This window comes from Pseudomonas sp. BP6 (genome assembly GCF_017875935.1).
In the GTDB taxonomy this organism is placed as follows: Bacteria; Pseudomonadota; Gammaproteobacteria; order Pseudomonadales; family Pseudomonadaceae; genus Aquipseudomonas; species Aquipseudomonas putida_Y.
Map to the genome: position 1 here is coordinate 5,283,475 of NZ_JAGINI010000001.1, position 113,842 is coordinate 5,397,316.

Annotated in this window: 110 protein-coding genes and 1 pseudogene (2 of these 111 running past the window's edge); 55 read left to right on the forward strand and 56 right to left on the reverse strand. The window is 60.0% G+C overall.

Going from position 1 to position 113,842, the window contains the following annotated elements; genetic code table 11:
* On the reverse strand, window positions 1–1,071 hold the 5' portion of the coding sequence (coxB, locus tag J3A98_RS23950; protein ID WP_209968952.1) for a cytochrome c oxidase subunit II. Its footprint begins 57 nt before the window's first position; the window shows 1,071 of its 1,128 coding nt (coding positions 1–1,071); the start codon lies at window positions 1,069–1,071; the stop codon falls past the left edge of the window.
* Window positions 1,072–1,440: 369 nt separating this feature from the next.
* Between coxB and J3A98_RS23955 the strand changes: the two genes are divergently transcribed.
* Window positions 1,441–2,082 (forward strand): hypothetical protein, encoded by a 642-nt coding sequence (locus J3A98_RS23955; protein ID WP_176682999.1) that lies wholly within the window; start codon window positions 1,441–1,443, stop codon window positions 2,080–2,082.
* A gap of 281 nt (window positions 2,083–2,363) precedes the next feature.
* Here the strand turns inward: J3A98_RS23955 and J3A98_RS23960 are convergent, their stop codons facing one another.
* The 6 genes from J3A98_RS23960 to prlC form a co-directional block, all read right to left on the reverse strand.
* Window positions 2,364–3,896, reverse strand: a complete 1,533-nt coding sequence (locus J3A98_RS23960; RefSeq protein ID WP_209968956.1) for a SulP family inorganic anion transporter — start codon at window positions 3,894–3,896, stop codon at window positions 2,364–2,366.
* A gap of 191 nt (window positions 3,897–4,087) precedes the next feature.
* Window positions 4,088–4,807 carry a carbonic anhydrase gene (locus tag J3A98_RS23965; protein WP_003253046.1) on the reverse strand — a complete coding sequence of 240 codons (720 nt, stop codon included), beginning with the start codon at window positions 4,805–4,807 and terminating at the stop codon, window positions 4,088–4,090.
* Window positions 4,808–5,109: 302 nt separating this feature from the next.
* Window positions 5,110–6,168, reverse strand: coding sequence for a PA0069 family radical SAM protein (locus J3A98_RS23970; protein ID WP_176682997.1), 1,059 nt, complete (start codon window positions 6,166–6,168; stop codon window positions 5,110–5,112).
* Window positions 6,169–6,238: 70 nt separating this feature from the next.
* On the reverse strand, window positions 6,239–8,233 hold the full coding sequence (locus J3A98_RS23975) for a M3 family metallopeptidase (protein WP_209968958.1): 1,995 nt from the start codon (window positions 8,231–8,233) through the stop codon (window positions 6,239–6,241).
* A gap of 123 nt (window positions 8,234–8,356) precedes the next feature.
* Complete coding sequence (locus tag J3A98_RS23980; RefSeq protein WP_010951500.1) at window positions 8,357–8,638, reverse strand: YheV family putative zinc ribbon protein; 282 nt, start codon at window positions 8,636–8,638, stop codon at window positions 8,357–8,359.
* A complete protein-coding gene (prlC, locus tag J3A98_RS23985; protein ID WP_339442805.1) occupies window positions 8,635–10,686 on the reverse strand; it encodes an oligopeptidase A in 2,052 nt (683 codons plus the stop codon). The genes J3A98_RS23980 and prlC overlap by 4 nt, the downstream gene beginning before the upstream one ends.
* Before the next feature lie 102 nt (window positions 10,687–10,788).
* Between prlC and J3A98_RS23990 the strand changes: the two genes are divergently transcribed.
* Both J3A98_RS23990 and J3A98_RS23995 read left to right on the forward strand, forming a co-directional pair.
* Complete coding sequence (locus J3A98_RS23990; RefSeq protein ID WP_209968962.1) at window positions 10,789–11,337, forward strand: gamma carbonic anhydrase family protein; 549 nt, start codon at window positions 10,789–10,791, stop codon at window positions 11,335–11,337.
* Window positions 11,338–11,454: 117 nt separating this feature from the next.
* Window positions 11,455–12,105 (forward strand): HAD family hydrolase, encoded by a 651-nt coding sequence (locus tag J3A98_RS23995; RefSeq protein WP_209968966.1) that lies wholly within the window; start codon window positions 11,455–11,457, stop codon window positions 12,103–12,105.
* Between the two features lie 109 nt (window positions 12,106–12,214).
* Here J3A98_RS23995 and J3A98_RS24000 read toward each other — a convergent pair whose 3' ends face one another.
* Complete coding sequence (locus J3A98_RS24000; RefSeq protein WP_209968970.1) at window positions 12,215–13,288, reverse strand: aminopeptidase; 1,074 nt, start codon at window positions 13,286–13,288, stop codon at window positions 12,215–12,217.
* 85 nt (window positions 13,289–13,373) lie between these two features.
* On the opposite strand from J3A98_RS24000, the gene J3A98_RS24005 reads away from it, so the two are divergent.
* Both J3A98_RS24005 and J3A98_RS24010 read left to right on the forward strand, forming a co-directional pair.
* Window positions 13,374–13,787, forward strand: a complete 414-nt coding sequence (locus J3A98_RS24005; protein WP_209968974.1) for a hypothetical protein — start codon at window positions 13,374–13,376, stop codon at window positions 13,785–13,787.
* A 55-nt stretch (window positions 13,788–13,842) separates the two neighbouring features.
* Window positions 13,843–14,256 carry a hypothetical protein gene (locus J3A98_RS24010; protein WP_176682990.1) on the forward strand — a complete coding sequence of 138 codons (414 nt, stop codon included), beginning with the start codon at window positions 13,843–13,845 and terminating at the stop codon, window positions 14,254–14,256.
* 35 nt (window positions 14,257–14,291) lie between these two features.
* Here J3A98_RS24010 and J3A98_RS24015 read toward each other — a convergent pair whose 3' ends face one another.
* Window positions 14,292–14,525: a DUF1161 domain-containing protein gene (locus J3A98_RS24015; protein WP_209968977.1), complete on the reverse strand. Its 234-nt coding sequence runs from the start codon at window positions 14,523–14,525 to the stop codon at window positions 14,292–14,294.
* Between the two features lie 75 nt (window positions 14,526–14,600).
* Window positions 14,601–15,026 carry an OsmC family protein gene (locus J3A98_RS24020; RefSeq protein WP_003253070.1) on the reverse strand — a complete coding sequence of 142 codons (426 nt, stop codon included), beginning with the start codon at window positions 15,024–15,026 and terminating at the stop codon, window positions 14,601–14,603.
* Between the two features lie 152 nt (window positions 15,027–15,178).
* Between J3A98_RS24020 and J3A98_RS24025 the strand changes: the two genes are divergently transcribed.
* Entirely contained in the window at window positions 15,179–16,183 is a 1,005-nt protein-coding gene (locus J3A98_RS24025; RefSeq protein WP_209968980.1) for an LLM class flavin-dependent oxidoreductase, read from the forward strand.
* Window positions 16,184–16,284: 101 nt separating this feature from the next.
* Here the strand turns inward: J3A98_RS24025 and J3A98_RS24030 are convergent, their stop codons facing one another.
* Both J3A98_RS24030 and J3A98_RS24035 read right to left on the reverse strand, forming a co-directional pair.
* On the reverse strand, window positions 16,285–16,506 hold the full coding sequence (locus J3A98_RS24030) for a DUF1161 domain-containing protein (protein ID WP_020191565.1): 222 nt from the start codon (window positions 16,504–16,506) through the stop codon (window positions 16,285–16,287).
* Window positions 16,507–16,607: 101 nt separating this feature from the next.
* Window positions 16,608–16,823 carry a dodecin gene (locus tag J3A98_RS24035; protein WP_012269893.1) on the reverse strand — a complete coding sequence of 72 codons (216 nt, stop codon included), beginning with the start codon at window positions 16,821–16,823 and terminating at the stop codon, window positions 16,608–16,610.
* Between the two features lie 150 nt (window positions 16,824–16,973).
* Between J3A98_RS24035 and J3A98_RS24040 the strand changes: the two genes are divergently transcribed.
* Complete coding sequence (locus J3A98_RS24040; protein WP_016712811.1) at window positions 16,974–17,297, forward strand: DUF883 family protein; 324 nt, start codon at window positions 16,974–16,976, stop codon at window positions 17,295–17,297.
* On the opposite strand, the gene J3A98_RS24045 is transcribed toward J3A98_RS24040, so the two are convergent.
* Window positions 17,294–18,190: a LysR family transcriptional regulator gene (locus J3A98_RS24045; RefSeq protein ID WP_209968983.1), complete on the reverse strand. Its 897-nt coding sequence runs from the start codon at window positions 18,188–18,190 to the stop codon at window positions 17,294–17,296. The two genes, J3A98_RS24040 and J3A98_RS24045, sit on opposite strands and share 4 nt — an antisense overlap.
* Before the next feature lie 110 nt (window positions 18,191–18,300).
* On the opposite strand from J3A98_RS24045, the gene trpB reads away from it, so the two are divergent.
* Together trpB and trpA are read left to right on the forward strand one after the other, a co-directional pair.
* Entirely contained in the window at window positions 18,301–19,518 is a 1,218-nt protein-coding gene (trpB, locus tag J3A98_RS24050) for a tryptophan synthase subunit beta (RefSeq protein ID WP_010951489.1), read from the forward strand.
* The gene (trpA, locus tag J3A98_RS24055; protein ID WP_011953131.1) at window positions 19,515–20,324 is read left to right on the forward strand and encodes a tryptophan synthase subunit alpha; all 810 of its coding nucleotides are present in this window, start codon (window positions 19,515–19,517) and stop codon (window positions 20,322–20,324) included. Before trpB ends, trpA begins: the two co-directional genes overlap by 4 nt.
* A 120-nt stretch (window positions 20,325–20,444) precedes the next feature.
* Here trpA and J3A98_RS24060 read toward each other — a convergent pair whose 3' ends face one another.
* On the reverse strand, window positions 20,445–20,777 hold the full coding sequence (locus tag J3A98_RS24060) for a DOPA 4,5-dioxygenase family protein (RefSeq protein ID WP_003253084.1): 333 nt from the start codon (window positions 20,775–20,777) through the stop codon (window positions 20,445–20,447).
* 52 nt (window positions 20,778–20,829) lie between these two features.
* Here J3A98_RS24060 and J3A98_RS24065 point away from each other — a divergent pair, with 52 nt between their 5' ends.
* Entirely contained in the window at window positions 20,830–21,384 is a 555-nt protein-coding gene (locus J3A98_RS24065; RefSeq protein WP_209968986.1) for an NAD(P)H-binding protein, read from the forward strand.
* A gap of 21 nt (window positions 21,385–21,405) precedes the next feature.
* Here the strand turns inward: J3A98_RS24065 and J3A98_RS24070 are convergent, their stop codons facing one another.
* The gene (locus tag J3A98_RS24070) at window positions 21,406–22,305 is read right to left on the reverse strand and encodes a LysR family transcriptional regulator (RefSeq protein ID WP_209968989.1); all 900 of its coding nucleotides are present in this window, start codon (window positions 22,303–22,305) and stop codon (window positions 21,406–21,408) included.
* Between the two features lie 108 nt (window positions 22,306–22,413).
* On the opposite strand from J3A98_RS24070, the gene betC reads away from it, so the two are divergent.
* The 3 genes from betC (at window position 22,414) to J3A98_RS24085 (ending at window position 26,579) form a co-directional block, all read left to right on the forward strand.
* Window positions 22,414–23,931 carry a choline-sulfatase gene (gene betC, locus J3A98_RS24075; protein ID WP_209968993.1) on the forward strand — a complete coding sequence of 506 codons (1,518 nt, stop codon included), beginning with the start codon at window positions 22,414–22,416 and terminating at the stop codon, window positions 23,929–23,931.
* Between the two features lie 14 nt (window positions 23,932–23,945).
* Window positions 23,946–24,869 (forward strand): choline ABC transporter substrate-binding protein, encoded by a 924-nt coding sequence (choX, locus tag J3A98_RS24080; protein WP_209968995.1) that lies wholly within the window; start codon window positions 23,946–23,948, stop codon window positions 24,867–24,869.
* Between the two features lie 144 nt (window positions 24,870–25,013).
* Complete coding sequence (locus tag J3A98_RS24085; RefSeq protein ID WP_209968999.1) at window positions 25,014–26,579, forward strand: SulP family inorganic anion transporter; 1,566 nt, start codon at window positions 25,014–25,016, stop codon at window positions 26,577–26,579.
* Between the two features lie 129 nt (window positions 26,580–26,708).
* Here the strand turns inward: J3A98_RS24085 and aroE are convergent, their stop codons facing one another.
* Both aroE and hemF read right to left on the reverse strand, forming a co-directional pair.
* A complete protein-coding gene (gene aroE, locus J3A98_RS24090) occupies window positions 26,709–27,533 on the reverse strand; it encodes a shikimate dehydrogenase (protein ID WP_003253098.1) in 825 nt (274 codons plus the stop codon).
* 25 nt (window positions 27,534–27,558) lie between these two features.
* Window positions 27,559–28,470 (reverse strand): oxygen-dependent coproporphyrinogen oxidase, encoded by a 912-nt coding sequence (gene hemF, locus J3A98_RS24095; RefSeq protein ID WP_176682979.1) that lies wholly within the window; start codon window positions 28,468–28,470, stop codon window positions 27,559–27,561.
* Between the two features lie 134 nt (window positions 28,471–28,604).
* On the opposite strand from hemF, the gene J3A98_RS24100 reads away from it, so the two are divergent.
* Window positions 28,605–29,582, forward strand: a complete 978-nt coding sequence (locus J3A98_RS24100; RefSeq protein ID WP_209969001.1) for an NADPH:quinone reductase — start codon at window positions 28,605–28,607, stop codon at window positions 29,580–29,582.
* A 126-nt stretch (window positions 29,583–29,708) separates the two neighbouring features.
* Here the strand turns inward: J3A98_RS24100 and J3A98_RS24105 are convergent, their stop codons facing one another.
* The 4 genes from J3A98_RS24105 to dprA all read right to left on the reverse strand — a co-directional run bounded on the left by J3A98_RS24105 (window position 29,709) and on the right by dprA (window position 32,981).
* The gene (locus J3A98_RS24105; protein ID WP_020192348.1) at window positions 29,709–30,026 is read right to left on the reverse strand and encodes a hypothetical protein; all 318 of its coding nucleotides are present in this window, start codon (window positions 30,024–30,026) and stop codon (window positions 29,709–29,711) included.
* Window positions 30,027–30,454: 428 nt separating this feature from the next.
* Entirely contained in the window at window positions 30,455–30,949 is a 495-nt protein-coding gene (locus tag J3A98_RS24110; RefSeq protein WP_064492537.1) for a hypothetical protein, read from the reverse strand.
* A gap of 334 nt (window positions 30,950–31,283) precedes the next feature.
* The gene (locus J3A98_RS24115) at window positions 31,284–31,841 is read right to left on the reverse strand and encodes an L-threonylcarbamoyladenylate synthase (protein WP_014859478.1); all 558 of its coding nucleotides are present in this window, start codon (window positions 31,839–31,841) and stop codon (window positions 31,284–31,286) included.
* Window positions 31,842–31,883: 42 nt separating this feature from the next.
* A complete protein-coding gene (gene dprA / locus J3A98_RS24120; RefSeq protein ID WP_019436826.1) occupies window positions 31,884–32,981 on the reverse strand; it encodes a DNA-processing protein DprA in 1,098 nt (365 codons plus the stop codon).
* A 206-nt stretch (window positions 32,982–33,187) separates the two neighbouring features.
* On the opposite strand from dprA, the gene def reads away from it, so the two are divergent.
* From def to J3A98_RS24145, 5 genes are read left to right on the forward strand one after another with little or no spacing between them, the layout of a single operon-like run.
* Complete coding sequence (gene def / locus J3A98_RS24125) at window positions 33,188–33,694, forward strand: peptide deformylase (protein WP_003253111.1); 507 nt, start codon at window positions 33,188–33,190, stop codon at window positions 33,692–33,694.
* Between the two features lie 60 nt (window positions 33,695–33,754).
* Window positions 33,755–34,687 carry a methionyl-tRNA formyltransferase gene (gene fmt / locus J3A98_RS24130; protein ID WP_209969005.1) on the forward strand — a complete coding sequence of 311 codons (933 nt, stop codon included), beginning with the start codon at window positions 33,755–33,757 and terminating at the stop codon, window positions 34,685–34,687.
* The gene (gene rsmB, locus J3A98_RS24135) at window positions 34,684–35,994 is read left to right on the forward strand and encodes a 16S rRNA (cytosine(967)-C(5))-methyltransferase RsmB (protein ID WP_209969009.1); all 1,311 of its coding nucleotides are present in this window, start codon (window positions 34,684–34,686) and stop codon (window positions 35,992–35,994) included. Before fmt ends, rsmB begins: the two co-directional genes overlap by 4 nt.
* Before the next feature lie 23 nt (window positions 35,995–36,017).
* The gene (trkA, locus tag J3A98_RS24140) at window positions 36,018–37,391 is read left to right on the forward strand and encodes a Trk system potassium transporter TrkA (protein ID WP_010951472.1); all 1,374 of its coding nucleotides are present in this window, start codon (window positions 36,018–36,020) and stop codon (window positions 37,389–37,391) included.
* 11 nt (window positions 37,392–37,402) lie between these two features.
* Complete coding sequence (locus tag J3A98_RS24145; protein WP_014589214.1) at window positions 37,403–37,717, forward strand: tetratricopeptide repeat protein; 315 nt, start codon at window positions 37,403–37,405, stop codon at window positions 37,715–37,717.
* 98 nt (window positions 37,718–37,815) lie between these two features.
* On the opposite strand, the gene J3A98_RS24150 is transcribed toward J3A98_RS24145, so the two are convergent.
* Window positions 37,816–38,703: a lysophospholipid acyltransferase gene (locus tag J3A98_RS24150; protein ID WP_003253121.1), complete on the reverse strand. Its 888-nt coding sequence runs from the start codon at window positions 38,701–38,703 to the stop codon at window positions 37,816–37,818.
* Window positions 38,704–38,744: 41 nt separating this feature from the next.
* Window positions 38,745–39,296, reverse strand: coding sequence for a DNA-3-methyladenine glycosylase I (locus tag J3A98_RS24155; RefSeq protein ID WP_209969012.1), 552 nt, complete (start codon window positions 39,294–39,296; stop codon window positions 38,745–38,747).
* A gap of 83 nt (window positions 39,297–39,379) precedes the next feature.
* Here J3A98_RS24155 and glyQ point away from each other — a divergent pair, with 83 nt between their 5' ends.
* The 4 genes from glyQ to J3A98_RS24175 are packed head-to-tail and all read left to right on the forward strand — an operon-like array spanning window position 39,380 to window position 43,741.
* Window positions 39,380–40,327, forward strand: coding sequence for a glycine--tRNA ligase subunit alpha (gene glyQ, locus J3A98_RS24160; protein ID WP_003253126.1), 948 nt, complete (start codon window positions 39,380–39,382; stop codon window positions 40,325–40,327).
* Complete coding sequence (glyS, locus tag J3A98_RS24165) at window positions 40,324–42,378, forward strand: glycine--tRNA ligase subunit beta (protein ID WP_176682974.1); 2,055 nt, start codon at window positions 40,324–40,326, stop codon at window positions 42,376–42,378. Before glyQ ends, glyS begins: the two co-directional genes overlap by 4 nt.
* A 3-nt stretch (window positions 42,379–42,381) precedes the next feature.
* A complete protein-coding gene (gmhB, locus tag J3A98_RS24170) occupies window positions 42,382–42,909 on the forward strand; it encodes a D-glycero-beta-D-manno-heptose 1,7-bisphosphate 7-phosphatase (protein ID WP_176682973.1) in 528 nt (175 codons plus the stop codon).
* A gap of 46 nt (window positions 42,910–42,955) precedes the next feature.
* On the forward strand, window positions 42,956–43,741 hold the full coding sequence (locus J3A98_RS24175; protein ID WP_209969016.1) for a lysophospholipid acyltransferase family protein: 786 nt from the start codon (window positions 42,956–42,958) through the stop codon (window positions 43,739–43,741).
* Window positions 43,742–43,918: 177 nt separating this feature from the next.
* Here the strand turns inward: J3A98_RS24175 and J3A98_RS24180 are convergent, their stop codons facing one another.
* Together J3A98_RS24180 and J3A98_RS24185 are read right to left on the reverse strand one after the other, a co-directional pair.
* Entirely contained in the window at window positions 43,919–45,538 is a 1,620-nt protein-coding gene (locus J3A98_RS24180; RefSeq protein WP_176682971.1) for an MFS transporter, read from the reverse strand.
* A 97-nt stretch (window positions 45,539–45,635) separates the two neighbouring features.
* Window positions 45,636–47,282 (reverse strand): GMC family oxidoreductase N-terminal domain-containing protein, encoded by a 1,647-nt coding sequence (locus tag J3A98_RS24185; RefSeq protein WP_209969019.1) that lies wholly within the window; start codon window positions 47,280–47,282, stop codon window positions 45,636–45,638.
* A 231-nt stretch (window positions 47,283–47,513) separates the two neighbouring features.
* Between J3A98_RS24185 and J3A98_RS24190 the strand changes: the two genes are divergently transcribed.
* Window positions 47,514–48,401 carry a LysR family transcriptional regulator gene (locus tag J3A98_RS24190; RefSeq protein WP_021784548.1) on the forward strand — a complete coding sequence of 296 codons (888 nt, stop codon included), beginning with the start codon at window positions 47,514–47,516 and terminating at the stop codon, window positions 48,399–48,401.
* On the opposite strand, the gene J3A98_RS24195 is transcribed toward J3A98_RS24190, so the two are convergent.
* Genes J3A98_RS24195 through J3A98_RS24205 form a run of 3 tightly spaced genes read right to left on the reverse strand, consistent with a single transcriptional unit; the run spans window position 48,390 to window position 51,398 of the window.
* Window positions 48,390–49,208 carry a sulfite exporter TauE/SafE family protein gene (locus tag J3A98_RS24195; RefSeq protein WP_176682969.1) on the reverse strand — a complete coding sequence of 273 codons (819 nt, stop codon included), beginning with the start codon at window positions 49,206–49,208 and terminating at the stop codon, window positions 48,390–48,392. The two genes, J3A98_RS24190 and J3A98_RS24195, sit on opposite strands and share 12 nt — an antisense overlap.
* Complete coding sequence (locus J3A98_RS24200; protein ID WP_176682968.1) at window positions 49,205–50,473, reverse strand: FAD/NAD(P)-binding oxidoreductase; 1,269 nt, start codon at window positions 50,471–50,473, stop codon at window positions 49,205–49,207. Before J3A98_RS24200 ends, J3A98_RS24195 begins: the two co-directional genes overlap by 4 nt.
* A 40-nt stretch (window positions 50,474–50,513) precedes the next feature.
* Window positions 50,514–51,398 (reverse strand): MBL fold metallo-hydrolase, encoded by an 885-nt coding sequence (locus J3A98_RS24205; protein WP_176682967.1) that lies wholly within the window; start codon window positions 51,396–51,398, stop codon window positions 50,514–50,516.
* A 222-nt stretch (window positions 51,399–51,620) separates the two neighbouring features.
* Here J3A98_RS24205 and J3A98_RS24210 point away from each other — a divergent pair, with 222 nt between their 5' ends.
* Complete coding sequence (locus J3A98_RS24210) at window positions 51,621–52,913, forward strand: sigma 54-interacting transcriptional regulator (protein ID WP_209969022.1); 1,293 nt, start codon at window positions 51,621–51,623, stop codon at window positions 52,911–52,913.
* 129 nt (window positions 52,914–53,042) lie between these two features.
* Complete coding sequence (locus J3A98_RS24215; protein WP_209969025.1) at window positions 53,043–53,450, forward strand: RcnB family protein; 408 nt, start codon at window positions 53,043–53,045, stop codon at window positions 53,448–53,450.
* Between the two features lie 64 nt (window positions 53,451–53,514).
* Here J3A98_RS24215 and gyrB read toward each other — a convergent pair whose 3' ends face one another.
* Genes gyrB through dnaA form a run of 4 tightly spaced genes read right to left on the reverse strand, consistent with a single transcriptional unit; the run spans window position 53,515 to window position 59,720 of the window.
* Complete coding sequence (gyrB, locus tag J3A98_RS24220; RefSeq protein WP_103469538.1) at window positions 53,515–55,935, reverse strand: DNA topoisomerase (ATP-hydrolyzing) subunit B; 2,421 nt, start codon at window positions 55,933–55,935, stop codon at window positions 53,515–53,517.
* Window positions 55,936–55,939: 4 nt separating this feature from the next.
* Complete coding sequence (gene recF, locus J3A98_RS24225; RefSeq protein ID WP_011953076.1) at window positions 55,940–57,043, reverse strand: DNA replication/repair protein RecF; 1,104 nt, start codon at window positions 57,041–57,043, stop codon at window positions 55,940–55,942.
* 15 nt (window positions 57,044–57,058) lie between these two features.
* Window positions 57,059–58,162, reverse strand: coding sequence for a DNA polymerase III subunit beta (gene dnaN, locus J3A98_RS24230; protein WP_021785316.1), 1,104 nt, complete (start codon window positions 58,160–58,162; stop codon window positions 57,059–57,061).
* Window positions 58,163–58,202: 40 nt separating this feature from the next.
* A complete protein-coding gene (gene dnaA / locus J3A98_RS24235; RefSeq protein ID WP_176682963.1) occupies window positions 58,203–59,720 on the reverse strand; it encodes a chromosomal replication initiator protein DnaA in 1,518 nt (505 codons plus the stop codon).
* 593 nt (window positions 59,721–60,313) lie between these two features.
* On the opposite strand from dnaA, the gene rpmH reads away from it, so the two are divergent.
* The 21 genes from rpmH (at window position 60,314) to glmS (ending at window position 80,670) form a co-directional block, all read left to right on the forward strand.
* On the forward strand, window positions 60,314–60,448 hold the full coding sequence (gene rpmH, locus J3A98_RS24240; RefSeq protein ID WP_003253163.1) for a 50S ribosomal protein L34: 135 nt from the start codon (window positions 60,314–60,316) through the stop codon (window positions 60,446–60,448).
* A gap of 13 nt (window positions 60,449–60,461) precedes the next feature.
* Entirely contained in the window at window positions 60,462–60,866 is a 405-nt protein-coding gene (gene rnpA / locus J3A98_RS24245) for a ribonuclease P protein component (RefSeq protein WP_003253166.1), read from the forward strand.
* Entirely contained in the window at window positions 60,859–61,104 is a 246-nt protein-coding gene (yidD, locus tag J3A98_RS24250; RefSeq protein ID WP_003253169.1) for a membrane protein insertion efficiency factor YidD, read from the forward strand. The genes rnpA and yidD overlap by 8 nt, the downstream gene beginning before the upstream one ends.
* A gap of 2 nt (window positions 61,105–61,106) precedes the next feature.
* Window positions 61,107–62,789, forward strand: coding sequence for a membrane protein insertase YidC (gene yidC / locus J3A98_RS24255; RefSeq protein ID WP_176682962.1), 1,683 nt, complete (start codon window positions 61,107–61,109; stop codon window positions 62,787–62,789).
* Window positions 62,790–62,876: 87 nt separating this feature from the next.
* Window positions 62,877–64,247: a tRNA uridine-5-carboxymethylaminomethyl(34) synthesis GTPase MnmE gene (gene mnmE, locus J3A98_RS24260; protein ID WP_209969028.1), complete on the forward strand. Its 1,371-nt coding sequence runs from the start codon at window positions 62,877–62,879 to the stop codon at window positions 64,245–64,247.
* Between the two features lie 633 nt (window positions 64,248–64,880).
* On the forward strand, window positions 64,881–66,773 hold the full coding sequence (mnmG, locus tag J3A98_RS24265) for a tRNA uridine-5-carboxymethylaminomethyl(34) synthesis enzyme MnmG (RefSeq protein ID WP_209969030.1): 1,893 nt from the start codon (window positions 64,881–64,883) through the stop codon (window positions 66,771–66,773).
* The gene (gene rsmG / locus J3A98_RS24270; RefSeq protein WP_176682958.1) at window positions 66,770–67,420 is read left to right on the forward strand and encodes a 16S rRNA (guanine(527)-N(7))-methyltransferase RsmG; all 651 of its coding nucleotides are present in this window, start codon (window positions 66,770–66,772) and stop codon (window positions 67,418–67,420) included. Before mnmG ends, rsmG begins: the two co-directional genes overlap by 4 nt.
* A gap of 18 nt (window positions 67,421–67,438) precedes the next feature.
* The gene (locus tag J3A98_RS24275; RefSeq protein ID WP_003253182.1) at window positions 67,439–68,230 is read left to right on the forward strand and encodes a ParA family protein; all 792 of its coding nucleotides are present in this window, start codon (window positions 67,439–67,441) and stop codon (window positions 68,228–68,230) included.
* Window positions 68,231–68,239: 9 nt separating this feature from the next.
* Window positions 68,240–69,112 (forward strand): ParB/RepB/Spo0J family partition protein, encoded by an 873-nt coding sequence (locus J3A98_RS24280; protein ID WP_003253185.1) that lies wholly within the window; start codon window positions 68,240–68,242, stop codon window positions 69,110–69,112.
* Between the two features lie 149 nt (window positions 69,113–69,261).
* Window positions 69,262–69,669, forward strand: a complete 408-nt coding sequence (locus J3A98_RS24285) for a F0F1 ATP synthase subunit I (RefSeq protein WP_010955890.1) — start codon at window positions 69,262–69,264, stop codon at window positions 69,667–69,669.
* A gap of 16 nt (window positions 69,670–69,685) precedes the next feature.
* Window positions 69,686–70,555, forward strand: coding sequence for a F0F1 ATP synthase subunit A (atpB, locus tag J3A98_RS24290; RefSeq protein WP_010955889.1), 870 nt, complete (start codon window positions 69,686–69,688; stop codon window positions 70,553–70,555).
* Window positions 70,556–70,699: 144 nt separating this feature from the next.
* Complete coding sequence (gene atpE / locus J3A98_RS24295; RefSeq protein WP_003097235.1) at window positions 70,700–70,957, forward strand: F0F1 ATP synthase subunit C; 258 nt, start codon at window positions 70,700–70,702, stop codon at window positions 70,955–70,957.
* A gap of 56 nt (window positions 70,958–71,013) precedes the next feature.
* The gene (locus J3A98_RS24300; RefSeq protein ID WP_010955888.1) at window positions 71,014–71,484 is read left to right on the forward strand and encodes a F0F1 ATP synthase subunit B; all 471 of its coding nucleotides are present in this window, start codon (window positions 71,014–71,016) and stop codon (window positions 71,482–71,484) included.
* A 12-nt stretch (window positions 71,485–71,496) separates the two neighbouring features.
* The gene (locus tag J3A98_RS24305) at window positions 71,497–72,033 is read left to right on the forward strand and encodes a F0F1 ATP synthase subunit delta (RefSeq protein ID WP_003253191.1); all 537 of its coding nucleotides are present in this window, start codon (window positions 71,497–71,499) and stop codon (window positions 72,031–72,033) included.
* A gap of 21 nt (window positions 72,034–72,054) precedes the next feature.
* Window positions 72,055–73,599: a F0F1 ATP synthase subunit alpha gene (atpA, locus tag J3A98_RS24310; RefSeq protein ID WP_176682956.1), complete on the forward strand. Its 1,545-nt coding sequence runs from the start codon at window positions 72,055–72,057 to the stop codon at window positions 73,597–73,599.
* 48 nt (window positions 73,600–73,647) lie between these two features.
* Window positions 73,648–74,508: a F0F1 ATP synthase subunit gamma gene (gene atpG, locus J3A98_RS24315; RefSeq protein WP_003253195.1), complete on the forward strand. Its 861-nt coding sequence runs from the start codon at window positions 73,648–73,650 to the stop codon at window positions 74,506–74,508.
* Window positions 74,509–74,535: 27 nt separating this feature from the next.
* Window positions 74,536–75,912, forward strand: a complete 1,377-nt coding sequence (gene atpD, locus J3A98_RS24320; RefSeq protein WP_003253197.1) for a F0F1 ATP synthase subunit beta — start codon at window positions 74,536–74,538, stop codon at window positions 75,910–75,912.
* 43 nt (window positions 75,913–75,955) lie between these two features.
* Complete coding sequence (locus tag J3A98_RS24325; RefSeq protein WP_003260039.1) at window positions 75,956–76,375, forward strand: F0F1 ATP synthase subunit epsilon; 420 nt, start codon at window positions 75,956–75,958, stop codon at window positions 76,373–76,375.
* A 121-nt stretch (window positions 76,376–76,496) separates the two neighbouring features.
* Complete coding sequence (gene glmU, locus J3A98_RS24330; protein ID WP_209969033.1) at window positions 76,497–77,864, forward strand: bifunctional UDP-N-acetylglucosamine diphosphorylase/glucosamine-1-phosphate N-acetyltransferase GlmU; 1,368 nt, start codon at window positions 76,497–76,499, stop codon at window positions 77,862–77,864.
* A gap of 190 nt (window positions 77,865–78,054) precedes the next feature.
* Window positions 78,055–78,831, forward strand: a complete 777-nt coding sequence (locus J3A98_RS24335; protein ID WP_003253204.1) for a DeoR family transcriptional regulator — start codon at window positions 78,055–78,057, stop codon at window positions 78,829–78,831.
* 3 nt (window positions 78,832–78,834) lie between these two features.
* Complete coding sequence (gene glmS, locus J3A98_RS24340; RefSeq protein WP_209969036.1) at window positions 78,835–80,670, forward strand: glutamine--fructose-6-phosphate transaminase (isomerizing); 1,836 nt, start codon at window positions 78,835–78,837, stop codon at window positions 80,668–80,670.
* 107 nt (window positions 80,671–80,777) lie between these two features.
* Here glmS and J3A98_RS24345 read toward each other — a convergent pair whose 3' ends face one another.
* The 13 genes and pseudogenes from J3A98_RS24345 to J3A98_RS24405 form a co-directional block, all read right to left on the reverse strand.
* Entirely contained in the window at window positions 80,778–81,401 is a 624-nt protein-coding gene (locus J3A98_RS24345) for a methyltransferase domain-containing protein (RefSeq protein ID WP_209969039.1), read from the reverse strand.
* Between the two features lie 61 nt (window positions 81,402–81,462).
* Window positions 81,463–82,358 (reverse strand): annotated as a pseudogene (locus J3A98_RS24350) (IS66 family transposase); the annotation flags it as partial.
* Window positions 82,359–82,405: 47 nt separating this feature from the next.
* Complete coding sequence (locus tag J3A98_RS24355; RefSeq protein WP_176682953.1) at window positions 82,406–82,846, reverse strand: hypothetical protein; 441 nt, start codon at window positions 82,844–82,846, stop codon at window positions 82,406–82,408.
* Between the two features lie 77 nt (window positions 82,847–82,923).
* Window positions 82,924–84,564 (reverse strand): NAD(P)/FAD-dependent oxidoreductase, encoded by a 1,641-nt coding sequence (locus tag J3A98_RS24360; protein WP_209969043.1) that lies wholly within the window; start codon window positions 84,562–84,564, stop codon window positions 82,924–82,926.
* 21 nt (window positions 84,565–84,585) lie between these two features.
* Entirely contained in the window at window positions 84,586–84,957 is a 372-nt protein-coding gene (gene fdxA, locus J3A98_RS24365) for a ferredoxin FdxA (RefSeq protein WP_209969047.1), read from the reverse strand.
* 40 nt (window positions 84,958–84,997) lie between these two features.
* Window positions 84,998–86,503 (reverse strand): NAD(P)/FAD-dependent oxidoreductase, encoded by a 1,506-nt coding sequence (locus J3A98_RS24370; RefSeq protein WP_209969052.1) that lies wholly within the window; start codon window positions 86,501–86,503, stop codon window positions 84,998–85,000.
* A 43-nt stretch (window positions 86,504–86,546) separates the two neighbouring features.
* A complete protein-coding gene (locus tag J3A98_RS24375; RefSeq protein ID WP_176682949.1) occupies window positions 86,547–87,302 on the reverse strand; it encodes a 3-oxoacyl-ACP reductase family protein in 756 nt (251 codons plus the stop codon).
* Window positions 87,303–87,333: 31 nt separating this feature from the next.
* Window positions 87,334–88,185, reverse strand: coding sequence for an alpha/beta fold hydrolase (locus J3A98_RS24380; protein ID WP_245354970.1), 852 nt, complete (start codon window positions 88,183–88,185; stop codon window positions 87,334–87,336).
* Window positions 88,170–89,693, reverse strand: a complete 1,524-nt coding sequence (locus J3A98_RS24385; protein ID WP_209969055.1) for an NAD(P)/FAD-dependent oxidoreductase — start codon at window positions 89,691–89,693, stop codon at window positions 88,170–88,172. The genes J3A98_RS24380 and J3A98_RS24385 overlap by 16 nt, the downstream gene beginning before the upstream one ends.
* Window positions 89,690–90,589, reverse strand: coding sequence for a diiron oxygenase (locus J3A98_RS24390; protein WP_176682946.1), 900 nt, complete (start codon window positions 90,587–90,589; stop codon window positions 89,690–89,692). Before J3A98_RS24390 ends, J3A98_RS24385 begins: the two co-directional genes overlap by 4 nt.
* A gap of 32 nt (window positions 90,590–90,621) precedes the next feature.
* Window positions 90,622–90,888 carry an acyl carrier protein gene (locus J3A98_RS24395; RefSeq protein WP_176682945.1) on the reverse strand — a complete coding sequence of 89 codons (267 nt, stop codon included), beginning with the start codon at window positions 90,886–90,888 and terminating at the stop codon, window positions 90,622–90,624.
* Window positions 90,885–91,691, reverse strand: a complete 807-nt coding sequence (locus J3A98_RS24400; RefSeq protein WP_209969059.1) for a MaoC/PaaZ C-terminal domain-containing protein — start codon at window positions 91,689–91,691, stop codon at window positions 90,885–90,887. The genes J3A98_RS24395 and J3A98_RS24400 overlap by 4 nt, the downstream gene beginning before the upstream one ends.
* A gap of 2 nt (window positions 91,692–91,693) precedes the next feature.
* A complete protein-coding gene (locus J3A98_RS24405; protein ID WP_176682943.1) occupies window positions 91,694–92,962 on the reverse strand; it encodes a beta-ketoacyl-[acyl-carrier-protein] synthase family protein in 1,269 nt (422 codons plus the stop codon).
* Between the two features lie 364 nt (window positions 92,963–93,326).
* Between J3A98_RS24405 and J3A98_RS24410 the strand changes: the two genes are divergently transcribed.
* The gene (locus J3A98_RS24410; protein WP_176682942.1) at window positions 93,327–93,995 is read left to right on the forward strand and encodes an acyl-homoserine-lactone synthase; all 669 of its coding nucleotides are present in this window, start codon (window positions 93,327–93,329) and stop codon (window positions 93,993–93,995) included.
* Here J3A98_RS24410 and J3A98_RS24415 read toward each other — a convergent pair whose 3' ends face one another.
* The 3 genes from J3A98_RS24415 to lpdA all read right to left on the reverse strand — a co-directional run bounded on the left by J3A98_RS24415 (window position 93,996) and on the right by lpdA (window position 97,256).
* Window positions 93,996–94,718, reverse strand: coding sequence for a LuxR family transcriptional regulator (locus tag J3A98_RS24415; protein WP_209969062.1), 723 nt, complete (start codon window positions 94,716–94,718; stop codon window positions 93,996–93,998).
* A gap of 260 nt (window positions 94,719–94,978) precedes the next feature.
* Window positions 94,979–95,587, reverse strand: coding sequence for a LysE family translocator (locus J3A98_RS24420; RefSeq protein ID WP_209969064.1), 609 nt, complete (start codon window positions 95,585–95,587; stop codon window positions 94,979–94,981).
* Window positions 95,588–95,855: 268 nt separating this feature from the next.
* Window positions 95,856–97,256, reverse strand: coding sequence for a dihydrolipoyl dehydrogenase (lpdA, locus tag J3A98_RS24425; protein WP_176682939.1), 1,401 nt, complete (start codon window positions 97,254–97,256; stop codon window positions 95,856–95,858).
* Between the two features lie 207 nt (window positions 97,257–97,463).
* Here lpdA and cfaB point away from each other — a divergent pair, with 207 nt between their 5' ends.
* Window positions 97,464–98,648 carry a C17 cyclopropane fatty acid synthase CfaB gene (gene cfaB / locus J3A98_RS24430; protein WP_021785301.1) on the forward strand — a complete coding sequence of 395 codons (1,185 nt, stop codon included), beginning with the start codon at window positions 97,464–97,466 and terminating at the stop codon, window positions 98,646–98,648.
* Window positions 98,649–98,731: 83 nt separating this feature from the next.
* On the opposite strand, the gene cls is transcribed toward cfaB, so the two are convergent.
* Complete coding sequence (gene cls / locus J3A98_RS24435; RefSeq protein WP_209969067.1) at window positions 98,732–100,171, reverse strand: cardiolipin synthase; 1,440 nt, start codon at window positions 100,169–100,171, stop codon at window positions 98,732–98,734.
* Window positions 100,172–100,303: 132 nt separating this feature from the next.
* Between cls and J3A98_RS24440 the strand changes: the two genes are divergently transcribed.
* On the forward strand, window positions 100,304–100,831 hold the full coding sequence (locus J3A98_RS24440) for a DUF3617 domain-containing protein (protein WP_176682936.1): 528 nt from the start codon (window positions 100,304–100,306) through the stop codon (window positions 100,829–100,831).
* Window positions 100,832–101,043: 212 nt separating this feature from the next.
* Here J3A98_RS24440 and J3A98_RS24445 read toward each other — a convergent pair whose 3' ends face one another.
* Window positions 101,044–101,424 carry a glutamine synthetase gene (locus J3A98_RS24445; protein ID WP_176682935.1) on the reverse strand — a complete coding sequence of 127 codons (381 nt, stop codon included), beginning with the start codon at window positions 101,422–101,424 and terminating at the stop codon, window positions 101,044–101,046.
* 114 nt (window positions 101,425–101,538) lie between these two features.
* Here J3A98_RS24445 and zigA point away from each other — a divergent pair, with 114 nt between their 5' ends.
* From zigA to J3A98_RS24460, 3 genes are read left to right on the forward strand one after another with little or no spacing between them, the layout of a single operon-like run.
* Window positions 101,539–102,747: a zinc metallochaperone GTPase ZigA gene (gene zigA, locus J3A98_RS24450; RefSeq protein WP_209969070.1), complete on the forward strand. Its 1,209-nt coding sequence runs from the start codon at window positions 101,539–101,541 to the stop codon at window positions 102,745–102,747.
* Entirely contained in the window at window positions 102,744–103,370 is a 627-nt protein-coding gene (locus J3A98_RS24455; RefSeq protein ID WP_209969072.1) for a DUF1826 domain-containing protein, read from the forward strand. Before zigA ends, J3A98_RS24455 begins: the two co-directional genes overlap by 4 nt.
* A gap of 40 nt (window positions 103,371–103,410) precedes the next feature.
* Entirely contained in the window at window positions 103,411–104,382 is a 972-nt protein-coding gene (locus tag J3A98_RS24460; protein WP_209969075.1) for a CobW family GTP-binding protein, read from the forward strand.
* Here J3A98_RS24460 and J3A98_RS24465 read toward each other — a convergent pair whose 3' ends face one another.
* Window positions 104,383–104,775, reverse strand: coding sequence for a DUF3301 domain-containing protein (locus J3A98_RS24465; protein ID WP_003253259.1), 393 nt, complete (start codon window positions 104,773–104,775; stop codon window positions 104,383–104,385). It lies immediately after the preceding gene.
* Window positions 104,776–104,895: 120 nt separating this feature from the next.
* Between J3A98_RS24465 and pdxY the strand changes: the two genes are divergently transcribed.
* On the forward strand, window positions 104,896–105,768 hold the full coding sequence (pdxY, locus tag J3A98_RS24470) for a pyridoxal kinase PdxY (protein ID WP_004575195.1): 873 nt from the start codon (window positions 104,896–104,898) through the stop codon (window positions 105,766–105,768).
* Here the strand turns inward: pdxY and J3A98_RS24475 are convergent.
* Window positions 105,765–106,250 carry an acyl-CoA thioesterase gene (locus tag J3A98_RS24475; RefSeq protein WP_003253263.1) on the reverse strand — a complete coding sequence of 162 codons (486 nt, stop codon included), beginning with the start codon at window positions 106,248–106,250 and terminating at the stop codon, window positions 105,765–105,767. The genes pdxY and J3A98_RS24475 overlap by 4 nt on opposite strands.
* A 339-nt stretch (window positions 106,251–106,589) precedes the next feature.
* Here J3A98_RS24475 and J3A98_RS24480 point away from each other — a divergent pair, with 339 nt between their 5' ends.
* Entirely contained in the window at window positions 106,590–108,350 is a 1,761-nt protein-coding gene (locus tag J3A98_RS24480) for a cation:proton antiporter (RefSeq protein WP_209969078.1), read from the forward strand.
* Window positions 108,351–108,511: 161 nt separating this feature from the next.
* Here the strand turns inward: J3A98_RS24480 and J3A98_RS24485 are convergent, their stop codons facing one another.
* From J3A98_RS24485 to zwf, 4 genes are all read right to left on the reverse strand, one after another.
* Window positions 108,512–108,919 carry an SMI1/KNR4 family protein gene (locus J3A98_RS24485; RefSeq protein ID WP_176682928.1) on the reverse strand — a complete coding sequence of 136 codons (408 nt, stop codon included), beginning with the start codon at window positions 108,917–108,919 and terminating at the stop codon, window positions 108,512–108,514.
* Between the two features lie 114 nt (window positions 108,920–109,033).
* Window positions 109,034–109,888: a TIM44-like domain-containing protein gene (locus J3A98_RS24490; protein ID WP_176682927.1), complete on the reverse strand. Its 855-nt coding sequence runs from the start codon at window positions 109,886–109,888 to the stop codon at window positions 109,034–109,036.
* A 131-nt stretch (window positions 109,889–110,019) separates the two neighbouring features.
* Window positions 110,020–112,206, reverse strand: a complete 2,187-nt coding sequence (gene uvrD / locus J3A98_RS24495; RefSeq protein ID WP_209969081.1) for a DNA helicase II — start codon at window positions 112,204–112,206, stop codon at window positions 110,020–110,022.
* A 214-nt stretch (window positions 112,207–112,420) separates the two neighbouring features.
* Window positions 112,421–113,842, reverse strand: partial view of a glucose-6-phosphate dehydrogenase gene (zwf, locus tag J3A98_RS24500; RefSeq protein WP_209969084.1) — the 3' portion only. 21 nt of this gene lie beyond the right edge of the window; only the last 1,422 of its 1,443 coding nucleotides appear in the window; its start codon lies beyond the right edge, outside the window; it ends in the stop codon at window positions 112,421–112,423.

Here is a 113,842-nt window from a genome sequence, read left to right on the forward strand (position 1 = left end):
TTTGTTGTTGCCCCAGGCATTGCGCTCGTAGGTGACCACAGCAGCGATGTCGACTTCCGACAGCTGCTTGCCGAAAGCGGCCATGGCCGTGCCGGGCTTGCCATGGAAGACAATGCTCAGGTGGTCTTCCTTCGGCCCGTTGGCAATCTTCGAGCCCTTTAGCGCCGGGAACATTGGTGGCAGGCCCTGGCCTTCGGCCTGGTGACAGGCCACGCAGGCGGTGTGGTAGACCTTGTCGCCACGCTCCACCAGCTCTTCCAGGGTCCATTCCTTGCTGGTCAGCTCCTTGAGCTTGGCGGCTTCAGCCTTGCGCTCGCCCAGCCAGGTGTCGTAGTCGGCCTTGGACTTGACCTCGACCACCACCGGCATGAAGCCGTGGTCCTTGCCGCACAGTTCGGTGCACTGGCCGCGGTAGATGCCTGGCTTTTCGATACGGGTCCAGGCTTCGTTGACAAAGCCTGGGATGGCGTCGCGTTTGACCGCGAAGGCCGGCACCCACCAGGAGTGGATGACATCGGCGGCGGTCACCAGGAAACGCACCTTGGCCCCCACCGGCAGCACCAGCGGCTGGTCGACTTCCAGCAGGTAATGCTCATCCTTGGGCGCCTTGTTGTGAATCTGGTCGGTGGGAGTGGCCAGGTTGCTGAAGAACTCCACGTCCTGGCCCAGGTATTTGTAGTGCCATTTCCACTGGTAGCCGGTGACCTGGACGTCGATGTCCGACTCGCTGGCGTCATAGATGTCGATCAAGGTCTTGGTAGCCGGAATGGCCATCACCACCAGAATCAGGAAGGGCACCACCGTCCAGAGAATTTCCACCCACGTGTGCTCATGGAAATGCGCGGCCTGCTGGCCAGTGGAGCGGCGGTGGATGACCATGGACCAGAACATCGCGCCAAACACCACGATGCCGATGATCACGCAGATCCAGAAGATGGTCATGTGCAGGTCGAAGACGGCGTTGGAGACCTCCGTCGCCCCTGGGTGCATGTTCACGGTCCAGGCGGCGTTCGCCTGGCCATAAACCGACCACAACAGGAGGCCCATCCAGACATGTGGATGTCGCATCATTGCGGGTTCCCCTTCTAATTCTTGTTGTCCCGGAGGCGTGGCCTGCGGCAAGAGGGAACGGCGGTCAAGACTGCATGGCTTCGACGACCGAGCCCCTGCTAAAAGCAGTCGGGCCTCATCAACGAATCACGTTCAACGGGAGTATAGACAGCGACCAATGGCACGCAATGAAGCCTGTGAAATGAACTTCATGAAATGGCTGAATGGCCTGAAAACCGCGTGCTTGATAGGGCATGGCGTAATAATGGCATAGCTATATACCTGATAACGCACACGTTTGCGTGACTTATAACAAATACGTCTTAGGTATTCTGTATACCGAGCTAATTTAGTGTCTTCCGTTTGAAACGTAATGTCCCTGGAGTTGTCATGAACATCGCTGCTGTACGCGAGCAGGTAAGCCAAGCCCATCAACATGAAGGCCAGACCGGCCAATTGAAACAGCGTCTCGAGCTGCAACTGCCCCACCTGCACCCCTCGATCCGACTGCCTGAGCAGGACGCCCAGGGTACTTTGGCGCGCTTCGTCAGCGCCTACATCGACCAGGTTCCGGAATTGCTGGAGGCCGCCCACGAGGTCGCCCGCGAAGCCGGGATCGAATCGCAGATCAAACCTGTACTGAAAATTGCCGAAGCCTACTTCCTGCAGCCGCCCAGCTTGATGCAAGGGCATGTAGGCCTGGACTGCCTTCTGGATGAAGCCTACCTGGCGCACCGCCTGGTGGAAGAGGTGAATGACTTGTACATTCGCCACTTCCAGCAGCCGTTGATCCCGGTCGATACCACTGTCGCCAACCTGATTGCCCACCAGTTGATTGGCGAAAGCTTTGCCAACCAACTGGATGAAGTGGTGCACCACTCGGTCGACGAAATGCTCAATGACGAGAGCTTTGCGGTTGAATCGGTGGAGGCCTATCGAGAGAAGCTGAGCAGCCCGGCAACTGGCGCAGCGTGGAAGCGCTGGCCGTGCCTGTCGCGCCAACTAGGTGTCGAGCTGGGTCAGCCGGCCTGATATACCTGTCACGGCGTAGGTGCATCGGTGGTTCGGCGCAGGCCGTCGTAGGAGCGGGTTTACCCGCGAAAGGGCCGGCCCTGCTGGCCAATCTCCACCCACCGATCACCGTTGCCGCCACTACCGTATTCGCGGGTAAACCCGCCCCTACACACGCATCGGTGGTTCGCCACAGGCCGTCGTAGGAGCGGATTCACCCGCGAAAGGGCCGGCCCTGCTGGCCAATCTCCACCCGCCGATCACCGTTGCCGCCGCTACCGTATTCGCGGGTAAACCCGCTCCTACGCCCCAACCCCCGCCGTAGTCCGCAACCGCCCCTCGATCCGCCGCTTAAGGCGCCGCTGCTCGATCAACAAGCGCGAACCATTGGCAGAATTGCTGCGGCTCCAGTCCTCCAGCAATTCAAGGCACGAGTGGTCGATATAACTCAGGTTCCCCAGTGGCACATGCAGCGTGGTGCCCGCCGGTACGGTATCCAGCACCTGGGTCAGCGCCGGCACCTTCAGGAAGGTCGCCGCGCCACTGAGGCGCAGTTCCATATGCCCATCCTTGGCCAGGCTCACCAGGTTTATCTTCAACCGCGCCGCCTTGAACGCCAGCTTCAGCAAGGTCAGGGCAAAGCCCAGCAGTACACCGGTCAGCAGGTCGGTAAAGATGATCGCCAGCGCAGTCGCCGCATAGGTGAACATCGGCATGCGCCCATAACGGCCCAGCCCGCGAAACGCCTTGAAGTCGACCAGTTTGACCCCGGTAAACACCAGCACCCCCGCCAGGCTCGCCACCGGGATTTGCTGCAGCACGCTGCTCAGCGCTACCACGAAGGCCAGCAACCACAAGCCATGGAAGATTGCCGAGGCCCGGGTTTGCGCCCCCGCCTGGACGTTGGCCGAGCTGCGCACGATCACCCCGGTCATCGGCAAAGCACCCAGCACCCCGCAAAGCATGTTGCCAATGCCTTGGGCTGAAAGCTCGCGGTCAAAATCCGAGCGCTGACCACTGTGCATGCGATCGACCGCTGCAGCCGACAGCAGGGTTTCGGCACTGGCGATGAAAGCGAGGGCAAAGGCAGCGACCAGCAGAGCAGGGTCAGCCAGTTGCATCAGGTCACCCGGGCGAATCCAGTCAATGGCCTCGGTCAGGTCTGCCGGCACTTGCACGCGGTTCACCGGCAGGACCAGCCACATGCTGATGGCGGTCATGCTTGCGACGCCGAGCAGGGCACCCGGCACGAAGCGCAGCCGCTGCGGCCGAAGGCGCTCCCAGCCCCACATGATGGCGATGGTCCCCAAGCCTAGCGCACCGGCCATCCAGCCTGAGCCAACGCTTTCCTGTGGCAGGGCTGCCGCCACGGTTGCCGGGAACGCCAGCAGGTTCTGCAGACCTGACGGTTGCGGCGCGGTGTCGAACATCACATGCACCTGAGACAGCACGATCAACACGCCAATCCCCGCCAGCATGCCGTACACCACCGCCGGCGCAGTGACGCGGAACCAGCAGCCCAGACGCAGACGCCCGGCCAGTAACTGCAGCAGGCCGGCCAACAGCAGGATCGGCCCAAGCATGGCCATACCATGTTGGCGCACCAGCTCGAACACCAATACCGCCAGACCAGCGGCCGGACCGCTCACCTGCAGCGGCGAGCCGGCAAGGAAACCCACGACAATGCCGCCGATAATTCCGGTAATCAGGCCTTTCGCCGGAGGCATGCCCGAGGCGATCGCAATGCCCATGCACAACGGCAGGGCCACCAGGAAGACCACCACCGACGCCAGCAACTCACGCGGCAGGGCCGCTTTCAACTGTGTAATGTTCACCGTGTTTCTCCTTTCTCTAAACACACGGCCATTCCCCTGGCCGTGGGCACATTTGCCCCTGAAGAGCGCGCAAGCGCAGGCCGCCAGCGGGCTTGCCGGCAGGGCAGTCAGGGAATTCAAGGCAGCCGAAGGCCGCGCCACACCCCACAGGGTGCAGCCGGCTATCAAGGTTCTAGCGGCGGACGGGTCGCTTAGTAGCGGCCTCTCGGAGTGGCGCAGGGCACGGGTTCACCCGCGGCCAAGGGCAGGAAGCTGTCGCTGGCAGCGTCATAGGCTTCGATCTTGCTGGTCTCGATGTCGTACACCCAACCATGAATGAACAGCTCACCGGCCGCCAGGCGCGAAGCCACCGAAGGATGGGTGCGCAAGTGATGCAACTGGGCGATGACGTTTTCTTTGGTCAGCACTTGCATCGTCTCGTGTTCGCTGCCGCAGGAGCAGTTGTTCTCGACCACGGTGCGGGCCACTTCAGCGTGGCGCAACCAGGCGCCAACGGTAGGCATCTTGGTCAGCGACTGCGGGTTGAGTACCGCACGCATGGCGCCACAGTCGGAGTGGCCACAGATGATGATGTGGTGCACTTTAAGCGCCATCACGGCGTACTCGATGGCGCTGGAAACCCCCCCGTTCATCTGGCCATAAGGCGGTACCACGTTACCCACGTTACGGGTTACGAACAGGTCGCCTGGCGAGCTCTGGGTGATCAGCTCGGGAACGATGCGCGAATCGGCACAGGTGATGAACATGGCGCGTGGTGTTTGCGCGGTGGCGAGCTTCTTGAACAGCTCTTGCTGATCCGGGAAAACATCATGGTGAAAGCGCAGGAAGCCGTCGACGATGTGCTTAAGGGCAGCATCGGCGCTTTCCGCGGGGACCTGCGGTACGACCTTGGATGGGTCCTTGACGGGCATGATTCATCCTCTTGACGGTGTGTAGGTAAATCCATTTTACCGGTGAAAGATTCAGGCTATGCAGGGTTTTAGATGACACGCACGGGCCATAGATCACAGCCGGTGTGGACTTATTACCTACGCTAGCGGGGAAAACTTAACTGAAACTTAATTAGAAGGCTCTAGAACGGGCGTTCCAGAGAAAAAGGCGGGAGTTGGATAATAGCAAAAAAACATCAGCTGCCAATATGTATTAGCACAATTATTGGTTGTTATTAGTTGCGTTGTGAGCAATGCACAGCCCCTGTGGGGGCGGGTTCATGTCAGAACAGCGCCATCTGCCCACCCGGCGGGCAAAACGCCGAACAATCCAGCGCCTGCGCCTCGCGCCCTTCGAAGTCCAGCCGCTTCATTGCCTTGGCAAAGCGCTGCGCCAGCAACTCGGCAAACACCCCTTCACCACGCATGCGCACGCCAAACCGGCTGTCGTACAGCTCGCCGCCGCGGCTCTGGCGGATCAGGCTCAGAACATGCGCCGCCCGCTGCGGGTAATGGTCCTGCAACCATTGCTCGAACAACGGCGCCACCTCGCGCGGCAAGCGCAGCATCATGTAGGCCGCACTCTGTGCGCCAGCCTCCCTGGCCGCCTCCAGCAGGCGCTCCAGCTCACTGTCGTTGATCATCGGAATCATCGGCGAACACAAAACGCCCACCGGTACGCCCGCTTCACGCAATACCCGGATGGCCCTCAACCTTGCACCGGGTGAAGCCGCTCGGGGTTCGAGCACCCGTTTGAGACCATCGTCCAGCGTGGTCAGGCTGATCATCACCCGTGCCAGGCGCTGGCGGGCCATCTCGGCCAGCAGGTCGAGGTCGCGCAGCACCAGTGAACCCTTGGTGACAATGGTCACCGGGTGACGGAAACGCAGTAACACTTCAAGCAAGCGCCGGGTCAATAACTGTTCCCGCTCGATCGGCTGGTAGGGGTCGGTGTTGGAGCCGAGATTGATCGGCGCGCACACGTAGCCCGGTTTGCTCAATTGCTGTGCCAGCACCTCGGCGGCGTTGGTCTTGGCAATCAGTTTGGTCTCGAAATCCAGGCCGGGAGAAAGGTCCCAGTAGGCGTGTGAGGGGCGGGCATAGCAGTAGATGCAGCCATGCTCACAGCCACGGTAAGGGTTGATGGAGCGATCGAAGGGCAGGTCGGGCGAGGTGTTGCGGCTGATCACCGACTTGGCCGTCTCGGTCCGCACCTCGGTGCCCTGGGTTTGCGGCACTTCCTGGTACCAGCCGTCATCTTCTGCCACCGAATGACCAGGGGCAAAGCGGTTGTGTGGGTTGTGTGCCGTGCCACGGCCCTTTTGCGGTGCTGGAGGAATCATGGCTCACCCGAATACTGTATTCATATACAGTACAACGCATCCCAGGATCTTTCCAGCACCTCTGGTCTGGCTAATTCAGGCCATGCCAATTGAGGTACGCTGCCTGGCTCGATTGCCGCCCTAGAAATGCCTCGATGCCTTCACGTAACGGGCGGGATGCCCCTGGGACGAACAGTGCTTCCTGCAGTGCCCGGCCCGTGGCTCCGTTCAACAGGCCCTCGGCTTCGAAGCGGGTGAACACATCGAAGGCATGCACATCCGACCACAGGTAGGCGTAGTAACCAGCATCGTAGCCGTTTACAAGGTGGTCGAAGGCATGCGCCGGATGTTCGAAATCAGCGAGCGGCCAGTAACCACAACGCTCGCGGGCATCACCCAGTCGCTGTTCCAAGGACCTGCCATCGTTTGGTGTGCCATGCAGGTCCATGTCGAACAACGCCAGGCACAGATCACTCGCGATCTCCTCCACGCCCTGCTGTCGTAACTGCTGCAGGCAGCCATCGGCTTGCTTGCGGGATAGTTGGCGGCCGTCCTGTGTGCGCGCCGAGATCGCCACCAGATAGTCTGCATCCCAGACCCAACGCTCGAACAGCTTGCCGAACAACTCCACACCATCGGTGCCCAACTCGGTCACGTTGGACATGACGTGGTTCGTCGTACGCACCAGCAGGTGGTGCAGGGCATGGCCGAATTCATGGAAAAGCTTGCGCAGTGACAAATGGTCGAGCAACGGCTGAAAACCTGACAGCGCTTGCGGTACATCACTGAACACCACCACCGAGGCTGCCTGGTAGATACCCTCTGCATCGACCCGGCGATTCCTTACGTAAGTGGTGAACACCGCGTCTGGCTGCTTGCCTGCGTGTTGCACGGCATCCAGATACAGAAAGCCAATGAAAGCGCTGTCCTGCCACACCTCGAATGGCTGCACGCTGTCATCCCAAGCAGGCAGCGCTTTGGGCTGCAGCACTGCACCAAACAACTTCCGCGCCAATTGCTGTAACGCACTGACAACGGTATTCAGCGGGAAGTAATCGCGCAGCGCTTCGGCAGGACACTCACTGCGCGAAGCACGCCGCAGGTACTCGAAATCCCAGGGTTGAGGTTTGCCCAGGCCCTGCTCGGTAGCCCCGCGCTCCACCTGCGAACGCCACCGCAACATGGCGGGTCGCACATGATCGGCCAGATCGTGAAGAAAGCCGCATACCTGGGCTACCGAGCCCGCACTCTTCACCTGCAGACTCTGCTCCAGATGGCCGGAATAACCGAGCAGGAGAGCCTTCGCCTCAAGCAACTGCGCCAGTTGCTGCAGATACGTGCCGTTGTCCTGTTGCGGATCATGGCTGATGCCGCGGGCGTGGAAAGCCCGGTACACACGCTCACGGAGCTGGCGGTTGGCAGCATGTTTGAGCACCTCTCGAGTAGTCAGCGTGTCACAGGCAATCAGCCACCCCTGCTTACCTGCTTGTTGCGCTCCTGCAGCCAATTCGTCGCGTACGCGCTGCGGGAGGCCGCTCAGCTCGGCTTCATCGGTGACAGTGAGCCCAGGCCGGTTGATGTTGCCGCGGAACGCCTCGCGTACAGTGCCAATCTGCTCCTGAAGGTTTGCCAGACGCGCTTTGCCTGTGGAGTCGAGTAACGCACCGCCAGCGGCGAACTTGTCCAGGTGCCAACGCAAGGTGGCGCGCTTTCCGGTATCCAGTTGTTTGCCGATGTCACTGCCGGCCAAGCGTTCATAAAGCTCATGCAAGCCAGTGTTGGCGAATTTCTGCTCGAAGCGTGCCGTCACTCTGCCGTAGAAATCGATGATGGCGTTGGCCCAGGCCGTATCCCGGCCGACCAGTGGTGAGGCGGCATACAACACTGCCAGCAGTCGGCTATCCAGCCCATCCACCGCCAGCACCATGTCATCCCAGGTGGGCATGGTTCGTTGATCAAGGATGATGCGTTCGACACCGTTCTCGTGTGCCTGCAGCACGTGAGCGAATGCCGCCTGCATGTTTTCGAGGGTGATGGAGGAGTAATCGACGGGGATATGGCTATCTTGCAGAAGAGGGTTGGCCATGACGCACACCTTGCTGGTAGAAATGAGCAAGAGAGCTTGCATGGCCAGCGTGTGCCAGGTGGCCTGACTATCTAACACCTGTCCATGCCTGCCCGGGCATTGCGCCCGGGTGGCATGACCGTATTACTCAGCCGGCTTTTTCAGCTTCGGATTTGGGAAGAACTGCACGGTCTGCACCTTGGCCGGCGCGGCTTTCGGCGCCAGGTGGTTGACCCGGGTGCCCAGTTCCTTCGGCACCGACAAGCCCTGCTCGTTGAGGGTGTCGGTAAAGCCGCAAGCCACACACTCGCGGTGCGGTACGCCGTCTTCGTTCCACATCATCAGCTTGTCGGGCTCGCTGCACGCCGGGCACACGGCACCGGCAATGAAGCGCTTCTTGGTCTTGTTCACAGCTACCTCACTCATGCTGCAGCGTCCTCGGTGAGACCACTGTGGCGCAGCAATGCATCGATGGAAGGCTCACGGCCACGGAAGTCGACGAACAGCTCCATCGGCTCGCGCGAACCCCCACGGGCCAGGATCGCCTCGCGGAAGGCGCGGCCGGTCTCGGCGTTCAGCACGCCTTCTTCCTCGAAGCGCGAGAAGGCGTCAGCCGACAGCACTTCGGCCCACTTGTAGCTGTAGTAGCCCGCCGCGTAACCACCCGCGAAAATGTGCGCAAAGCTGTTGGGGAAGCGGTTGTAAGCCGGCGGGCGCATGACCGACACCTCGTCACGCACACCTTCGAGCACCTGCAATACGCTGCGGCCGTCGCCATGGCTGGCGTGCAGCTCGAAATCGAACAGCGAGAACTCCAGCTGGCGCACCATCATCATGCCCGACTGGAAGTTTTTCGCGGCCAGCATTTTGTCCAGCAGGTCCTGGGGCAGGGCGGCGCCGGTTTCGTAGTGACCCGAAATCAGTGCCAGGCCTTCCGGCTCCCAGCACCAGTTTTCCATGAACTGGCTTGGCAGCTCGACCGCATCCCAGGCCACGCCGTTGATGCCGGACACGCCGGCATGCTCGATGCGGGTCAGCATGTGGTGCAGGCCGTGACCGAATTCGTGGAACAGGGTGGTGACTTCATCGTGGGTCAGCAACGCGGGCTTGCCGGGCGCGGCCGGGGTGAAGTTGCACACCAGATTGGCCACCGGGCTCTGCAGCTGGCCGCCGGCGGTGCGGCGACGGTCACGGGCCCCGTCCATCCAGGCGCCGCCACGCTTGTTGGCGCGGGCGTACAGGTCGAAGAAGAAACGGCCAACGTGCTGACCGTTTTCCTTGATCTCGAACAGACGTACGTCCGGGTGCCAGCTGTCGAAGCCATTGAGCTCGGCGATTTCGATGCCGTACAGGCGTTGCACGATGCTGAACAGGCCGTCCAGCACCTTGTCGATCGGGAAGTAGGCGCGCAGGGCTTCCTGCGACACGCTGTAGCGCTGCTCGCGCAGCTTCTCGCCAAAGTAGCCGGCGTCCCAGCTGGCCAGCTCGGGGCAGCCTTGTTCGGCAGCGTAGGCCTTGAGCTGTTGCAGGTCCTGGGCGGCGAACGGCTTGGAACGCTTGGCAAGGTCACGCAGGAAACTCAGCACCTGGTCGCTGGACTCGGCCATCTTGGTGGCCAGGCTCAGCTCGGCGTAGTTCTTGTAGCCCAGCAGTTCGGCCAGTTCCTGGCGCAGGTCGAGGATTTCGCGCATCACCGGGCCGTTGTCGAACTGCCCGGCATTCGGGCCCTGGTCGGAGGCGCGGGTGCAGTAGGCGGCGTAGAGCTCTTCGCGCAGGGCGCGGTCGCTGGCGTAGGTCATCACCGCGTAGTAGCTGGGGAACTCGAGGGTGATCAGCCAGCCTTCCAGGCCCTTGGCCTGGGCTGCAGCGGCCATCTGCGCCTTGGCCGAATCGGTCAGGCCGGCCAGCGCAGCTTCGTCGGTAACATGCTTGGTCCATGCCTGGGTGGCGTCAAGCAGCTGATTGGAGAAACGGCTGCCCAGCTCGCTGAGCTTGCTCTGCACTTCGGCGTAGCGCTGCTGCTTGTCCGCCGGCAGGTCGATACCCGACAGGCGGAAGTCACGCAAGGCGTGCTCGAGGATAGTCTTTTGCGCCACGTCGAAGCCGGCAGCCTCCGGGCTGTCGATCAGCGCCTGGTAAGCTTCGAACAGCGCGCGGTTCTGGCCCAGTTCGGTAGAGTAGGCACTCAACGCCGGCAGGCACGACTCGTAGGCCTCGCGCAACTCGGCACTGTTGCACACCGCGTTAAGGTGGCTGACCGGGCTCCAGGCGGCGCCCAGGCGGTCGTTCAGTTCGTCCATGGCCAGCACCAGGCCGGCCCATGTAGGGTTCTTGCCCTGCTTTTCAAGGATCTCGGCAATGGCTTTACGGTTGTCGGCCAAGATCGCTTCGATCGCCGGCAACACGTGTTCGGCACGAATTTGCGAGAAGGGCGGCAGATCGTGGGATTGCAGAAGCGGGTTGTTCGCAGTCACGGTTTGGATACCTTGGCAGAAGAAACACTGCCCCATCTTAATTACAATCGACGCCGACCGCAGCAGGCAGCCTGCCTATCGGCACAGATGAGAGACGCTATCATGGCCATTCGCAGCTTCCAGCAACACACTCCGAAAGTTGGGCCCAGGGCCTTCGTCGACCGTTCGGCGGTGGTGCTGGGCGACGTGGAGATCGGTGCAGACAGTTCGATATGGCCGCTGACCGTGGTGCGCGGCGACATGCACCGCATCCGCATTGGCGCGCGCACCAGCGTGCAGGACGGCAGCGTGCTGCACATTACCCACGCAGGGCCTTTCAACCCGGATGGTTTCCCGCTGATCATCGGTGACGAAGTGACCATCGGGCACAAGGTGATGCTGCATGGCTGCACCTTGGGCAACCGCATCCTGGTGGGCATGGGCAGCACCATCATGGACGGTGCCATCGTCGAGGACGAAGTGATCATCGGCGCTGGCAGCCTGGTGCCGCCAGGCAAACGCCTGGTCAGTGGCTACCTGTACATGGGCAGCCCGGTGAGACAGGCCCGGCTGCTGAACGACAAGGAGCGCGCATTTTTCTCCTACAGCGCCGGCAACTACGTGAAGCTCAAGGACCAGCACCTGGCCGAAGGCTACGATCAACCTGAATGACCGCATTCGCGGGCACGCCCGCTCCCACAGGTTGAGTGGCGCCTTCAAGGCCTGCGCTTTACCTGTGCGGGCATGCCCGCGAAGAAGGCCACGCAGCACTCAAGTGGAACCCTGTACATGCACCAGCAAAACATCCTCTTCGACCTCGACGGCACCCTGACCGACCCACGCCTGGGCATCACCCGCTCGATCCAGTATGCCCTGGCCAAGCTGGGTATCGACGAACCGGACCTGGCCCGCCTCGAACATTTCATCGGCCCACCCCTGCTACAGGCCTTCATGCAGTTCTACCGCTTCGACGAAGCCAAGGCCTGGGATGCGGTGAACTTCTACCGGGAGCGCTTCCGCGTGACCGGGCTTTACGAAAACCTGGTGTTCGCCGGCGTGCCCGAATTGCTCGAAGCCCTGAACAGGCAGGGCCGCACGTTGTACATTGCCACCTCCAAACCGTGGGAGTTCGCCCGCGAAATAGCCCGGCACTTTGCCTTCGATCATCACTTCAAGGTGATCTACGGCAGTGAACTGGACGGCACGCGCACCAACAAGGTCGAGCTGATTCGCCATTTACTGGATGAAGAAGGGCTGGACCCTGCACAGACGCTGATGATCGGTGACCGCAAGCATGACCTGATCGGCGCGCGCAGCAACGGGCTGCAGGCAGTGGCGGTGGGATACGGGTTTGGTAGCCGGGAAGAGCTGATGGCGGAAGAACCCGCTTTCCACTTCGCCACGGTAGCCGATTTGCATCAGGCTTTTAGCAAGGCTTGAGGGCCAGCAGAGCTGCTTTGCAGCCGGCCCTCCCACATCGATCGGCGTAAGCAGGGCCTTTGTGGGAGCGGCCTTGTGTCGCGATGGGCCGCAAAGCGGCCCCAAAATCTCAAAGGCTAACCATCAGACGCTGCAGTGCCGCTTTCCTTTCTTCAATCGGCAACCGCCCCAAATGCTCGACCCGCGCGTAAAACCGAACCCAATCCCCACCCACCTCACGAAATAGCGCCGCAAACGCCGGCACCCACTGGTCATATAGCCCGAACGGCAACAACTTGGCATTGTTCATCGGCCCATACATCCAGGCGTCATAGCGTTTGTCACCGCCCCACTGGCCATCACGCACCTGCCGGTATTCACGCCTCAAACGCTCAAACTCGGCCTGCTTGGCCCGGCGCTTGTGCGCATCATCCAACGGCCCCGCATAAATTGCCTGCAATCGCTCACGGCTGGCCAACACCAGGCGGATAAACTGGTCGCGCTGCTTTCCCTGATCCCCGCCAACCGCCGCCAGCCCACGCGCCGCGCGCCATTGCCGCGTCCCCTCCTGCTCGACGAACGAGGCAAACGATTCATTGAACTCGGTATCGTCCTGCACATAGAAGCGCTGGTGGGCCAGTTCATGAAAGATCAACGTAGCCAGGCGCTCATCGCCCCAGCCCACCATCGACGACAAAATCGGGTCATCGAACCAACCCAGGGTCGAATAGGCTTCCACACCGCCTACGTACACATCCAGGCCATCCTGGCGCATCAACGCCGCCGCGCCTCGCGCCGCGCCTTGCCGGTAGTAGCCGCGGTACGCCACGCACCCGGCAATCGGAAAGCAGTGCGTTACCGGTTGCAACGACAACTCGGGCGCGGCGAACACATTCCACACCACGTAAGGGCGGCCAAGGTCGGCGTATACCCGGTAGCTGCGGTTGTCCGGCAGTTTCAATTGCTGGCTGGCAAACACCCGCGCCTGTTCGGCCTGTTGCAGGTGCGCGCGCAAGGGTGCAGGGGTAGCAGGGTCGGCCAATACCTGCTCTACAGGCTGCCGCGCCCGCAGCAACTGCCACTGGCCCTGCGCCAATTGCCCATAGTAGGCGACATTGCTGCAACCGTTCAGCAGAAGCGCCGCAAGCAGCGGAACCAAACGGGTGAAGTTGCGGTCGAGTGCCCCAAGGCCTGAGCGCTGCATAAGAAAAAGTCGAAGCATCCGGGACTGTCTGACTCGCTCAAGGCCATTTCGCTCCAAGACTATCTCGCCAAGGGGGAGTTTCGCCATGCGTGCATTGTTGGTCGCCGGCTCACTGGTGTTGATCGCTGCCTGTTCAACATTGCCAGCCCCAGACCCGAACCAGGCCTGGATCGACCTCACGCGCTACGACAACACCTCGCTGGACGCCGTGCAGGTAGATAAACGTGACTGGGCTGACAGCCGCTATTTCGAGGTTCAACCCGGCAGCCATGAACTGACCGTGCGCTATCAGTTTCCGGTTAACCCCAGCAATATCGGCCCCGTCGATAAGCCGCTGTGGCGCGATTGCCAGATCAAGCTGACCTTCAAGGACTTCAGCGCCGGGCAGCGTTATCAGTTGCAGGCCGGCAGCATTGGCTTCCGCCCTTGGATCAAACTCTACGACCACCAGCAAAAACTGCTGGGTCAAGGGCTGCCGGCGGGTTGCCAACGCACCTGAACCGCACAAACGGCGCTATGCTTGTTACTTGTAAATCGCAAGTGGGAGTTTCGCCATGCGCCAGCCCATGATGCTGATCGCCCTCAGTACACTGGGGGCTTGCGCCAGCCCCTTGCCGCCCGTCGACCCGAAACAGGCGTGGGTCGACCTGTACACCATGACCCCCGGCCGGGTGATCATGGCCGACCGCCTCGATGGCAAGCGCCTGGAGGATGGCCGTTACTTCCAGGTGACGCCGGGCAAGCACGAACTGGTGGTGCGCTTCGATTATGAAATCTACTCGGGCGGCATCATGTCACAACCCAGGGACCGAACCTGCTACCTGACCGTGCGCTTTGACAACTTCAAGGCCGGCGAGCGCTATCGCCTGGAGGCGCGAGCGCCAGTGATGGAGCCGCAGGTACTGCTGTATGACGCCAACCGCAAGGTGGTGGTGAACGAGCCTAGCGAAGTGTTCTGCATACCGTGAATTCGGGGCTGCTTTGCAGCCCCGAGCCCTGATGCTTATCGATCGTTCTTCTGATAGATGATCTTCTTCGTCCCACCATCGCAGGTCCCGACGACCATGTTCTGGTCCTCGACCTCGCTGTTGGGCACGATCTCCAGCGTGTAGGACGTAACCCCTTGGGCCTGGATCTTGGCCTCGATCTCGGCTTTCAGCTCCTCGCATGGCTTGACGGCCGCCAGCGCAGACGTGGCGAAAAGGGTAGCCAACACAGCGGTAGCTACGCGAATCATGGAACGGCTCCTGAAAAGGGCAGTGGCGCTGCCGACGCTCTTTAGACTACAGCAAACCACTACCGTTGCACCGTTTCACCCCACCAACGCTGCATCCAGGCTGATCTTCGCATTCAAAACCTTGGACACCGGGCAGCCTTCCTTCGCCTTGTTGGCAATCTCCAGGAATTGAGCCTCGCTGGCCCCGGGTACCTTGGCCCTGAGCACCAGGTGCACGGCAGTAATGGCAAAACCGTCCGCTTGCTTGTCGAGCGTCACCTCTGCAGCCGTGTCGATCCGCTCTGCGGTAAGCCCCGCCTCGCCGAGCATCATTGATAGCGCCATCGAGAAACAACCGGCATGCGCCGCGCCGATCAGCTCCTCCGGGTTGGTACCGGGTGTGCCCTCGAAACGTGTATTGAAGCCATAAGGGTTCTGCTTGAGTGCGCCGCTTTCGGTAGAAAGCAGACCTTTTCCATCCTTCAGGCCACCTTGCCAGATCGCCGATGCTGTCTTTTTCATGATGCCTCCTGGTCACTGGGTTGCTTACCTACGGTTCAGAGGCCTGCCGACTGCCGCAAGTTCAGAGCAATATGCTTGCAGGCATTGAATCCAACGAATGCGCCCATACAGAATCAAAAAGGCCTCTGGCCAATCACTTTTGCGGAGGCTCCATGACGCAGCTGCGTGACCTGAAGATTTCCACCCTGGACCTGGTGCCCGTACGCGCCGACGCTGGCCCCGCGCAATCGCTGCGCAACTCGCTGGACCTGGCGCAGCATGTCGAGCGCTTTGGCTATAACCGTTTTTGGGTGGCCGAACACCACAACATGGACGGCATCGCCAGTTCGGCGACTTCGGTGCTGATCGGCTACCTGGCCGGTGGGACCTCACGTATTCGCGTGGGCTCTGGCGGGGTAATGCTGCCCAACCATGCGCCGCTGGTAATTGCCGAGCAGTTCGGCACCTTGGCCAGCCTGTATCCGGGGCGGATCGACCTTGGCCTGGGCCGTGCGCCGGGTTCGGACCAAATGACCGCCTATGCCCTGCGACGCGAGCGCGCTGGCAGCCCGGATGACTTCCCGGACGATGTCGAGGAGCTTTCGCGCTACCTCGGGCCACGCACCGATGATCAAAAAGTGATCGCCGTACCCGGGCACGACACCGACGTGCCAATGTGGTTGCTGGGATCCAGCCTGTTCAGTGCCCAGCTGGCTGGCATGCGCGGCATGCCGTACGCCTTCGCCTCGCATTTCGCACCACGCTACATGCACGAGGCGATTCGCGTGTACCGCAACCACTTCAAGCCCTCGACGACGCTGGATAAGCCGTATGTGATGCTGGGCATTCCCATGGTGGTGGCGCAGACCGACGAAAAGGCCGAATACCTGGCCACCTCGGTCTATCAGCGCATCCTGGCGCTGATTCGCGGACAGAGCCTGATGCAGAAGCCACCCGTGGAAAGCATGGATGGGCTGTGGTTGCCCCATGAGCGAGAGACGGTGGGCAGCTTCCTGGGGTTGGCCATGATCGGCAGCCCGCAGAAGGTAAAGGCCAAGGTAGAAGTGCTGCTGGAACAGACGGGTGCGGATGAGCTGATCTTTACCTGTGACCTGTATGAGCATGCGGACCGCATTCGGTCATATGAGCTGATGGCGCAGGCCCTCAAGACCGAGTGATCCTCGTCGCGGGCTCGCCCGTTTCCACCGTTTGACTGGAGCCTTCAAGGCCTGCGCTGTTGGACTGTGGGAGCGGGCAAGCCCGCGAATGAGCGGGCCCATCAGCCGCGGCGGTACACAATCTCCTTGGTACCGGCCTCACAGCTACCAATGACCTTGCCCGCCGGCTCGCCTTTCTTGACGATCTCCAGCTTGTAGCCAGTGACGCCCTTGGCATCCAGCTTGGCCGCAATTTCCGCCTTCAGCTCCTCGCACGGTTTGCCCGCTGCCAGCGCACCACCGGCCAGGGTCATCAGGCCCAGCGCCAGAATCAGTTTGTTCATCACTCGCTTTCCTTGTGCAGATGAAATCAGAAGGGGACCCCACCAAGGCGCCCCGTTCCTGAATACCTCATCACGCCGAGATCATGCAGCCCGACGCTATATCAGCTATTGGCGATACGGAAGCCGACCTTCAGCGTGACCTGGAAGTGCGCCGCCTTGTTGTCACGGATATGGCCACGGGTATCGACCACTTCGAACCATTCCAGGTGCTTGATGCTTTTGCCGGCTTCAGCCAGAGCATTGTTGATGGCGTCTTCGATACTGGTGGGCGAAGACCCTACCAGTTCGATTTTCTTGTAGGTGTGATGATCGGTCATGAGTGCTCTCCATGGGTGACAGTGAGTTTCAGCCTAGCAGCGCAGGCCTGGTTTACCTGCGAGCGGTCACTGTCAGCGAAAGTTCGATCGCACTTTCTCGCAGGCCAAGGGTCGCAATCCTTAGAGCCCATACTGCAAAGGAGAGTCAACATGCACCGTAACTCGCTGCGTAAAACGTCCCTGGAAAGCATGGAAGCGGAGATCGAGAGCCTTCTGAAAAGCTTGGAAAACCTCAAGCATGATGCGTCGGAAGAGTCCCAGAAGTCGGTGAAGGCAATCCGCAGCAACGCTGAAAGCGCACTGCGTCATTCGCGCAGCCTACTGAGCGATGCGTACGAGGAAGTGAAGCAGCGCACCCGCCAGACCGGCATAGCCACCCGGGACTACGCCCAGGAACACCCCTACACCACCGCCGGTGTGGCCATTGGTGCGCTGGGCCTGCTGGCGGCGTACCTGATGTGCAAGCGAAACTAAGCGCCCTGCCGCGCAAGTTCTGTCCGTAACCACTGCGCCAACTGCTCGGCGCGCCCGTCTGCGGCGCGCCGTGGCACCCACAATGCCAGCGCCGCCTGGGTAGGTGAAAAGCCCCACGGCGCACTCAAGCGGCCCGCCCGCAGGTCATCGGCGACCAGTGGCTGCGGTGCAATCGCCACGCCCAATCCGGCCACGGCAGCTTCCAGCAGGTAATACAGGTGCTCGAAAGCCTGGCCATAGTGAATGGCCGCCGGGTCCAGGCCCTGTTGCAGCGCCCAGGTCGGCCAGGCTTGCGGGCGTGAAGTGGTGTGCAGCAAGGCTTCGCCCAGCAGCGCCTTGGCGGGCGCCCCCTGCAAGCGCTGGAAGCCTGCGAAATGCGGGCTGAGCACCGGTCCGATGCATTCCTCGGCCAGCACATGCACCTGCATGTCCGCCGGCCACGGTGGCTCGGCATACACCAGCAACGCATCCAGCCCAGGCCGTCGCGGGTCAAGGTCGCCCTCACCCGCCGACAGGTGCAAGCGCAGCTCAGGCAAATCCGCCTGCAACCGCCCCAGCCGCGGGATGAACCAGCGCGCCAGCAAGCTGCCCGAGCAGCCCAGTACGAACGGCGCCTCACTCACATCACGGCTGAGCTCGGAACACACGCTGCGCAGCCGGTCGAAGGCTTCACCGCTGGCATCGCGCAGACGAACACCCGCATCTGTGAGTTTGATGCCGCGCCCGTCCTTGACGAACAGGGCGACGCCCAGATGCTCCTCAAGCACCTTGATCTGCCGGCTGACAGCGCCGTGGGTCACGTGCAGCGCTTCCGCTGCCTGGCTGACACTGTTCAGCCTGGCTGTAGCCTCGAAGGCACGCAGGGCATTGAGGGGAGGGAGGTCGTGGGCCATTTTACCTGTGAGTTTTTCTGACAAGTTTGCGCAATCTTATCGGTTTTCAGCCGAGCTTGCCGTGGTTAGAGTAAAGCCCATCACTCATTCACTACGCCTTGGAGCGCCCCATGACCCAGTCCCAATACCGCCCCGGCCCCGACGCCAATGGCCTGTTCGGCTCGTTTGGCGGCCGCTATGTGGCCGAAACCCTGATGCCACTGGTGCTGGACCTGGCCCGCGAATACGAAGCGGCCAAGGCAGACCCCAAGTTCCTTGAAGAGCTGGCGTACTTCCAGCGCGACTACATCGGCCGCCCCAATCCGCTGTACTTCGCCGAGCGCCTGACCGAGCATTGCGGCGGGGCGAAGATTTTCTTCAAGCGTGAAGAGCTCAACCATACCGGTGCGCACAAGGTGAACAACTGCATCGGCCAGGTGCTGCTGGCCAAGCGTATGGGCAAAAAGCGCCTGATCGCCGAAACCGGCGCCGGCATGCACGGTGTCGCCACCGCCACCGTCGCCGCGCGCTTCGGCCTGCCTTGCGTGATCTACATGGGTGCCACCGACATCGAGCGCCAGCAGGCGAACGTGTTCCGCATGAAGCTGCTGGGCGCAGAGATCGTACCGGTTACCGCCGGCACCGGCACCCTGAAAGACGCCATGAACGAAGCCCTGCGTGACTGGGTTACCAACGTCGAAGACACCTTCTACCTGATCGGCACCGTGGCTGGCCCACACCCATACCCCGCCATGGTGCGCGACTTCCAGTCGATCATCGGCAAAGAGACCCGTGCCCAGTTGCAAGAGAAGGAAGGCCGCCTGCCTGATAGCCTGGTTGCCTGCGTCGGCGGTGGCTCCAATGCCATGGGCCTGTTCCATGAATTCCTCGAAGAGCCGAGCGTGCAGATCATCGGCGTTGAAGCCGGTGGCCACGGCGTACACACCGACAAGCACGCCGCCAGCCTGAACGGCGGCGTACCGGGCGTGTTGCACGGCAACCGCACCTACCTGCTGCAGGACCAAGACGGCCAGATTACCGATGCCCACTCGATTTCCGCAGGCCTGGACTACCCGGGCATCGGCCCGGAGCACGCCTATCTGCATGAGGTGAAGCGCGTCGAGTACGTCAGCATCACCGACGACGAAGCATTGGATGCGTTCCACGCAACCTGCCGTCTGGAAGGCATCATCCCAGCCCTGGAAAGCTCCCACGCCTTGGCCGAAGCGATCAAGCGCGCACCGAAGCTGCCCAAGGACCACCTGATGGTCGTGTGCCTGTCGGGCCGCGGCGACAAAGACATGCAAACCGTCATGAACCACATGGCCGCCCAGGAGAAACAGGCATGAGCCGTCTTGAACAACGCTTCGCCGAGCTGAAGGCCGAAGGCCGCTCGGCACTGGTCACCTTCGTCACAGCTGGCGACCCGGGCTACGACGCCTCGCTGCAGATCCTCAAGGGCCTGCCGGCTGCTGGCGCCGACGTGATCGAGCTGGGCATGCCGTTCACCGACCCGATGGCCGATGGCGTGGCCATCCAGCTGGCCACCCTGCGCGCCCTTGAAGCTGGCCAGACCTTGGCCAAGACCTTGCAGATGGTTCGCGAATTCCGTGTGGATAACCAGACCACGCCAATCGTGCTGATGGGCTACTACAACCCGATCCACCGCTTTGGTGTGGACACGTTCGTGGCTGAAGCCAAGGCAGCGGGCGTCGATGGCCTGATCATCGTCGACCTTCCGCCAGAGCACGACGCCGAACTGGCTACCCCGGCCCAGGCCGCAGGCATCGACTTCATCCGCCTGACCACCCCGACCACCGACGACGCGCGCCTGCCGCGCGTGCTGGAGCGCAGCTCCGGGTTCGTCTACTACGTGTCGGTGGCCGGCGTGACCGGTGCCGGTTCGGCGACCACCGAGCATGTGACCGAAGCCATTGCCCGCCTGCGCCGGCATACCGATCTGCCGATCAGCGTTGGCTTCGGCATTCGCACGCCGGAACAGGCTGCGAACATTGCCCGCCTGGCGGATGGTGTGGTGGTGGGCTCGGCACTGGTCGACAAGATCGCCCAGGCCAAAAGCGCCGATCAGGCGGTGACCGATGTATTGAGCCTGTGCTCGGCATTGGCTGAAGGGGTGCGTGGCGCACGCCGTTAAACTGCGTCGTCTGCTTCGCGGGTAAACCCGCTCCTACGGGGCCAGCGCCACCCTCTGGCTCTGCGATATCGTTGTAGGAGCGGGTTCACCCGCGAATAGGCCGGCACAGGCTACCCCCGCCTAGCCCCCAAAAATCGACAGATTCAGTGGCCGCACGGCCCCCATCCAGATCGCATGATCCCGGTGATCCGCCAGTTCATCCCCGGTTTCCGGATGCATGAATACCACCAGGCCCTTGCGGTACAGCGCCAACCAGGGCAAAACCACCCCCACCACTTCCGGCCCGAACGCCAGTTGGCAACTCCAGTCCGGATGCGGCCCAACCGGTTTCTGGTGCATGCGCCCCATGGTCACGGGAAACAGCCGCGCCGCCTCCTCGCACAGTTCCCGGGCCTGCTCCATAGTGGCTGCGTCGTAATAAACGTGGGCGTGGTAACCCTTGATCCTCTGCACGATAACTCCTGATTGCGGTCCAACCATCACCACCTGCAACGGGAGTGATGCAGTGAAAAACGCCGAAACCCCAGTGTTCAAACTGGTCCTGTTCGGGCCTGAAAGCAGCCTGGGCAATGCCCTGATGGTCGAGCTGCTGTCGCGCCAGCACGAAGTCATCGCCGTGGTGGATGACCTCAACCGCCACACCGCCCGCCCCGGCCTGCACTTCAAGATAGGCGGGCTGAACAGTGCCGACCAGGCGGAGCAGGGCGCGGCAGGCGGCTCAGCGGTAATCGCCCTTCTATCGACGCTGGCGCCAGGTGACCTGCCAGGGCAAGCACGCCTGAGCGAGGCGCTGGTGACGGGGCTTGAGCGTACGACTATACGCCGGCTGTTGCTGGTGGGCGATTTCGCTGTGCTGGATGAGCCGAACAAGTACAGCCCAGCAGAGCGGGGGAACGTGGATCAGGTAGTTGATGGGTTGCAGCGCAGCGCGCTGCGCTGGACCTTGATCAATACGCCGCAGGCGCTGCCGGACGCGGCGTGGGCGCGCGTGGCGGCGGGGATCGTGGATATGCTGGAACTGGACCTGCACCGGGGCGAGCATCTGAACTTCGTGGTCTAGATGACCGCGCAGCCTCGGGGCTCAGCGGTTGCGCTCCTGCTCCAACCAATCCACGAACCGCTCGATCAACGCTCCACGCCGCTTGCGCGGTGGCAACACCGCGTAATAGCCGCGTTGCGAACGCAAGCTCCCCTCCAACGGCCGACACAGCAACCCTTGCTCCACCAAGCCATCCACCAGGTGCCCCCAGCCAATCGCCACCCCTTGCCCGGCAATCGCTGCCTGAATCAGCAACGTATAGTTATCAAACCGCAACTGCCCCGCTGGCGGTGGGCTGGTCACACCAAACCCACGAAATACCCCCGCCCAGTCAAACCAGCGGCTGGCCTGCTCGCCCTTCAAATGCAACAGCGGCAATCGTTGCAAAGCCACAGCTGACAAGGCTTTGCCATGAGTCAGGCGGGGGCTGCACACCGGGAAGACTTCCTCATCGAATAGCCACCGGCTTTCTCCTTGATGAAAGCGTCCATCGCCAAACAGCACCGCCACATCGATGTCCGGGCGCAACATGCCCTGGCTGCGCTCACCCGTCACCAGGCTCACATCCACCTGTGGATAAGCCTCATGAAAGCGTTGCAGCCTTGGCATCAACCAGAACGCCGCAAAGGCAAAGTCGGTGGCCACCTGCAGCACTTCATGCTGGCCACGCCCGCTGGCCTGGGCGATACCGTCATCCATGGCCTGCAGCCCCTGTTGCACCTGTTCGAACAGCACCTGGCCAGCCTCGGTCAGCTCGATGCCCCGGTAAATGCGGTCAAACAGGCGCGTGCCCAACTGTGCCTCCAGGCGCTTCACCTGCTGGCTCACTGCCGGCTGCGTGGTACCCAACTCCAGCGCCGCAGCGGTAAAGCCACGCAGGCGCGCAGCAGCCTCGAATACACGCAAGGTATCCAGCGACAACCCGGCAAGGTGGTCAAACATAAGCGTAGCTAATCCCAGTCATTGCCCGCCATGGGCTTTACCCATGTTATCCACAGTCGCATCTTGGTAGGCAAGCGGTTCGCATAACCCTCAACGATGGAAGCCCCCATGACGCGTCCGAATATCCTGTTCATCATGGCCGACCAGATGGCCGCGCCCTTGCTGCCGATCTACGGCCCTTCGCCCATCCAGATGCCGCACCTCGGCCGCCTGGCCGAGCACGCCGTGGTGTTCGACTCGGCCTACTGCAACAGCCCACTGTGCGCGCCATCACGCTTCACCCTGGTCAGCGGTCAGTTGCCCAGCCGTATTGGCGCCTACGATAACGCGGCCGACTTCCCTGCCGATGTGCCGACCTACGCCCATTACCTGCGTCGCCTGGGCTACCGCACTGCGCTGTCAGGCAAGATGCACTTCTGCGGCCCCGACCAGTTGCACGGCTATGAAGAACGCCTGACCAGCGACATCTACCCGGCCGACTACGGTTGGACGGTGAACTGGGACGAACCCGATGTGCGTCCAAGCTGGTACCACAACATGTCCTCGGTGCTGCAGGCGGGTCCGTGCGTGCGCACCAATCAGCTGGATTTCGACGAGGAGGTGGTGTTCAAGGCGCGCCAGTACCTGTACGACCATGTGCGCGAAAACGATGGCCGGCCATTTTGCCTGACCGTTTCGATGACGCACCCGCACGACCCCTACACCATTCCCAAACGCTACTGGGACCGCTACGAAGGTGTGGATATCCCCATGCCCCGTGCCGAGTTCAGCCAGGCAGCACTCGACCCGCATTCACAGCGCTTGCTGAAGGTCTACGACCTGTGGGACAAGCCATTGCCTGTGGACAAGGTCCGCGACGCCCGCCGCGCCTACTTCGGCGCGTGCAGCTATATCGATGACAACATTGGCCAACTGCTGCAGACCCTGGAGGAATGCAACCTGGCCGATGACACACTGATCGTGTTTTCCGGCGACCACGGCGACATGCTTGGCGAACGTGGCCTCTGGTACAAAATGCACTGGTTCGAAATGTCGGCGCGGGTGCCGCTGCTGATCCATGCGCCGAAGCACTTCGCAGCGGGCCGGGTCACTGCCTCGGTGTCGACCTGCGACCTGTTGCCAACCTTGGTCGAACTGGCTGGCGGCGCTGTGGATAAAGACCTGCATCTGGATGGCCGCTCACTGCTGGGCCACCTGCAAGGGCAGGGCGGTCACGACGAGGTGATCGGCGAGTACATGGCCGAAGGCACCGTCGGCCCGCTGATGATGATCCGCCGCGGGCACTACAAGTTCGTGTACAGCGAAGACGACCCATGTCTACTCTATGACCTGAGCCGCGACCCGCACGAGCGGGAAAACCTCGCCGGCAGCCCGGACCACCAGACGCTGCTACAGGCATTTGTCGATGAAGCGCAACTGCGCTGGGACATCCCCAGCCTGCGCCAGCAGGTACTGGCCAGCCAGCGCCGCCGCCGGCTGGTGGCCGAAGCGCTGGCCATCGGCAAGCTGAAAAGCTGGGACCACCAACCACTGGTGGATGCCAGCCAACAGTACATGCGCAACCACATCGATCTCGATGACCTCGAACGCAAGGCACGTTATCCACAGCCCGCCCCCCTGGATTGAGAAGAGAGGCCGCCATGCACAAGTTCTCCGCCGCCGTGTTCGCCCTGGCCCTGAGCGCCACCACGGCCCACGCCGCAGACAGCGATACGCAATGCAGTACCGTGAAAATGGCCGACCCCGGCTGGAGTGATATTGCCTCAACCAATGCCGTGGCACGCCTGTTACTGGAAAGCCTGGGTTACCAGGTGAAGATCGACAGCCTGGCCGTACCGATCATCTACGGCGGCCTCAAGGACGGCCAGGTCGACGCCTTCCTCGGCAACTGGATGCCCGCACATCAAGGTTTCCATGACAAGTTCATCGCCAACGGCGATGTGCAGCAGCTGTCGCGCAACCTGGAGGGAACCGAGTTCACCCTCGCAGTGCCCGACTATGTGTGGAATGCCGGGGTGAAGGACTTCGCTGACCTGCAAAAACACGCCGGGCAGTTCGACAAAAAGCTGTACGGAATCGGCTCCGGCGCCCCGGCCAACCTGTCGCTCAAGAAAATCATCGACAAGAATGAATTCAACCTCGGCCAGTGGAAGCTGGTGGAGTCCAGCGAGCAGGCGATGCTGGCCCAGGTCGACCGGGCGGTGAAGAAGCAGCAATTCATCACCTTCCTTGGCTGGACCCCGCACCCGATGAACGTGAAGCTGAAAATGCACTACCTGACCGGTGGTGAAAAGTGGTTCGGCAGCAAAGGCGAGGTATACACGCTGACCCGCAAGGGTTATCCACAAGCCTGCCCGAATGCCGCGAAGCTGCTAGGTAACCTTAAGTTCACACTGGACATGGAAAACAGCATCATGGCCGAGGTGGTGGACAAGAAGATCAGTTTCGATGAAGCGGCCAAGGCCTGGGTGAAAGCGCATCCTGAACGATTGGATGGGTGGTTGGCCGGGGTCACCACCAAGGCCGATGGGGATGCCCTGGAGGCCGTCAAAGCCAAACTGTAATCTCACAAAGCAACACACCAACCCTGTGGGAGCGGGCGCGCCCGCGAACACCGGCAAAGCCGGTGCCAAGCAACGCGTTGGCTTTTTCGCGGGCATGCCCGCTCCCACAGGGCTTGGCGACCCCTTAAGGATTGTGGATAACCCATGCATCGCCTCTCTTTACTGCTGCCCTTCCTCACCTGGCTTCCCCGCCAATCGGGCCGCAGCCTGCGCCAGGACCTGCTGGTAGGCCTGAGCGGCGCCATCCTCGCCCTGCCGCAATCCATCGCCTACGCCCTGATCGCCGGCCTGCCCGCCGAATACGGGCTCTATGCTGCCGTTGTGCCGGTACTGATTGCCTGCCTGTGGGGCTCTTCCTGGTACCTGATCTGCGGCCCGACCGCGGCCATTTCCATCGTGCTCTACACCAGCATCAGCCCGCTGGCCGTGGCCGGCAGCGCTGACTACATCACGCTGGTGTTGCTGCTGACCTTCCTTGGCGGCCTTTTCCAGCTGCTGCTCGGGCTGTTGCGCTTCGGCGCGCTGGTCAACTTCGTCTCCCATTCCGTGGTGCTCGGCTTCACGCTGGGTGCCGCCATCGTCATTGCCTTGGGCCAGCTACCCAACCTGCTGGGCATGGCCCTGCCCAGCCAGGCCACCGCGCTGATGACCGTACAGGACCTGGCCAGCCACGCAGGCGAGGTCGACGTGCCTTCCTTGCTGCTGGGCCTGGCCACCGTCGTGATCGGTGTGGCCTTCAAACTCTGGCGCCCACGCTGGCCGAGCCTGTTGATAAGCCTGATCCTGGTCAGCTTGCTGGCCTGGCTGATGCCGGGCTTCTTTGGCCATGTGCCGCGGGTGGCAGCGTTCACCGGGCAACTCCCGCCTTTCAGCCCGCTGCCTTTGCTGGACGTGGAGCTCATGTTGCGTCTGCTGCCCAGCGCCGTGGCGGTAGGCATGCTGGGGTTGGTCACCAGTCTGTCGATTGCCCGTTCGTTGTCGGCACGTTCAGAACAACTGATCGACCCGGACCAGGAAATACGCGCACAGGGCCTGTCGAACATTGCCGGTGCATTTTTCTCTGGTTACCTGTCTGCCGGTTCCTTCACCCGCTCGGGCCTGAGCTATGAGGCGGGCGCCCGCTCGCCCATGGCCGGGGTGTTTTCGGCGCTGTGGGTGGCGTTGTTCGCGGTGACCGGCGCCGGCCTGATCGCGCACCTGCCGATACCGGCCATGGCCGGCAGCATTTTGCTGATCTGCTGGGGGTTGGTGGACCACCGAGGGATCCGTGCATTGTTCCGGGTCAGCCGCTCTGAGTTTCTGGTGATGGCGCTGACGGCTGCAGCGACATTGCTGCTGGAGCTGCAGACGGCCATCTATGCCGGCGTGCTGGCTTCGCTGTTCTTCTATTTGAAGCGCACCTCACGACCACGGATCCAACAAAGCCGTGAAGGGGACGCGGATGTATTGCGGGTAGGTGGGTCGATTTTCTTTGGTGCGGCGCATTACCTGCAGGTGCGCTTGCAGCGCTGCCAGGGGCCGCATGTAGTGATCGATGCCCGGCAGGTGAATTTCATCGATTACTCGGGTGTGGATATGTTGCACCGCGAGGCGCGGCGGTTGCGGCGATTGGGGGGGAGTTTGACCTTGCACCGGGCCAGGCCGCAGGTGATCGAGGAGTTGCAGAAGCTGGAAGGGGTGGAGTTATGCCCGATCCGGTTTGAGGAATGAGGTTGGGATTCTGGGGCTGCTTTGCAGCCCATCGCGACGCAAGGCCGCTCCCACAGCGGATCGGCGTACGACGTACTTTGTGGGAACGGCCTTGCGTCGCGATAGGGCCGCAAAGCGGCCCCGGCCATCTCAGCCCCGAGCGAGTTGCCGGCGCAGTTCAGCCAACACCGGCGCCGTATCCGGCCTCACGCCACGCCAGATAAAGAAGGCTTCAGCCGCCTGCTCGGCCAGCATCCCCAACCCATCCAGCACCTTGGCAGCCCCCAGCTTGGTCGCCCACTGGCAAAACGGCGTCGGCTCCTTGCCATACATCATGTCGTAGCAAACCGTACGACCCGCCTCGACCAGGCTGTCGGCAATCGGTGGTAATTCCCCGGCCAGGCTCGCCGAGGTGGCGTTGATGATCACATCCACAGGTTCCTGCAACCAGGCAAACCCGCTGGCCACCACCGGCCCCAGTTCATCGAACTCGCGCGCCAGCTGCTCGGCCTTTTCCACAGTACGGTTGGCAATCACCAGCGACTGCGGCTTGTGCGCCAGAATAGGCTCCAGCACGCCGCGCACGGCGCCACCGGCACCGAGGATGAGAATGCGCTTGCCCGCCAGCTCGACCCCGGCATTCACCGTCAGGTCGCGCACCAGGCCAGCGCCGTCGGTGTTGTCGCCCTGCAGGGTGCCATCAGCCAGCTTGCTCAGCGTGTTCACTGCGCCTGCGCGCCGGGCACGCGGGGTCAGGCTGTCGCACAGGCGGTAAGCCTCTTCCTTGAACGGCACGGTGACGTTGCCGCCACTGCCTTGCTTGAAGAAGCCGCGCGCGCAGTCGCTGAATTCGTCCAGCGGCGCCAGCAGCGTGGCATATTCCAGGTCCTGACCGGTCTGCTCGGCGAACAGGCGGTGGATCAGCGGCGACTTGCTGTGGCCGATGGGGTTACCAAAAACGACGTACTGGTCCATGACGGCTCCTTGTTTATCCACAGGCTTACTGGCCGAGCCAGTCGCGGTCCTGCAGGAAATACTCTGTCAGGCGCGCCTCTTCACTACCAGGCGCGGCCTTCCAGTCATAGCCCCAACGCACCTGCGGTGGCAGCGACATGAGGATGGATTCGGTGCGGCCACCGGATTGCAGGCCGAACAGGGTGCCACGGTCGTAGACCAGGTTGAACTCCACGTAGCGGCCGCGGCGGTATTCCTGGAACTCGCGCTGCTGCGGGGTGTAGGGCGTGTTCTTGCGGCGCTGGACGATCGGCAGGTAGGCGTCGACGAAGGCATCGCCAATGGCGCGGATGAAGGCGAAGCAAGTGTCGAAGTCCCACTCGTTCAGGTCATCGAAGAACAAGCCGCCAATACCCCGTGGCTCGCCACGGTGCTTGAGGTGGAAGTAGCGATCGCACCAGGCTTTATAGCGTGGGTACACGTCGGCGCCAAACGGCGCGCAGGCCTGCTCGGCCACTCGGTGCCAATGAATGCAGTCTTCTTCGTTGCCATAGTATGGCGTCAGGTCAAAACCGCCGCCGAACCACCATACGGCCTCTTCACCTTCCTTTTCGGCGATGAAGAAGCGAACGTTGGCGTGGGAAGTGGGCACATGCGGGTTGTGCGGGTGTATCACCAGCGACACGCCCAAGGCTTCGAAACCACGGCCTGCCAGTTCGGGGCGGTGGGCACTGGCCGACGGCGGCAGGCCGGCACCAAACACATGGGAGAAGTTGACCCCACCTTTTTCGATCACTTTGCCCTCACCGATAACCCGCGTGCGGCCCCCGCCACCGGCTTCGCGCACCCAGGCGTCCTCGACGAAGCGGGCACCGCCGTCTTCTGTTTCGAGGGCAGAGCAGATGCGGTCTTGCAGGTCGAGCAGGTAGGCTTTCACGGCCTCGGTGCGGCTAGTCATCGGGTCACCAGGAACGGGCAGGGAAGAATTCGCCGCGTAGCATACCACCGCCAGCGCGCGCGCCGCAGTTGACGACGACCAAGCAAAGGCGTCCGATAGAAGGCCTTTCCCGATCCCGACTACAGGAGTGCGAGATGGCCAAGCGTATCCAGTTCAGCCAGCATGGCGGCCCGGAAGTGCTGCAGTTTGTGGAATTCGAACCCACCCCGCCCGGGCCACAACAGGTGCGTGTGCGTAACCATGCGATCGGCCTGAACTTCATCGACACCTACTTCCGAAGCGGGCTGTATGCGCCGCCGTCCCTGCCTTCTGGCCTGGGTACCGAAGCGGCAGGTGTGGTAGAGGCCGTGGGCGAAGGCGTGTCCCGGCTGAAGGTAGGAGACCGTGTGGCACATGCCGGCGGCCCGCTGGGCGCCTACAGCGAGGTGCATACGCTACCGGAAGCCAACCTGGTCAAGCTGCCGGACACCATCAGCTTCGAGCAGGCGGCGGCGGTGATGCTCAAGGGTTTGACCGTACAGTACCTGCTGAAGCAGACCTATGAGGTGAAGGCGGGTGATGTGATCCTGTTCCATGCCGCAGCCGGTGGTGTAGGGTCGCTGGCCTGCCAGTGGGCCAAGGCCCTGGGCGCCAAGCTGATCGGCACCGTGAGCTCTGCCGAGAAGGCAGAGCGGGCCAAGGCGCTGGGGGCTTGGGCGACCATCGACTACAGCCGTGAAGATGTGGCCAAGCGCGTACTGGAGCTGACCGACGGCAAGAAATGCCCGGTGGTGTATGACGGCGTGGGTGCCGACACCTGGCTGACCTCGCTGGACTGCCTGCGCCCGCGTGGGTTGATGGTGAGCTTTGGCAATGCTTCCGGTGCGGTGAGCGGGGTGAACCTGGGGATCCTGGCGCAAAAGGGCTCGCTGTATGTCACCCGGCCGACCTTGGCCACCTATGCCAACAATGCCGAGAACACCCAGGCCATGGCCGATGACCTGTTTGCGATGATTGCGAGCAGGAAGCTGGTTGTGGATATCCAGCAGCGGTATCCACTGAGCGAGGCGGCCCAGGCGCAGGCAGAGCTGTCGGCGCGGCGGACTGTAGGATCGACTGTACTAATCCCCTGAGCCACACACATTCATGTAGGAGCGGGTTTACCCGCGAAGAAGCCACCGCGATGGATGGCACCGGCTTTGCCGGTGTTCGCGGGCAAGCCCGCTCCCACAGGTACTGCGTCGGCTTCGATAGCTTCGCTACGCCTGTGAGGGTCGGTTTGTCGGCGGTGGAGTCGACTCGATGCCATCGAGTATCGCCTCGATCACACCCTCAGCCATCTCAATCGCATGCAGGTTCGACCAGAACATGCCACGGCCTTCCTCACGCATGTAGTCCAAAGCTTTGTAGCCGGTTTCGTAAGCGCTGCGCAGGTACAGGGCTACGTGGACCAGAGCGTCCTCGGCAGAAATGTTTGGGTTGACGGTGAAGAGTGGATCGTGGCCGGCATCGCAGCGGCCGAAGGGGCGGGTGGAGGTGCATGGGAGAGGTGGATCGGGGACTATTTTCTTCATCATTGGAAAATGCTCCTCAAGGCCGCCAACCTTCACTACCACGTGAATGGGTGGCGACTGTACGCGAGGTGGTAGACCCGGGCATTTTCCAATCCAGGCAGGCTCGAAAGCCTCCCACGCACAGCCACCATAGACTGTCATGGAAAAAATGCATCCGGGCTACCACACCCGATCGCCAAGTTATTCGGCGACGGATAGAGCCTAGAGGCAGAGGTTCCCACTTAGAAGGTGATGGAAGGAGACGCGGGTCGTAGGATATTTCCGAAGTGCCCAGCTGGACAGACATTTTGGCAAAAATCAGAAAACCCTGATCACTTAGAAAGCCACAGAAGGCCCATCTATAGCACGCGAGAAAAAGATCCCGGCTTGACCGTACAGATTCGGAAGCGTAGCCTTTCTGCTTGAGGATGTGCTGGTGCGCCGGTTGAGTTTCAAGTTATCCGGGCGAGTGCATCCCCGCCATTTAGGCCGCTTAAGCGGCCTTTATTTTTTGGCTTGTTTCTATCCCCTTTCGGGATGATGGAATAGAGCTCTGCCTTGGGCTTGCGGGCCGTCAGTTCAAAAATCGCCTCATCGAAGACCTCGTTACCATAGCCATCATCGCGACCAAACGTGCTGCGAAGGGCAGTCATGTGCGTGGCACTTTTCCAGATCGACGTCGCAGCCAGTGCTGCCTTGATCTGCAGAATCATGTCATCGATGGTGTAACCATCTCGTACTACCCGGCTTCTGTAGGCATGGCTACCGATGAAAACGATGCCTGGGTCCTCAAGCTGTGGCAAATCCTGCCCGTCCTTCTGCCTATTGATCGCGTCAAACTGATCAGCGGTGAACCTACCAATTTCCACCGCCCTGACCCGGTGGTTGGACGCAAGCTGCTCAAGATTCGCCCTTATCAGGTACTCGGCATTTTCGAATAGCGGCATGTTCCCCAGTACTCCCGCCGATTGGCGACGGTTCTTGCTAGCGTCAAAGATCGAGCGCCGCACGTGCGACGCATGGCTAGCAAGCTAGGGGCTGGGGTTTATACAGGGAAGGTGAAGACTGTGGACGCAGGGAGTAAGAAATTTCCCAAACTCAGTACCGGACAGCCATTCGAGACATAATCAGAAAAATCTGCGGTGAATTGGCCCTAACCTCGTGGGAGCGGGCATGCCCGCGAACACGGGCGAAGCCCGTGCCAGGCACCGAGTTGTATTCTTCGCGGGCGCGCCCGCTCCCACAGGGGCCCGAGTCCCGAGCCAGGCCTGTGGATTGTTATCAACCCGGGCGAACGACTTCGCCGGTTGCCAGGTTGCGAATCACACTCGGGTTCTTCCGCCCCCCCAGCGCGCCACCAAGCACCAGGTCCAACTGGCCATGGAAGTACTGCTCAACCCGCAAGCGGGTCTTCGCCGCCGGGCGCCCGCCAGGGTTGCACGAGGTGGAAATCAACGGCCCCACCAGCGCGCACAGCTCACGCACCACCGGGTGATCACTGACCCGCAGCGCCACCGTGTCATGCTGCCCGGTCACCCATTCGGGCAACAGGTCCTGGTGCGGCACCAGCCAGGTGTTCGGCCCCGGCCAGGTGCTGCTCATGCGGTCGATCCAGTCTTCGGGGAAGTCCTCGAACAGGAAGTCGAACTGACGGATGTTATCAGCGATCAGAATCAGCCCTTTATCCACAGGACGCGACTTCAGCGCCAACAGGCGATACACCGCGTCCTCGTTCCATGGGTCGCAGCCCAGGCCCCAGACCGCTTCCGTCGGGTAGGCGATCACCGCGCCCGCCCGGATCTCACGTGCGGCTTGTTGCACACGAAAACTGCTCACCATTGCTGTTTCTCCGCCTATATACCTTGCATGTGAGCAGTGTACTTAGCCCGCGCGGGCAAACCAACGCCCGGCTTCATTGCTGACCCGGCCTTCCAGCTCCAGCTCGGTCAACTGCGCCAGCACGTCGGCCAGCGGCTGCTCGCTACAGTGGGCCAGGCTTTCACTGGTCTGGGGGGCGGCATGCAGCAGGGCAAGCAGGGGATGGTCGAACCTGTCCACAACCGCAGGCGGCAGGTTCTGCCAACCCTGCAAGCTTTCCAGAATCTGCTCCACAGTTTCCACCAGCAGCGCCCCATCACGAATCAGCTGGTGACAGCCCTTGGCCCCCGGGTGATGAATGGAGCCCGGAATGGCGTACACCTCGCGGCCTTGTTCCGCCGCCAGACGCGCCGTGATCAGCGAGCCGCTGGCGAGGCTCGCCTCGACCACCAGCACACCGAGCGACAGCCCACTGATGATGCGGTTGCGCCGGGGGAAGTTGCCGGGCAGCGGCCCGGCATCCAGGGGATACTCGGAAACCAGCGCGCTGCCGTTGTCGATCATCGCCTGCGCAAGGTCCCGATGGCGCTGTGGATAAAGTTTTTGCAACCCCGTCCCGAGCACGGCAATCGTGCCGCCGCCAGCCTGCAACGCGGCCCGATGAGCGGCACCGTCGACCCCCACCGCCAGCCCGCTGGTAATGGTGAAGCCGGCCTGCGCGAGGTAGCGGGAAAATGCCCGAGCGGTGTCGAGCGCCGGGGGTGTGGCACGTCTGCTGCCCACGATGGCCAGCTGAGGGCGATCGAGCAAGGCAGGTTCGCCAGCGACAAAAAGCAGCGGCGGGGCATCGTCGATTTCTGCCAGCAAGGCTGGGTAGTCTGGGCCGTCCCACATCAGCAAATGCTGGCCAGGGCGCTCCAGCCAAGCCATTGCAGCCAGTGCGCCATCGCGTACCTCGGCACTGCGCCGGGCATCGATGGTGGCTTGGGGAATGCCCAACGCTCGCCAGGCCGAAGCGGGAGCACTGAGCGCGGAGGAGGCACTGCCGAAGGCTTCGAGCAACGTTCGAAAGCGCCGCAGTCCAGCCTCGGGGAGGCGATGCAGGCGTAAGCGTGCCTCCAGTTCGGCAGGCGGGCAGGGCGACGAATGGTGACTGGGCATTGAGATCATCCTTGATCGAAACAGGGCCATTTACGTGGCACAAGCTGTGGATAACTCTGTGAGTAACACTTTGAAAAGCTGTCCATTGATTGGGGGCTATCAAGCCCATAGTCACCCTAGACGAGCTTGCCAGGTGCCGAAATCCCCGTTTCCCTTTATTATGTGTGCTCAGTTTTCAACCGAACGCACAGTGACTGCCTGACCTTATGGCCATCTTGAACATTCTCGAATTCCCGGACCCGCGCCTGCGCACCCTCGCCAAACCGGTGACGGAGTTCGACGACGCCCTGCGTCAGCTGATCGACGACATGTTTGAAACCATGTACGAAGCCCCTGGCATCGGCCTGGCCGCTACCCAGGTGAACGTGCACAAGCAGGTTGTGGTCATGGACCTCAGCGAAGACCGCAGCGAACCGCGCGTCTTCATCAACCCGTCGGTCGAAGAGCTGACCCATGACATGGGCCAGTACCAGGAGGGCTGCCTGTCGGTACCGGGCTTCTACGAGAACGTCGACCGCCCGCTGCGTGTCCGGGTCAAGGCCCAGGACCGCGACGGCAAGCCGTTCGAACTGGAATGCGAAGGCCTGCTGGCAGTGTGCGTACAGCACGAATTCGACCACCTCAACGGCAAGCTGTTCGTCGACTACCTGTCGCAGCTCAAGCGCGACCGGATCAAGAAGAAGCTGGAAAAGCAGCACCGCCAGCAAGCCTGATCCCCACCTTCCTGAAGGCTTGCTCCGGCAAGCCTTTTTCTTTTTTGAAGCGAGAACTCCATGCGCATCGTCTTTGCAGGCACTCCAGAGTTTGCCGCCGAACACCTCAAGGCCCTGCTCGACAGCCCCTACGAGATCGTGGCCGTCTACACCCAGCCAGACCGCCCGGCCGGCCGTGGCCAGAAGCTGATGCCAAGTGCGGTCAAGGCACTGGCCGTGGCCCATGACATCCCGGTGTTCCAGCCGCAGACCCTGCGCAACGCCGATGCGCAGGCCGAACTGGCCGCACTGAAACCAGACCTGATGGTAGTGGTCGCCTACGGCCTGATCCTGCCGCAGGTGGTGCTGGATATCCCGCGTCTGGGTTGCATCAACAGCCACGCTTCCCTGCTGCCACGCTGGCGCGGTGCCGCGCCGATCCAGCGTGCCGTGGAAGCTGGCGACGCCGAAAGCGGCGTGACCGTGATGCGCATGGAGGCCGGCCTGGACACCGGCCCGATGCTGCTCAAGGTAGTCACCCCGATCAGCGCCGACGACACCGGCGGCACCTTGCACGATCGCCTGGCCGAAATGGGCCCGCCCGCAGTCATTCAGGCCATCGCCGGCCTGGCTGACGGTTCGCTGCAAGGTGAAGTACAGGACGATGCCCTGGCCACCTACGCGCACAAACTGAACAAGGACGAAGCGCGTATCGACTGGACCCGCCCGGCTGTCGAGCTGGAACGCCTGATCCGCGCCTTCAACCCATGGCCGGTGTGTCACAGCACTCTGGATGGTGAAAGCGTCAAGGTGCTGGCCGCCAACCTGTCCACAGGCCAAGGCGCCCCAGGCGAGATACTTTCCGCCAGCAAGGACGGCCTCGTAGTTGCGTGCGGTGACCAAGCCCTGAGCCTGACCCGCCTGCAACTGCCTGGCGGCAAGGCATTGAGCTTCAGTGATCTGTTCAACAGCCGCCGCGAGAAGTTCGCCGCTGGCAAGGTGCTGGGCCAATGAACCCACGCCTCGCCGCCGCCCGTGCGCTGGCCGCTGTGCTCAGCGGCAAGGCTTCGCTGAACAGCTCGCTGCCGGCGCAACTGGACAAGGTAGATGAACGCGACCGCGGCCTGACCCAGGACCTGGCGTTCGGCACCGCACGCTGGCAGCCACGCCTCGACCTGCTGGCCGCACAGCTGCTGCAAAAGCCCTTCAAGGCAGCCGATGCCGATGTTCAGGCGCTGCTGCTGGTCGGCCTGTACCAGCTGTTCTACACCCGCATTCCGGCCCATGCCGCCATCGGCGAGACCGTGGGCTGTGCCGACAAGCTGAAGAAGCCGTGGGCCAAGGGCCTGCTCAATGCCGTGCTGCGCCGAGCCCAGCGCGAAGGCGAGGAACTGCTCGCCGGCATGGAGCGCGACCCGGTGGTGCGTACCGCCCACCCGCGCTGGCTGCAGAAGGCGCTGAAAGCCTTCTGGCCGGAGCAGTGGGAAGCCATCTGCGCCGCCAACAATGCCCACCCGCCGATGATTCTGCGGGTCAACCGCCGTCACCATAGCCGCGATGCCTACCTGGCACTGCTGGCCGAAGCCGGCATTGGCGCCAGCGCATGCCAGTACAGCCGGGATGGCATCGTGCTGGCCGAAGCCTGCGATGTGCGTGGCCTGCCGGGCTTCGCCGAAGGCTGGGTGAGCGTGCAGGACGAAGCCGCGCAGCTAGCTGCCGACCTGCTGGAACTGGCCCCCGGCCAACGCGTGCTCGATGCTTGCTGCGCACCGGGCGGCAAAACCTGCCATCTGCTGGAGGCCGAGGCTGGCCTGGCGCACATGGTGGCCATCGACCTCGAAGCCAAGCGCCTGACCCGCGTGCGAGAAAACCTCGACCGCCTGCAACTGGATGCCGAGCTGATCGCCTGCGATGCCCGCGACACTGCCAGCTGGTGGGACGGCAAGCCATTCCAGCGCATTCTGCTCGACGCGCCGTGCTCGGCCACCGGCGTAATTCGCCGCCACCCGGACATCAAACTGGCCCGCCAAGCCGACGACATCCCGGCTTTGGCCACGCTGCAAGGCGAGCTGCTCGATGCCCTGTGGCCGACCTTGGAAGTGGGCGGCATGCTGCTATACGCCACCTGCTCCACCTTGCCGACCGAGAACACTGAAGTGATCAAAGCCTTCCTCGCGCGCACCCCGGGCGCCCGTGAGCTGGACCTGGCGACCGAAGCCGGCCTGCGCCAGCCCCACGGCCGTCAACTGCTGGCCCAGGAAGGCGGCCACGACGGTTTCTACTATGCCAAGCTGATCAAGATCGCCGCCTCGCGCGGATAAGAACAAAGGATAGGGAGTAGCGCATGAAGATCATCATCCTCGGCGCAGGGCAGGTAGGCGGTACGCTGGCTGAACACCTGGCCAGTGAAGCCAACGACATTACCGTGGTCGACACCGACGGCGACCGCCTGCGCGACCTCGGCGACCGCCTGGACATCCGCACCGTCCAGGGCCGCGGTTCGCTGCCGACGGTGCTGCGTCAGGCCGGTGCCGACGACGCCGACATGCTGGTGGCGGTAACCAACAGTGACGAGACCAACATGGTTGCCTGCCAGGTGGCCTATTCGCTGTTCCATACCCCGACCAAGATTGCACGGGTGCGCGAATCGTCCTACCTGACCCGCGAAGAGCTGTTCGACAACGACCATATCCCGGTCGACGTTCTGATCAGCCCCGAGCAGGTGGTGACCAATTACATCAAGCGCCTGATCGAACACCCAGGCTCGCTGCAGGTGATCGACTTCGCCGAAGGCAAGGCCCAACTCGTGGCAGTGAAGGCCTACTATGGCGGCCCGCTGGTCGGCCAGCAGTTGCGCCAGATCCGAGCGCACATGCCCAACGTCGACACCCGCGTGGCGGCCATCTTCCGCCGCGACCGGCCGATCACCCCGCGTGGCGATACGGTGATCGAAGCCGACGACGAGGTGTTCTTCATTGCCGCGAAGAAGGATATCCGCGCGGTGATGGGCGAACTGCGCCGCATCGACGAGACCAATAAACGCATTGTCATCGCCGGCGGCGGGCAGATTGGCGAGCGCCTGGCGGAAGCCATCGAAAGCCGATATCAGGTGAAGATCATCGAGATGAGCCCGGCGCGTTGTCGCCACCTCTCCGATACCCTCGAAAGCACTGTAGTGCTGCAGGGCAGCGCCTCTGACAAAGACCTGATGCTCGAAGAGAACATCGCCGACGCCGATATTTTCCTGGCCCTGACCAACGATGACGAAGCCAACATCATGTCGTCCTTGCTGGCCAAGCGCCTGGGCGCAGGCAAGGTGATGACCATCATCAACAACCCGGCTTATGTCGACCTGGTGCAGGGCGGCGATATCGACATTGCCATCAGCCCGCAGCTCGCCACCATCGGCACCCTGCTGGCGCACGTCCGTCGCGGCGACATCGTCAGTGTGCACTCGCTGCGCCGTGGTGCAGCCGAGGCTATCGAGGCGGTGGCACACGGGGACTCGAAGTCGAGCAAGGTGGTCGGTAAGGCAATCGAGGACATCACGCTGCCACCGGGCACCACGATTGGTGCGATCATCCGTGATGAAGAGGTGATGATTGCCCATGACGACACCATGATCGAATCAGGGGACCATGTGATCCTCTTCGTTGTGGATAAAAAGCATATTCGCGATGTGGAGAAGCTGTTCCACGTCGGCTTGAGTTTCTTCTAGGAGAAGAGGGCATGCGCGAATCGCTGGAGAAGATGCTGGCCAAAGGTGTGGATAACCCGCTGCTGAGGTTTGGCCTGGGCAAGGCCTGGCTGGATGAAGGCAACGGCGCTGAAGCAGCGGTGCACCTGGCGCGCTGTGTAGAGCAGGATCCGAAATACTCGGCAGCGTGGAAGCTGCTGGGCAAGGCCTATCAGTTGCAGGGCGACCTGGCGGCGGCGCGCAAAGCGTGGGAAGACGGGATCGTGGCGGCGCAGGCTCATGGTGACAAGCAGGCCGAAAAAGAGATGACCGTATTCCTGAAGAAGCTCAACAAAGCAGCGGGTTGACTCGGCCCTTGTAGGAGCGGGTTTACCCGCGAATGCGTCGGTGAATCCAACATCGCATTCGCGGGTAAACCCGCTCCTACCAGAGGGCGGTGAATGGCTTAATACCAGCGCGGCTCGCCAGCCGGGCGCTTCTTGAAGCGCTTCATGCTCCACATGTACTGGCTCGGGTACTCACGCACATAGCGCTCGACCACCTTGCTCATCGCCGCCGCCGATACGTTCACATCGGTGCTGTACATCTCTTCCGGAGCAGCTTCGAGGAACACCTTGAAGCCCGAGCCATCCGGCAACCGCAGCGCATGCAGGAACACGCCTACCGCCTTGCCACCGGCCAGCATGTTCGGCACGAACTTGCTGGTCAGCGCCTGGGTGCCAAGGAACGGCACGAACACGCCCGCCGATTCCGCCGGCTCCGGGTCGGCAGGAATACCCACCTGGCCACCACGACGCACTTCCTTGATCACGCTGAGGATGCCTTCCTTGGTCGACGGCGCCACGCGATTGCCCATCTGCACGCGCTGCTCGCGCAGCAGATCATCCACCGCCTTCAGCTTCGGCGGGCGGTAGAAGATGATCGGTTTGCACTGGTTACAGTAGAAGTGGTTCAACACTTCCCAGTTGCCCAGGTGGCTGGTGATGCCGACCACGCCTTTACCCGAGGCCAGGGCCTGCTCCAGCACTTCCAGGCCATGCACTTCCTTGACCAGCTCCAGCGAGCGCTGTGGCGGCCAGATCCAGGCACAGGCACTTTCGACAAAGGATTTACCGATATCCCGCAGCGCCTGGCCCACCAGTTGCTCACGGGCAACCGGGTCCATCTCCGGGAAACATTTGGCCAGGTTGATCCGTACCACGTTGCGCGAACTGTTGGGGATTTTCCACATCAGCCAGCCAATACCGGCGCCGACACGCTGCACAGCGCCCCAGGGCAGCTTGGCAAACAGGCGCAGCACCCCGACCATCAGGGCGCCTTTGAACTTTTCCACAGGCGAATTCCTTATTTCAGCAAGGCGCGCATTGTAACCCCTCAGCGCAACAAGGCGGCGTAGCGATCGCAGTCGGTGGTGTGGTCCATGACCATGCCCGTGGCCTGCATGAAGGCGTAGCAGATGGTCGGACCGACGAACGTGAAGCCAGCTTTCTGCAGGGCCTTGCTCATTGCCTTGGCTTCATCGGTAACCGCCGGCACCTCGCCACGCGCCTTGAAGTGGTTGATCTTCGGCGAGCCGCCGACGAACGACCACAGCCATTCGGCAGGGTTATCCACAGCAAGCCAGGCTTGGGCGTTGCGCCTTGCGGCCTTGAGCTTGAGGCGATTGCGGATGATGCCTGCATCCTGCATCAATTCTTCGATACGTTCGTCGCTCATGGCCGCCAGCTTTACGGGGTCGAAGCCGTACATCACCTGGCGATAACGCTCGCGTTTGCGCAAAACGGTAATCCACGAAAGCCCCGCCTGGAACCCTTCGAGCAAAAGCATCTCGAAGAGCAACGCCGGGTCGCGCTGTGGCATTCCCCATTCCTGGTCGTGGTAGGCCTGGTACAACGGATCGTCGGTACACCAAAAGCAGCGTGGCATAAGGCTCCAATGAGTAGAGGGCGAGGCGAATCAGGTTATACTCCCGCTCTTTACATCCGCATCCCCAGATACAGGTGAATTTCGTGAGCCAGCCTACGCCAGCCGTGCGTACCTTCCAAGACCTGATCCTCGCCCTGCAGAACTACTGGGCGGCTCAAGGTTGTGTGGTACTTCAGCCCTACGATATGGAAGTAGGCGCCGGCACTTTCCACACCGCTACATTCCTGCGCGCCGTGGGTCCAGAAACCTGGAACGCCGCCTATGTGCAGCCTAGCCGTCGTCCTGCCGACGGGCGGTATGGCGAAAACCCCAACCGCTTGCAGCACTACTACCAGTTCCAGGTGGTGCTCAAACCGAACCCGGCCAACTTCCAGGAGCTGTACCTCGGCTCGTTGAAAGCCATCGGCCTGGATCCGCTGGTGCACGACATTCGTTTCGTCGAAGACAACTGGGAATCGCCGACCCTCGGCGCCTGGGGTCTGGGCTGGGAAATCTGGCTCAACGGCATGGAAGTCACCCAGTTCACCTACTTCCAGCAGGTAGGCGGCATCGAGTGCTACCCGGTCACCGGTGAAATCACCTACGGCCTGGAGCGCCTGGCCATGTACATCCAGGGCGTCGATTCGGTGTACGACCTGGTATGGGCCGACGGCCCGTTCGGCAAGGTCACCTACGGCGACGTGTTCCACCAGAACGAGGTGGAGCAGTCGACCTACAACTTTGAACATGCCAACGTCGACAAGCTGTTCGAACTGTTCGATTTCTACGAAAGCGAAGCCAACCGGCTGATCAAGCTGGAGCTGCCGCTGCCGACCTATGAAATGGTCCTGAAGGCTTCGCACACCTTCAACCTGCTGGACGCCCGCCGCGCCATCTCGGTAACCGAGCGCCAGCGTTACATCCTGCGTGTACGTACCCTGGCCCGGGACGTGGCGCAAAGCTATCTGCAAGCCCGCGCACGCCTGGGCTTCCCGATGGCCACCCCTGAACTGCGTGACGAAGTGTTGGCTAAGCTGGAGGCTGCACAATGAGTGCTCAAGATTTTCTGGTAGAACTGGGCACCGAAGAGCTGCCACCCAAGGCCCTCGCCAACCTCGGCGACGCCTTCCTGGCCGGTATCGAAAAAGGCCTGCAGGCTGCTGGCCTGAACTACACCGCCAAGCAGGTGTACGCCGCGCCGCGTCGTCTGGCCGTACTGATTCGCCAGCTGGACGTGCAGCAGCCTGACCGCAGCATCAACATCGACGGCCCGCCCCTGCAGGCAGCCTTCAACGCCGAAGGCGAGCCGACCCAGGCTGCGCTGGGCTTCGCCAAGAAGTGCGGTGTTGAACTGGCCGAAATCGACCAGAGCGGCCCCAAGCTGCGCTTCTCCCAGCACATCCCGGGCAAGGCCACCACAGACCTGCTGCCGACCATCGTCGAAGATTCGCTGAACGACCTGCCGATCCCCAAGCGCATGCGTTGGGCGACCAGCCGTGAAGAGTTCGTACGCCCGACCCAATGGCTGGTAATGCTGCTGGGCGACCAAGTGGTCGACTGCACCATTCTGTCGCAGAAGGCAGGCCGTGAATCCCGTGGCCACCGCTTCCACCATCCGGAATCCGTGGTCATCACCACCCCGGCCAACTATGTCGAGGACCTGCGTAAAGCTTACGTGCTGGCCGACTTCGCCGAGCGCCGCGAGCTGATCAGCAAGCGTACCGCCGAGCTGGCCATGCAGCAGGAAGGCACGGCCATCGTGCCGCCGGCGCTGCTGGACGAAGTGACTGCTCTGGTCGAATGGCCAGTGCCGCTGGTGTGCTCGTTTGAAGAGCGTTTCCTTGAGGTGCCGCAGGAAGCCCTGATTACCACCATGCAGGACAACCAGAAGTACTTCTGCCTGCTGGACAGCGAAGGCAAGCTGCTGCCGCGTTTCATCACCGTGGCCAACATCGAAAGCCGCGATCCGAAGCAGATCGTGCAAGGCAACGAAAAGGTCGTGCGCCCACGCCTGACCGACGCCGAGTTCTTCTTCAAGCAGGACAAGAAGCAGCCACTGGAAACCTTCAACGAGCGCCTCAAGAACGTGGTGTTCCAGGCTCAGCTCGGCACCGTGTACGACAAGGCCGAACGTGTTTCCAGGCTGGCCGCCTTCGTCGCCCCGCTGATCGGCGGCGACGCCCAGCGCGCTGGCCGTGCCGGCCTGCTGTCGAAGTGCGACCTGGCCACCGAGATGGTCGGCGAATTCCCTGAAATGCAGGGTGTTGCCGGTTACTACTACGCGCTCAACGACGGTGAGCCGGAAGATGTAGCCCTGGCCCTGAACGAGCAGTACATGCCGCGCGGTGCAGGCGCCGAGCTGCCGCAGACCCTGACCGGTGCTGCCGTGGCCATCGCCGACAAGCTCGACACCCTGGTGGGCATCTTCGGCATCGGCATGCTGCCTACCGGCAGCAAGGACCCGTACGCCCTGCGCCGTGCTGCTCTGGGCGTGCTGCGTATCCTGATCGAGAAGCAACTGGACCTGGACCTGACCGGTGCGGTCGAGTTCGCGGTCAAGCAGTTCGGCGCCAAGGTCAAGGCCGCCGGCCTGGCCGAGCAAGTACTGGAGTTCATTTTCGACCGTCTGCGCGCGCGTTACGAAGACGAAGGCATCGATGTGGCCACGTACCTGTCGGTACGTGCACTGCAGCCAGGCTCCGCGCTGGACTTCGACCAGCGCGTACAAGCCGTGCAGGCGTTCCGCAAACTGCCGGAAGCCGAGGCCCTGGCTGCGGTGAACAAGCGCGTGTCGAACCTGCTGAGCAAGGCCGAAGGTGCCATCGCCGAGCAGGTCGAACCGAAGTACTTCGACAATGCCAACGAGTTTTCCCTGTACTCGGCCATCCAGCAGGCCGACCAGGCCGTGCAGCCGATGGCTGCGGCACGTCAGTACAGCGAATCGCTGGCCCGCCTGGCGGCCCTGCGTGACCCGGTCGATGCCTTCTTCGAGGCGGTCATGGTCAACGCCGAAGACGCCAAGGTGCGTGCCAACCGTTATGCCCTGCTCAGCCGTCTGCGCGGCCTGTTCCTGGGTGTGGCTGACATTTCGCTGCTGGGGTAAGCCTTGAAACTGCTGATTCTCGACCGTGACGGGGTGATCAACTACGACTCCGATGCGTACATCAAGACGCTGGAAGAATGGGTGCCGATCCCCGGTTCGGTCGATGCGATCGCGCAGTTGAGCAAGGCGGGCTGGACGGTGGCCGTGGCCACCAACCAGTCCGGCATTGCCCGTGGCTACTACCCGCTGGCAACCCTCGAAGCCATGCACGCGCGCCTGCGCGCGCTGGTGGCCGAGCAGGGCGGCGAGGTGGGCCATATCGTGTATTGCCCGCATGGGCCGGACGAAGGGTGCGATTGCCGCAAGCCCAAGCCCGGCATGCTGCGGGCGATCGCCGAGCATTACCAGATCGGCCTGAAAGGCGTCTGGTTCGTCGGCGACAGCAAAGGTGACCTGGAGGCCGCCCTGGCCGTCGGTGCACAACCCGTGCTGGTGAAGACCGGCAAGGGCGAGCGGACCCTGGAAAAAGGTGTCCCGGAAACTACACTGATTTTCGACGATCTGGCAGCTATCGCCAGAGAACTAATTTAAACAGTGCGCCTTTTGGCGCATTTTTCACAGGCGGGCATGCCCCGCAATGGTACAAGCCACTATGTCGATCCTGCAGGCGATCAGAATCTTTCTTTTTTACCTGCTGCTGGGCACCAGTTCGCTGCTGTGGTGCTCGCTGAGCTTCTTCGTCGCGCCGTTCCTGTCGTTCCCCAAGCGCTACAAGTTCATCAACGTGTACTGGTGCCGCTGCGCGCTGTTTCTGGTGCGCACCATCCTGGGCATCGACTACAAGATCACTGGCGCCGAGAACGTGCCAGCTGAGCCTTGCGTGATTCTGTCCAATCACCAGAGCACCTGGGAAACCTTCTTCCTGTCGCAGTACTTCTCTCCGCTAAGCCAAGTGCTCAAGCGCGAACTGCTGTATGTACCGTTCTTCGGCTGGGCCATGGCCATGCTGCGGCCCATCGCGATCAACCGCGACAACCCCAAGGAAGCGCTGCGCCAGGTGGCGAGCAAGGGTGACGAACTGCTCAAGCAGAAGACGTGGGTGCTGATTTTCCCAGAAGGCACCCGTGTGCCGTTCGGCACCATCGGCAAGTTCTCCCGCGGCGGTACCGCACTTGCCGTGAATGCCGGGCTGCCGGTGCTGCCGATTGCCCACAACGCCGGCAAGTTCTGGCCCAAGACCGGTTGGGGCAAGCGTGCCGGTACAATCGAAGTGGTCATTGGCGAACCGATGTACGCCAACGGCACTGGGCCACGGGCCATCGCCGAACTCAACGACCGCGCTGCAGCCTGGAACGAAGCGACCCAGCGGGCCATGGGATCGCTGCCGCCAGCAGAGGAAAAACCTCAGGAGCAGATGGCATGATCTTCTGTGGATAACTTGTGTGCAGTTTTTGGATTAAATGCTTGAATTGATAGCTAAGCCTTTGAATTTGCTATTTATTTTTATGTATGAAATTTTTCTGAAAACCGTGCATAAGTTTTTTTGAGGCATAAGAAAACCGGCTTTTACAGCCGGTTTTTTTATGGCATGTGGACAGCATCAGACTTTGTCGATATCGACATCCTTGGTTTCTTTCAGACAGAAGATCCCTACTACCAGGCTGATCCCGGTCACCAGCACCGGGTACCACAGCCCGTAGAAGATATCCCCGGTGTAGACCACCAGCGCGAACGATACGGTAGGCAGGAAACCACCGAACCAGCCGTTACCAATGTGGTAGGGCAGTGACATCGAGGTGTAGCGGATGCGGGTCGGGAAGAGCTCGACCATCACCGCCGCCAACGGACCATAGGTCATGGTCGCGATCAGGATCATCGCCACGATCAGGACCACCACCATTACCTGGTTGACCTGCGCAGGGTCAGCCTTGGCCGGGTAACCAGCCTGCTCGATTGCAGTGCGCATGGCAGTTTCGTCAAAGCCGTTGATGGTCTTGTCACCGATGTTCACCACCACATCACTGCCGGCCACGCTTACCGAACTGTACGGTAGACCCTGCTTGACCAGGAAGGTCTTGACCTTGTCGCACGGGCTGTCGAAACGAGCCTTGCCCACTGGGTCGAACTGGAATGTGCAGCCTTGCGGGTCGGCGGTGACCACGATCGGCGCCTGACGGCTGGCGGCGTCGATCTGTGGGTTGGCGTAGTGGCTTAGCGCCTTGAACAGTGGGAAGTACAGTACCGTGGCGAGCAACAGGCCAAGCATCAGGATCGGCTTGCGGCCGATACGGTCGGACAACCAGCCGAAGAACACGAAGAACGGCGCGCCAATCACAACGCTGATGATGAGCAGGGTGTTGGCCTGAGCCGAGTCCATTTTCAGCATCTGGGTCATGAAGAACAGAACGTAGAACTGCGCCGTGTAGAAGGTCACGGCCTGCCCCGCGTTGATGCTGAACAGGGCGGTAAGCACCACTTTCAGGTTTGGCCAGGAGGTGAACGACTCACGGATGGGCGACTTGCTGACCTTGCCCTGAGCCTTCATTTTCACAAAGGCCGGCGACTCGTGCATGCTCATGCGAATCCAGGTGGAGATCGCCAGCAGCACGATCGACAGCAGGAACGGCAAGCGCCAGCCCCAGGTTTCGAACTGGTCGCCACTGATATACCGGCTACCCAGCACCACCAAGAGCGACAACAACAGGCCCAGCGTTGCGGTGGACTGGATGAAACCGGTGTGTAAACCACGCTTGCCGGGCGGCGCATGCTCTGCCACGTAAGTGGCTGCACCGCCATACTCGCCGCCCAGCGCCAGCCCCTGAAGCATGCGCAGGATCACCAGGATGATCGGTGCGGCGATGCCGATGCTGGCGTAGGTGGGCAACAACCCCACAGCGAAAGTGGACAGGCCCATCAGCACGATGGTGACCAGGAAAGTGTACTTGCGCCCGATCATGTCACCCAGGCGGCCGAACACCAGCGCGCCAAACGGCCGCACCAGAAAGCCCGCAGCAAAGGCCATCAGGGCGAAGATGAAAGCGGTGGTATCGTTCACGCCAGCGAAGAACTGTTTGCTGATGACCGCTGCCAACGCACCATAGAGAAAAAAGTCATACCACTCGAAAACCGTCCCGAGGGATGACGCGAAAATGATCTTGCGTTCTTCACGGCGGCTGGGGCTGCTGGCCACCGCATCCTGCTCTTGGATGTAATCCGACATCGTTGCTGTCCTCGGCCGTTAGGCCACAGTGATTATTCTTGTTGTTCCACTGTCGGCGACTTCTGACCGCAAGCCGCCGGTACTGCACGCACCCGGGTCAGGGCGTCGGTAACGCGTCTTGGTTCAGGTAGGTCTGGGTAGCAGCTCCTTTGAGGATCAGTTGCGCCGCCTTTTCGGCGATCATCAGGGTGGGGGAACACGTATTGCCGGAAGTTATCTGCGGCATGATCGAAGCATCGGCTACACGTAGACCGGGGATGCCATGCACGCGCAGCTGGTTATCCACAACGTCCATGGCACCGTTGCCCATGCGACAGGTACCGACCGGGTGGAAGATGGTGGTGCCGATCTTGCCAGCGGCCTCGAACAGTTCTTCCTCGCTTTGCAGCGCTGGGCCCGGCAAATATTCCTTGGGCTCGAAAGCGGCGAGGGCAGGGGCCTGGACGATGCGCCGGGTCAGGCGAATGGCATCGGCAGCAACCCGCAAGTCCTGGGGAGCACTGAGGTAATTGGGATCGATCAGCGGCGTGCTGTTCATGTCGGTGCTGCAGATGTCGATGCGCCCACGGCTGGCCGGGCGCAGGTTGCACACCGAGGCAGTAAAGGCCGGGAACTGATGCAACGGCTCACCGAAGCGTTCCAGTGACAGCGGCTGTACGTGATACTGAAGGTTGGCGGTGGCCTGTTCGGGGCTTGAACGCACGAACGCGCCTAACTGGCTCGGCGCCATGGCCAGGGGCCCGCTACGGTCGTAGAGATAACGCAGGCCCATGCCCATCTTGCCCCATAGGCTGTTGGCCATCTGGTTCAAGGTGCGGGTGTTGCGGATCTGGTAGATCAGGCGCAGTTGCAGGTGGTCCTGCAAGTTGCCACCAACGCCGGGCATATCGTGGCGAACACCAATGCCCAAGCTTTCCAGCAACTGACGCGGGCCGATGCCGGAGCGCTGGAGGATGCCCGGTGAACCAACCGCCCCAGCACAGAGGATGATCTCGCGGCGCGCTGCAAACTCATGCCAGGCCCCTTGCCAGAGCGCCTTCACCGCCCTTGCGCGGGTGCTGTCGAGCAGTACCTGGTCAACCTGCACGCCAGTCAGCACGGTGAGGTTGGCGCGATCCTTGATCGGCCGCAGGAAGGCTTTGGAAGCGTTCCAACGTACACCACTGCGCTGGTTGACCTGAAAATATCCACAACCCTGGTTGTCGCCGGTGTTGAAATCCTCGACCTTGCCAATACCGCTCTGCTCGGCGGCATCACGGAAAGCATCAAGGATCGGCCAGCTGTAGCGTTGGCGCTCGACCCGCCATTCGCCCTCCGCGCCATGGTGCTCGCTGGCGCCGGCAAAGTGGTTTTCGCTGGCCTTGAACAGCGGCAACACATCTTTCCACGCCCAGCCGTCGTTGCCTTGCGCGGCCCAATGGTCATAGTCGGCGGCTTGGCCCCGCATGTAGATCATGCCGTTGATCGAAGAACAGCCACCTAGCACCTTGCCCCTTGGATAACCCAAAGCGCGACCACCGAGGCCAGGCTGTGCCTCGGTCTTGAAGCACCAGTCGGTGCGCGGGTTGCCGATGCAGTAGAGGTAACCGACGGGGATGTGGATCCAGGGATAATTGTCACGGCCACCCGCCTCCAGCAGCAGCACGCGGCAGGAAGGGTCGGCGGACAAACGATTGGCCAGCAGGCATCCGGCGGGACCGGCCCCTACCACCACGTAGTCGAAGACAGAATCGGCTGACGGCATGTGCAACCTCGCGCCTGTTTTTTATTCTTGTCCCGGTCCATCTTAGTGAGTAATTTCGTGGTGGAAACACGAGATTTCGCGCAGCCGCTGTGCGTTTTAGCACAGTGGCAAGCCTGTACCGACCTCTTCGCGGGCGCTCCCGCTCCCAACGGGACCACGTTGCCTTCAGGATGTTCAGCGCACCTGGACTGCCCGCGAAGAGGCCGGAACGAACTGCCAAAAAGGACAAGCATGTTCGACTGGAACGATCTGCGGTTTTTCCTCGAGTTGCAGCGCAGCGGCCGCCTGCTGACTGCCGCCAAGCGCCTGAACACGACCCACAGCACCGTGGCCCGGCATATCGAGAGCATCGAGCAGAGCCTGGGAACCGCGCTGTTCGTGCAGCATGCCCAGGGTTACGAGCTGACCCCCTCGGGCCAAGCCCTGCTCAAGCATGCCGAAGCCATGGAAAACGTCGCCCTGCTGGCGCAGGAAGAAATCACCCAGGCCATCACCCCGCTGGGCAAGATTCGCCTGGGGGTGACCGAAGGCATCGGCATCATGTTCTTCACCCCGCGCATGAACGCGTTGTTCGAGCGCTACCCCGGCCTGGAAGTGGAGTTGGTGGCGGTGCCGCGTTTCGTCAGCATCCTCAACCGCGAGGCAGAAATCAGCATCCATCTGGAGCGGCCCAACGCCGATCTGCTGATCACCCGCAAACTCACCGACTACCGCTTGGCGCTATACGCCAGCCAGGACTACCTGGACCGCGCGCCGCCATTGCGCCACCGCGAAGACCTGGCCCGGCACAGCTGGATCGGCTACGTCGACGATTTGCTGTTCAGCCAGGAACTGCTGTTTCTCAACAGTTTCTGCCGAGCACCCAACGTGGTGTTTCGCAGCACCAGCGTGATCGCCCAGCAAGCCGCTGCCCGCGCAGGGCTGGGCATCGCCGTGCTGCCCAATTACATGGCGCGCCACGACCCGACACTGGTGCGCGTGCTGCCGGGTGAGACCATCCAGCGCAGCTACTGGATCTGCACCCGCCGCGAGCTGCACAAGTCTGTGCGCCTGCGGGTGGTGTGGGACTACCTGCTGGCGTTGTGCGCGGCCGAACAGAGCGAGCTGCTAGCCCAGTAGCGCCTTGCCCGCCAACAACAGGGCAGCGACCCAACCTGCCACGGCAAACATCTGCTGCAGGCGCGGCCCGGCCAACCTGGCTGCCAAGGGTCGCGCCAGCAGCAGGCCGAGCACCGCGCCGACGGCAAACGGGGCGCCAACCTGCCAGTGCATGACGCCTGCAAGGCTGGCGCTGACCACACTGCCGGTAGAGACCAAGGCAATCACCGCCAGCGAGGTGGAGACGATGCTTGCCATGCGCAGGTTGGTGTAGCGGTTCAGGGCCGGGATAATGACGAACCCCCCACCCACGCCGAGCAGACCGGACAACAACCCGGACAGGGCCCCCGTGAATGCCAGTGCGCGCGCGCAGGGCAGGGTCCAGCGCAAACGCCCCTGCAGAGGGTTCAGCACACACGGCTCGATAAAGCGATGGGCGTCATGGGCTTCGCCACGCAGTTCTTTGGCCGCCTTGCGCCAGATGCGCAGGCAGGCATAAACCAGCACCCCGGCGAACGCCAACTGCAACGGTGTATTCGGCAGGCGGTGCGCCAGCATCAGCCCGAACGGCGCTGCTGCCACACCAACCAACGCAATGAACAGCGCGGCCCGATAACGCACCAGCCCTTGTCGCAAGCCCAGCACTGCGCCAACCGCCGCAGCCAAACCAACAGCCAACAGGCCGACCGGTGCCGCCTCGACCATCGATAGCCCCAGGCCGAACACCAGCAAAGGTACAGCGAGAATGCCACCGCCTGCGCCGGTCAGTGCCAGCACCGCGCCGATGATTGCGCCCAGGCCCGCTCCTAACAGTTGATGCTCGATCACTGCCCACCCTCGGCTACCAGTTGCGGGCGTGCCAACCACTCGCGCCCCTTGAGCATGCCTTGCCAGTACAACGGTGGTAGCGCCTGTGCTTTGAGCAGCCAGGCCAAGCGTGTTGGCTTGCGGCCATCCAGCAACCAATTGGGGAAGCTCGGTGCCAGTTTGCCGCCATAGGTGAACTCGGCCAAGACGATCTTGCCGCGCTCAACGGTAAGTGGGCACGAGCCATAGCCGTCGTACTGGGCCAGGGTTGCCAGCCTGCCCAGTGCCACCAGCACATTGTTGGCGACCACCGGTGCCTGCTTGCGGGCCGCCGCGGCGGTCTTGGCGTTGCTGGTGTTAGCCACGTCACCCAGGGCATGAACGTTGGTGTATTTGCGATGGCGCAGGGTATGCGGATCGACGTCGACCCAGCCGGAGCTATCGGCCAAGGGGCTTTCGCGAATGAAGTCTGGCGCCACCTGTGGTGGTACCACGTGCAGCATGTCGAAGGCCTCGATCCGCGTTTCGCTGCTGCCATCGGGCAAGGTACGCAGGAATGTAGCGCGCTTGCCCGGGCCGTCTACGGCAACTAGCCGGTGGGAGAAGTTGAGGTCGACGGCGTATTTTTCGATGTACTTCATCAGCGCGGGCACGTAGTCGGCGACACCGAACAGTACGGCACCCGCATTGTAGAAGCTGGCTTTCACCGCCCCCAAATGACCATGGCGCAGCCAGTGGTCGCAAGACAGATACAGCGCCTTCTGTGGTGCACCGGCGCACTTGATCGGCATGGGCGGCTGGCTGAACACCGCGCGTCCTTGCTTGAGCTTCTGCACCAGTTCCCAGGTATAGGGCGCCAGGTCGTAGCGATAGTTGGAGGTGACACCGTTGCGGCCCAGGGTCTCGCTAAGCCCATCGATGGCTGCCCAGTCCAGCTTGAGGCCGGGGCAGACGATCAGCTGTTCATAGCTGATGGTGCGACCATCATCGAGGATGACCAGTTGACCCAACGGGTCGAATCCCTGTACCCGCGCCTTGATCCAGCGAACACCGCGAGGAATGGTCGACGCCATGGTGCGGGCAGTGCTTGGGGCCTTGAACACACCGGCGCCGACCATGGTCCAGCCGGGTTGGTAGTAGTGCACTTCGGCAGGGTCGATCAAGGCGACGTCCAACGATGGGTCGCGGCTGATCAGACTGGAAGCAGTGGCGATACCGGCGGCACCGGCACCGACGATGACCACCTTGTGGTGGTCGGTATTGGCAGGGGACAACAAGGCAGGCATGGCGGCAAATCCTGGAAATCTGATTATGAGGGCAGGGCGGTTACAGCTTGTTCAGCGGGATCTTCAGATAGCTCACACCGTTCTCCTCCGGTGGGGGCAGTTGGCCGCTACGCATGTTCACCTGCACCGAAGGCAGGATGAGCACGGGCATTTCGAGCGTCTTGTCGCGGGCCTCGCGCATGGCTACGAAGCTGTCCTCATCGATACCCTGATGGATGTGAATGTTGTGGGCACGTTGCTCGGCGACAGTAGTGACGTACTGCATGTCGCGGCCACCCGGCAGGTAGTCGTGGCACATGAACAACCGAGTCTGGTCGGGGAAGGCCAGCAGGCGACGGATTGAGCGGTACAAGGTGCGAGCATCGGCCCCGGGAAAGTCGCAGCGGGCGGTGCCATAGTCGGGCATGAACAAGGTGTCTCCAACGAATACCGCGATCTCGCCGGCATCCTCGATCATGAAACTCATGCACGCGGGTGTGTGCCCAGGTGTGTGCAGCGCCCGAGCCTGCAGGTTGCCAATCCGGAAGCCTTCCTCGTCTTCGAGCAGCACATCGAACTGGCTGCCATCTCGGGCGAAGCCGGGCTCTGCGTTGAACAAGGCGCCAAACACTTTCTGCACCTGGGTAATGTGCGCGCCGATAGCGGTATGGCCGCCCAGCTTTTCCTTCAGATAGGCAGCGGCTGAAAGATGGTCGGCGTGTACATGGGTTTCCAGCACCCACCGCACACTGGCATTCAGCTCGTTCACACGCTCGATCAGGCGATCAGCCGAAGCGCTGCAGGTGCGTCCGGACTTGGGGTCGTAATCCAGCACGCTGTCGATCAATGCGCATTGTCGGGTTTCACGGTCCATGACCAGGTAGCTGATGGTCGAGGTCGCCTCGTCGTAAAAGGCGTCCACGTGAAGGTTGTTGCCGATGATCATCACGTTCTCCAATTTATCCGCCCCGCCTTGTACAGGCGTAGGCAGTGACAGGAGCTTTATCAAGATGCATGCCAGGCTTTTTGCCACTCACTGGCCAACAAAACCGGCCAGTTGCAGACAGTTGCCGATAAAACTGACAGCCCAGATGGCAGTCGACTGACAGCTAATGGCAGTGTTTGGCAGTCCTTGTTACCCTGCATCGGTCATCCATACGGTGCCGTCATGCCTGAAGCCCATCCCCTCATCCTAGCTCTGGTTTCCTACCTTGAGCACGATGCCCTCCCGACCATCGTGTTGGACACTGACTACAACATCCTCGCCGCCAATGCGGCCTATCGCCGTCAGTTTGGCCGGCATGATCAGGCCCCACTGGGCGAGAAGTGTCACAGGGTTTCGCATCACTACGCTGTGCCGTGCGACCAGGCTGGCGAACATTGCCCGATGCGCAAGGCGTGGAACAGCAAGGTACCGGAGCGGGTATTGCACATTCATCACACACCACGTGGCCCTGAGCATGTGGATGTCGAATTGCGGCCGATCCTGGATGAACAGGGCAACGTAGTGGCCTTTGTCGAACGCCTCACCACCATCACCCTCGCCTCGGCGCAGCCTCAGGAGCAAGGGTTGGTCGGCCGCGCGCCAACCTTCAAGGCCGCGCTGGCCAGCCTGCAGCGTGCGGCACCGGCGCAGATCCCGGTGTTGTTGCAGGGGGAGTCGGGGACCGGTAAGGAGCTGTTCGCCCGTGCAGTGCACATGGGCAGCCCCAGGGCCAACGGCCCGCTGGTAGTGGTCGACTGCACCGGCCTGACCGAGTCGTTGTTCGAGAGTGAATTATTCGGCTATGAGAAGGGCGCGTTCACCGGAGCGAATCAGCGCAAGATAGGCTTGGCCGAGGCGGCCCATGGCGGCACCCTGTTCCTCGACGAAATCGGTGAAGTGCCGCTGGCGATGCAGGTGAAGCTGCTGCGCCTGATCGAGTCCGGCAGTTTCCGTCCCGTGGGCAGCCTGCGCACTGTGCATTCGGATTTCCGCCTGATATCGGCCACCCACAAACCGCTCAAGAAAATGGTCGCGGATGGCTCTTTCCGTGAAGACCTTTACTACCGCATCAGCGGCTTCCCGATTCGTCTGCCTGCGTTACGCGAACGGGTGGAAGATCTGCCGCTGCTCGCACAGAGCCTGCTGCAGCGCATGGCCGGCCAGCCTACGCCCAGGCTGAGTGAAGACGCCTTGCAGCAACTTGCATTGCATCCGTTTCCGGGCAATATCCGCGAGCTGCGCAACATTCTGGAACGCGCGCGTTTGTTTGCCGATGACGGTGTGATCAGACCGGAGCATTTGCCGGAAGACACCGGACTGGCTGGCGCAGCTAAAGGAAGCGGCCGTCGCATTGACCTGGGTGAATTGGCGCAGGCGCTGGAGCAGTTCAAGGGGTCGCGTAGCGAACTGGCCAGCCACCTAGGCATGAGTGAACGCACGCTGTATCGCCGCTTGAAAGCGCTCGGGCTGCACTGAAAGAAAGGCAGACTTTACCGGACCTTTACCTGCGTCCTGACATTACAAGGGAAAAATCGTGGTCTGATCAGTTAACCGAATCTGGCAATCAATACGTGCCAGGCGATAACACGCAGAGGACCGCATCAAATGAAGAAAACCCTAACCGTGATCTGCGCCGCGCTCATACTCAGCGTACCGCTGGCCAGCTTCGCGCAGCCTGGCCCACCTGATCGACATGATGGCAGCCGATCGCACCAAGGCAAACCGCCACATGCTCAGCCGCACCAGCAGGGCCGCCATGACAACGGCCGCGGTCCTGCTTACCGAGATCCAAACTTCCGTCCACAGCACGGCATGCCGATACCTCATAAGCAGTGGCACTGTGGTCATGCCGTTGATCCACATTACCGTGGTGACCGTTACTGGGTAACCGACTGGAAAGCGCGCCACCTGTATGCGCCACCTCGTAATCATCGCTGGCTGTATGTGAATGGCGACTATGTGCTGGTGGCTATTGCCAGCGGTGTGATCGTGAACATTCTCACCGGCTACTGATTTTTTGCAGACACTAAAAAGCCCGCATCAGCGGGCTTCTTAGTGTCTGGCGACTTACACCTGATCAGAAGTCCAGGTTCGAGACCGACAGCGCGTTACTTTCGATGAAGTCACGACGCGGCTCGACCGCATCACCCATCAGGGTGTTGAAGATCTGGTCAGCAGCAATGGCATCTTCGATCGTGACCTTGAGCATGCGGCGAACGGTCGGGTCCATGGTGGTTTCCCACAGCTGGTCCGGGTTCATCTCACCCAGCCCTTTGTATCGCTGAATCGTATGGCGCTTGGTGGTCTCGTTCATCAGCCAATCCAGGCCCTCTTTGAACTCGACGATTGCCTTGCGACGTTCACCGCGCTGTACGTACGCACCTTCACCCAACAGGCTCGACAGCTTGGCACCAATGTTGACTACGGTACGGTAGTCATTGCTGCCGAAGAAGTCGCGGTTGAACGTGATGTAGCTGGCTAAGCCATGGGAGGTGATCTCCACTTCAGGCAGCCATACGTTGCGCTCTTTGTCTTCACGCAGGCTGGCGTTGTAAGCCAAGCCAGACTTCTGATTGGAGTTCAGACGCGCCTGGAACTGGGCCAGCCAGGCCTGCATCACAGCGTGGTCGCCCAACTGCTCCAGAGTCACCTCCGGCAGGTAGACGAAGTGCTCAGTCAGCTCTTCCGGGTACAAGCGCGACAGGCGCTTGAGGGTCTTCATGACACTACGGAACTCATTCACCAGCGCTTCCAGCTGCACACCAGAAACTGCTGGCGCGGATTCGTCCAGGTGCAGGCTGGCATCTTCCAGAGCCGACTGGGTCATGTACTCTTCCATGGCCTCATCGTCCTTGATGTACTGCTCCTGCTTGCCTCTCTTCACCTTGTACAGCGGTGGCTGGGCAATATAGATGTAGCCACGCTCGACCAGCTCCGGCAGCTGACGGAAGAAGAAGGTCAGCAGCAGCGTACGGATGTGCGAACCGTCAACGTCAGCATCGGTCATGATGATGATGTTGTGATAACGCAGTTTATCGATGTTGTACTCTTCGCGGCCGATACCACAGCCCAGCGCGGTGATCAGCGTGCCCACTTCCTGGGAAGAAATCATCTTGTCGAAGCGCGCTTTCTCGACGTTGAGAATTTTACCCTTCAGCGGCAAGATCGCCTGGGTACGACGGTTGCGGCCTTGCTTGGCCGAGCCACCCGCAGAGTCACCCTCCACCAGGTACAGTTCGGAGAGGGCAGGATCCTTCTCTTGGCAGTCCGCCAGTTTGCCCGGCAGGCCAGCGATATCCAGCGCACCTTTACGACGGGTCATCTCACGAGCTTTACGTGCAGCTTCACGGGCGCGAGCAGCGTCGATCATCTTGCCAACGACGGCCTTGGCCTCGTTCGGGTTTTCCAACAGGAAATCGGCGAAGAACTTGTTCATCTCCTGTTCCACGGCGGTTTTCACCTCCGAGGAGACCAGCTTGTCTTTGGTCTGCGAGCTGAACTTCGGATCCGGTACCTTTACCGAGATGATCGCGGTCAGGCCTTCACGGGCGTCGTCGCCAGTGGTTGCCACCTTGTTCTTCTTGGCCAGGCCTTCCTGCTCGATGTAGTTGTTAAGGCTACGGGTCAGCGAGGAACGGAAACCCACCAGGTGGGTACCGCCATCACGTTGCGGAATGTTGTTGGTGAAGCACAACAGGTTTTCGTTGAAGCTGTCGTTCCATTGCAGGGCGACTTCAACACCCACGCCATCGTCACGCTGAACGTTGAAGTGGAAAACCTGAGAGTTGACCGGCGTCTTGTTGGTGTTCAAGTACTCGACGAACGCACGCAGGCCGCCTTCGTACTTGAAGAACTCTTCCTTACCGCTGCGCTCATCCTTCAGCAGAATGCCGACGCCCGAGTTGAGGAACGACAGTTCGCGGATACGCTTGGCCAGGATGTCCCAGCTGAAGTGAATGTTCTTGAAGGTTTCAGCCGATGGCTTGAAGTGGATGTGGGTACCCGTGGTTTCACTGTCACCAACAACCGCCATAGGTGCTTGTGGAACACCGTGAACGTAAGTCTGTTCCCAGATCTTGCCGCTACGGCGAACGGTCAGAACCAGCTTTTCGGACAGGGCGTTCACAACCGACACACCTACACCGTGCAGACCGCCGGATACTTTGTAGGAGTTGTCGTCGAACTTACCGCCGGCGTGCAGCACAGTCATGATGACCTCGGCTGCGGAAACGCCTTCTTCCTTATGCACATCGACCGGAATGCCGCGCCCGTTGTCGCGCACACTGATAGATTCGTCCGGGTGGATGATGACAGTGATGTCATCGCAGTGACCGGCGAGGGCTTCGTCGATCGAGTTGTCGACCACCTCGAAGACCATGTGGTGCAGGCCACTACCATCATCGGTGTCGCCAATGTACATGCCGGGACGCTTGCGTACGGCATCCAAACCTTTCAGCACCTTGATGCTGGAGGAGTCGTACGTTTGATTTTCGCTCATGCCTTCACTCCCGATGGTCGTGGGTCTGGGTGATACGGCCTTGTTCCACGTGGAACAAAGCAACTGGCGTTTCCGTCTGCCAGCCTTCCCTCAGTAATTCGTGATCTACACAGGTGATGAACACCTGGCAGCGTAATTCTTCAAGCAAGCGGCACAGTGCGCGGCGATGCTGGTCATCCAGTTCGGACGGCAAGTCATCCACGAGATAAATACAGTGACCGCGGCGAGCCTGACTAACGAGATGGCCTTGGGCAATGCGCAATGCGCACACCACCAACTTTTGCTGACCACGCGAAAGGATGTCGGCTGCGTTGTTGCCAGCCAACCGCAAACGCAGATCAGCACGCTGCGGACCGGCTTGGGTATGGCCCATCTGCTGATCGCGAAGGAGAGAGGAGGCGAGTACTTCTTGCAGTTCGCGGTCCTTGTCCCAGCCTCGGTAGTAGCTTAGGGTCAACCCGTCCAGCTCGACCAGTTCGCTCAGGGTTCGCTCGAAGACGGGCTTCAAGGCCTTGATGTAGTTGCGACGGTATTCATCTATTTCCGCGCTAGCCAGGCACAATTCCCGGTCCCAGGCGGCTTGCGAAGCTGGGTCAAGTGTACCATGACGCAACCATGAGTTCCGCTGCCGCAGCGCCTTCTGAAGGCGTTGCCAGGCTGGCAGAAAACGAGGTTCCACGTGGAACACCCCCCAATCCAGAAACTGGCGGCGTATTTTGGGGGCACCTTCAAGCAGCCGGAAGCTGTCTGGGTTGATGAGCTGCAGCGGCAGTAACTCAGCCAATTGCGCGGCGCTGCGCGCATTCTGCCCATCGATGCGGATAGTGAACTCCCCTTGTCGCTCACGGGACACTCCTAGGTTGCTCGTGCCACCCTCCGTCAGCTGCACCTCGCCGAACACCGTACAGGCAGCTTGTTCGTACTGAATAACCGGATTCAGGCGGGTGCTGCGAAATGAACGGGCCAGGCCGAGCAAATGCACGGCTTCGAGCACGCTGGTCTTGCCGCTACCGTTGGAGCCGTAAAGGATGTTGATGCGGGGGGAGGGTAAGAGTGTCACCGGGTGCAAGTTGCGCACCGCGGTGACCATGATACGTCGAAGGGACATTTCGCCTGCTACAGGTTACAGGCGCATCGGCATGACAACGTAGGAAGAATCGTCATTGCCAGCTTCCTGCAGCAGCGCACTGCTGTTTGAGTCGGACAGGATCAGACGAACTTGCTCAGTAGTCATCACGCCCAGCACGTCCAGCAAGTAGCTGACGTTGAAACCAATTTCCAGCGAGCTACCTTCGTAGTCCACGCTGATTTCTTCTTCAGCTTCTTCCTGCTCGGGGTTATTAGCCTGGATCTTCAGTTGTCCGGCAGCCAGTTGCAGGCGAATACCACGGTACTTCTCGTTGGAGAGAATCGCAGTACGGCTGAAGGCTTCACGCAGCGCCTGGCGGTCTCCGACAACCAGCTTGTCACCGCCTTTGGGCAGTACGCGCTCGTAGTCCGGGAATTTGCCGTCCACCAGCTTGGAGGTAAAGGTGAACTCGCCAGTAGTGGCGCGAATGTGATGCTGACCCAGCACGATGCTGACCATGCCTTCTGGGTCTGTCAGCAGGCGCGCCAACTCCAGGATACCTTTACGCGGCACGATGACCTGGTGTCGATCCTCCTGCTCGATCGGCGCGCTCATCGAGCAAAGCGCCAAGCGGTGACCGTCAGTGGATACGGCGCGCAACGTGTTGCGGGAAACCTCAAGCAGCATGCCGTTAAGGTAGTAGCGCACATCCTGCTGGGCCATGGCGAAGCTGGTTCGCTCGATCAGGCGGCGCAGCTTGCTCTGCTCCAGGTTACAGGTCAGCGAACCCGGGCCTTCTTCCACAGTCGGGAAGTCGTTGGCAGGCAGGGTCGACAGGGTGAAGCGGCTGCGGCCGGCCTTTACCAACAGTTTCTGCTCATCGACCTTGATATCGATCAGGGCGTCGTTAGGCAGGCTTTTGCAGATGTCCATCAGCTTGCGCGCCGGAACAGTGATTTCGCCAGGCTCGGCCGGCTCATCCAGTTGCACGCGGCCTACGAGTTCGACTTCCAGGTCGGTACCGGTCAACGACAGTTGCTGGCCTTGTACGACCAGCAATACGTTGGACAGGACCGGCAAGGTCTGACGGCGCTCGACGACACCGGCGACCAGTTGCAGGGGTTTCAACAGGGCTTCGCGTTGAATGGTGAAATGCATGGTCTAGTCCCTTGCCTTCAATTAGCTGCGCAGACGGCCATCAGGTCGTCAGCGTCCGCAGCAGGTTCTTGTAGTCCTCGCGGATGTCCGCGTCGGATTCCTTCAGTTCATTGATTTTGCGGCAGGCGTGCAGCACGGTCGTATGGTCGCGACCACCGAACATGTCGCCGATTTCCGGCAGACTGTGGTTGGTCAACTCCTTGGACAGGGCCATGGCTACCTGACGCGGGCGCGCGACAGAACGCGAACGACGCTTGGACAACAGATCGGAGATCTTGATCTTGTAGTACTCAGCGACGGTACGCTGAATGTTATCCACACTGACCAGTTTGTCTTGCAGCGCCAACAGATCCTTGAGCGATTCACGAATCAGCTCGATGGTGATGTCACGCCCCATGAAGTGCGAGTGAGCGATAACCCGCTTCAGTGCACCTTCCAGCTCACGGACGTTGGATCGGATGCGCTGAGCGATGAAAAAGGCTGCGTCATGCGGGAGCTCGACTTTGGCCTGGTCAGCCTTCTTCATCAGGATTGCTACGCGGGTCTCCAGCTCTGGCGGCTCGACAGCCACCGTCAGCCCCCAACCAAAGCGCGACTTCAGACGCTCTTCCAGGCCTTCGATTTCCTTGGGATAGCGGTCAGAGGTAAGAATTACCTGCTGGCCACCCTCAAGCAAGGCGTTGAAGGTGTGGAAAAACTCTTCCTGCGAGCGCTCTTTGCGAGCGAAAAACTGGATATCGTCGATCAACAACGCGTCCACCGAGCGGTAGAAGCGCTTGAATTCGTTGATGGCATTGAGCTGCAACGCTTTGACCATGTCCGCGACGAAACGCTCCGAATGCAGGTACACCACCTTGGCGTTCGGGTTCTTCTTCAGCAGATGGTTACCCACAGCATGCATAAGGTGGGTTTTACCCAAACCCACGCCGCCGTAAAGGAACAGTGGGTTGTAGCCATGCTTGGGATTGTCCGCAACCTGCCAGGCAGCCGCGCGGGCGAGCTGGTTCGACTTGCCTTCGACGAAAGTGTCAAAGGTAAAGGTCCGGTTCAGGTAACTGGTGTGCTTGAGCGCACCTTCAACCTGCACGGTGCGCTGTTCAGCCCGACCACCACTGGGCGGCGCCGCAGCGGGCTCTGCCATGGCATCAAAGCTGTCACGCGAAGACGTCTCGACCAGTACAGGCTCGGCCGCGGCCACGGCAACGGGTTCAACCGCTGCTGCCGGGGCCGCCTTGTGTGCCTGGGTCTGCGCCAGCGAAGCCGCAACGGCAGCGCTGACCGGAGCGTTGGGCGCAGCCCTTGGGGCCGAGCTGCGGCGGCTACCTATTAATAAGGAAAGGGCAGGTGCAATGCCGCTACCGTTCTCCCCCAACAGCTCGAGCAAGCGACCCAGGTACTTTTCATTGACCCAATCGAGAACGAAACGGTTAGGCGCATAGACGCGCAACTCGTCGCCTTCGGCTTCGACCTGTAGCGGACGGATCCAGGTGTTGAATTGCTGGGCAGGCAGTTCATCGCGCAGAAGCTCCACGCACTGCTGCCAAAGTTCCACTGACACGGATATCCCCTGAGTTTGAAAGCCGGATGAGGCAAAAACAAACCGCCATTGTACCGGTCGAGCGTTCAGTTATCCACATGTGGACACGTTAGGAACCATGACAAAACAGCCATTTATCGACCAAAACGGCTTTCTGCCTCTGTGAATAAGACCTGTGGATAACGGACCATGAGGTCTATGCACAACCCTGGGTACCAGCCTGTTGATAACTTCACTGTGGATAAACTGCATTTTCATCCACAGCTTTCGCCCACGATGGGAACAGTCGCAGCACCGGTTCAGAACAAAGTTGTAAAACTCTGTACACCACGTAAATCATGGCCTAGCGATGGTTATCCACAGAAGGTTATCCACCTAAGATTTATAAGTTCTTCAGAAAAGCTTTTTATATGTCTCTTCTTTTTTTTCATGTTGTCCCCGATTCGTGTGTCCGATCAAGCACCCTTTGGCACGAACCAGGAGGCACCGTCCATCACAGCTCTATATGGAATGACTGGTTGGAAATTGACCTATGGGCTTGCTTTCTCTAGAATCGCCGGTCTCTTAAAAAGGGGGCCATCCCGGCCCGTCGTCGACAAACCAGGTAACACGCCATGAAACGTACTTTCCAACCAAGCACCATCAAGCGCGCCCGCACCCACGGTTTCCGTGCCCGTATGGCTACCAAGAACGGCCGTGCTGTTCTGTCGCGTCGTCGTGCCAAAGGCCGTAAGCGTCTGGCCATTTGATTTTTCGGCACAGGTGGTGAGTCAGGACTTCAGTCGGGAAAAGCGACTGCTTACACCCCGACACTTCAAAGCGGTCTTCGACTCCCCAACCGGCAAGGTTCCAGGGAAAAACCTGCTGATCCTTGCTCGCGAGAACGGCCTCGATCACCCACGCCTTGGCTTGGTAATCGGCAAGAAGAGTGTCAAGCTCGCCGTTCAACGCAACCGCCTCAAGCGCTTGATGCGCGATTCCTTTCGTCTGAACCAGCAATTGCTTGCTGGCCTGGACATCGTGATCGTCGCGCGCAAGGGATTGGGTGAGATAGAAAACCCGGAATTGCACCAACACTTTGGCAAGCTCTGGAAACGCTTGGCACGCAGCCGGCCGACACCAGCAGTCACCGCCAATTCCGCAGGGGTAGACAGCCAAGATGCGTAAACTGGCACTCGTTCCGATCCAGTTTTACCGTTACGCCATTAGTCCTCTGATGGCCAATCACTGTCGGTTTTTCCCCAGTTGCTCCTGTTACGCGTATGAAGCCATCGAAAACCATGGCATCTGGCGTGGTGGGTGGCTGGCCGTTCGTCGCCTGGGGCGTTGTCATCCGTGGAATGACGGCGGTTTCGACCCCGTTCCACCCGCTCCTTCCTCCCGAACTTCTTCGATAGCCGAGTAATCATGGATATTAAACGCACGATCCTGATCGCCGCGCTGGCAGTCGTGTCCTACGTCATGGTCCTGAAGTGGAACGATGACTACGGCCAGGCTGCCCTGCCGACTCAGAATACTGCTGCCAGCACTGTTGCTCCGGGCTTGCCCGATGGCGTGCCGGCCGGTAACAACGGTGCCAGCGCCGATGTACCGAGCGCCAACGCCGAATCGAGCCCTGCCGAACTGGCACCGGTCGCACTCAGCAAGGACCTGATCCGAGTCAAGACCGACGTTCTGGAACTGGCTATCGATCCGGTCGGTGGTGACATCGTCCAGCTGAACCTGCCGAAGTACCCACGCCGTCAAGACCACCCGAACATTCCATTCCAGTTGTTCGACAACGGTGGTGAGCGTGTTTACCTGGCACAAAGCGGTCTGACCGGCACCGACGGTCCGGATGCCCGCGCCAGCGGCCGTCCCCTGTATGCTGCCGAACAGAAGAGCTACCAGCTGGCCGACGGCCAGGAACAACTGGTGGTAGATCTGAAGTTCAGTGACAACGGCGTCAACTACATCAAGCGTTTCAGCTTCAAGCGCGGTGAGTACGACCTGAATGTCAGCTATCTGATCGACAACCAGAGCAGCCAGGCGTGGAGCGGCAACATGTTTGCCCAGCTCAAGCGTGATGCCAGCGGCGATCCGTCCTCCAGTACTGCCACCGGTACCGCTACCTACCTGGGTGCCGCCCTGTGGACAGCTTCCGAGCCTTACAAAAAGGTCTCGATGAAGGACATCGACAAAGGTAGTTTGAAAGAAAATGTGTCCGGCGGCTGGGTTGCCTGGCTGCAGCACTACTTCGTGACCGCCTGGATTCCAGCCAAGTCGGACAACAACGTTGTCCAGACCCGCAAGGATAGCCAAGGCAACTACATCATCGGCTACACCGGCCCAGTTATCAGCGTACCGGCTGGCGGCAAGGTCGAAACCAGCGCCATGCTGTACGCCGGCCCGAAGATCCAGTCCAAGCTGAAAGAGTTGTCCCCAGGCCTGGAATTGACCGTCGACTACGGCTTCCTGTGGTTTATCGCCCAGCCGATCTTCTGGCTGCTGCAACATATCCACAGCCTGCTGGGTAACTGGGGCTGGTCGATCATCGTGCTGACCATGTTGATCAAAGGCCTGTTCTTCCCGCTGTCGGCTGCCAGCTACCGCTCGATGGCCCGTATGCGTGCCGTTGCACCTAAGCTCGCCGCACTCAAGGAACGCTTCGGTGACGATCGCCAGAAGATGTCCCAGGCGATGATGGAGCTTTACAAGAAAGAGAAGATCAACCCGCTGGGCGGCTGCCTGCCGATCCTGGTGCAAATGCCGGTATTCCTGGCCCTGTACTGGGTATTGCTGGAAAGCGTGGAAATGCGCCAGGCCCCATGGATACTGTGGATTACCGACCTGTCGATCAAGGATCCGTTCTTCATCCTGCCGATCATCATGGGCGCCACCATGTTCATCCAGCAGCGCCTGAACCCGACACCGCCGGATCCGATGCAGGCCAAGGTGATGAAAATGATGCCAATCATCTTCACCTTCTTCTTCCTGTGGTTCCCTGCCGGTCTGGTGCTGTACTGGGTTGTGAACAACTGCCTGTCGATTTCGCAGCAGTGGTACATCACTCGCCGTATCGAAGCAGCTACCAAAAAAGCTGCTGCTTGACGGGCTAATACGCTAGCCTGTGAATAAAAAACGCCCCCTAGTGGGGCGTTTTTGCTATCTGTCGTTTTGTCGTAGAGGCTTTCGAGCATGAACACTGTGCGTGAAACCATCGCCGCCATCGCCACGGCCCAGGGCCGTGGTGGTGTGGGTATTGTCAGGTTGTCCGGCCCTCTGGCTGCCAAGGCCGGCCTGTTGATCACCGGCCGCACCCTGACCCCGCGGCATGCCCATTACGGCCCATTCCGCGACGATGACGGGCTGGTGCTGGACGAAGGGATTGCGTTGTTCTTTCCTGGGCCTAATTCGTTCACTGGCGAGGACGTGCTTGAACTGCAGGGTCACGGCGGTCCTGTGGTGCTGGACATGCTGCTGCAGCGCTGTGTACAAGTCGGCTGTCGTCTGGCCCGCCCGGGCGAATTCAGCGAGCGCGCTTTCCTCAACGACAAGCTCGACCTGGCTCAGGCCGAAGCCATCGCCGACCTGATCGAGGCGAGTTCCAGCCAGGCAGCGCGCAACGCCCTGCGCTCGCTGCAAGGGGAATTCTCCAGGCGTGTGCACAGCCTCACCGAGGCGTTGATTGCCCTGCGTATTTACGTCGAGGCGGCGATCGACTTTCCTGAGGAAGAGATCGACTTCCTTGCCGATGGCCACGTGCTGTCGATGCTTGATGCCGTGCGCAGCGAGTTATCCACTGTGCAGCGCGAGGCCGGGCAAGGCGCCTTGCTGCGCGACGGCATGACGGTAGTCATTGCCGGCCGGCCGAATGCCGGTAAATCAAGCTTGCTGAACCAGCTGGCCGGACGGGAAGCAGCCATTGTCACGGACATCGCCGGTACCACGCGGGATATCCTGCGCGAACATATCCACATCGACGGCATGCCGCTGCACGTTGTCGATACTGCCGGCTTGCGCGATACCGATGACCATGTGGAAAAGATCGGTGTGGAACGTGCCCTGAAGGCAATTGGCGAGGCAGACCGCGTTCTGCTCGTGGTCGACTCCACTGCGCCCGAGGCCAGCGATCCGTTCGCTCTCTGGCCTGAGTTTCTCGCTCAGCGGCCGGATCCGGCCAAAGTCACGCTGATTCGCAACAAGGCCGACCTGAGTGGTGAGCGGGTAGCGCTGGAACAGTGCGATGACGGCCACGTGACCATTACCCTCAGCGCCAGGGGCGACGACACAGGGCTGCAACTGCTCCGTGAGCATCTGAAGGGCTGTATGGGTTACGAACAGACTGCAGAGAGTGGATTCAGCGCCCGCCGGCGCCATCTGGATGCCTTGCGCCAGGCCAGCGAGCACCTGGAGCACGGCCGTGCACAATTGACCTTGGCGGGCGCAGGAGAGCTTCTGGCTGAGGACTTACGCCAGGCACAGCATGCGCTGGGGGAAATCACAGGAGCATTCAGCTCGGATGACCTGCTTGGGCGGATTTTCTCCAGCTTCTGCATCGGCAAGTAATCCACAGCCTGGCAAGGTCAAGCGCCGCTCCTTAGGGAGCGGCTTTTTTTTGCCTGAAATTCGTTGCAGAAGCTGAATGCAGGCCGATGACCCAAGCACCCATGTGAGCGGGCGGGCCCGCGAAGAAGCCCTTACAAGCACCAGATCTCTGCGGATGTACCCATCCTTTCGCGGGCTCGACCGTTTCAACCTGATCATGTCTGCCCGCCAGCGCGATGAATTTTTCATGCCCGGCGTGAAAACTGTGCTCAGGAGCCCTGTGGAAAAGTCGCCTTCAGCTCAGTTGATAAGCGGGCTTTTTTTCTGAGGAAAAAACCGCCTGTGGGTAAACAGCTATTTAATCCACAGGATAAATGGCATTATCCATAGCCCTCATGCCACTCCAGACACAGGGTTTAATTTCTCTCTACATAGCGTCATTAGTGGGATAGGAGACTTTATCCACAGATATCGTTGTGCATAAGAATAAACATAAAAACAAAGCTTTTTAAATTTCTTCTCTCTGATTTCTGTTGTTTGCCACTCATCCACAGACTGGTCAAAATTTGCTCAGACGGTTTCTTTACTGGGGGTGAAGTCCCTATACTTGTCCGCTTACCTTCTCTATTCGCAAAAACAGGCACGAGGTGCGTGGTGGATTTCCCTTCCCGTTTTGACGTGATCGTCATCGGCGGCGGCCATGCCGGTACCGAGGCTGCGCTTGCGTCTGCACGCATGGGTGTGAAAACCCTGCTGCTGACCCATAACGTGGAAACCCTCGGTCACATGAGCTGCAACCCCGCCATCGGCGGTATTGGCAAAAGCCATCTGGTCAAAGAGATCGATGCGCTCGGCGGCGCCATGGCGCTGGCCACCGACAAGAGCGGCATCCAGTTCCGCGTTCTGAACAACCGCAAGGGCCCGGCCGTACGTGCCACCCGTGCACAAGCCGACCGCGCCATCTACAAGGCAGTGGTGCGTGAAATCCTGGAAAACCAGCCAAACCTGTGGATATTCCAGCAGTCCTGCGACGACCTGATCGTCGAGCAGGACCAGGTCAAAGGCGTGGTGACCCAGATGGGCCTGCGTTTCTTTGCCGAATCGGTGGTACTGACTACCGGTACCTTCCTCGGCGGCCTTATCCACATTGGTCTGCAAAACCATTCCGGTGGTCGCGCCGGTGATCCACCTTCGATTGCCCTGGCCCACCGCATGCGTGAACTGCCGCTGCGCGTCGGCCGTCTGAAAACCGGTACCCCGCCACGCATTGACGGCCGCTCTGTGGATTTCTCGGTAATGACCGAACAGCCGGGCGATACGCCGATCCCGGTGATGTCGTTCATGGGCAATGCTGAAATGCACCCGCGTCAGGTGAGCTGCTGGATTACCCACACCAATGCGCGCACCCACGAGATCATTGCCTCGAACCTCGACCGTTCACCGATGTACTCGGGCGTGATCGAAGGTGTCGGCCCGCGTTACTGTCCGTCGATCGAAGACAAGATCCACCGCTTCGCCGACAAGGAAAGCCACCAGGTGTTCATTGAGCCGGAAGGCTTGAACACCCATGAGTTGTATCCCAACGGTATTTCCACTTCGCTGCCGTTCGACGTGCAACTGGAGCTGGTCCGTTCGATCCGCGGCATGGAAAACGCCCACATCGTGCGCCCGGGCTATGCCATCGAGTACGACTACTTCGATCCCCGTGACCTCAAGTACAGCCTCGAGACCAAAGTCATCGACGGCCTGTTCTTCGCCGGGCAGATCAACGGCACCACCGGATACGAAGAAGCCGGTGCCCAAGGCCTGCTGGCCGGGACCAACGCTGCACTGCGTGCGCAAGGTCGCGACAGCTGGTGCCCGCGCCGCGATGAAGCCTACATCGGTGTGCTGGTCGACGACTTGATTACCTTGGGTACTCAGGAGCCGTACCGCATGTTCACTTCGCGCGCCGAGTACCGCCTGATCCTGCGCGAAGACAACGCCGACCTGCGCCTGACCGAAAAGGGCCGTGAACTGGGCCTGATCGATGACCAGCGCTGGGCCGCGTTCTGTGCCAAGCGCGACGGTATCGAGCGTGAGGAACAGCGCCTGAAATCGACCTGGGTGCGCCCGAACACTGAGCAAGGCCAAGCGATTGTGGATAAGTTTGGTACACCGCTTAGCCACGAATACAGCCTGCTCAACCTGCTGGCGCGGCCGGAAATCGATTACGCCGGCCTGATTGAGGCGACCGGTGGTGAAGCGATCGACCAGCAGGTCGCCGAGCAGGTCGAGATCCGCACCAAATACGCGGGTTACATCGACCGGCAGCAGGATGAAATCGCCCGACTGCGTGCCAGCGAAGACACCCGCCTGCCTGTGGATATCGACTACTCGACGATCTCCGGCCTGTCCAAGGAGATCCAGGGCAAGCTGGGCCAGACCCGTCCGGAAACCTTGGGGCAGGCTTCGCGCATCCCTGGCGTGACCCCGGCGGCGATTTCCCTGTTGTTGATACACTTGAAAAAACGCGGCGCTGGCCGCGAATTGGAGCAAAGCGCTTGAGTTCCCTGGTCACCCCGCAACACGCTGAAGAGTTGTCCACAGGTGCGCGCAAACTCGGAGTCGAGCTGAGCGCCGAGCATCACGAAAAGCTGCTCGGCTATCTGGCCCTGCTGATCAAATGGAACAAAGCGTACAACCTGACTGCCGTGCGCGACCCGGACGAGATGGTTTCACGCCATCTCCTGGATAGCCTCAGTGTCATGTCGTTTATCCACAGCGAACGTGACAGTTGGCTGGACGTCGGCAGCGGTGGAGGCATGCCGGGGATCCCGTTGGCAATTTTGCATCCGCACAAGCGGGTGACCGTGCTGGACGCCAATGGCAAGAAGACCCGTTTCCTGACACAGGTGAAAATGGAACTCAAGCTGGACAACCTCACGGTTATCCACAGCCGGGTCGAGGCCTTCCAGCCGCCACAACCGTTCGACGGAATCATCTCCCGCGCCTTCAGCAGCATGGAGAACTTCACCAATTGGACCCGCCACTTGGGCGACACCGGGACGCAATGGCTTGCAATGAAGGGGCTGCATCCTGCCGATGAACTGGTAGCATTGCCCGCAGACTTCACAGTGGAAAGCGAACAGGCCCTGACCGTTCCGGGTTGCCAGGGCCAGCGCCATCTGCTGATACTGCGCCGCAAGGCATGACTGGGAACACTCGCAACAATGGCTAAGGTATTCGCAATCGCGAACCAGAAAGGTGGTGTGGGCAAGACAACCACCTGTATCAATCTCGCCGCCTCGCTGGCTGCGACCAAGCGTCGTGTCCTGCTGATCGACCTCGATCCGCAGGGCAACGCCACCATGGGCAGCGGTGTGGACAAGCACGAGCTCGAGCACTCGGTCTACGACCTGCTGATCGGGGAGTGCGACTTGGCCCAGGCTATGCACTACTCCGAGCACGGAGGCTTCCAGTTGCTGCCGGCCAACCGTGACCTGACCGCCGCTGAGGTGGTGCTGCTGGAAATGCAGGTCAAGGAGAGCCGTCTGCGCAACGCGCTGGCGCCCATCCGCGATAACTACGACTACATCCTCATCGACTGCCCACCGTCGCTGTCGATGCTCACGCTCAATGCGCTGGTCGCTTCCGATGGCGTAATTATCCCCATGCAGTGTGAGTACTACGCGCTGGAAGGTCTCAGCGACCTTGTGGATAACATCAAGCGCATCGCCGCCCGGTTGAACCCGGAGTTGAAGATCGAGGGCCTGCTGCGGACCATGTACGATCCGCGTCTGAGCCTGAACAACGATGTTTCGGCGCAGTTGAAGGAGCACTTTGGCCCTCAGCTGTACGACACGGTCATTCCGCGCAACATTCGCTTGGCCGAGGCCCCCAGCTTCGGCATGCCAGCCCTTGCTTACGACAAGCAATCGCGGGGCGCGCTGGCTTACCTGGCCCTGGCAGGGGAACTGGTACGCCGTCAACGCCGTCCATCACGCACTGCACAAACAACTTAAGGAATCCGTATGGCCGTCAAGAAACGGGGTCTCGGACGTGGGTTGGATGCACTGCTCAGTGGTCCTTCCGTCAGCGCGCTCGAAGAGCAGGCTGTGAAGATCGACCAGAAAGAACTGCAACACCTGCCGGTCGAGCTGGTCCAGCGTGGCAAGTATCAGCCTCGCCGGGACATGGACCCGGAGGCGCTGGAAGAGCTTGCGCACTCGATTCGCAACCATGGTGTGATGCAACCGATCGTGGTGCGCCCGATTGGCGACAACCGATACGAGATCATCGCCGGTGAGCGCCGTTGGCGCGCTACCCAGCAGGCCGGCCTGGACACGATCCCGGCCATGGTCCGCGAAGTGCCCGACGAAGCCGCCATCGCCATGGCATTGATCGAGAACATCCAGCGCGAAGACCTCAACCCATTGGAAGAGGCCATGGCCCTGCAGCGCCTGCAACAGGAATTCGAGCTTACCCAGCAGCAGGTGGCTGACGCTGTGGGCAAGTCGCGGGTGACCGTGGCCAACCTGCTGCGCCTCATTACCTTGCCCGATGCGATCAAGACCATGCTCGCCCACGGTGACCTGGAGATGGGGCATGCCCGTGCATTGCTCGGCCTGGATGAAAATCGTCAGGAGGAGGGGGCGCGTCATGTTGTCGCACGTGGCCTCACCGTGCGCCAAACCGAAGCACTGGTCCGTCAGTGGCTCAGCGACAAGCCTGATCCGGTCGAACCGAGCAAACCTGATCCGGATATCGCACGCCTTGAACAGCGGCTCGCAGAGCGCCTGGGCTCGGCCGTGCAGATCCGTCATGGCAACAAGGGCAAAGGCCAGTTGGTTATTCGCTACAACTCGCTTGACGAGTTGCAAGGCGTGCTCGCTCACATCCGCTGAAACAATTCCTGTTGTAGCGTGAAGTCGGAAATCACTACCGAAGAGTTGAATAGGGGTTAATCCACCCCTATACTCTGCGCGCATTTTGTCGGCACAAATTATGCCAAGTCATAGCTGACTTGTTGGTCGACTTCCGAGGAGCAGTTGTGATGGAAATACGCACGCCAAACCGCCTGCCTTTCCATCGCTGGGCGGTTTTTCCGGTACTGCTGGCTCAATTTGTCGTACTGCTGCTGGCAACCTTGGTGTTGTGGCAGTGGAAAGGGTCGGTCAGTGGATATTCAGGCCTTTGCGGAGGTTTGATTGCCTGGCTGCCCAATGTGTATTTCGCCTGGAAGGCTTTTCGCTTCAGCGGGGCTCGGGCGGCACAAGCTATCGTCAAGTCGTTTTACGCTGGCGAGGCAGGCAAGATGATTTTGACGGCAGTGCTTTTTGCACTGACCTTTGCAGGAGTGAAGCCACTGGCGCCGCTAGCAGTATTCGGCGTCTTCGTGTTGACCCTTTTGGTCAGCTGGTTCGCGCCCCTGCTGATGAATAAAAGACTTTCGAGACCTTAGGGCGTTTGAGGCAACCATGGCAGCAGAAACCGCTTCGGGCTATATCCAGCACCACTTGCAGAACCTGACCTACGGTCAACTACCAGACGGCAGCTGGGGCTTCGCCCATTCGGCTGCAGAAGCCAAGGCAATGGGCTTCTGGGCGTTCCACCTGGACACCCTGGGTTGGTCCGTCGCGCTGGGTCTGATCTTCCTGTTGATCTTCCGCATGGCGGCCAAGAAGGCGACTTCCGGCCAACCTGGCGGTCTGCAGAACTTCGTTGAAGTGATGGTCGACTTCGTCAACGGCAGCGTGAAGGACTCCTTCCACGGCCGTAGCCCGGTAATCGCGCCGCTGGCGCTGACCATTTTCGTCTGGGTATTCCTGATGAACGCCGTCGACCTGATACCGGTCGACTGGATTCCTCAGCTGGCCATCCTGATTTCCGGTGACCCGCACATTCCGTTCCGCGCCGTGTCGACCACCGACCCGAACGCGACCCTGGCCATGGCCTTCTGCGTCTTCGCCCTGATCATCTTCTACAGCATCAAGGTCAAGGGCCTGGGCGGCTTCATCGGTGAGCTGACCCTGCACCCGTTTGGCAGCAAGAATATCTTCGTGCAGATCCTGCTGATTCCGGTCAACTTCCTGCTGGAATTCGTCACCCTGATCGCCAAGCCGATCTCGCTGGCACTGCGTCTGTTCGGCAACATGTATGCTGGCGAGCTGGTGTTCATCCTGATCGCTGTAATGTTCGGCTCGGGCCTGCTGTGGCTCAGCGGCCTGGGTGTGGTGCTGCAATGGGCGTGGGCTGTGTTCCACATCCTGATCATCACCCTGCAAGCTTTCATCTTCATGATGCTGACCATCGTCTACCTGTCGATGGCTCACGAAGATAACCATTAAGACCGCCTGGCGTGTCTGATAGCCTTCCCTGCCTGTACGGGGGGAGGGCTTAAAAAGTCCGCAAGGGCATGCTGTACCAAACGATTTGTTTTACCGCTTCAAACTAAAAACCTAACCAATACGACGTAAAAGTCGGGAGGAAAGATGGAAACTGTAGTTGGTCTGACCGCTATCGCTGTTGCTCTGCTGATCGGCCTGGGTGCTCTGGGTACCGCCATTGGTTTCGGCCTGCTGGGTGGCAAATTCCTGGAAGGCGCTGCTCGTCAACCAGAAATGGTTCCGATGCTGCAGGTCAAAATGTTCATCGTTGCCGGTCTGCTCGACGCCGTAACCATGATCGGTGTTGGTATCGCTCTGTTCTTCACCTTCGCGAATCCGTTCGTTGGTCAGATCGCCGGCTAATCACTCGTCACCACGAGTTGATGGCTGTATGAATTAAGACCGAGCGAGGTGTTGGCGTGAACATTAATGCAACCCTGATTGGCCAATCCGTTGCTTTCCTGATTTTTGTACTCTTCTGCATGAAGTATGTATGGCCTCCGGTCATCACTGCCCTGCAAGAGCGCCAAAAGAAGATTGCCGACGGCTTGGACGCTGCCAACCGCGCAGCTCGCGACCTGGAGCTGGCCCAAGAGAAAGCGGGTCAGCAACTGCGTGAAGCTAAAGCACAGGCAGCCGAAATCATCGAGCAAAGCAAGAAACGCGCTGCTCAGCTTGTCGACGAAGCCCGTGAACAGGCTCGCGTCGAAGCTGACCGTGTGAAGGCTCAGGCTCTGGCCGAGATCGAACAGGAACTGAACAGCGCTAAAGACGCCCTGCGTGCCCAAGTGGGTGCTCTGGCCGTTGGTGGTGCTGAAAAGATCCTTGGCGCCACAATCGATCAAAACGCGCATGCGGAGCTGGTTAACAAACTGGCCGCTGAAATTTAAGCGAGGGCGATCATGGCAGAACTGACCACGTTGGCCCGACCTTACGCTAAGGCTGCCTTTGAGCATGCCCAGGCCCATCAGCAACTGGCCAATTGGTCAGCCATGCTCGGCCTGGCTGCTGCGGTGTCGCAAGACGACACCATGCAGCGCCTGCTCAAGGCCCCGCGACTGACGAGCGCAGAAAAGGCCGCCACGTTCATTGACGTGTGCGGTGACAAGTTCAATGCACAGGCACAGAATTTCATTCATGTTGCCGCGGAAAACGACCGTCTCCTGCTTCTGCCGGAGATTGCCGCTCTGTTCGACCTGTACAAGGCCGAGCAAGAGAAATCCGTGGACGTGGAAGTCACCAGTGCCTTCGCGTTGAACCAAGAACAGCAAGACAAACTCGCCAAGGTTCTCAGTGCACGGTTAGGCCAGGAAGTGCGCCTGCACGCGTCGGAGGATGCCAGCCTGATTGGCGGCGTCGTCATCCGCGCCGGTGACCTGGTAATCGATGGCTCTGTTCGCGGCAAAATCGCGAAACTGGCCGAAGCATTGAAATCTTGAGTTTGAAGGGGCAGCAGAGCAATGCAGCAACTCAATCCTTCCGAAATTAGTGAAATCATCAAGGGCCGCATCGATAACCTCGATGTGAGCTCCCAAGCCCGTAACGAAGGTACCGTCGTTTCGGTATCCGACGGTATCGTGCGGATCCACGGTCTGGCCGACGTCATGTACGGCGAAATGATCGAGTTCCCTGGCAGCGTCTACGGCATGGCCCTGAACCTGGAGCAAGACTCCGTAGGTGCAGTGATCCTGGGTGGCTATGACACCCTCGCCGAAGGCATGAGCGCCAAGTGCACCGGCCGCATCCTGGAAGTTCCGGTTGGTAAGGAACTGCTGGGCCGCGTCGTTGACGCACTGGGTAACCCGATCGACGGCAAAGGTCCTCTGGGCAACACCGAGACCGACGCAGTCGAGAAAGTGGCTCCAGGCGTGATCTGGCGTAAGTCGGTAGACCAGCCTGTACAGACTGGCTACAAGTCCGTCGACGCCATGATCCCTGTCGGCCGTGGCCAGCGCGAGCTGATCATTGGCGACCGTCAGATCGGCAAGACCGCCATGGCCATCGACGCCATCATCAACCAGAAAGACTCCGGTATTTTCTGTGTTTATGTTGCAGTCGGCCAGAAGCGTTCCACCGTTGCCAACATCGTTCGCAAGCTGGAAGAAACCGGCGCCCTGGCCAACACCATCGTGGTTGTTGCCAGTGCTTCGGAATCCGCCGCACTGCAATTCCTGGCGCCATACGCCGGTTGCACCATGGGCGAGTTCTTCCGCGACCGCGGTGAAGACGCACTGATCGTTTACGATGACCTGTCCAAGCAGGCCGTTGCCTACCGTCAGATCTCCCTGCTGCTGCGCCGTCCACCAGGACGCGAAGCATACCCAGGCGACGTGTTCTATCTCCACTCCCGTCTGCTGGAGCGTGCATCGCGCGTTTCGGAAGAGTACGTCGAGAAGTTCACCAACGGTGCTGTCACTGGCAAAACCGGTTCCCTGACCGCTCTGCCGATCATCGAAACCCAGGCTGGCGACGTTTCTGCGTTCGTTCCGACCAACGTGATTTCCATCACCGACGGTCAGATCTTCCTGGAATCGGCCATGTTCAACTCGGGCATCCGCCCTGCAGTGAACGCCGGTGTTTCGGTATCCCGCGTGGGTGGTGCCGCTCAGACCAAGATCATCAAGAAGCTGTCCGGTGGTATTCGTACCGCTCTGGCTCAGTACCGTGAACTGGCTGCATTCGCCCAGTTCGCGTCCGATCTGGACGAAGCGACCCGCAAGCAGCTGGAGCATGGTCAGCGCGTTACCGAGCTGATGAAGCAGAAGCAGTACGCGCCGATGTCCATCGCGGACATGGCTCTGTCGCTGTACGCCGCTGAGCGTGGCTTCCTGACCGACGTAGAGGTCTCCAAGATCGGCAGCTTCGAGCAAGCACTGATCGCCTTCTTCAACCGTGATCACGCTGAACTGATGGCGAAGATCAACGTGAAGGGTGACTTCAACGACGAAATCGACGCAGGCCTGAAAGCCGGTATCGAGAAGTTCAAGGCCACCCAGACCTGGTAAGCCGCAGCGGGGGCTCAGGCCCCCGCTTGCTAACCTGATAGGTGATACATGGCAGGCGCAAAAGAGATTCGCAGTAAGATTGCGAGCATCAAAAGCACGCAAAAAATTACCAGCGCCATGGAGAAAGTGGCGGTCAGCAAGATGCGCAAGGCACAAATGCGCATGGCTGCTAGCCGTCCTTACGCGGAACGTATCCGCCAGGTGATCGGTCATCTGGCCAACGCCAACCCGGAATACCGCCACCCGTTCATGATCGAGCGCCCTGTAAAGCGCGCCGGTTATATCGTGGTGAGCAGTGACCGTGGTCTGTGCGGTGGCTTGAACACCAACCTGTTCAAGGCCCTGGTCAAGGACATGAGCGCAAACCGCGAACAGGGCGTGGAAATCGACCTGTGCGTGATCGGCAGCAAGGGTGCGACTTTCTTCCGCATCTTTGGCGGCAACGTCGTAGCAGCGATCAGCCACTTGGGCGAAGAGCCATCGATCAATGATCTGATCGGCTCCGTCAAAGTGATGCTGGACGCCTACCTGGACGGCCGTATCGATCGCCTCTCGGTGGTTTCGAACAAGTTCATCAATACCATGACCCAGAAGCCGACGGTCGAGCAATTGGTACCGTTGGTGGCAACCCCGGATCAGGATCTCAAGCATCACTGGGACTACCTGTATGAACCCGACGCAAAAGAGCTGCTGGACGGCTTGATGGTGCGTTACGTGGAGTCGCAGGTATACCAGGCGGTGGTCGAGAACAACGCTGCTGAACAAGCGGCCCGGATGATCGCCATGAAGAACGCCACAGACAACGCCGGTGATTTGATCAAAGAGCTTCAGTTGATCTACAACAAGGCGCGTCAGGCTGCGATCACCCAGGAGATCTCGGAAATCGTCGGCGGCGCTGCCGCGGTTTAACGGTTCACATATTCAGAGGATCCAGCTATGAGTAGCGGACGTATCGTTCAAATCATCGGCGCCGTCATCGACGTGGAATTCCCACGTGACGTCGTGCCGAGTGTATACAACGCGCTTAAAGTACAAGGCGCGGAAACCACCCTGGAAGTTCAGCAGCAGCTGGGCGACGGCGTGGTTCGTACCATTGCGATGGGCTCGACCGAAGGCCTGAAGCGCGGTCTGGATGTCGTCGACACCGGCGCTGCCATTTCCGTTCCAGTTGGTAAGGCCACCCTGGGCCGTATCATGGACGTACTGGGCAACCCGATCGACGAAGCCGGCCCGATCGGCGAAGAAGAGCGTCGCGGTATCCACCAGCCAGCGCCTTCGTTCGCTGACCAGGCGGGCGGCAACGACCTGCTGGAAACCGGCATCAAGGTTATCGACCTGGTTTGCCCGTTCGCCAAGGGTGGTAAGGTTGGTCTGTTCGGTGGTGCCGGTGTCGGCAAGACCGTAAACATGATGGAACTGATCCGTAACATCGCCATGGAACACAGCGGTTACTCCGTGTTCGCTGGTGTGGGTGAGCGTACTCGTGAGGGTAACGACTTCTACCACGAGATGAAGGACTCCAACGTTCTCGACAAGGTAGCGCTGGTCTACGGTCAGATGAACGAGCCACCAGGAAACCGTCTGCGTGTAGCGCTGACCGGCCTGACCATGGCCGAGAAGTTCCGTGACGAAGGTAACGACGTTCTGCTGTTCGTCGACAACATCTATCGTTACACCCTGGCCGGTACCGAAGTATCCGCACTGCTGGGCCGTATGCCTTCGGCAGTAGGTTACCAGCCGACCCTGGCTGAAGAGATGGGCGTTCTGCAAGAGCGCATCACCTCCACCAAGGAAGGTTCGATCACCTCCGTACAGGCCGTATATGTACCTGCGGACGACTTGACCGACCCGTCGCCAGCGACCACCTTCGCCCACTTGGACGCCACCGTCGTTCTGTCCCGTGACATCGCCTCCCTGGGTATCTACCCAGCGGTCGACCCACTGGACTCGACTTCGCGCCAGCTGGACCCGAACGTGATCGGCAACGAGCACTACGAGACCGCTCGTGGCGTTCAGTATGTTCTGCAGCGCTACAAAGAGCTGAAGGACATCATTGCGATCCTGGGTATGGACGAACTGTCCGAAGCCGACAAGCAACTGGTAGCCCGCGCTCGTAAGATCCAGCGCTTCCTGTCGCAGCCGTTCTTCGTGGCAGAAGTCTTCACCGGTTCGCCAGGCAAGTACGTTTCCCTGAAAGACACCATCGCTGGCTTCAGCGGCATCCTCAAAGGTGACTACGACCACCTGCCAGAACAAGCGTTCTACATGGTCGGCAGCATCGACGAAGCGATCGAGAAAGCCAAGAAACTGTAATTCCTGCGCCCCGCAAGGGGCGCTATCAGGTTGAGGCAAGCAGATGGCTATGACAGTCCATTGCGATATCGTCAGCGCGGAAGGAGAGATCTTCTCCGGCCTGGTCGAGATGGTGGTTGCGCACGGTAACCTGGGTGATCTTGGTATCGCTCCAGGCCATGCGCCACTGATCACCAATCTCAAGCCTGGTCCGATCACGCTGACCAAGCAGGGTGGCGCACAAGAGGTGTTCTACATCTCTGGTGGTTTCCTCGAGGTTCAGCCGAACATGGTCAAGGTGCTTGCCGATACCGTGCAACGTGCTGCAGACCTGGATGAAGCTCAGGCTCAGGAGGCCCTCAAGGCTGCCGAGAACGCCCTGAATCTGAAAGGCGCGGACTTCGACTACGGCGCCGCCGCCGCACGTCTGGCCGAGGCCGCAGCTCAGCTGCGTACCGTCCAGCAAATGCGCAGAGGCAAGTAATCGGCTACGGCTGATAACTTCTGTTGCGATTGAGTAAAAGGGTAGCCTCGGCTACCCTTTTTCTTTTTCTGTTTTCTCCCCCCACGGTCTTTCACTGACCGCCCAGGATTGGTAGCCAGTAATGTCACTCGATATCGTTATTCTCGCCGCCGGCCAAGGCACCCGCATGCGCTCGGCGCTGCCCAAAGTGTTGCACCCGGTAGCTGGCAATTCCATGCTCGGCCATGTTATCCACAGCGCGCGCCAACTTCAGCCGCAAGGTATTCATGTGGTCATTGGCCATGGTGCCGAACTGGTTCGCGAGCGCCTGGCCGCTGACGACCTGAATTTCGTCATGCAGGATAAACAGCTGGGTACCGGTCACGCTGTTGCCCAGGCACTGCCGGCGCTGACCGCTGACACTGTGCTGGTGTTATACGGCGACGTGCCGTTGATCGAAGTGGAGACCCTGCAGCGTCTGTTGGCAAAGGCCAACGATCAGCAACTGGGACTGCTTACAGTCACCCTCGACGATCCGACCGGCTATGGCCGAATCGTGCGTGACGAGCAGGGCAAGGTAACTGCCATCGTTGAGCACAAGGACGCCAACGACGCGCAAAAAGCGATCAAGGAAGGCAACACTGGAATTCTGGCCCTGCCAGCCGCGCGTCTTGCCGACTGGATGGGCCGGCTGTCGAACAACAACGCCCAGGGCGAGTATTACCTGACTGACGTAATCGCCATGGCAGTGGCCGATGGCTTGGTGGTGGCAACTGAACAGCCACACGATGCTATGGAAGTGCAGGGCGCCAACGACCGCCGCCAGCTGTCCGAGCTTGAGCGTCACTACCAGTTGCGTGAAGGCCGCCGTCTGATGGCTCAGGGAGTTACCCTGCGCGACCCGGCACGCTTCGATGTTCGTGGTGAAGTGAGCGTAGGTCGTGACGTGCTGATCGACATCAACGTGATTCTCGAAGGCAAGGTGGTCATCGAAGACGATGTGCAGATCGGCCCTAACTGCGTGATCAAGAACACGACCCTGCGCAAAGGCGCGGTGGTCAAGGCCAACAGCCACCTTGAAGGCGCGGTGATGGGAGAAGGCAGCGATGCTGGCCCGTTCGCCCGCCTGCGCCCGGGCAGCGTACTGGAAGCCAAGGCCCATGTGGGTAACTTCGTCGAACTGAAAAACGCCCACCTGGGTGAAGGGGCCAAGGCTGGACACCTGGCTTACCTGGGTGATGCCGAAATCGGTGCGCGGACCAATATCGGCGCCGGCACCATCACCTGCAACTACGATGGTGCCAACAAGTTCAAGACCGTGATGGGTGAAGACGTGTTCATCGGTTCGAACAACTCGCTGGTGGCACCTGTGGAAATCAAGGCCGGCGCGACCACCGCAGCCGGTTCGACTATCACCCAGGCCGTAGAAGCGGGTGACCTGGCTGTAGCCCGTGCGCGCCAGCGCAACATATCGGGCTGGAAGCGCCCGGAGAAGATCAAGAAGAGCTGAGTTATTCACAGCCATTTCGATCGAAAGCCGACTTATGTGAATAAGTCGGCTTTTTTATTGGCCCTGTCCCGCGTCTACAGGACCGCGCCAAAGCAGAGGAAACAATCCACAGGTCAGCGACAGGTTGACGAATCGCTCGTCTTAGGTTTTGATTGCAACCACTAACTTTCGAATCGAAACTTAAACGCACATGTCGAAACGAAACACACCACAACGGCGACACAATATTCTGGCTTTGCTCAGCGAGCAGGGTGAGGTAAGTGTGGACGCGTTGGCCAAGCGTTTCGCCACCTCGGAAGTGACCATTCGCAAAGACCTCGCTGCCTTGGAAACCAACGGCTTGTTGTTGCGCCGCTACGGTGGTGCGGTGCCGGTGCCGCAAGAGTTGCTCGGTGAACCGGCACAACCCGTCTCTTCCTATAAAAAGGCCATTGCGCGTGCCGCCGTCGGACGTATCCGCGAACATGCGCGCATTATCATCGACAGCGGCAGCACCACGGCGGCAATGATCCCCGAACTGGGGCGCCAGCCAGGTCTGGTGGTGATGACCAATTCACTCAATGTGGCCCGCGCAATCTGCGACCTCGAACACGAGCCGGTGCTGCTGATGACCGGTGGCACCTGGGACCCGCATTCCGAATCGTTCCAGGGCCAGGTCGCGGAGCAGGTATTGCGCTCCTACGATTTCGACCAATTATTCATCGGTGCCGACGGCATCGACCTCGGCCGGGGTACCACTACCTTCAACGAACTTCTTGGGCTGAGCCGGGTCATGGCGGAAGTTGCCCGTGAAGTGATCGTGATGGTCGAGTCGGACAAGGTGGGGCGCAAGATCCCTAACCTCGAGCTGCCCTGGGGCAGCGTGCACACCCTTATTACAGATGAACGCCTGCCAGCAGCAGCGCGCGAACAAATTCAAGCCCGCGGCATCAACCTGATCTGCGCCGCGATCAGCCAGGAGCAATAAAACATGTGTGGAATCGTTGGTGCTGTCGCCGAGCGTAATATCACAGCCATCCTGATCGAAGGCCTCAAGCGTCTTGAATACCGCGGTTACGACAGCGCCGGTTTGGCTGTACTCACCCAGAACGGTGAACTGCAGCGCCGCCGCCGCATCGGCAAGGTCAGCGAGCTGGAGGTTGCTGTTGCTGATGACCCATTGGCAGGCCAGCTGGGTATTGCCCACACCCGCTGGGCTACCCACGGCGCGCCAACTGAAGGCAACGCCCACCCGCACTTCTCGGGCAATGACGTGGCCGTGGTGCACAACGGCATCATCGAGAACCACGAGGAACTGCGCGAAGAGCTGAAAGGGCTGGGCTATGTCTTCAGTTCCCAGACCGATACCGAAGTCATCGTCCACCTGATCCACCACACCCTGAAGAGCATTCCAGACCTGACCGACGCCCTGAAGGCGGCGGTGAGGCGCCTGCATGGTGCTTACGGCCTGGCGCTGATCAGTGCCAAGCAGCCGGACCGCCTGGTCGCCGCACGCAGTGGCAGCCCGCTGGTAATCGGCCTGGGCCTTGGCGAGAACTTCCTGGCGTCCGATCAACTGGCGCTGCGCCAGGTTACTGACCGCTTCATGTACCTGGAAGAAGGCGATATCGCTGAAATTCGCCGTGATCAGGTCTCCATCTGGGACCAGCAGGGCAACAAGGTCCAGCGCGAAACCGTGCAGTATCATGAAGGTGCCGAGGCTGCCGACAAGGGCGCTTACCGTCACTTCATGCTCAAGGAAATTCACGAGCAGCCAAGCGTTGTTCAGCGCACGCTTGAAGGCCGCCTGGGCAAGGACAACGTGCTGGTCCAGGCCTTTGGCCCGCAAGCTGCCGACCTGTTTGCCAAGGTGCGCAACGTGCAGATCGTTGCCTGTGGCACCAGCTACCACGCCGGTATGGTTGCGCGTTACTGGCTGGAAAGCCTGGCCGGCATCCCTTGCCAGGTGGAAGTGGCCAGCGAGTTCCGTTACCGCAAGGTGGTGGTGCAGCCGGACACGCTGTTCGTCTCCATCTCGCAGTCCGGCGAAACCGCCGATACCTTGGCCGCACTGCGCAACGCCAAGGAGTTGGGTTTCCTTGGCAGCCTGGCGATCTGCAACGTGGGTATCAGCTCGTTGGTACGCGAGTCGGACTTGACCCTGCTGACCTTGGCCGGCCCTGAAATCGGCGTGGCTTCGACCAAAGCGTTCACCACCCAGCTGGTTTCGCTGATGCTGCTGACCCTGGCCCTGGGTCAGGTGCGCGGTACGCTGGAAGCCGGTGTCGAAGCTGAGCTGGTTGAAGAGCTGCGTCGACTGCCAACCCGCCTGGGCGAAGCCCTGGCCATGGATGCCACCGTCGAGAAAATTGCCGAGCTGTTCGCCGACAAGCACCATACCCTGTTCCTCGGCCGCGGCGCGCAGTACCCGGTGGCGATGGAAGGTGCTCTCAAGCTTAAAGAGATCTCCTACATCCACGCCGAAGCTTACCCAGCAGGCGAGTTGAAGCACGGCCCGCTGGCTCTGGTGGACAACGACATGCCGGTGGTTACCGTTGCACCGAACAACGAACTGCTGGAGAAGCTGAAGTCCAACCTGCAGGAAGTGCGTGCCCGTGGTGGCGAGCTGGTAGTGTTCGCCGACGAGCACGCTGGCATGACCAATGGCGAAGGCACCCACGTGATCAAGGTGCCGCACATTGCCGATGCCCTGGCGCCAATCCTGTACACCATCCCGCTGCAGTTGCTGTCTTATTATGTGGCCGTGCTAAAGGGGACCGACGTTGACCAGCCGCGTAATTTGGCCAAGTCGGTGACTGTCGAGTAAGGGGTCTGCTCGTGATAAAGCTGTAGATTTAGAGAATTAAACCTGTCGCAGGAGGCGGTGAGTCGACCCCGCCGCCGCCTGCAATGCTCCTGCTCCTTAAAGTTGCCTCACTCGTTCGACGCTGGCTTTTGGGCAATGACGTTAAAGCGATGCCAATGCTTCGTGCCTCGCATGCTGGGCCCATCATATTCATGGATTTTGAACGCCTTCAAGCTAAGGTCTTGGAATAGCACACGGGCTTCTGACTCAGAGTGAAAGGTCCTCTCCGGGTCGGATGCCCAATCATCCTTGTCACCGAAGAGTTGGCCCACGAACACTCCTCCAGGGAGAAGTGCAGACGTCACAACTGACCAGAATTTTTCAAAGTGATCTGGATGACAAAATGGTAAGGCCATGCCTGCATGGATCAATGACGAGGGTGGCAAAGCCTCGATGCTTTCAAACCATTGGGTAGCTGTTTCTAGCTTTGCAGCAGGGTGATCCAGACCTATGGCGTGTACCATTTCGATTGCGGCCGGCTCTCGGTCGATAGCTAGAACATCCCAGCCCGCTTGAAGTAAAGCGCGAGTCTCATTGCCAGAGCCACAGCCCAGATCCACAGCTTTTCTAGAGTTTGTCTGAGTGCTCGCAAGTCCGATTGCTGTGTGAAGAAGCGATGATGCTGGACGGTCTCTGTGGTGCTCGTAATACGTTGTCCACTTGAAAGACCCGCACGCGTCTTTGCATTGCATTTTTGTATCCTTCCCTGAGGTCGTAATCTTGTAAGCGTACGCCCAACTCACTTTGCGTAAGTCAGGCCGATACCCGCTGATGCGGCAGTTGCCCAATCTCACTGGCCCGCTGTGTCGGCAGCCGCGTCAGCACATCTTTGAGACAGGCATACGGATCATGCCCATTCATGCGCGCTGACTGGATCAGACTCATGATTGCAGCAGCTCGTTTGCCACTGCGCAGTGATCCGGCAAACAAGCCGTTCGAGCGACCGAGTACCCATGGCCGTAGCTGCTTCTCGACCTGTTGTTGCCGATGGGTACAGCCCCATCGTCCAGGTAGCGCGTCAGCGCTACCCGGCGTTTCACGCTTTATTCGAGGGTTTTGGTCGTGGCTGATCCGTTGGGTGCCAAGTCGCGTTGGGCCAACATCCAGTCGTGCAGTGTTTTGCTGATCGGTACCGCCATTTCCTGACGTATTCGCCAACGGTCTTCGATGGTCATGTCCCGAGCCTGGCGCTCAACCTCGTACAAACCGCCAATCGAGTGCAGCGCCTGTTCGGCCAACTGGCTTTTGTTCGCGACATGCAGGTCAAAGAACTTGCGGCGAGCATGAGCCCTGCAGCCGATTTCAGTGATGCCTTGCTCAAAACCGGCTTTGTAGCCGGCGAAGTCATCGCAGACCAACTTGCCGTTCCAGTCACCCAGAAAGTTGCGTGCGTGTTCGCCGGTACGGCTTGGTCTGAAGTCATAGATTACTGCCTTGAGCGCTGAAAACGGCGTCGTGGTGTAAGCCCAGACGTAGGTCCGGTGGGTTTTCTTCTCGCCTGGTGCGAGCATTTGCACGGGTGTTTCATCGGTGTGAATCACACCCTGGTTCAGCACCGCTTCATGCAGTGCATCGACCAGCGGCTGGAGCCGTACACCGGTTTGCCCGACCCACTGGGCCAAGGTCGAGCGAGCAATGGTCAGCCCGGCACAGCCACCTTTTCATGCACTTGCCGATTTGCTCTCGCCAGCCGTAATCAGCCAGTGGGATTGAGCAACTGCCACACTTGAATGAGCCCGACCAGGTGCACAAGGCCATACAACAAGCATATTGCCGAGCTGACCACGATGAAACGGCCACTGCGCCCGGTACCCGCCAGAGCAAAAGGGCCAAGTACGCCGCGTAACAGGTAGATCACAGTGATGGCGATCAGCGCAGGTCGTAACAAGGGCAATGGATCGACCACTCCGGCTCCTGACAAGGCATACAGGCCCCAGGTAGCGAGAACCAGGGCGATGCCCGCCGTTACTACCGCTGGATACCAACGCCCAGCCTGGGCCGCACGCACAAAACGCTCGCCAGCGCCGAACAGGCGATACCACGATGGCCCCACCAGGATTACCCCCACGTGCATGATCGACGCCAGTAGGCTAAGCCCCGCGGCCAGCAGCAAAGCGGTGTTGTAGTCATTCGACATATCATCTCTCCATGATGAATTGCACAGCGCCAGCTGCCTCATGCACGACAGGCCTTACCCCCCGGCGTTGCGTTGACTCAAGCGCTTACCTGGGCCTCAGCACGCGTGCCGACATCCATGATCTGGTAGCGTAGCTTGCGGCCGTCGACAGCGGCAGCGGCTTCGACACCACCCGTCATAGCACCAAATATCCCGTGCCCGGTGCGGGTGGATGCGCCACACAAGAACAGGTTTCGTATTTCGGTTTTGGTACCCGGGCGATTATGCAGGAAGTACTCAGGCGTGAATGCCAGGCCATAAGATGTTCCACCGGCTGAACCGATGAAACGGGTCACCGAGAACGGGGTGGAGACTTCCTGATACACGATATGCTGCGACATACCCGGTATCACGCGTTCAGCCAGTGCAATCAGTTGCCGCGCATACCATTCCTTCTTGGCCAGGTACGTTGGGTTGTTCCGGTAGCTGCCATCCGCTACCTCGGCCTGCGTAACACCCCAGCTTTCCGGGTTCGAAGGAACTGCCGACATCAATTGCAGGTTGTAGATGCCTGGCGGGGCAATGGCCGGATTGTCCGGGTCCTTCATGGTGGCATTACCGATGAACAGATGGGGCTCATCCGGGAACTGTCCGGCGAACACCTCACGGTAGGCACGTTCGTAGTCGCAACCGGGATAGATGCGATAATTGGTGTTCTTCAGCCCCATCGCCTTCAGGTCCATATCGACACCCAGGTAAACCACACCCATAGCCGGCGACATTTCGAAACACTCTGCCTTGGTGACGGTTTTAGCCGTGAGGTGGTCCCGTCCGATCAAGTCCAGCAAGGTGTGTTTGATGTCGGCGTTGCAGATCACCGCGTCTGCCTTGACCGTACGTTTGCCCAGATGCTTGTTACTGAATTCGACACCTACCGCGCGGCCCTTCTCGACCAGGATACGCTCGACCTTGGAACGCAGCAGGATCTTGCCTCCGTTGCGTTCGACAACCGCGCCGAGTTTGTCAGAGAACATCTGCCCCCCTCCCGACGGGTAATATGACCCTTGCAGGAAGTGGTTCACCACCGCAGCGTGGCCAGCCATGGTCGCCCTGCTGGGCGGTTGATGGTAAACGCCAAGCTGCCCGGTCAGGATGGCGCGCAGGCGCTGATCCTGTGTGCAGGTGTCGAGAAACTGGGCGACCGTCGATTTCGAATGACGCATCAGCATCCAGGAACGTGGCAGCACCCATAGCGCCGAGAGCGGCCGGGAGTGAATGCCCATGAAATCCCAGACTTGCTGTAGCATCTTGAAATAACGGTTGATGCCTGATTTTTCCTTGGGGAACGCATCGATGAGCCTTTCCCGGAAGCGCTCATATCCGCGCGGCACGGCAAACTGAAAATCGGGGAAACAGAGCGTTTCGAAACCTTCTGGATCCTGCTCGATAAAGTTGATTTCACCATCGTCGATGCCGGCGCCGCGTAAAATACGCGGGATCAACCCTTCCTTGCCACAGTCGCCGATGTAATGAAGACCTACGTCGAACTCGTAATCCTTGCCCTTACGATGAAAGACCGTGGCGCAGCCCCCCATTTCATAGTGCATGTCCAGCACCAATACCTGCTTGCCACGATTGGCGAGGGTAGCGGCTGCGGTCAGTCCACCAATGCCGGCACCCACGACAATCACGTCGAAGGTATCGTTCTCCAGCGTCTTGAATCGGTCATAGCTTTGCATGGGCATTCGTCCGGGTGCACTTCAAGCGTGCTGCAGATGGTGGTCGCGGGTCGGATCGACCGCTTCGGCTTCGCGCACAAGGTGTGCAAGTTTGTTCGGCTGATGACTCCACTTCTGGTAATCGTCCAGCGGTGGGATGCTCTGGAGAATGACGGGCCAATGTTGTGCAAGCTCGGCATTCAACGCCAGGAAGTACCGATTACCGTCATCCAGGCGGTTCTCCGGCAAAATCGCCTCTTCAGGGCATTCCGGCAGGCAGAGACCACAATCGACGCATGCCTCCGGGTTGATCACGATGAAGTTCGGCCCCAGGTGGAACGCGTCTGCAGGGCATATATCCACACAGTTGGTGTGTCGGCACTGGATGCAGTTGTCCGTCACTACATAAGTCATGGTTAGTCTCTCGAGGTCGTATTTACGGGCACATCACTGGCTAGAAGTAGCGGTCAACCAACAAGCGGGCAGACAACATCGTTCCGATGAAGCCAGCACCAGGGAACGTCCACGCGCCCACCTGGTAAAGCCCCTTTACCGGATACTTCTGCGGGAAACGGTTAAACAGTCCGGACTGCTGAGGCGTTTGTTCGAACCCATAGATCGCACCCTGTGGGTTCTGTGTGAACTTGGTCATCGTGCGCGGTGACCCTGCTTCACAGACTTCGATGTGGTCGCGCAGGCCTGGAATGACGCGCTCGGCATTAGCGATCAACAACTCGGTCAGCGCGGCTTTCTTGCGGCGGTAAGCGATTTTTTCCAGCGAGTGCCAAACGTCGGGGCCGGTGAGGGTGAACAGGCCAAGGCTGGACTTTCCAGGCGGCACCATGGACGGATCGACATTGGAGAAATAGTTGATCGACCAACTGGTGTTGTCCTGATGCAGTTCGCCGGCCTGGATATGTTCGAATTGCGCGCGTTGCGTTTTCCCGGGTGAAAAGAAGTGGATGTATTCCTCAGGGTCGACACCCAGTTCACTCAGCGGGCAATCCAGGCCCAGATACACCTGGAAGCCGGATACCGAAAACTTCAGCTGGTTCAACCGAGCGAGGTATTTGCTGGAGAAGTGCTCTTTTCCTGCCAAACCCACCACGGCATGCGGCGAAACATTGGCCACGACGTTGCGGGCCTTCACCGGCCCCGATCTGCGCGTGACGACGCCGGTGACCCTGCCTCGGTCGACCATTATCTGCTGGACTCCCGACTCCAGTTCGACACGGCCGCCGTGCGCCTCGATAACTTCGACCAATGCCGAGGAAAGCGCCTGCGAGCCGCCCTTGATCGAGTAGCCGCCGTTTTCCAGATAGTCGATGAAGGGGTACGAGAAATAGCCGAATGCCAAGTCTTTCGCCGGCAGCCCGTAGTAGCTCCACTGTGCCGACAGTACTTCCTTCAGGCGTTTGTTGCGGGTGAACCTGGAAAAGTACTTATCCACCGTTTCATGGCCATAGCGCAGAACCCGGGGATAGGCGAAGGGGGTCGCGACAAATCGCATCCAGAACGGTTTGGGTGAATAAAGGAAGCCGCAAAGGTCCTTATAGTTGCGCTTGGACTCGGCGAACAACCGATTGATGTTGTCGATTTCCTCGGGGAAGCAGCGATACAGGGTCTGTTTGTAACCTTCCAGGTCGCGATGCCCTACGGTGATGTCGATATCGGGTGAACGGTAGCGATAGAGCGTCGGGTGATGGAGAAACTCGATCTTGTCCGCGACACCGCAAGCCTCGATCACCTTGAATGAATGCGCACCGCGGACGACACCATCGAACGAATGCAGGGACACATCGAAGGTGAAGTCTTTACGGCGAAAATTGCTCGCGTAACCACCCGGAATATTGTGCTTTTCCACCACCAGGACTTTTTGACCCCGTTGGGCCATCAGGCTGGCGCTGGCGAGCGCGCCCAGCCCTGCTCCTACAAAAACAGTATCGTATGATTGACTCATGAATGCTCCAGGCATCACCACGCAGCAGATTGCGCAAGGCGAATCAGGCTGTCAGGCCACCGTCGATCAGGAAGGTCTGGCCAGTGATGTAGTCGGCTTGCGGTGACAACAGGAAGCTGGCCAATGCAGCAACTTCCTGTACTTCACCGAAGCGCTTGAGCGGGATGTTGTCGGTGATCGACTTGCGCACATGATCGGGGATCTGATCGATCATGTCCGTGGCGATGTAGCCGGGCGCGATGGCATTGACATTGATCTTGAAGCGCGCCAGTTCCAACGCCATGGTCTTGGTGATACCAATCATCGCGGCCTTGGTCGCGGAATAACCCAATTGGCCCTTGTTCCCCTTTACGCCACTGACGGAGGACATGTGCAAAATCTTGCCTCGCCGTTCACCAGCCATGGCCGGGACCAACGACTTGCTGAAATAAACCGCCGAGTCGAGGTTGGTCGCAACCACGTCGCGATAGCGCTCGACATCGAGGTTGAACAACAGCTGGTCGCCAGTCACGCCCATGTTGTTGATCAAGCCATAGGGGCCGCCAAGATCGTTGACCAACTGTTCGCACAATGAACTGACCGACTGGAAGTCCCGACCGTCACAGGCATGCCCGTGCGCCCGGCCACCGTTGGCGGCTACCTCCTGCTCGAGCTGGCGGGCCGCGTCAGCAGAGGATTGATAGGTGAACGCGACCTCATAACCCTCACGCGCCAGGTGTTGTACAAGTGCGCGCCCTATACCGCGGGTACCGCCGCTGATGAGTATCCACTTGCCTTTGCCCAGCTGTTGGACATCCATGTTCTGTTTCCTTAATTCAAAGAGCCCAGAGTCAGGCCGTTACAACGGGTTTATGAGATTCTGCACGGGCGAAGAACGCGAAGATCTCCTGGAAGTACCGATCCCGGTGCTTCTTATGGTTTTCCAGGTGGCGACACGCTTCGAAGCCGACCACATGCAGGGATGTGCAATCCAGGCTCAGCCTTGTCACACTCGCCTCGGGGATATAGCGGTCACTCAACCCGTAGAAGTAAGCGATTGGCAGGTGGTGAACGCTCTTGAGGGAATGGTCGATCGCACAAGTACCGGTAGGCACTGCCAGACGGCTTCCGCTGATCCAGCGCATGGCAAGGCGTAACGGACCACGCGTGAAATAGCTGCGAACCGAGACAGGCACGCTGTCCAGAACTGCCGAGGTGAAGGGCGAGGCGTCCCGTGCCAAGGCATGTGACAGGTGGTAGCCACCAAATGAGCAGCCCACAAGATGAATCGGCAGGCCTGGGTATTCCCGGGCGATCTTTCGCGCAATGGACAAGACGTCATCGGCGAATGCATGACCACCGATGGTGCTGCGCCCAAAGCCTTTGAAGTTGAAGGCAATGACGTGGTAGCCCTGTTCCAGGAATACCTGATCGATGCCGTTCTCAAAAAAGTAGTGCATGCCATATTTCAAGAACGGATGGCAAAGCAGCACAACACCCTTGGCTTTGGCTGGGTTGGCCAGCAACACCGCACCTTCCAGCTTGCTGCCGTCGCTGGCCGTCTCAACGAAGCCCTCGGCCCGGCTGGGTACGTCGCGCTCCCACCCTTGTACCTGCCTGAACATCACGCGAATGAAAAGTTTGGAAATGGCTATTCCAAACCGGGTGGGGGACTGTTCAACCGCTCTCATGCGCGTCTCCATTGCCTGGCTTTCATCTCGGCATAGCCAAAGGCGGCCTCGTAACTTGGGCCAGCTACCCAAGCGCTGAGAAATTGCACGCCCTGCACCGGGAAGCCGTGATGGAAGACATGCCCTTTGAGGTCGGTACCCACCATCGCCCCGTAGCCAGAGCCATCAGTGTTATTGGTGAAGCGCACATAGGTATGCGGGGTTGCCACTTCCGTATGCAGAATGTGACCACGCAGTTCAGGAATCTGAGCCAGCAGCCGCTCTACCAGCACCTCACACGCGCGTTGCTTTTTCGCGCGATATTGCGCCGTACGCCTTGCAGGCCAATGTGCGATGGAATCAAGCACATTGATACACACGACCTTGCCGCCAGCGGGCGCCAGGGCGTGATAGTTGGTGACCTCGATCGGGGACATGGCCCAGAAGGCTTGTTCACAGAGCTCTGGCTGAAAACCACTGCGCTCGGCGTTGATGCGCAGCTCGGCTGCCAACGCGGGGTCCGCAGCAAACAGCATCGACTCGCTATGCCGCAGCCCCAGCTGTTCGGGTGCTTGATCCGTGGTCAGGTACACCGTGGTGGTCGAGCGTGCCGGCTTCAACGCGGCCAGCTTCTCTCGGGTGCTCGTCAGGTCCACATCCGCCTGGAACAAATGCTCCACAGCATAATGGGGTGAGGTATTGATGAAGACCTGTGGCGCATGAAACTCACCAGCACGGGTGCGTACCCCCGTGACATTGCTTTGGTTGTCGGTGGTCACCTCTTCTACAGGCGTGCTGAGCATGATCTTGCCCCCGGCCTGTTCGATCTGCTGCGCCAGCAAGTCGGACAAGCGTTGGGAAGAGCCTGCGACATAGGCGTTGCCGCGATTGAGCGTGGCATACACCACATGCAGGTAGTACAGGTAGCCCAGATCCTCCGAGTAGCCGCCAACATAAATGCCAGGGGCTGCCAGAATTTCAATCAGGTAGGGGTCATCGAACAACTCATGCAACGCTTCACGCACGGTCTTGTGCTTGAGGTTACGATGGGCCCAGCGCAACTGCGCCATGTCAGGTTCGAAACTGCCATCGAGCATCTGGAACTGGTAGTACCCGTTGCGCCCATAGGTGCGTACCTGAGTGAAAAAGGTAACCAAGGGCTCTGCCTGATGAGGGAACCGTTCGATCAGTTGCCGTTCGACCTGGTCGGCATCGTTAGCCAACGGCAGCGCCGTGCCGTTCTGGTAGGCGCAGAAATAGTCGTTGGGGTAGACCAGGTTCAGTTCATCCTCAAGGCCCAGATCCCGCAGGATGCGGATGAGGTTGCCCCCTTCCGACATGCCGCTGAGCTTGTGCAGGCTGCAATCGAAAATCGCCGATTGCTTGGGCCGGCTGAACGTCGAGGCATAGCCCCCAACCACAATATGCTTGTCGAGCATCAGGACGCGTGCACCGCGATCACGCTTGACCAGCATGGCCGCGCAGGCCAGGCTCGTGATCCCGGTACCCACGAAGACCGCGTCCCAGGTCGAAGAACTCATTGCCGCAGCCCCAACTTGTCGATCCAGGCGTAAATTTCGGCGAAGCGAGCGTCGTTCAGTCGAGCATTGTTCGGTGAGCGCCAAACCTCTTCGATTTTCGCCTTGTCATCCACTGCAATCGGAAACGCGAAGGAAGTGTGCAACGCGATCTCGGGGTTGTAGGTGAACATGTCGATCAGCGCCGGAATGATTTTCCGGCTCATCGCTTTAACCTGGGCGATCGATTCAGCGCTGGCAGTTTCGAAGTAGGACTCGCTGATCCAGCGGCCAAAGGCGATGTGCCGTGCCTCGTCATAGTGATGCTCACGGAACAGGGTACGGGTCATGGGTTCGACCGCAGCGCCCTGGGAGGTGTGCATGGCTCCCATTTCGGCAACCCATTCGATCAATAGCGTGAACAACACGCCAACCGCCGGCTCCATTTTCGGCAGTGTCTGGGTCAGCAACTCATAGAGCCCGACCGGTGGGTTCCAGATCTGTAGGCCAGCCTTGGCCATGAAGCGCTTGAAGGTGAGGGTATGAACGATCTCTTCCTTGGAAAAGATCATCAGGTATTCCTGCAGGTCCGGCGAAATACGGTCATGGAACTGGGTGATGTAGCCCATGTACAACGGCGGAATGGTCTGCTCGAGCCAGATGAACATGGAAATGTCACGGCCCGTCTCGAGCCAGGCCAATTCCAGTTTCTGGGCCTCGGTCAAGCCTTCGCAATAGCGTGTTCCATTGATCCACAGATGCTCGGGATCCTTGGGGTAGAGGCTTCGATTGATGTCCTGGTCCCATGGTAGTACGGTCGCGTGGTCCATCGTCTTGTGATGCGACACTTCGCTTAACTTGCGAACCTTCGACTCCCTCGCCGGGGAAATAGCGAGCACACTGTTGGTCAGCGTAGACATTTCCTGCTCCTCCATGAATTGGGCCCAGCGGCTCAGGCCTCGACGGCAGTCGATTCCTTGAGCTCAACAATGAATTCACAGAGCTGGCGCAAAGTGGCGATCTTGCGGGTGACGAACGAATCCGGGTTGATCGCCACGCCGATCTTTTTCTGCACGACCACCTGCATCTCGACGAAGTCCAGGCTGTCGAACTCCATTGCTTCAATGGTGGTATCGAGGGTCACTTCGTTGTCGTCGACATCCTTGAGGTCCAGGATCAGATCACGAACGATGGTGAATACTTGGTCAACGGTGGTCATTGTTTCGCTCCTGTGGGGGTGAGAACGGTTTTAATCATCAAGCCTAGGGTTATGGTCATCACATGGCTGCCGCTGACGACGACACCCAGGTCGAGGGTGCCGACGGCCTTGCCTGGTGTTTCAATCAACAGAATGTTGTCGATCTCGCAGCGGATATCGGATTGCAAACTGCCCAATGAACGCAGTTGCGTGCAGAACGTGATCTGGTGACTGGTCTGGACGACCAGGTGATTGGTGATGTCCTCGATACGCTCGGGAACCTGGTGTTGGGCAAATTGCCCGGACAGGCGCTCGAAGATCACCCCCAGATGGTTGCGGATGAAGTGGGAAAATATCAGCGCATCCAGTGCCACCCAATCATCTAGCCCCTTGCCCAACCCGTCACGAAACTGGGTAAGCCAAGCCTCTACATATTCCCGGTCAAGCGCGAAGCCTGGGGATTTCGATGTCCACGTTGGCGGCGGAACTTGAGACACATGGCCGAGCACATGCTCGCCTTCACTTTTTTCTGAACGCAGCGTAAATGCAGTGCTTGCACTGCGGGGGCGGGTAGCAAGCGCGACAGGGCAGTTGCGCAGGACCGGCGCCTTCAGTAGCGCCTTGAACTGTACCCAGTCCTCATCGCGGCCCTCGGCAACACGCCCCATTTGATGTTTGATTGGCAGCAGCGCCAGCATGCCGTGCACCACGACATCCGCGGCGTCCATGCGCCGCGCTGCTTCCAGGTCAAAATGGATAGGGTTGCGGTCGCCGGAAAGATCAGCCCACGCTTCGATCTGTTCAGGGCCAAATTGCCACTGCATGATCATTGCACCTTACGCAGCATGATGCCGGCATTGGCGCCACCGAACCCGAAGCTGAGGTTCAGCACGTTTTCCAGGTGCTGTCCGTGCAAGTGCTCGTTAGGGACGAAGTTCAGGTCGCACTCAGGATCGGCCTCATCCAGATGGATGGTGGCCGGGATCGTTCCGCGGGCAATGGCTTTGAGGCAGAAGATTGCTTCCATCGAACCTGCTGCACCAATCAGGTGGCCGGTGTACGACTTGGTGCTGGACATCGGAATGCCATGGGCAGCGTCACCCAGCGCCAGTTTGATGGAGCGGGCTTCGTTGACGTCGTTCAGCGGGGTGGAGGTGCCATGCAGGTTGATGTAATCGATGTGCGGCGCATCGACACTGGCTTGCCTGCACACTTCCTGAATCACCCGCACTCGAGCCAGCATGTCCTCGGCCGGGGCCGTCATGTCGAAGGCGTCCGAGTAGTTGGCGTAGCCGGTGATTTCGCCAAGGATCTTGGCGCCGCGGGCCTTGGCCAGCTCATAATCCTCAAGACACAGTACCGCTGCGCCTTCGGACAGGATAAAACCGCTTCGCCCTTTGCTGAACGGACAGCATGCCAGGCGCGGGTTTTCCTGCTCCTTGCTCAACGCCTGGATGACGTCGATCGACCAGACGTTGAACTGCTCTTTCAACGATTCGCTGCCACCGGCGATCATCATTTTCGCTCGACCGGCACGAATCGCTTCATAGGCCTCGCCAATGGCGATGGTGCCAGTTGCGCAGGCTGCCACCGGGCTGTTTTGAACGCCGCGCATGTTCCAGTTCATGGTGATGGCAGCCGTCGCGGCATTGCACATCGACATGACCGTGGCGAACGAGGTGGAAATGCCTTGTTGGCAGTATTCGTTGTTGTTGAAGTTCGCCGTGTCCAACCCGCCCCAACCGGTGCCGAGAACGACACCACGGTCGAACGGTGCGACCACGTCATCCAGTGGTGTGTCGCCATAAGCCATGTGCAATGCTTCATGGGCCGCCACCAAGCTGTACTTGGCGAACAGAGGCAACATCTTGGAAATCTTCTTCGAGAACGGTCGCATGGCCTCGCGGCCAAAGTCATCGATAAAACCGAAGAAGCGCGCATGGATCGTCGGATCATCAAAACGGTGCAGACGATAGCCGATCTGGTAATCCATCATCGCGTCCCAGATAGCATCGGCGTTCTGGCCGAGCGAGCAGATCGCACCGTAACCAGTAACGACGACGCGGCGAGGTGCTGGAGAGGCTGGCTTTTCCATTGTCTTCCCTGATTGATGTGCTGACGTGACAACCCTTGTATGAACAAGGGCGGCATTGAGTGCAGGCGATAACTGCCAGGGCCGAAGGTACGATGGTTTTCGATACCCACCGCAACCGTGCGCCTGGCAAATAGCGTCTTGTAAGTTGTGAAAACTGGCGTCCTACACAACGCCCCGAGAAGTGTGCCCAATTTTGCGATGACGACAACTGTATCTAGGTGCAGGTGTTTGGTATTTGGAGAAATACCGACGGCCTGCATGCACTTAAGTACAGGTTGCTCAGCGCCGTCAGTTGATAGAATCAGCAGGTTGTTATACCAACGCCCACGCGAACGCCATACCTGAGGCAAGGGAACAGCCCAACATGATAACTATCGACTTTCACAAGATTGAATACCGTCGTGACCCGCATCCCTGGGTTGCCGAGTTATACGGCTTACGCAAGCATGTCTTCTGTGATCGCCTTAATTGGAAGGTCGCTGTGAGAAATGGCATTGAATTGGATGAATATGACAATTGGAACACGACTTATCTGGTTGGCACTTGCCAAGGCATACCGTTGGCAGGCCTTCGCCTGATCAATACACTGCACCCTTATATGGTTGAAGGTCCCTTTCGCGATTTCTTCAGTTGCATACCGCCCAAGCGGGCATTGATGGCTGAATCCAGCCGCTTCTTCGTCGACAAGACCCGTTCACGCAAGTTGGGCCTGGCGCACTTGCCATTGACCGAAATGTTGCTTTTCAGCATGCATGACCACGGCGAACTGACCGGCTTGAAATCGATCGTCACCGTGGTCAGCGATGCCATGGCGCGCATCGTTCGACAGGCAGGCTGGCACTACCAGATTCTGGACAGCGGCGAGGCGTCGCCGGGTGAGACGGTGCATTTGCTGGATATGCCGATCAGCTCGTCCAACCGCCTGCGACTGCTTGAAAGCATTGCGCGTAAGCAACCGCTGTCATCCCTGCAGACCCAGCAGTGGCCGTTGAGCCTGCAGTTGCACGATGTATCCGACAACCACATCGCCTGATCAGATGATGCCCTGTCGCTTTGCCTCGTAGACGGCTTGCTTGGCGTTGCCGACCTGCAATTTGCCAGAAATGTTCGACATGTGGAATTTCACTGTGCGCTCTGAAATTCCACAGTCCGTGGCAATTTCGCGGTAGGTTTTGCCGCGCATGACCAGTTGCAGCACGCCCAGTTCGCGGGTGGAAAGCGGCCCATCGGCCGCACTGGAAAACAGCTGATCCGTTGTGCGCGAGGTCATCAGCCAACTATGAAATTCGATCAGTAGCAGTTGCAGCTGGCTTTGCTGCTTGGCCAGACGCCGATCAAAATCTACCTGCGAACCCGCATCGCACACACTCAAGGCACAGAATGTCCCGGAAGCATCGCGCAGGGTGAATGTGGTACCCGAGCAGATTTGATAACGGGTGGCGCGCCTGAAGAAGTCCACGCCTTCGGGACCGCTGTTGGCAAGGGCATCGTGCCAGGAGAAGGGGGTGATCTCCTTGAGCCCATGTTTGATGATCGGGTCAATCAGATAGCTCTTGTTATCTTTATAGCTTTTGACCCAACTCGGTGGGTAATTTGAAATGATAATCGGTTCTACGTTGCGATTGTGCGTAGCCGCGTAGTAAGCGTATTTCAAATCCTTCAAACCACACAATTGACGCTGCAACTCGTCGTGCAGGTGTGTGATGGGGTGGTTTTTATCGCATGTCGTGGCTGCGTCCCGGTTTCGACTTTCCATGTCGTCTTCCCTGCCGTTTTTACGGCGCCAATAAACTGGCAGAGCCATTGCGCCGTGCAAACCCTTTTAGAGTTGTTGTTCGAAGAGATCGTGATTCTCGGATTACCGCGCAAGCGTGATGGTCGGAGATATTAAAAAGTAAGTCAATGAGAATGCTGGATCTCTGGTTACCCGTTTTTCGTGGCTATCGAGATTACGTCCAAAGTACGTATCGCATGTTACATATAGATTGCGACTTTCGGATAAGTTCAACGATGGTTCTATTTGCTGGCCGAGGCCATCAGAACCCCAAAACAAAAGAAGGTAATACCGGAGAGCTTGCCGACGATTCGCGCACCACGGTTGGTCGACAACCAACCCCTGGCACCACTGGCCATCAGTGCGTAGCCGGTGTGTACCAGCACGACCAGCAACGCGTAGGAAGAGACCAGCAGGAAGAACTGCCTGTAGTAGTTGGCCTGCGGGCTGATGAACTGTGGGAACACCGCCAGAAAGAAGAATCCAGCCTTGGGATTCAGCAGCTGGATCGACAACGCTTCGACGAAGCGCCGCCAAGGTTGCGTGGCGGTCACGGTGAGCTCCGGGATGAAACGCTGGGTACGCCACATCTTCACCCCCAAGTACAACAGGTACAACGCGCCGACGTACTTGAGTACGGTGAACGCCGTTGCCGAGGTCGCCAGAACCAACCCCACGCTACTGGCCGAGAGCCCAGCGACGATGAAAGCGCCCAGGGCGATACCGAAGATCCCCGTCAGAGCACCGCTCCAACCGTGGCGCAGGGCATTGGAGAGAGTCAGCACCACCCCGGGGCCGGGGCTCAATACGGTAAGGGTCGCGAGGATGAGAAACAGTCCATAACTGGCCATGCAAGGTGCCTCCTGGCAATAAATTCAACAGCTACCGGGTGTCCGCAGCCTGGACTGCTCCAAGTAGCCCCGGTTAACAACGCGCCTGTACCGACCACGTGCAGCGTGGCCCATTGGATCTGCCCCTTCAGCCTGTGACAACCTTTATTATCGAGACGCATGAAAAGCCCTCCATCCGGAGGTCTTTTCATTTCTGATATTCAGAAAACGGCCACTCACTCATACGATCCAGATCATGATCATGGCCTGACGCAGCGAGTGGGGCTCATCAGATTTGCATGGCCATGCCATCCACATTCATCGCCGCCTGGCGCAGGGCCTCGGAGCGCGTCGGGTGTGGGTGGCAGGTGAGGGCGATATCTTCTGCCGAGGCCGAGAACTCCATAGCCACGCAGAACTCACCAATCATCTCGCTGACGCTTGGGCCCACCAGGTGCACACCCAGTACTTCATCGGTTTCGGCATCGGCGATGACCTTGGCGAAGCCTTCGGTCTCGTGGTTGATCTTGGCACGGCTGTTGGCGGTGAAGGGGAACTTGCCAACCTTGTAGACACGTCCTTCGGCCTTGAGCTGCTCTTCAGTCTTGCCCACGGTGGCCATCTCCGGGCGGGTATAGATCACGCCAGGGATGAGGTTGTAGTTGACCTCGTGGGGCTTGCCGGCGATGCGTTCGATACAGGCCACCGCTTCGTCTTCGGCCTTGTGCGCTAGCATCGGGCCCGAAGTGACGTCGCCAATCACCCAGACACCCGGCACTGAGGTACGGTGGTGCTCGTTGCCGAGCATGCCGCGCTTGTCGGTTTCCAGGCCCACGCTTTCCAGGTTCAGCCCTTTGGTATAAGGACGGCGGCCGATAGCCACCAACACGTAGTCGGCTTGCAGCGATTCTGCGGTACCACCGGCGGCAGGCTCCAGCGTCAGGCTGACGCCATCGGCACCTGCGGTAGCCTGAGTCACTTTACTGCCCAGCTTGAACATCATGCCTTGCTTGGCGAGAGCCTTCTGCAGGGCCTTGGCGGTTTCCGTGTCAGTGCCTGGGCAGATGCGGTCCAGGTATTCGATGACAGTGACCTGACTACCCAGGCGGCGCCAGACCGAACCCAGCTCAAGACCGATCACGCCAGCACCGATGACGACCAGGTGCTTGGGCACTTGCGGCAGCGACAGCGCGCCGGTCGAGTCAATGATGCGCTGGTTGTCGACGGTCACACCTGGCAGAGGGGTAGGCTCAGAACCGGTGGCAATGACGATGTCCTTGGCCTGCAATGCAGTTTCGCTTCCGTCTTCGGCCTTGACCACGACCTTGCCGATGCCATCCAGGCGGCCCCAGCCTTTGATCCACTCGACCTTGTTCTTGCGAAACAGGTATTCGATGCCCTTGGTCAGGCCTGTCACGCTCTCATCCTTCTGTCTCATCATCTGGGCGAGGTTGAGGGTGGGCTTTACTTCGATACCGAGGTGGGCGAACTCGTCACCGCTGGCAGCTTCGTAAAGCTCCGAAGCATGCAGCAGTGCCTTGGATGGCATGCAGCCGACGTTCAGGCAGGTACCGCCCAAGGTCGAGCGGCCTTCCACGCAGGCAACGCTCAGGCCCAACTGGCCAGCACGGATGGCTGCGTTGTAGCCGCCAGGGCCACCGCCGATGATCACCACGTCATAGGATTTCATGGGTTCAACTCCAGGATATAGAAGTGCGAGAGGGCACAAGGTTAAGCTGAGACGCACAGATTGTATACAATCTGCTGTGTGGATAAGATCAGTTGGTTCTAGACCATGGTCTTGCTTAGAGGAAACATCCTACAGATGAACTACTCTGATCCGGTGACGTTCGAAATATTAGGCGTCGTGGCCAATTACGGACAGGAGGGGTGTTTCATGCTTGCTCAACTTCCACCTGCATTGCAGAGCTTGCATCTGCCGCTGAGGCTGAAGCTGTGGGACGGCAACCATTTTGATCTTGGGCCTAGTCCTCAGGTCACGATTTTGGTCAAGGAACCACAGCTGATCAGCCAGTTGACCCACCCAAGCATGGACCAGCTAGGCACCGCATTCGTCGAAGGCAAGCTGGAGCTGGAAGGCGATATCGGTGAGGCCATCCGCGTGTGCGACGAGCTGAGCGAAGCGCTGCTGGCGGATGAGGATGAAACGCCGCCGCAACGGTTGTCTCATGACAAGAGCACCGACGCCAAAGCGATCTCCTACCACTATGACGTGTCCAACGCCTTCTACCAGCTTTGGCTGGACCAGGACATGGCCTATTCTTGCGCCTACTTCCGTGAGCCGGACAATACGCTCGACCAGGCGCAGCAGGACAAGTTCGACCACCTGTGCCGCAAGCTGCGCCTGGATGCCGGTGACTACCTGCTCGATGTTGGCTGTGGCTGGGGCGGGCTGGCGCGGTTCGCTGCCCGTGAATATGGCGCCAAGGTGTTCGGCATTACCCTGAGCAAGGAGCAATTGAAGCTCGGCCGCAAGCGTGTGCAAGCGGAAGGGCTTGCCGACAAGGTCGACCTGCAGATTCTCGATTATCGCGATCTGCCCCAGGATGGTCGCTTCGACAAGGTTGTCAGCGTGGGTATGTTCGAGCATGTCGGGCATGCCAACCTGGCGCTTTACTGCCAGAAGCTGTTTGGGGCGGTGAGGGAAGGGGGGCTGGTGATGAACCACGGCATCACTGCCAAGCACGTCGATGGCCGACCGGTCGGGCGCGGGGCGGGTGAGTTCATCGATCGCTATGTATTCCCCCACGGCGAGCTGCCGCACCTGTCGATGATCAGCGCCAGTATCTGTGAAGCCGGGCTGGAGGTAGTGGACGTGGAGAGCCTGCGCCTGCACTACGCTAAAACCTTGCATCACTGGAGCGAGAACCTGGAGAACCAGTTGCACAAGGCGGCAGCGCTGGTGCCTGAGAAGACCCTGCGGATCTGGCGTTTGTACTTGGCCGGGTGTGCCTACGCCTTTCAGAAGGGCTGGATCAACCTGCACCAGATACTGGCAGTGAAGCCATACGCCGACGGGCATCATGACCTGCCCTGGACGCGGGAAGACTTGTACCGCTGAAATCGTAAGTGTCTCAGCCCTGATTTGGCTTTGCAGGAGCGGCCTTTAGCGCGAAAAGGCCGCTTTCAACGGGAGTGCTCACCCTAAAGAATCGGCGATATCAGCCGCGCAATTCGCATCCCCAATTGCTGCAGTCGATGGGTATCTTGGGTGTCTTCTGCAGTAATTTCCCGCGCTTGTTCGAAGTCTTCCTGGAGCATGTGCTCGACCTGGTCCGCGAAGCCGCGATCGACGGTCAGCAGGGTAATCTCGAAGTTCAGGCGGAACGATCGGTTGTCCAGGTTGGCACTCCCAATGGCGCTGACGTCATCATCCACCAGCACTACCTTCTGATGCAGAAACCCGGGTTGGTAACGGAACATACGTACCCCCGCGCGCACTGCTTCGAAGGCAAATAGGCTGGAGGCGGCGTAGACGATGCGGTGGTCAGGGCGTGACGGGATCAGCACCCGCACATCGACTCCTCGTAGTACCGCCAGCCTCAAGGCGGCGAACACGGCCTCGTCAGGGATGAAGTAGGGGCTTGTGATCCACACCCTGCGGGTGGCCGAATGAATCGCTTCAAGGAAGAACAGCGAGCAGGTTTCCTGTGAGTCTGCCGGGCCGCTGGCCAAGGCCTGACACAGCACGCCGTTGTCCGGGTACGTATCGGGCAGGATCAGCGGCGGTAGCTGGCGCGTGGCCCAGTACCAGTCTTCGGCGAATGACTCTTGCAGGCAGGCCAGTACCGGACCGCTGATCTGTACGTGGGTGTCACGCCAGGGTGAAAGCTGTGGATGTTCACCCAGGTACTCGTCTCCCACGTTGTGACCGCCGAGGAAGCCGAGCAACCCATCCACTACCACAATCTTGCGATGGTTGCGGAAGTTCACCTGGAAGCGGTTGAACCAGCCGCGACGGGTGGCGAATGCATGGATCTGCACACCGCCGTCACGTAGCAACTGGCTGTAGCTGGCCGGCAAGGCGTGGCTGCCGACACGGTCGTACAGCACGAACACCTGCACGCCTTCGGCGGCTTTACGTAGCAAGAGTTGCTGCAGTGCCTTGCCGAGGGTGTCGTCATGAATGATGAAGAACTGCACCAGTACCACATCGCGTGCTTTCTCGATGGCTGCGAAGATCGCATCGAAGGTGGCCTTGCCGTTGATCAACAATTTCACCTGGTTATTTGCCAGGCATGGCATGCGACCTAGCTTGGGCATGGCGCGCAAAGCTGTATAGCTTTCCGACTCGCGGGCGGCAAGGGCTTCTTCAACCCAAGGCCGCCAGTTGAGATTGGCCATGGCCACGTGCATTTCCTGGTTGGCCTGGCGCCGAGCCTTGATGTAGGCATAGAACGAGCGGGCGCCGAAGATCAGGTAGGGGATCAAGGTGAGGTAGGGGATGAAGAGCAAGGGCATCGCCCAAGCAATGGCGCCCTGGGCTGTCCGTACGGTGAATAGCGCATGCAGTGCGGCGACAATACCCAGCAGATGGATCAGGCCGAGTAGGTAACCAAAGAAGTAGGGGCTGTGGTAATCCATATGCATCCTGCTTGCCGAGTACACTTGAGGTAACAGAACACGTTCCCGGTCCGCCTGCAACCCGCAGGCGGATTTGGCGTCTAAGGCTCAGTCCGGCCCGTTTGACCGGCTTTTTTCCAGGAGCGTTCGTCCATGAAGAATCGTCTGCCACTGTTGGCGTTGGCCCTAGGCATGAGCAGTCCGCTGGTGCAAGCCCAGATGCTGCAACCGGGTTTGTGGGAGCTGACCACCAGCAACATGCAGGTCGATGGCAAGCCGCTACCCGACATGGAATTCATGCTCGGCCAGTTGAAGAACCTGCCGCCAGAGCAGCGCGCGATGATGGAAGGAGTGTTGGCCAAGCAAGGGGTAAGTATAGGTGGCAAGGGTGTGCGTTCGTGCCTGACGCCAGAACAGGTGGCAACGAATGACATTCCGCTGCAGGACCCGAAATCGGGCTGCACGCAGAAAATTACTGACCGTACCGGTAACGTGTGGAAATTCCAGTTCAGCTGCCCAAAGGCACAGGGTAGTGGCCAGGCTACATTCCTCAGTGATCGGGAATTCACCACCCAGGTCAGTGGCACGTTCAACGCTTCGGGTGTGCAGCAGCAAGGCAGCATGAACACGCGTGCGGTGTGGTTAGGCAATGATTGCGGGGCGGTCAAACCGCGCAGCTGAAATCCCCACTGGTGAGTGGCAACCGCGTCGTGGGCATGCAGGCTCGGATAGTTCCACGTGGAACATTTCATTTCGATCCTTGCCTCGATGCGGTTACGGCTTAGCTTTTCGGTCTGACAAAGGGCTGGTCAAGGCTGGCGTTTTCAGCACGAGCTCGACGCTGACTTACAAAAGAGGCGGCAGAGAAAAAGCGTTCTAAATAAAAGCAGGGGTCAACGGCACCCCTCGATCAAGCTGCAATGCAGCTTGAAGCGCTCCCCGCTGGAGCTGGATACGCGGTTCAAAGTGGTCCAGCCTACGCGGCGGCTGTAACCCACCCAGGCCTCACCATCGCTGGCCAGGCCTGTAAAAAAAGTCAATGTGCCATAGCGGCTGTTGGTTTGTGCCCACAGCCGGCGGCTGCTGAAGTCGTAGCCGCGAAGGTAGAACGTGCTGCCTTCAGTACGCACACTGTAATAACTGCCTTTGCCGTCCTGGCAAGCGAGCAGCGTCGCACTTCGCGTACAAAGGGCCAGTGTTTGGTTTTGTGGCATGGCCAACAGGGAAGCAGGCATGGCGAGTAACAGCAATGCCATGACGCGTGGCAGATTCATTTTTCATCCTCTGTGAGCACTCGTCCGTCGAGAACCACTTGGCGAAAGTGTATTGTTACCTTATAACATTATGCAATGCATCGTTTCGAATGCGTCTGCCTGAAGAGGTTCGCCATGTCCAATCGTCTCCCCGTCACCGTGCTGTCCGGCTTTCTCGGCGCCGGCAAGAGCACGCTGCTCAACCATGTGCTGCGCAACCGCGACAACCTTCGGGTCGCGGTTATCGTCAACGATATGAGTGAAATCAACATCGATGCCAGCGAGGTGCAGCGCAATGTCAGTCTCAACCGCGCTGAAGAGAAACTGGTCGAGATGAGCAACGGCTGCATTTGCTGCACGTTGCGCGAAGACCTGCTTGAGGAGGTTGCGCGGCTGGCCGAAGAGGGGCGTTTCGATTATTTGCTGATCGAGTCCACCGGTATCTCTGAGCCACTGCCAGTGGCTGAGACTTTCACTTTCCGCGACGAGCAGGGTCGCAGTCTGTCCGATATGGCGCGATTGGACACCATGGTCACCGTGGTCGATGGCTTGAACTTCCTGCGCGACTATCAAGCAGCAGACAGCCTGGCCAGCCGCGGCGAAACGTTGGGCGAAGAAGACGAGCGGTCGATCAGTGATTTGCTGATCGAGCAGGTCGAGTTCGCAGATGTGCTGCTGCTGAGCAAGATCGACCTGATCAGCCAACATGAGCGCGAAGAACTCATCGCCATTCTGCGCAGCCTCAATGCCCGGGCGCAGATTGTACCCATGGTCATGGGCCAAGTGCCGCTGGCACGTATCCTCGACACCGGGCTGTTCGACTTCGATCAGGCGGCCCAGGCACCAGGCTGGTTGCAGGAACTGCGCGGTGAGCATGTGCCAGAAACCGAAGAGTACGGTATCGCGGCCATGACCTGGCAGGCTCGACGCCCGCTTCATCCACAGCGCTTTTACGACTTTATCCACAAGGACTGGAGTAACGGAAGGCTGCTGCGTTCCAAAGGCTTTTTCTGGTTGGCCAGCAAATATCAGGAAGCAGGCAGTTGGTCGCAAGCGGGTGGCATGATGCGCCATGGTCTGGCTGGCCGCTGGTGGCGCTTCGTGCCACGCGAGCAGTGGCCACAGGATGTGGATAACACCAGCGAGATCTTGAAACACTGGACCGCTGAGACCGGTGACTGCCGCCAGGAGTTGGTGTTTATCGGGCAGAATATCGACTTCGAAAAATTATCCACAGCCCTCGATGCATGCCTGTTGACGGATCAAGAAATGGACATGGGCCACATGGGCTGGTTGCGCCTACCTGACCCATTTGGCCCATGGCATGAGGAGGCGGCAGCATGAACCTGGCGCACCGACCTGTGGATATCTTTCAGGTGTTTGGCGAGACGCCCCAGGTGCTGGCCGAAGTGCTGCAGGATGGCGTAAACCTGGCTGTATGGCGGCGGCGCTTGCCGGCACAACTGGAGGACTTTGCCGCACTGGTGATCAGCCTTGGCCAGCCCTTGGCTGATCAGCGGGTAATTGATGTGGACGAGGAACAGAAGCCGGTATTGCCAGATCTGCTGCGTGAAGCTGCGGATTTGCATGGATATGAAGCTTTCGTTGCTGATGTGACCTGGTTGGTGGCGGCTTATACCTGCCTGGTTGGCGCACGTCGGGTCGGTTTGCGCTTGCGCGTTCTGGACGGTCCCATGTGTCCACGCTTCCATGTGGATAACGTACCTTTGCGCCTGCTCACCACCTACGTCGGCCCAGGTAGCGAATGGTTGCAAGAACGGGATAGCGGTCGTGGTGAGTTACACACAGCTGAACCATCTGTGGATAACATCCAGCAACTGCAAGCCGGTGAGGTGGCGATACTCAAAGGTGAAAAATGGCAGGGTAATGAAGGGGCAGGCCTGGTTCATCGGTCGCCTTCGGCACAGCAGGGGCGTTTGCTGCTCAGCCTTGACTGGCTGGCCTGACAGCGCATAGTGAGGCATCACCGCCGCCTGAAGCCACGCCATGTTGCAGAACATTCCCACCCATGTAATTGCTGGCCCGCTGGGTGCTGGCAAGACCACTTTGATCCGTCAATTGCTGGCTCAGCGACCCGCAAACGAGCGCTGGGCGGTATTGATCAACGAGTTCGGCCTTGTCGGCCTGGATGCAGCCTTACTTAGCCGTGACGAGGACGGCATCGCCATCGGCGAGGTTGCAGGCGGCTGCCTGTGCTGCGTCAACGGCATGCCGTTCCAGGTGGGCCTGGGCCGATTGCTACGCAAATCGCGGCCTGACCGGCTGTTTATCGAACCTTCCGGCCTGGGCCATCCGTTGCAGCTGCTGGCTCAGTTGCAACAAGCGCCTTGGGTTGGAGTGCTGACAATTCAGCCACTCTTGATGGTTGTGGATGCCCAGGCCATGGCTCGAAACGAGCCGCTTCCAGAGGCTCAACAGCAGGCTTTCAATGCCTCTGAACACGTGGTTTTCAATAAATCAGAGGCTGTGGATGAACAACATAAGTTGTTGATAACTAATAAATTTAAAGAAAAGAGCATCATGTGGACCGTGCAAGGGCAACTGCCGCTGTCCGGCCTCCCGACGGCATCTCCACAGATTGTTGACAGCTCATTACTGAAAAACCAGATTGTCGACAATCCTGGAATCGCTCCCGCATTACTGTGGACAGACCCCCGTCAGCCGATCTGCCTTGCCCAGCAAGGGGAGGGCGGTTGGAGTATTGGCTGGCGGTGGCACCCTGGCCAAGAGTTTTATCCACAGCGGCTGAAGGCTTTCTTGTGTGCTTTGCCATGGCGACGGGCCAAAGGAGTTATCCACAGCATGGAGGGGTGGTGGTCATTCAATGGGCTGAATGGGGATATGCCCGCTTGGCAGCCCAGCGACTGGCGCAGGGATAGCCGTATCGAGCTGATTTTCGATCAGCCGCAACCGCAACCCGCGTTGCAAGCCGGGTTGAATGAATGTCGCGTCAGTTGATCAGTTGCGCCAGCGGTTGTGCTCCTGGCGCCATTGCTGCATCTCTATGACGTTGTCGGCGCGTGGTGGGGTCTTGATTTCGAACGGGTAGGGCGCCAGTTCGATCTGCACGCTGTGGGCGCCGAACTGGGTCGCGGTGCCGGGGTGACGTTGCTCACCCGTGACGGTGAATTCGAAGGCATAGACGCGTGCCAGGCGCTTGCGGCCATTGGCATCCCGGACAAAGGCGATGCGCTTGAGCGCTACGGCATCATCAAGCAACTCCAGGTCGAGTTTGGCGCAATGCTGTTTGACCCGTTCCAAGGCCTTTTCACGCAACCCATGGTTGTGCCACAACCAAGCGCCTGCCGTGGCTACCAGCATCAGGACGAAGAGGTTCTCCAGGGTCAACATTTGCATATGCTCCAAACAGATAGATCCAGCTTAACTGCGTTCCTGGCCTGTCGTACAGGTAGCAATCGAGTTCATACTGCGCTGCGCACAATCCTTGAAACAGCTTTGGAAAACTCCCGCATGAAACGTACCCCGCACCTGCTCGCCATTCAGTCCCACGTGGTGTTCGGCCACGCCGGCAACAGCGCCGCGGTATTCCCCATGCAGCGTATCGGGGTCAATGCCTGGCCGCTCAATACCGTGCAGTTCTCCAATCACACACAGTATGGCCAGTGGGCGGGTGAAGTGCTTGCCCCAGCGCAAATTCCTGCGTTGGTGGAAGGTATTTCCAATATCGGCGAACTCGGCCACTGCGATGCAGTGCTTTCCGGCTATTTGGGCAGCGCCGAACAAGGGCGAGCGATCCTGGCCGGCGTCGAACGGATCAAGGCGGTAAACCCAAAAGCGTTGTACCTGTGCGACCCGGTCATGGGGCACCCGGAAAAAGGCTGCATCGTGCCGCCGGAAGTCAGTGAGTTCCTGCTTGACGAGGCGGCAGCCACGGCGGACATCCTGTGCCCCAACCAGCTGGAGCTGGACAGCTTCTGTGGGCGCCGCGCCCAGTCGCTGGAGGATTGCGTGAACATGGCGCGCAGCCTGCTGCAGCGTGGGCCGCAGGTTGTACTGGTCAAGCACCTGGCGTACCCCGGGCGGGCCGAAGAGCATTTCGAAATGCTGCTGGTGACCGCCGAGCACAGCTGGCACTTGCGGCGCCCACTGCTGGCGTTTCCGCGTCAGCCGGTGGGGGTGGGTGACCTGACCTCAGGCCTGTTCCTGGCGCGTGTGCTGCTTGGCGACAGCTGGGTGCAGGCATTCGAATTCACGGCTGCGGCAGTGCATGAAGTGCTGCTGGAAACCCAGGCCTGCGCCAGCTACGAATTGCAGCTGGTACGGGCCCAGGACCGCATTGCGCACCCACGGGTGCGCTTCGAGGCGCAGTTGCTGGCGCTTTAAATGGCGTCGGTTTTCAGGTCCTGGTAGCGCTTTTCCAGTTCCTGGCGGATCTGCCGACGCTGCTGGCCCTGCAGGAAGCGGCGCTTTTCTTCGCTGCTGTGCGGCTGGCGTGGTGGCACCGGCACCGGGCGGCGGTTGTCGTCGACCGCGACCATGGTGAAGAAGCAGCTGTTGGAATGGCGCACCGAGCGCTCGCGAATGTTCTCGGTCACGACTTTGATGCCAACCTCCATCGAAGTGTTGCCGGTGTAGTTGACTGACGCCAGGAAGGTCACCAGTTCACCCACATGTACGGGTTCACGGAAGATCACCTGGTCGACCGACAGGGTCACCACATAACTGCCGGCATAACGACTGGCGCATGCATAAGCCACTTCGTCGAGGTACTTGAGCAGGGTGCCGCCATGTACGTTGCCAGAAAAGTTGGCCATGTCCGGGGTCATCAGGACGGTCATGCTCAGCTGGGCGTTTCCAGGTTCCATAGTGTGCTCACGGTGAGGTTGCGCTGAATCGGGCGAATGGAGGGCGTTATCTGCTGACACTTCTGTTCCCCTCTTTGAATTTGCCTTGCTGATACGGGACGTTGGCTGGCGCGCTGTCGTCACGCTGATCGTGCCATCACGAGCGCTTTTCCAGCCGATCTGTTTCGGCATATTGCACCGACTTTTAGCGGCGGAGTGCGATGTTAACCTGAGTGCGCCCATGCAACATGGGCGTCGCTGCATTCAATACAGTATGTACTTGCTGCTCGCTCAGGTATGCCTCGGCAGGAGCGGTCTGCCCAGGCATTCATAAAAAGACGAGATAAGGAGTATCACGCCATGCATGCCATCAGCTTCATCCAGGACCTGGCAGTCATCATGCTGATCGCTGGCGTCGTCACCATTCTTTTTCACCGCCTCAAGCAGCCGGTGGTGCTGGGCTACATTGTCGCCGGCTTCATCATTGGCCCGCACACCCCTCCGTTCGGCCTGATTCATGACGAAGAAACCATCAAGATCCTCGCCGAACTGGGGGTGATATTCCTGATGTTCTGTCTGGGGCTCGAGTTCAGCCTGCGCAAGCTGTTCAAGGTCGGCGCCACGGCATTTATCGCAGCGTTCCTGGAAATCGTGCTGATGATCTGGATCGGCTTCGAGATTGGCCGCTGGTTTGGCTGGAGCACCATGGATTCACTGTTCCTGGGCGCCATCCTGGCCATTTCCTCCACCACCATCATCGTCAAGGCGCTCAGCGACTTGAAGATGAAGAACGAGCGCTTCGCCCAGCTGATTTTTGGCGTGTTGATCGTCGAGGACATTCTTGGCATCGGTATCATTGCCCTGCTGTCAGGCATCGCGGTCAGCGGCACGGTCAGCTCGGGCGAGGTGTTCTCCACTGTCGGCAAGCTGTCGCTGTTCATGATTGTCGCTCTGGTCATCGGTATTTTGCTGGTGCCGCGGTTATTGGCCTATGTCGCCAGGTTCGAAAGCAACGAAATGTTGCTGATCACCGTTCTGGGCCTGTGTTTCGGCTTCTGCCTGCTGGTTGTGAAGCTGGAATACAGCATGGTACTGGGCGCTTTCCTGATTGGCGCGATCATGGCCGAATCACGCCAGTTATTGAAGATTGAACGGCTGATCGAGCCCGTACGTGACCTGTTCAGTGCCATCTTCTTCGTCGCCATCGGTCTGCTGATTGACCCTCAGGTGCTCCTCGACTATGCCTGGCCGATCGTGGTCATCACCTTGGCGGTGGTACTGGGCAAGATGCTGTCTTGTGGTATGGGGGCGTTCATTGCCGGTAATGACGGGCGCACGTCACTGCGTGTGGGCATGGGTCTTTCGCAGATCGGCGAGTTCTCCTTCATCATTGCCGCGCTGGGTATGACCTTGCAGGTGACCAGCGATTTCCTGTACCCGGTGGCGGTGGCGGTATCGGCAATCACCACGCTGTTGACACCGTACCTGATCCGCGCGGCCGACCCGTTGTCGCAAAAGTTGGGCAATATGGTGCCTGCTCGCCTGGCACGGGTGCTTTCGTTGTATGGCGAGTGGTTGCGCAACATCCAGCCGCAGGGCGAGAGTGCCATGCTGGTTGCGATGATTCGGCGCATCCTGTTGCAGGTGGGGGTGAACCTGGCGCTGGTGATCGCCATCTTTTTCAGCGGGGGCTACTTTGCAGCGCGTATCGGCAACTGGCTCAGCGAGTGGGTAAGCGATGTTAGTCTGCAGAAGGCGTTGATCTGGGGCGCAGCGTTGTTGCTGTCGCTGCCATTCCTGATCGCCGCCTACCGCAAGCTCAAGGCGCTGTCGATGCTGCTTGCAGAAATGGGCGTCAAGCCAGAAATGGCCGGGCGGCATACCCAGCGTGTGCGTCGCGTGATCGCTGAGGTGATCCCGCTATTGTCGCTGCTGGTAATTTTCCTGCTGCTGTCGGCATTGTCGGCGAGTATTTTGCCGACTAGCGAGTTACTGCTGGTGATTGCTGTGGTAGCTGCAGTGGTGGTGGCGTTGTTGTGGCGCTGGTTCATCCGCGTGCATACGCGTATGCAGATTGCCCTGCTAGAGACGCTGGAGAACAGTCGCGAGAACTCGCAATGAGGGGAACACGCCCTGTGCAGTATTTCACCGTCGCCCAAGGGAATGGGGGCGATATCCCTGTCGCCAGGCGCAGAAAGCCTGGCGACTTTAACTACATTGATGGCCTCAGCCGTCTTTTTTCCAGCCTGGAATCGCGTGGATTTCTCTACAGGCGCTAGAAATCAGCTCTCCAGCCAAACATCTCGCGCCCAATGCCACACCGATTCCCAACTGTCTTCGCCGACACCTTCCTCTTCGGCATCCCATAGCACCACGGTGCCGTCTTCTTCCACGCAATAGTAATTGTCGCCGTCCTGGCACAGTGGAATCAGGTCGCGCGGTACGCCGGCATCCCAGGCGTTGGAGGCCACATCTGGCAGGTAGGTGTGCGACTGCGGATCAGTGACGGTAACAGGCTCAAGGGAGCCGTAAACCACATCACTTACGGTCAGCAGAAACTCTTTGAACACGAATGGAATATTGATGAACAGCTGCTCTTCGATCTCTACCAGCTGGTCTTCGTCGGGAAGCTCCAAGGGCACCGGTACCGGCTCATTCGCTTCACGGAGTTGTTCGATCACTTCTTCCACGGTTCACTTCCTCTGACCTAGATGACAACGCTGCGCCTTATACCCTAGTAGCCCACTTTGGCAAAAGCAAAAAACCCCGGGCAAGCCCGGGGTTCTCTGTTTAGCGCGCAGCGATTAGCCGTTTTGACGGATACCGGCTACCAGCCAAGGCTGGTTCTCGCCTTGGGCGCGAACCATGTGCCAGCTTTCGCTGAACACTTCGCCCTGGTCGAAGCGCGAATTCTTCGATACGCCACGGAAGGTCAGGGTAGCGTCGGTGCGGTCGGCGCGGTCATCGACACCGTCCAGTTGCACTTCCAGGTTATCGATGTAGGTAGATTGGAAGCCATCGCCCAGTTCAGCACGCTCACGCTTGAGGAACTCGAGCATTTGCGGGGTAACGAACTCGCTGATCTTGTCCATTTCGTTGGCGTCCCAGTGCTGCTGCAGCGACTGGAAATGGCTACGGGCTGCTGCCAGGAAGCTCTGCTCGTTGAACCAGGCCGGCGCGTTGATCACCGGGGCGGCTGCGGCAGCGGGTGCGGCTGAACCACCGAAAATCGACGGCTGCGAAGGCTGAGCGTGAGCCTCACGCTGCATCGGCGCATGGCCCGGCATGGCCATTTGTGGCTGCTGCTGGCGGCGACGCGCGGCGATGAAGCGGAACACGAGGAAGGCGATAAGCGCCACGATCAGGAAGTCCATGATCTGGAAGCCTTCGAAACCGTCGCCCATGAACATGGAAGCCAGCAGGCCACCGGCGGCGAGGCCAGCCAGTGGGCCCAACCAGCGCGAAGCACCGCTGGCGGCAGCCGGTGCACGGCCAGGTGCGGTCGGCGCGGCAGCAGGCGTGGTTGGCGTAGCCTGGCGGGTCTGGTGGATAGGCGCGGAGCCCGAGCTCTTGCCGCCGCCGAAACGCTTGGCGCTGGCGTCCAGGCTCAGCGTCAGGCCGACGCAGAGCGCCAGTGCGATGCTAAGAAAACGTTGCATAAGTGGGATATCCCCTGTTGTGGATTGCACGCGCGTCATGGTGCACAGGTTCCCGGGCACATGACCAGCGACATAATGTTTCGAGCTTTTGCCTGAATGTTACAAAGCTGGGGGCCCGACCCTTGTGGGCTTTAGATAGCCTCGAGCTTGGCATACCCCAGCATCAGCCATTTACTACCTTCGGAAAAATTCACCTGCACCCGCGCCTGAGCGCCAGAACCTTCGAAATTGAGGATTACGCCTTCGCCGAATACCGCATGCTGCACACGCTGGCCAAGGTTGAACGCGGTCTGCGGAATGCTGGCATTGGCGAACAGGTTGCTGTTGGTGGCCGTCTTGGCCCCGCCGAACGGGCGGCTGACGCTGTTGGACAGGCGTACTTCCTGAACCAGGCCTGCCGGAATTTCACGCACGAAACGCGACACCTTGTTGTAAGTCTCGCTGCCATAAAGGCGGCGTGTTTCAGCGTAGGTCATGACCAGCTGGCGCATGGCGCGGGTGATGCCTACATAGGCCAGGCGTCGTTCCTCTTCCAGGCGGCCGGGTTCTTCCAGGCTCATCTTGTGCGGGAACAAGCCTTCTTCCATGCCCACCAGGAACACATAGGGGAATTCCAGGCCTTTGGCGCTGTGCAGGGTCATCAATTGTATGCTGTCTTCATGCTCGTCGGCCTGAGTATCGCCAGCTTCGAGTGAGGCGTGGCCAAGGAAGGCCGAGAGCGGGGAAAGGTCGGCGTCTTCGTCGGTGGACTCGAAGTTGCGTGCCGCACTGACCAGTTCCTCAAGGTTTTCTACCCGTGCCTGGCCCTTTTCACCTTTTTCTTCCTGGTGATAGGTGATCAGGCCGGACTGTTCGATAGTGGTCTGGGTCATGGTATGCAGCGGCATGTCCACAACCTTGGCGGCCAGCCCCTCGATCAGCTCGATAAAGGCCCCCAGGGCACTGGCAGCGCGGCCTTTCAGGGCCTTGGCGGCGAGCAGCTGGCACATGGCCTCCCACATGGACAGCTGGCTGTGGCGGGCGTGCTCGCGGATGGCTTCGACGGTTTTTTCGCCAATACCGCGCGGCGGCACGTTGATCACCCGCTCCAGAGCGGCATCGTTGCCACGCCCTTCGATCAGGCGCAGGTAAGCCATGGCATTCTTGATTTCGGCGCGCTCGAAGAAGCGCTGGCCGCCATAGATGCGGTAGGGGATGCGCTCGCGCAGCAGGGCTTCTTCCAGCACTCGCGACTGGGCGTTGGAGCGGTACAGGATGGCGATCTCGTTGCGCGCATTACCCTGCTTGACCAGGCTCTCGATGGTTTCCACGACATAGCGCGCTTCATCGTGCTCGTTGTAGGCCGCGTACAGGGTCAGTGGTTCGCCTTCGCCCATGTCGGTCCACAGTTCCTTGCCCAGGCGCCCGCTGTTGTTGGCGATCAGCGCGTTGGCCGCCTTGAGGATGCCGCCGGTGGAGCGGTAGTTCTGCTCCAGGCGGATCATTTCGGCGTCGGGGAAGTCGGCGGTGTACTGGTGAATGTTTTCGATCTTGGCGCCTCGCCAGCCGTAGATCGACTGGTCGTCATCGCCTACCGCCATCAGGCTGTCGCCGCCGCGTGCCAGCAGGCGCAACCAGGCGTACTGCACGGCGTTGGTATCCTGGAACTCGTCCACCAGCACGTGGCGGAAGCGTCGCTGATAGTGTTCCAGCAGGCCCGGGTGGTCACGCCACAGGTCCAGGGCGCGAAGCAGCAGCTCGGAGAAATCGATGACACCGGCGCGCTCGCACGCCTGCTCGTAGGCCGTATAGACCTCGCGCATGGTCGCCAGGAACAGGTCGCCCCCCGCCTGGATATGCTGCGGGCGCAGGCCTTCGTCTTTCTGCCCGTTGATGAACCACTGGGCCTGGCGTGCCGGCCACTTCTGCTCGTCCAGGCCCAACTCGCGCATCACCCGCTTGATCAGGCGCTGCTGGTCGTCGCTGTCGAGGATCTGGAAGTTCTGCACCAGCCGCGCTTCCTGCCAGTGGGCCCGCAACAGGCGATGGGCCAGGCCGTGGAAGGTACCGACCCACATGCCTGCCGGGTTGATGCCCAGCAGTTGCTCGATCCGCTGACGCATTTCTGCCGCGGCCTTGTTGGTGAACGTCACCGACAGGATCGAGTGCGGCGACGCCTGCTCGACCTGGATCAGCCAGGCGATGCGGTGTACCAGCACGCGGGTTTTACCGGAACCGGCGCCGGCAAGCACCAGTTGACGCCCGAGCGTGGCCGCTACGGCCTGGCGTTGGGCATCGTTGAGGGAATTCAGCAGGAGAGAGAGGTCGTCTGTGCGCATCGGGCCATTCTAGGGCGATGCCGGGTAAGGGGCAAATATCTACTGTATGAATATTCACCTGGCTGCATCCCGCTCATCGGCCCGAGGCCAGGTCACGGCCTGCGCAAGCTGGCGGAGGCATGGTCAGTCGATGGCCTTCACGTTATGGATTTCGCACCTTCGAACTTCATCTGCTGCTGTTTCAGATTAAAGGTCGCGCCATCGCGCAGGTCATTCAGCCATGCCAGCGCCTGCCATGCCTGGCGAGCAGGCTGTTGGCTTGCTCGGGCCCGAAACTGCCAGCCGGGTAGGGGCGGGGTGCCTGGAAGTGTTCTTCACAGCCCTTGATGATTGGATCTACCCAGGCCCAGGCTGCTTCCACTTCATCGCGGCGCATGAACAGTGTCGAATCACCTTCGAGCACATCCAGCAGCAGACGCTCGTAGGCTTCCCAGCGGCGAGTCTGGCTGAACACCTGGGCCAGATTAAGGTCCAGCTCCACGGGTTCCAGGCGCATGCCCTTGCCTGGGCTCTTGGTCATCATGCGCAGGCTGATGCGTTCGTCCGGTTGCAGCTGTATCAGTAGCTGGTTGACCTGGCCGCCGCTGAACAGTTCGTGAGGCACTGGCTTGAACTGGATGACGATCTGCGAAGCGCGCCGCGCCATGCGTTTGCCGGTGCGCAGATAGAAAGGCACGCCCGCCCAGCGCCAGTTGTCGATGTGCGCCTCGATGGCCACGAAAGTCTCGGTATCGCTGTCGTTGTCGACATCCTTTTCAAAGTAGTAGGCCGGCACTTCCTGGCCGCCGATACGCCCGGCGCCATATTGGCCGCGTACTGTCTTGTCCTGCACATCCTGGCCAGTGATCGGCTTGAGGGCGCGCAGGATTTTCACCTTTTCGTCGCGTACCGCTTCGGCCTCGAACTGCGCGGGTGGCTCCATGGCCACCAGGCACAGCAGTTGCAGAAGATGGTTCTGCAGCATGTCGCGAATAGCCCCGGCGCGATCGTAGTAGGCACCGCGGTTTTCTACGCCCAGCGTCTCGCAAACGCTGATCTGGACATGGTCGACCTGGTTGTTGCGCCACACCGGCTCCAGCAGGGCATTGGCAAAACGCAGGGCCATCAGGTTCTGCACGGTTTCCTTGCCCAGGTAGTGGTCGATGCGGAACACCTGGCTTTCTTCGAACACCGTGCCAATCGCTTCATTGATGGCAGTGGCGGATTCCTGCGAATGGCCGATCGGTTTTTCCAGCACGATACGCGCTTCGGTGTCGGCCAGTCCGGCAATGCGCAGGTGGTTGGCAATAGGCACGAACAGGTTGGGGGCGGTGGCCAGGTAGAAGATGCGGCTCAGCCCACCGGGTTCGCCCAGGTAGCGTGCCAGGCGGCCAAAATCGGCGCTCTGTGAAGCATCCATCGGGAAGTAGTCGACCCGTGCAGAAAACCGCTGCCACACCTCTTCGTCGAAGTCGTTGCGGGCAATCTGCGCCCGACAATGGCGTTCGGCGAGCTTCAGATAGTCGATGCGTGGCAGGTTGCGCCTGGCCAGTGCGATGACCCGCACGGCTGGGTTCAGACGGGCCTCGCGAAACAGGTGGTAGAGCGCCGGAAGCAATTTGTGCAGGGCCAGATCACCGGTGCCGCCGAAGACCAG

Coding starts and splice junctions, on each gene's coding strand:
- J3A98_RS23955 (WP_176682999.1), top strand. CDS start 1,441: ATGAACATCGCTGCTGTACGCGAGCAGGTAAGCCAAGCCCATCAACAT.
- J3A98_RS23965 (WP_003253046.1), bottom strand. CDS start 4,807: ATGCCCGTCAAGGACCCATCCAAGGTCGTACCGCAGGTCCCCGCGGAA.
- J3A98_RS23970 (WP_176682997.1), bottom strand. CDS start 6,168: ATGATTCCTCCAGCACCGCAAAAGGGCCGTGGCACGGCACACAACCCA.
- J3A98_RS23975 (WP_209968958.1), bottom strand. CDS start 8,233: ATGGCCAACCCTCTTCTGCAAGATAGCCATATCCCCGTCGATTACTCC.
- J3A98_RS23980 (WP_010951500.1), bottom strand. CDS start 8,638: ATGAGTGAGGTAGCTGTGAACAAGACCAAGAAGCGCTTCATTGCCGGT.
- J3A98_RS23990 (WP_209968962.1), top strand. CDS start 10,789: ATGGCCATTCGCAGCTTCCAGCAACACACTCCGAAAGTTGGGCCCAGG.
- J3A98_RS23995 (WP_209968966.1), top strand. CDS start 11,455: ATGCACCAGCAAAACATCCTCTTCGACCTCGACGGCACCCTGACCGAC.
- J3A98_RS24000 (WP_209968970.1), bottom strand. CDS start 13,288: ATGCAGCGCTCAGGCCTTGGGGCACTCGACCGCAACTTCACCCGTTTG.
- J3A98_RS24005 (WP_209968974.1), top strand. CDS start 13,374: ATGCGTGCATTGTTGGTCGCCGGCTCACTGGTGTTGATCGCTGCCTGT.
- J3A98_RS24010 (WP_176682990.1), top strand. CDS start 13,843: ATGCGCCAGCCCATGATGCTGATCGCCCTCAGTACACTGGGGGCTTGC.
- J3A98_RS24015 (WP_209968977.1), bottom strand. CDS start 14,525: ATGATTCGCGTAGCTACCGCTGTGTTGGCTACCCTTTTCGCCACGTCT.
- J3A98_RS24020 (WP_003253070.1), bottom strand. CDS start 15,026: ATGAAAAAGACAGCATCGGCGATCTGGCAAGGTGGCCTGAAGGATGGA.
- J3A98_RS24025 (WP_209968980.1), top strand. CDS start 15,179: ATGACGCAGCTGCGTGACCTGAAGATTTCCACCCTGGACCTGGTGCCC.
- J3A98_RS24030 (WP_020191565.1), bottom strand. CDS start 16,506: ATGAACAAACTGATTCTGGCGCTGGGCCTGATGACCCTGGCCGGTGGT.
- J3A98_RS24035 (WP_012269893.1), bottom strand. CDS start 16,823: ATGACCGATCATCACACCTACAAGAAAATCGAACTGGTAGGGTCTTCG.
- J3A98_RS24040 (WP_016712811.1), top strand. CDS start 16,974: ATGCACCGTAACTCGCTGCGTAAAACGTCCCTGGAAAGCATGGAAGCG.
- J3A98_RS24045 (WP_209968983.1), bottom strand. CDS start 18,190: ATGGCCCACGACCTCCCTCCCCTCAATGCCCTGCGTGCCTTCGAGGCT.
- trpB (WP_010951489.1), top strand. CDS start 18,301: ATGACCCAGTCCCAATACCGCCCCGGCCCCGACGCCAATGGCCTGTTC.
- trpA (WP_011953131.1), top strand. CDS start 19,515: ATGAGCCGTCTTGAACAACGCTTCGCCGAGCTGAAGGCCGAAGGCCGC.
- J3A98_RS24070 (WP_209968989.1), bottom strand. CDS start 22,305: ATGTTTGACCACCTTGCCGGGTTGTCGCTGGATACCTTGCGTGTATTC.
- betC (WP_209968993.1), top strand. CDS start 22,414: ATGACGCGTCCGAATATCCTGTTCATCATGGCCGACCAGATGGCCGCG.
- choX (WP_209968995.1), top strand. CDS start 23,946: ATGCACAAGTTCTCCGCCGCCGTGTTCGCCCTGGCCCTGAGCGCCACC.
- J3A98_RS24085 (WP_209968999.1), top strand. CDS start 25,014: ATGCATCGCCTCTCTTTACTGCTGCCCTTCCTCACCTGGCTTCCCCGC.
- aroE (WP_003253098.1), bottom strand. CDS start 27,533: ATGGACCAGTACGTCGTTTTTGGTAACCCCATCGGCCACAGCAAGTCG.
- hemF (WP_176682979.1), bottom strand. CDS start 28,470: ATGACTAGCCGCACCGAGGCCGTGAAAGCCTACCTGCTCGACCTGCAA.
- J3A98_RS24100 (WP_209969001.1), top strand. CDS start 28,605: ATGGCCAAGCGTATCCAGTTCAGCCAGCATGGCGGCCCGGAAGTGCTG.
- J3A98_RS24105 (WP_020192348.1), bottom strand. CDS start 30,026: ATGATGAAGAAAATAGTCCCCGATCCACCTCTCCCATGCACCTCCACC.
- J3A98_RS24110 (WP_064492537.1), bottom strand. CDS start 30,949: ATGCCGCTATTCGAAAATGCCGAGTACCTGATAAGGGCGAATCTTGAG.
- J3A98_RS24115 (WP_014859478.1), bottom strand. CDS start 31,841: ATGGTGAGCAGTTTTCGTGTGCAACAAGCCGCACGTGAGATCCGGGCG.
- dprA (WP_019436826.1), bottom strand. CDS start 32,981: ATGCCCAGTCACCATTCGTCGCCCTGCCCGCCTGCCGAACTGGAGGCA.
- def (WP_003253111.1), top strand. CDS start 33,188: ATGGCCATCTTGAACATTCTCGAATTCCCGGACCCGCGCCTGCGCACC.
- fmt (WP_209969005.1), top strand. CDS start 33,755: ATGCGCATCGTCTTTGCAGGCACTCCAGAGTTTGCCGCCGAACACCTC.
- rsmB (WP_209969009.1), top strand. CDS start 34,684: ATGAACCCACGCCTCGCCGCCGCCCGTGCGCTGGCCGCTGTGCTCAGC.
- trkA (WP_010951472.1), top strand. CDS start 36,018: ATGAAGATCATCATCCTCGGCGCAGGGCAGGTAGGCGGTACGCTGGCT.
- J3A98_RS24145 (WP_014589214.1), top strand. CDS start 37,403: ATGCGCGAATCGCTGGAGAAGATGCTGGCCAAAGGTGTGGATAACCCG.
- J3A98_RS24155 (WP_209969012.1), bottom strand. CDS start 39,296: ATGCCACGCTGCTTTTGGTGTACCGACGATCCGTTGTACCAGGCCTAC.
- glyS (WP_176682974.1), top strand. CDS start 40,324: ATGAGTGCTCAAGATTTTCTGGTAGAACTGGGCACCGAAGAGCTGCCA.
- J3A98_RS24175 (WP_209969016.1), top strand. CDS start 42,956: ATGGTACAAGCCACTATGTCGATCCTGCAGGCGATCAGAATCTTTCTT.
- J3A98_RS24180 (WP_176682971.1), bottom strand. CDS start 45,538: ATGTCGGATTACATCCAAGAGCAGGATGCGGTGGCCAGCAGCCCCAGC.
- J3A98_RS24185 (WP_209969019.1), bottom strand. CDS start 47,282: ATGCCGTCAGCCGATTCTGTCTTCGACTACGTGGTGGTAGGGGCCGGT.
- J3A98_RS24190 (WP_021784548.1), top strand. CDS start 47,514: ATGTTCGACTGGAACGATCTGCGGTTTTTCCTCGAGTTGCAGCGCAGC.
- J3A98_RS24200 (WP_176682968.1), bottom strand. CDS start 50,473: ATGCCTGCCTTGTTGTCCCCTGCCAATACCGACCACCACAAGGTGGTC.
- J3A98_RS24205 (WP_176682967.1), bottom strand. CDS start 51,398: ATGATCATCGGCAACAACCTTCACGTGGACGCCTTTTACGACGAGGCG.
- J3A98_RS24210 (WP_209969022.1), top strand. CDS start 51,621: ATGCCTGAAGCCCATCCCCTCATCCTAGCTCTGGTTTCCTACCTTGAG.
- J3A98_RS24215 (WP_209969025.1), top strand. CDS start 53,043: ATGAAGAAAACCCTAACCGTGATCTGCGCCGCGCTCATACTCAGCGTA.
- gyrB (WP_103469538.1), bottom strand. CDS start 55,935: ATGAGCGAAAATCAAACGTACGACTCCTCCAGCATCAAGGTGCTGAAA.
- recF (WP_011953076.1), bottom strand. CDS start 57,043: ATGTCCCTTCGACGTATCATGGTCACCGCGGTGCGCAACTTGCACCCG.
- dnaN (WP_021785316.1), bottom strand. CDS start 58,162: ATGCATTTCACCATTCAACGCGAAGCCCTGTTGAAACCCCTGCAACTG.
- rpmH (WP_003253163.1), top strand. CDS start 60,314: ATGAAACGTACTTTCCAACCAAGCACCATCAAGCGCGCCCGCACCCAC.
- yidD (WP_003253169.1), top strand. CDS start 60,859: ATGCGTAAACTGGCACTCGTTCCGATCCAGTTTTACCGTTACGCCATT.
- yidC (WP_176682962.1), top strand. CDS start 61,107: ATGGATATTAAACGCACGATCCTGATCGCCGCGCTGGCAGTCGTGTCC.
- mnmE (WP_209969028.1), top strand. CDS start 62,877: ATGAACACTGTGCGTGAAACCATCGCCGCCATCGCCACGGCCCAGGGC.
- J3A98_RS24275 (WP_003253182.1), top strand. CDS start 67,439: ATGGCTAAGGTATTCGCAATCGCGAACCAGAAAGGTGGTGTGGGCAAG.
- J3A98_RS24280 (WP_003253185.1), top strand. CDS start 68,240: ATGGCCGTCAAGAAACGGGGTCTCGGACGTGGGTTGGATGCACTGCTC.
- J3A98_RS24285 (WP_010955890.1), top strand. CDS start 69,262: ATGGAAATACGCACGCCAAACCGCCTGCCTTTCCATCGCTGGGCGGTT.
- atpB (WP_010955889.1), top strand. CDS start 69,686: ATGGCAGCAGAAACCGCTTCGGGCTATATCCAGCACCACTTGCAGAAC.
- atpE (WP_003097235.1), top strand. CDS start 70,700: ATGGAAACTGTAGTTGGTCTGACCGCTATCGCTGTTGCTCTGCTGATC.
- J3A98_RS24305 (WP_003253191.1), top strand. CDS start 71,497: ATGGCAGAACTGACCACGTTGGCCCGACCTTACGCTAAGGCTGCCTTT.
- atpA (WP_176682956.1), top strand. CDS start 72,055: ATGCAGCAACTCAATCCTTCCGAAATTAGTGAAATCATCAAGGGCCGC.
- atpG (WP_003253195.1), top strand. CDS start 73,648: ATGGCAGGCGCAAAAGAGATTCGCAGTAAGATTGCGAGCATCAAAAGC.
- atpD (WP_003253197.1), top strand. CDS start 74,536: ATGAGTAGCGGACGTATCGTTCAAATCATCGGCGCCGTCATCGACGTG.
- J3A98_RS24325 (WP_003260039.1), top strand. CDS start 75,956: ATGGCTATGACAGTCCATTGCGATATCGTCAGCGCGGAAGGAGAGATC.
- glmU (WP_209969033.1), top strand. CDS start 76,497: ATGTCACTCGATATCGTTATTCTCGCCGCCGGCCAAGGCACCCGCATG.
- J3A98_RS24335 (WP_003253204.1), top strand. CDS start 78,055: ATGTCGAAACGAAACACACCACAACGGCGACACAATATTCTGGCTTTG.
- glmS (WP_209969036.1), top strand. CDS start 78,835: ATGTGTGGAATCGTTGGTGCTGTCGCCGAGCGTAATATCACAGCCATC.
- J3A98_RS24345 (WP_209969039.1), bottom strand. CDS start 81,401: ATGCAATGCAAAGACGCGTGCGGGTCTTTCAAGTGGACAACGTATTAC.
- J3A98_RS24355 (WP_176682953.1), bottom strand. CDS start 82,846: ATGTCGAATGACTACAACACCGCTTTGCTGCTGGCCGCGGGGCTTAGC.
- J3A98_RS24360 (WP_209969043.1), bottom strand. CDS start 84,564: ATGCAAAGCTATGACCGATTCAAGACGCTGGAGAACGATACCTTCGAC.
- fdxA (WP_209969047.1), bottom strand. CDS start 84,957: ATGACTTATGTAGTGACGGACAACTGCATCCAGTGCCGACACACCAAC.
- J3A98_RS24370 (WP_209969052.1), bottom strand. CDS start 86,503: ATGAGTCAATCATACGATACTGTTTTTGTAGGAGCAGGGCTGGGCGCG.
- J3A98_RS24375 (WP_176682949.1), bottom strand. CDS start 87,302: ATGGATGTCCAACAGCTGGGCAAAGGCAAGTGGATACTCATCAGCGGC.
- J3A98_RS24380 (WP_245354970.1), bottom strand. CDS start 88,185: ATGGAGACGCGCATGAGAGCGGTTGAACAGTCCCCCACCCGGTTTGGA.
- J3A98_RS24385 (WP_209969055.1), bottom strand. CDS start 89,693: ATGAGTTCTTCGACCTGGGACGCGGTCTTCGTGGGTACCGGGATCACG.
- J3A98_RS24390 (WP_176682946.1), bottom strand. CDS start 90,589: ATGTCTACGCTGACCAACAGTGTGCTCGCTATTTCCCCGGCGAGGGAG.
- J3A98_RS24395 (WP_176682945.1), bottom strand. CDS start 90,888: ATGACCACCGTTGACCAAGTATTCACCATCGTTCGTGATCTGATCCTG.
- J3A98_RS24400 (WP_209969059.1), bottom strand. CDS start 91,691: ATGCAGTGGCAATTTGGCCCTGAACAGATCGAAGCGTGGGCTGATCTT.
- J3A98_RS24405 (WP_176682943.1), bottom strand. CDS start 92,962: ATGGAAAAGCCAGCCTCTCCAGCACCTCGCCGCGTCGTCGTTACTGGT.
- J3A98_RS24410 (WP_176682942.1), top strand. CDS start 93,327: ATGATAACTATCGACTTTCACAAGATTGAATACCGTCGTGACCCGCAT.
- J3A98_RS24415 (WP_209969062.1), bottom strand. CDS start 94,718: ATGGAAAGTCGAAACCGGGACGCAGCCACGACATGCGATAAAAACCAC.
- J3A98_RS24420 (WP_209969064.1), bottom strand. CDS start 95,587: ATGGCCAGTTATGGACTGTTTCTCATCCTCGCGACCCTTACCGTATTG.
- lpdA (WP_176682939.1), bottom strand. CDS start 97,256: ATGAAATCCTATGACGTGGTGATCATCGGCGGTGGCCCTGGCGGCTAC.
- cfaB (WP_021785301.1), top strand. CDS start 97,464: ATGCTTGCTCAACTTCCACCTGCATTGCAGAGCTTGCATCTGCCGCTG.
- cls (WP_209969067.1), bottom strand. CDS start 100,171: ATGGATTACCACAGCCCCTACTTCTTTGGTTACCTACTCGGCCTGATC.
- J3A98_RS24440 (WP_176682936.1), top strand. CDS start 100,304: ATGAAGAATCGTCTGCCACTGTTGGCGTTGGCCCTAGGCATGAGCAGT.
- J3A98_RS24445 (WP_176682935.1), bottom strand. CDS start 101,424: ATGAATCTGCCACGCGTCATGGCATTGCTGTTACTCGCCATGCCTGCT.
- zigA (WP_209969070.1), top strand. CDS start 101,539: ATGTCCAATCGTCTCCCCGTCACCGTGCTGTCCGGCTTTCTCGGCGCC.
- J3A98_RS24455 (WP_209969072.1), top strand. CDS start 102,744: ATGAACCTGGCGCACCGACCTGTGGATATCTTTCAGGTGTTTGGCGAG.
- J3A98_RS24460 (WP_209969075.1), top strand. CDS start 103,411: ATGTTGCAGAACATTCCCACCCATGTAATTGCTGGCCCGCTGGGTGCT.
- J3A98_RS24465 (WP_003253259.1), bottom strand. CDS start 104,775: ATGTTGACCCTGGAGAACCTCTTCGTCCTGATGCTGGTAGCCACGGCA.
- pdxY (WP_004575195.1), top strand. CDS start 104,896: ATGAAACGTACCCCGCACCTGCTCGCCATTCAGTCCCACGTGGTGTTC.
- J3A98_RS24475 (WP_003253263.1), bottom strand. CDS start 106,250: ATGGAACCTGGAAACGCCCAGCTGAGCATGACCGTCCTGATGACCCCG.
- J3A98_RS24480 (WP_209969078.1), top strand. CDS start 106,590: ATGCATGCCATCAGCTTCATCCAGGACCTGGCAGTCATCATGCTGATC.
- J3A98_RS24490 (WP_176682927.1), bottom strand. CDS start 109,888: ATGCAACGTTTTCTTAGCATCGCACTGGCGCTCTGCGTCGGCCTGACG.
- uvrD (WP_209969081.1), bottom strand. CDS start 112,206: ATGCGCACAGACGACCTCTCTCTCCTGCTGAATTCCCTCAACGATGCC.